This window comes from Actinomycetospora lemnae, from assembly GCF_028737315.1.
GTDB lineage: Bacteria > Actinomycetota > Actinomycetes > Mycobacteriales > Pseudonocardiaceae > Actinomycetospora > Actinomycetospora lemnae.
In genome coordinates, this window is the sequence record NZ_JAQZAO010000006.1 from 288358 (window position 1) to 402482 (window position 114125).

At 76.1% G+C, this 114125-nt stretch carries 107 protein-coding genes and 1 tRNA gene (2 of these 108 only partly in view); 66 read left to right on the forward strand and 42 right to left on the reverse strand.

Going from position 1 to position 114125, the window contains the following annotated elements:
• Both PGB27_RS15900 and PGB27_RS15905 read left to right on the forward strand, forming a co-directional pair.
• A protein-coding gene (locus PGB27_RS15900) for a hypothetical protein (RefSeq protein WP_274201349.1) crosses the window boundary here: on the forward strand, positions 1 to 443 show its 3' portion. Its footprint begins 313 nt before the window's first position; only the last 443 of its 756 coding nucleotides appear in the window; the start codon falls outside the window, past its left edge; its stop codon occupies positions 441 to 443.
• Positions 440 to 2686: a bifunctional polysaccharide deacetylase/glycosyltransferase family 2 protein gene (locus PGB27_RS15905; RefSeq protein ID WP_408630076.1), complete on the forward strand. Its 2247-nt coding sequence runs from the start codon at positions 440 to 442 to the stop codon at positions 2684 to 2686. Before PGB27_RS15900 ends, PGB27_RS15905 begins: the two co-directional genes overlap by 4 nt.
• Here PGB27_RS15905 and PGB27_RS15910 read toward each other — a convergent pair.
• The gene (locus PGB27_RS15910; protein WP_274201350.1) at positions 2673 to 3479 is read right to left on the reverse strand and encodes a chitosanase; all 807 of its coding nucleotides are present in this window, start codon (positions 3477 to 3479) and stop codon (positions 2673 to 2675) included. The genes PGB27_RS15905 and PGB27_RS15910 overlap by 14 nt on opposite strands.
• Positions 3480 to 3671: 192 nt before the next feature.
• Between PGB27_RS15910 and PGB27_RS15915 the strand changes: the two genes are divergently transcribed.
• Positions 3672 to 3935 (forward strand): hypothetical protein, encoded by a 264-nt coding sequence (locus PGB27_RS15915; protein WP_274201351.1) that lies wholly within the window; start codon positions 3672 to 3674, stop codon positions 3933 to 3935.
• Between the two features lie 153 nt (positions 3936 to 4088).
• Here the strand turns inward: PGB27_RS15915 and PGB27_RS15920 are convergent, their stop codons facing one another.
• From PGB27_RS15920 to PGB27_RS15935, 4 genes are all read right to left on the reverse strand, one after another.
• Positions 4089 to 4487, reverse strand: a complete 399-nt coding sequence (locus PGB27_RS15920) for a VOC family protein (protein WP_274201352.1) — start codon at positions 4485 to 4487, stop codon at positions 4089 to 4091.
• Between the two features lie 71 nt (positions 4488 to 4558).
• Positions 4559 to 7324 carry a LuxR family transcriptional regulator gene (locus tag PGB27_RS15925; protein WP_274201353.1) on the reverse strand — a complete coding sequence of 922 codons (2766 nt, stop codon included), beginning with the start codon at positions 7322 to 7324 and terminating at the stop codon, positions 4559 to 4561.
• 51 nt (positions 7325 to 7375) lie between these two features.
• The gene (locus PGB27_RS15930) at positions 7376 to 7987 is read right to left on the reverse strand and encodes a hypothetical protein (protein ID WP_274201354.1); all 612 of its coding nucleotides are present in this window, start codon (positions 7985 to 7987) and stop codon (positions 7376 to 7378) included.
• Positions 7988 to 8047: 60 nt separating this feature from the next.
• Positions 8048 to 8797, reverse strand: coding sequence for a sulfite exporter TauE/SafE family protein (locus PGB27_RS15935; protein ID WP_274201355.1), 750 nt, complete (start codon positions 8795 to 8797; stop codon positions 8048 to 8050).
• Positions 8798 to 8917: 120 nt separating this feature from the next.
• On the opposite strand from PGB27_RS15935, the gene PGB27_RS15940 reads away from it, so the two are divergent.
• From PGB27_RS15940 to PGB27_RS15950, 3 genes are read left to right on the forward strand one after another with little or no spacing between them, the layout of a single operon-like run.
• On the forward strand, positions 8918 to 9946 hold the full coding sequence (locus PGB27_RS15940; protein ID WP_274201356.1) for an alpha/beta fold hydrolase: 1029 nt from the start codon (positions 8918 to 8920) through the stop codon (positions 9944 to 9946).
• Between the two features lie 56 nt (positions 9947 to 10002).
• Entirely contained in the window at positions 10003 to 10512 is a 510-nt protein-coding gene (locus tag PGB27_RS15945; RefSeq protein ID WP_274201357.1) for a cytochrome c-type biogenesis protein, read from the forward strand.
• Between the two features lie 33 nt (positions 10513 to 10545).
• Positions 10546 to 10899: a hypothetical protein gene (locus PGB27_RS15950; RefSeq protein ID WP_274201358.1), complete on the forward strand. Its 354-nt coding sequence runs from the start codon at positions 10546 to 10548 to the stop codon at positions 10897 to 10899.
• Between the two features lie 12 nt (positions 10900 to 10911).
• On the opposite strand, the gene PGB27_RS15955 is transcribed toward PGB27_RS15950, so the two are convergent.
• The gene (locus tag PGB27_RS15955) at positions 10912 to 11691 is read right to left on the reverse strand and encodes a class I SAM-dependent methyltransferase (protein ID WP_274201359.1); all 780 of its coding nucleotides are present in this window, start codon (positions 11689 to 11691) and stop codon (positions 10912 to 10914) included.
• A gap of 154 nt (positions 11692 to 11845) precedes the next feature.
• Here PGB27_RS15955 and PGB27_RS15960 point away from each other — a divergent pair, with 154 nt between their 5' ends.
• From PGB27_RS15960 to PGB27_RS15970, 3 genes are read left to right on the forward strand one after another with little or no spacing between them, the layout of a single operon-like run.
• Positions 11846 to 12706, forward strand: a complete 861-nt coding sequence (locus PGB27_RS15960; RefSeq protein ID WP_274201360.1) for an oxidoreductase — start codon at positions 11846 to 11848, stop codon at positions 12704 to 12706.
• A 44-nt stretch (positions 12707 to 12750) separates the two neighbouring features.
• Positions 12751 to 13179, forward strand: a complete 429-nt coding sequence (locus PGB27_RS15965) for a hypothetical protein (RefSeq protein WP_274201361.1) — start codon at positions 12751 to 12753, stop codon at positions 13177 to 13179.
• Between the two features lie 56 nt (positions 13180 to 13235).
• A complete protein-coding gene (locus PGB27_RS15970) occupies positions 13236 to 13790 on the forward strand; it encodes a bifunctional nuclease family protein (RefSeq protein WP_274201362.1) in 555 nt (184 codons plus the stop codon).
• 39 nt (positions 13791 to 13829) lie between these two features.
• Here the strand turns inward: PGB27_RS15970 and PGB27_RS15975 are convergent, their stop codons facing one another.
• Positions 13830 to 14345 (reverse strand): hypothetical protein, encoded by a 516-nt coding sequence (locus PGB27_RS15975; protein WP_274201363.1) that lies wholly within the window; start codon positions 14343 to 14345, stop codon positions 13830 to 13832.
• A gap of 293 nt (positions 14346 to 14638) precedes the next feature.
• On the opposite strand from PGB27_RS15975, the gene PGB27_RS15980 reads away from it, so the two are divergent.
• The 11 genes from PGB27_RS15980 (at position 14639) to PGB27_RS16030 (ending at position 27246) form a co-directional block, all read left to right on the forward strand.
• A complete protein-coding gene (locus tag PGB27_RS15980) occupies positions 14639 to 15919 on the forward strand; it encodes a hypothetical protein (protein ID WP_274201364.1) in 1281 nt (426 codons plus the stop codon).
• A 171-nt stretch (positions 15920 to 16090) separates the two neighbouring features.
• Positions 16091 to 17371, forward strand: coding sequence for an acyl-CoA dehydrogenase family protein (locus tag PGB27_RS15985; RefSeq protein ID WP_274201365.1), 1281 nt, complete (start codon positions 16091 to 16093; stop codon positions 17369 to 17371).
• Entirely contained in the window at positions 17368 to 18381 is a 1014-nt protein-coding gene (locus tag PGB27_RS15990) for a phosphotransferase family protein (protein ID WP_274201366.1), read from the forward strand. Before PGB27_RS15985 ends, PGB27_RS15990 begins: the two co-directional genes overlap by 4 nt.
• A gap of 86 nt (positions 18382 to 18467) precedes the next feature.
• Positions 18468 to 19499 carry an LLM class flavin-dependent oxidoreductase gene (locus PGB27_RS15995; protein WP_274201367.1) on the forward strand — a complete coding sequence of 344 codons (1032 nt, stop codon included), beginning with the start codon at positions 18468 to 18470 and terminating at the stop codon, positions 19497 to 19499.
• Positions 19496 to 21079 carry a long-chain-fatty-acid--CoA ligase gene (locus PGB27_RS16000; protein ID WP_274201368.1) on the forward strand — a complete coding sequence of 528 codons (1584 nt, stop codon included), beginning with the start codon at positions 19496 to 19498 and terminating at the stop codon, positions 21077 to 21079. Before PGB27_RS15995 ends, PGB27_RS16000 begins: the two co-directional genes overlap by 4 nt.
• A 139-nt stretch (positions 21080 to 21218) precedes the next feature.
• Positions 21219 to 22028, forward strand: a complete 810-nt coding sequence (locus tag PGB27_RS16005) for an alpha/beta fold hydrolase (RefSeq protein ID WP_274201369.1) — start codon at positions 21219 to 21221, stop codon at positions 22026 to 22028.
• A 2-nt stretch (positions 22029 to 22030) separates the two neighbouring features.
• Positions 22031 to 22747: an SDR family NAD(P)-dependent oxidoreductase gene (locus tag PGB27_RS16010; RefSeq protein WP_274201493.1), complete on the forward strand. Its 717-nt coding sequence runs from the start codon at positions 22031 to 22033 to the stop codon at positions 22745 to 22747.
• 73 nt (positions 22748 to 22820) lie between these two features.
• The gene (locus PGB27_RS16015) at positions 22821 to 23246 is read left to right on the forward strand and encodes a nuclear transport factor 2 family protein (protein WP_274201370.1); all 426 of its coding nucleotides are present in this window, start codon (positions 22821 to 22823) and stop codon (positions 23244 to 23246) included.
• Positions 23247 to 23281: 35 nt separating this feature from the next.
• Positions 23282 to 24367, forward strand: coding sequence for an LLM class flavin-dependent oxidoreductase (locus PGB27_RS16020; protein WP_274201371.1), 1086 nt, complete (start codon positions 23282 to 23284; stop codon positions 24365 to 24367).
• A 138-nt stretch (positions 24368 to 24505) separates the two neighbouring features.
• Entirely contained in the window at positions 24506 to 26362 is a 1857-nt protein-coding gene (locus PGB27_RS16025) for a GAF domain-containing protein (protein ID WP_274201372.1), read from the forward strand.
• 98 nt (positions 26363 to 26460) lie between these two features.
• On the forward strand, positions 26461 to 27246 hold the full coding sequence (locus PGB27_RS16030) for an SDR family NAD(P)-dependent oxidoreductase (protein WP_274201373.1): 786 nt from the start codon (positions 26461 to 26463) through the stop codon (positions 27244 to 27246).
• Positions 27247 to 27256: 10 nt separating this feature from the next.
• On the opposite strand, the gene PGB27_RS16035 is transcribed toward PGB27_RS16030, so the two are convergent.
• From PGB27_RS16035 to PGB27_RS16045, 3 genes are all read right to left on the reverse strand, one after another.
• Positions 27257 to 28243 carry an alpha/beta fold hydrolase gene (locus PGB27_RS16035; RefSeq protein WP_274201374.1) on the reverse strand — a complete coding sequence of 329 codons (987 nt, stop codon included), beginning with the start codon at positions 28241 to 28243 and terminating at the stop codon, positions 27257 to 27259.
• Between the two features lie 64 nt (positions 28244 to 28307).
• The gene (locus PGB27_RS16040) at positions 28308 to 29579 is read right to left on the reverse strand and encodes a glycoside hydrolase family 88 protein (protein ID WP_274201375.1); all 1272 of its coding nucleotides are present in this window, start codon (positions 29577 to 29579) and stop codon (positions 28308 to 28310) included.
• Between the two features lie 103 nt (positions 29580 to 29682).
• A complete protein-coding gene (locus PGB27_RS16045) occupies positions 29683 to 29904 on the reverse strand; it encodes a hypothetical protein (RefSeq protein WP_274201376.1) in 222 nt (73 codons plus the stop codon).
• A gap of 194 nt (positions 29905 to 30098) precedes the next feature.
• Here PGB27_RS16045 and PGB27_RS16050 point away from each other — a divergent pair, with 194 nt between their 5' ends.
• Complete coding sequence (locus PGB27_RS16050) at positions 30099 to 31289, forward strand: erythromycin esterase family protein (RefSeq protein ID WP_274201377.1); 1191 nt, start codon at positions 30099 to 30101, stop codon at positions 31287 to 31289.
• 60 nt (positions 31290 to 31349) lie between these two features.
• On the opposite strand, the gene PGB27_RS16055 is transcribed toward PGB27_RS16050, so the two are convergent.
• A complete protein-coding gene (locus PGB27_RS16055; RefSeq protein ID WP_274201378.1) occupies positions 31350 to 31565 on the reverse strand; it encodes a dodecin family protein in 216 nt (71 codons plus the stop codon).
• 133 nt (positions 31566 to 31698) lie between these two features.
• Between PGB27_RS16055 and PGB27_RS16060 the strand changes: the two genes are divergently transcribed.
• Positions 31699 to 33093: an HNH endonuclease signature motif containing protein gene (locus PGB27_RS16060; protein ID WP_274201379.1), complete on the forward strand. Its 1395-nt coding sequence runs from the start codon at positions 31699 to 31701 to the stop codon at positions 33091 to 33093.
• 253 nt (positions 33094 to 33346) lie between these two features.
• Positions 33347 to 34588 (forward strand): hypothetical protein, encoded by a 1242-nt coding sequence (locus PGB27_RS16065; protein WP_274201380.1) that lies wholly within the window; start codon positions 33347 to 33349, stop codon positions 34586 to 34588.
• Positions 34589 to 34591: 3 nt separating this feature from the next.
• Here the strand turns inward: PGB27_RS16065 and PGB27_RS16070 are convergent, their stop codons facing one another.
• Positions 34592 to 36784 carry an FUSC family protein gene (locus tag PGB27_RS16070; protein ID WP_274201381.1) on the reverse strand — a complete coding sequence of 731 codons (2193 nt, stop codon included), beginning with the start codon at positions 36782 to 36784 and terminating at the stop codon, positions 34592 to 34594.
• A gap of 71 nt (positions 36785 to 36855) precedes the next feature.
• Here PGB27_RS16070 and PGB27_RS16075 point away from each other — a divergent pair, with 71 nt between their 5' ends.
• Entirely contained in the window at positions 36856 to 37287 is a 432-nt protein-coding gene (locus PGB27_RS16075; RefSeq protein ID WP_274201382.1) for a tautomerase family protein, read from the forward strand.
• Here the strand turns inward: PGB27_RS16075 and PGB27_RS16080 are convergent.
• Entirely contained in the window at positions 37284 to 38411 is a 1128-nt protein-coding gene (locus tag PGB27_RS16080; protein ID WP_274201383.1) for an acyl-CoA dehydrogenase family protein, read from the reverse strand. The two genes, PGB27_RS16075 and PGB27_RS16080, sit on opposite strands and share 4 nt — an antisense overlap.
• Complete coding sequence (locus PGB27_RS16085) at positions 38408 to 39616, reverse strand: acyl-CoA dehydrogenase family protein (protein WP_408630077.1); 1209 nt, start codon at positions 39614 to 39616, stop codon at positions 38408 to 38410. Before PGB27_RS16085 ends, PGB27_RS16080 begins: the two co-directional genes overlap by 4 nt.
• 89 nt (positions 39617 to 39705) lie before the next feature.
• On the opposite strand from PGB27_RS16085, the gene PGB27_RS16090 reads away from it, so the two are divergent.
• Entirely contained in the window at positions 39706 to 40917 is a 1212-nt protein-coding gene (locus tag PGB27_RS16090) for an erythromycin esterase family protein (protein ID WP_274201384.1), read from the forward strand.
• A gap of 5 nt (positions 40918 to 40922) precedes the next feature.
• Here PGB27_RS16090 and PGB27_RS16095 read toward each other — a convergent pair whose 3' ends face one another.
• The 12 genes from PGB27_RS16095 to PGB27_RS16150 form a co-directional block, all read right to left on the reverse strand.
• Entirely contained in the window at positions 40923 to 41507 is a 585-nt protein-coding gene (locus PGB27_RS16095) for an ASCH domain-containing protein (RefSeq protein WP_274201385.1), read from the reverse strand.
• A gap of 30 nt (positions 41508 to 41537) precedes the next feature.
• Entirely contained in the window at positions 41538 to 42146 is a 609-nt protein-coding gene (locus PGB27_RS16100; RefSeq protein WP_274201386.1) for a DUF4190 domain-containing protein, read from the reverse strand.
• Positions 42147 to 42186: 40 nt separating this feature from the next.
• Positions 42187 to 42609, reverse strand: a complete 423-nt coding sequence (locus tag PGB27_RS16105) for a hypothetical protein (RefSeq protein WP_274201387.1) — start codon at positions 42607 to 42609, stop codon at positions 42187 to 42189.
• Positions 42610 to 42699: 90 nt separating this feature from the next.
• Positions 42700 to 45180, reverse strand: a complete 2481-nt coding sequence (locus tag PGB27_RS16110; RefSeq protein WP_274201388.1) for an ATP-binding cassette domain-containing protein — start codon at positions 45178 to 45180, stop codon at positions 42700 to 42702.
• Positions 45181 to 45227: 47 nt separating this feature from the next.
• On the reverse strand, positions 45228 to 45755 hold the full coding sequence (locus PGB27_RS16115) for a hypothetical protein (protein WP_274201389.1): 528 nt from the start codon (positions 45753 to 45755) through the stop codon (positions 45228 to 45230).
• 87 nt (positions 45756 to 45842) lie between these two features.
• Complete coding sequence (locus PGB27_RS16120; protein WP_274201390.1) at positions 45843 to 46871, reverse strand: serine/threonine-protein kinase; 1029 nt, start codon at positions 46869 to 46871, stop codon at positions 45843 to 45845.
• Between the two features lie 28 nt (positions 46872 to 46899).
• Positions 46900 to 48864, reverse strand: coding sequence for a serine/threonine-protein kinase (locus tag PGB27_RS16125; protein ID WP_274201391.1), 1965 nt, complete (start codon positions 48862 to 48864; stop codon positions 46900 to 46902).
• Positions 48865 to 49012: 148 nt separating this feature from the next.
• Positions 49013 to 49858 (reverse strand): hypothetical protein, encoded by an 846-nt coding sequence (locus PGB27_RS16130; RefSeq protein WP_274201392.1) that lies wholly within the window; start codon positions 49856 to 49858, stop codon positions 49013 to 49015.
• Complete coding sequence (locus tag PGB27_RS16135; protein WP_274201393.1) at positions 49855 to 52515, reverse strand: ATP-binding cassette domain-containing protein; 2661 nt, start codon at positions 52513 to 52515, stop codon at positions 49855 to 49857. Before PGB27_RS16135 ends, PGB27_RS16130 begins: the two co-directional genes overlap by 4 nt.
• Positions 52516 to 52665: 150 nt before the next feature.
• Positions 52666 to 53004, reverse strand: a complete 339-nt coding sequence (locus PGB27_RS16140) for a hypothetical protein (RefSeq protein WP_274201394.1) — start codon at positions 53002 to 53004, stop codon at positions 52666 to 52668.
• A gap of 158 nt (positions 53005 to 53162) precedes the next feature.
• On the reverse strand, positions 53163 to 55073 hold the full coding sequence (gene pknB, locus PGB27_RS16145; RefSeq protein ID WP_274201395.1) for a Stk1 family PASTA domain-containing Ser/Thr kinase: 1911 nt from the start codon (positions 55071 to 55073) through the stop codon (positions 53163 to 53165).
• Positions 55074 to 55232: 159 nt separating this feature from the next.
• Complete coding sequence (locus PGB27_RS16150; RefSeq protein WP_274201396.1) at positions 55233 to 56357, reverse strand: DUF5685 family protein; 1125 nt, start codon at positions 56355 to 56357, stop codon at positions 55233 to 55235.
• Between the two features lie 184 nt (positions 56358 to 56541).
• Here PGB27_RS16150 and PGB27_RS16155 point away from each other — a divergent pair, with 184 nt between their 5' ends.
• Together PGB27_RS16155 and PGB27_RS16160 are read left to right on the forward strand one after the other, a co-directional pair.
• The gene (locus PGB27_RS16155; protein WP_274201397.1) at positions 56542 to 57102 is read left to right on the forward strand and encodes a hypothetical protein; all 561 of its coding nucleotides are present in this window, start codon (positions 56542 to 56544) and stop codon (positions 57100 to 57102) included.
• Between the two features lie 118 nt (positions 57103 to 57220).
• Entirely contained in the window at positions 57221 to 58006 is a 786-nt protein-coding gene (locus PGB27_RS16160; protein ID WP_274201398.1) for a class F sortase, read from the forward strand.
• Here PGB27_RS16160 and PGB27_RS16165 read toward each other — a convergent pair.
• The 3 genes from PGB27_RS16165 to PGB27_RS16175 form a co-directional block, all read right to left on the reverse strand.
• Complete coding sequence (locus PGB27_RS16165; protein WP_274201399.1) at positions 58003 to 59034, reverse strand: DUF4185 domain-containing protein; 1032 nt, start codon at positions 59032 to 59034, stop codon at positions 58003 to 58005. The genes PGB27_RS16160 and PGB27_RS16165 overlap by 4 nt on opposite strands.
• A gap of 174 nt (positions 59035 to 59208) precedes the next feature.
• A complete protein-coding gene (locus tag PGB27_RS16170) occupies positions 59209 to 59415 on the reverse strand; it encodes a hypothetical protein (RefSeq protein ID WP_274201400.1) in 207 nt (68 codons plus the stop codon).
• Between the two features lie 479 nt (positions 59416 to 59894).
• On the reverse strand, positions 59895 to 60275 hold the full coding sequence (locus PGB27_RS16175) for a hypothetical protein (protein ID WP_274201401.1): 381 nt from the start codon (positions 60273 to 60275) through the stop codon (positions 59895 to 59897).
• A gap of 307 nt (positions 60276 to 60582) precedes the next feature.
• Between PGB27_RS16175 and PGB27_RS16180 the strand changes: the two genes are divergently transcribed.
• The 3 genes from PGB27_RS16180 (at position 60583) to PGB27_RS16190 (ending at position 64307) form a co-directional block, all read left to right on the forward strand.
• Positions 60583 to 61458, forward strand: coding sequence for an SAM-dependent methyltransferase (locus tag PGB27_RS16180; RefSeq protein WP_274201402.1), 876 nt, complete (start codon positions 60583 to 60585; stop codon positions 61456 to 61458).
• Between the two features lie 112 nt (positions 61459 to 61570).
• Positions 61571 to 63163 (forward strand): aldehyde dehydrogenase family protein, encoded by a 1593-nt coding sequence (locus tag PGB27_RS16185; protein WP_274201403.1) that lies wholly within the window; start codon positions 61571 to 61573, stop codon positions 63161 to 63163.
• A 79-nt stretch (positions 63164 to 63242) separates the two neighbouring features.
• Positions 63243 to 64307 carry a potassium channel family protein gene (locus tag PGB27_RS16190; RefSeq protein WP_274201404.1) on the forward strand — a complete coding sequence of 355 codons (1065 nt, stop codon included), beginning with the start codon at positions 63243 to 63245 and terminating at the stop codon, positions 64305 to 64307.
• A gap of 74 nt (positions 64308 to 64381) precedes the next feature.
• Here PGB27_RS16190 and PGB27_RS16195 read toward each other — a convergent pair whose 3' ends face one another.
• Together PGB27_RS16195 and PGB27_RS16200 are read right to left on the reverse strand one after the other, a co-directional pair.
• Complete coding sequence (locus PGB27_RS16195) at positions 64382 to 64732, reverse strand: hypothetical protein (protein WP_274201405.1); 351 nt, start codon at positions 64730 to 64732, stop codon at positions 64382 to 64384.
• Positions 64733 to 64940: 208 nt separating this feature from the next.
• Complete coding sequence (locus PGB27_RS16200) at positions 64941 to 65198, reverse strand: hypothetical protein (RefSeq protein ID WP_274201406.1); 258 nt, start codon at positions 65196 to 65198, stop codon at positions 64941 to 64943.
• A 257-nt stretch (positions 65199 to 65455) separates the two neighbouring features.
• Between PGB27_RS16200 and PGB27_RS16205 the strand changes: the two genes are divergently transcribed.
• The 6 genes from PGB27_RS16205 to PGB27_RS16230 all read left to right on the forward strand — a co-directional run bounded on the left by PGB27_RS16205 (position 65456) and on the right by PGB27_RS16230 (position 71122).
• Positions 65456 to 66523 (forward strand): LCP family protein, encoded by a 1068-nt coding sequence (locus tag PGB27_RS16205; protein WP_274201407.1) that lies wholly within the window; start codon positions 65456 to 65458, stop codon positions 66521 to 66523.
• A gap of 19 nt (positions 66524 to 66542) precedes the next feature.
• Positions 66543 to 68027 carry a mycofactocin dehydrogenase MftG gene (gene mftG, locus PGB27_RS16210; RefSeq protein ID WP_274201408.1) on the forward strand — a complete coding sequence of 495 codons (1485 nt, stop codon included), beginning with the start codon at positions 66543 to 66545 and terminating at the stop codon, positions 68025 to 68027.
• A 152-nt stretch (positions 68028 to 68179) separates the two neighbouring features.
• The gene (locus tag PGB27_RS16215) at positions 68180 to 68407 is read left to right on the forward strand and encodes a hypothetical protein (protein ID WP_274201409.1); all 228 of its coding nucleotides are present in this window, start codon (positions 68180 to 68182) and stop codon (positions 68405 to 68407) included.
• A 24-nt stretch (positions 68408 to 68431) separates the two neighbouring features.
• On the forward strand, positions 68432 to 69685 hold the full coding sequence (locus tag PGB27_RS16220) for a hypothetical protein (RefSeq protein ID WP_274201410.1): 1254 nt from the start codon (positions 68432 to 68434) through the stop codon (positions 69683 to 69685).
• Between the two features lie 53 nt (positions 69686 to 69738).
• Complete coding sequence (locus PGB27_RS16225) at positions 69739 to 70137, forward strand: SRPBCC family protein (protein ID WP_274201411.1); 399 nt, start codon at positions 69739 to 69741, stop codon at positions 70135 to 70137.
• A gap of 121 nt (positions 70138 to 70258) precedes the next feature.
• Positions 70259 to 71122, forward strand: a complete 864-nt coding sequence (locus PGB27_RS16230) for a hypothetical protein (protein WP_274201412.1) — start codon at positions 70259 to 70261, stop codon at positions 71120 to 71122.
• Positions 71123 to 71129: 7 nt separating this feature from the next.
• On the opposite strand, the gene PGB27_RS16235 is transcribed toward PGB27_RS16230, so the two are convergent.
• A complete protein-coding gene (locus PGB27_RS16235; RefSeq protein WP_274201413.1) occupies positions 71130 to 71588 on the reverse strand; it encodes a universal stress protein in 459 nt (152 codons plus the stop codon).
• Between the two features lie 152 nt (positions 71589 to 71740).
• Here PGB27_RS16235 and atpF point away from each other — a divergent pair, with 152 nt between their 5' ends.
• The 4 genes from atpF (at position 71741) to PGB27_RS16255 (ending at position 75599) form a co-directional block, all read left to right on the forward strand.
• Complete coding sequence (gene atpF / locus PGB27_RS16240) at positions 71741 to 72280, forward strand: F0F1 ATP synthase subunit B (protein WP_274201414.1); 540 nt, start codon at positions 71741 to 71743, stop codon at positions 72278 to 72280.
• Positions 72281 to 72561: 281 nt separating this feature from the next.
• Complete coding sequence (locus PGB27_RS16245; RefSeq protein ID WP_274201415.1) at positions 72562 to 72876, forward strand: hypothetical protein; 315 nt, start codon at positions 72562 to 72564, stop codon at positions 72874 to 72876.
• Positions 72877 to 73190: 314 nt separating this feature from the next.
• Entirely contained in the window at positions 73191 to 74027 is an 837-nt protein-coding gene (locus PGB27_RS16250) for a hypothetical protein (RefSeq protein WP_274201416.1), read from the forward strand.
• 150 nt (positions 74028 to 74177) lie between these two features.
• On the forward strand, positions 74178 to 75599 hold the full coding sequence (locus PGB27_RS16255; RefSeq protein WP_274201417.1) for an arsenate reductase/protein-tyrosine-phosphatase family protein: 1422 nt from the start codon (positions 74178 to 74180) through the stop codon (positions 75597 to 75599).
• 32 nt (positions 75600 to 75631) lie between these two features.
• On the opposite strand, the gene PGB27_RS16260 is transcribed toward PGB27_RS16255, so the two are convergent.
• On the reverse strand, positions 75632 to 76171 hold the full coding sequence (locus tag PGB27_RS16260) for a hypothetical protein (protein ID WP_274201418.1): 540 nt from the start codon (positions 76169 to 76171) through the stop codon (positions 75632 to 75634).
• A gap of 357 nt (positions 76172 to 76528) precedes the next feature.
• Between PGB27_RS16260 and PGB27_RS16265 the strand changes: the two genes are divergently transcribed.
• Positions 76529 to 77332 (forward strand): RDD family protein, encoded by an 804-nt coding sequence (locus tag PGB27_RS16265; protein ID WP_274201419.1) that lies wholly within the window; start codon positions 76529 to 76531, stop codon positions 77330 to 77332.
• Between the two features lie 292 nt (positions 77333 to 77624).
• On the forward strand, positions 77625 to 78155 hold the full coding sequence (locus PGB27_RS16270; protein WP_274201420.1) for a hypothetical protein: 531 nt from the start codon (positions 77625 to 77627) through the stop codon (positions 78153 to 78155).
• A 7-nt stretch (positions 78156 to 78162) separates the two neighbouring features.
• On the opposite strand, the gene PGB27_RS16275 is transcribed toward PGB27_RS16270, so the two are convergent.
• Positions 78163 to 79248 (reverse strand): endonuclease/exonuclease/phosphatase family protein, encoded by a 1086-nt coding sequence (locus tag PGB27_RS16275; RefSeq protein WP_274201421.1) that lies wholly within the window; start codon positions 79246 to 79248, stop codon positions 78163 to 78165.
• A gap of 239 nt (positions 79249 to 79487) precedes the next feature.
• Positions 79488 to 80747 (reverse strand): PQQ-dependent sugar dehydrogenase, encoded by a 1260-nt coding sequence (locus PGB27_RS16280; RefSeq protein ID WP_274201422.1) that lies wholly within the window; start codon positions 80745 to 80747, stop codon positions 79488 to 79490.
• A 438-nt stretch (positions 80748 to 81185) separates the two neighbouring features.
• Here PGB27_RS16280 and mfd point away from each other — a divergent pair, with 438 nt between their 5' ends.
• From mfd to PGB27_RS16315, 7 genes are all read left to right on the forward strand, one after another.
• On the forward strand, positions 81186 to 84920 hold the full coding sequence (mfd, locus tag PGB27_RS16285) for a transcription-repair coupling factor (protein WP_408630078.1): 3735 nt from the start codon (positions 81186 to 81188) through the stop codon (positions 84918 to 84920).
• A gap of 204 nt (positions 84921 to 85124) precedes the next feature.
• Positions 85125 to 86126, forward strand: coding sequence for a hypothetical protein (locus tag PGB27_RS16290; RefSeq protein ID WP_274201423.1), 1002 nt, complete (start codon positions 85125 to 85127; stop codon positions 86124 to 86126).
• The gene (locus PGB27_RS16295; protein ID WP_274201424.1) at positions 86123 to 87025 is read left to right on the forward strand and encodes a MazG family protein; all 903 of its coding nucleotides are present in this window, start codon (positions 86123 to 86125) and stop codon (positions 87023 to 87025) included. The genes PGB27_RS16290 and PGB27_RS16295 overlap by 4 nt, the downstream gene beginning before the upstream one ends.
• 135 nt (positions 87026 to 87160) lie before the next feature.
• Positions 87161 to 88030, forward strand: coding sequence for an iron uptake transporter permease EfeU (gene efeU, locus PGB27_RS16300; protein ID WP_274201425.1), 870 nt, complete (start codon positions 87161 to 87163; stop codon positions 88028 to 88030).
• Between the two features lie 59 nt (positions 88031 to 88089).
• Complete coding sequence (gene efeO / locus PGB27_RS16305; RefSeq protein WP_274201426.1) at positions 88090 to 89232, forward strand: iron uptake system protein EfeO; 1143 nt, start codon at positions 88090 to 88092, stop codon at positions 89230 to 89232.
• Between the two features lie 10 nt (positions 89233 to 89242).
• Positions 89243 to 90481 (forward strand): iron uptake transporter deferrochelatase/peroxidase subunit, encoded by a 1239-nt coding sequence (efeB, locus tag PGB27_RS16310; protein WP_274201427.1) that lies wholly within the window; start codon positions 89243 to 89245, stop codon positions 90479 to 90481.
• Positions 90482 to 90533: 52 nt separating this feature from the next.
• On the forward strand, positions 90534 to 91445 hold the full coding sequence (locus tag PGB27_RS16315; RefSeq protein WP_274201428.1) for a lytic transglycosylase domain-containing protein: 912 nt from the start codon (positions 90534 to 90536) through the stop codon (positions 91443 to 91445).
• 140 nt (positions 91446 to 91585) lie between these two features.
• Here the strand turns inward: PGB27_RS16315 and PGB27_RS16320 are convergent, their stop codons facing one another.
• The gene (locus PGB27_RS16320; RefSeq protein WP_274201429.1) at positions 91586 to 92011 is read right to left on the reverse strand and encodes a tetratricopeptide repeat protein; all 426 of its coding nucleotides are present in this window, start codon (positions 92009 to 92011) and stop codon (positions 91586 to 91588) included.
• Between the two features lie 164 nt (positions 92012 to 92175).
• On the opposite strand from PGB27_RS16320, the gene eno reads away from it, so the two are divergent.
• From eno to PGB27_RS16365, 9 genes are all read left to right on the forward strand, one after another.
• A complete protein-coding gene (eno, locus tag PGB27_RS16325; protein WP_274201430.1) occupies positions 92176 to 93462 on the forward strand; it encodes a phosphopyruvate hydratase in 1287 nt (428 codons plus the stop codon).
• A 5-nt stretch (positions 93463 to 93467) separates the two neighbouring features.
• On the forward strand, positions 93468 to 94148 hold the full coding sequence (locus tag PGB27_RS16330) for an FtsB family cell division protein (protein WP_274201431.1): 681 nt from the start codon (positions 93468 to 93470) through the stop codon (positions 94146 to 94148).
• Positions 94145 to 94666 carry a DUF501 domain-containing protein gene (locus tag PGB27_RS16335; protein ID WP_274201432.1) on the forward strand — a complete coding sequence of 174 codons (522 nt, stop codon included), beginning with the start codon at positions 94145 to 94147 and terminating at the stop codon, positions 94664 to 94666. Before PGB27_RS16330 ends, PGB27_RS16335 begins: the two co-directional genes overlap by 4 nt.
• 401 nt (positions 94667 to 95067) lie before the next feature.
• Positions 95068 to 96042, forward strand: coding sequence for a Ppx/GppA phosphatase family protein (locus PGB27_RS16340; protein WP_274201433.1), 975 nt, complete (start codon positions 95068 to 95070; stop codon positions 96040 to 96042).
• Positions 96043 to 96079: 37 nt separating this feature from the next.
• The gene (locus tag PGB27_RS16345; protein WP_274201434.1) at positions 96080 to 96727 is read left to right on the forward strand and encodes a hypothetical protein; all 648 of its coding nucleotides are present in this window, start codon (positions 96080 to 96082) and stop codon (positions 96725 to 96727) included.
• A complete protein-coding gene (locus tag PGB27_RS16350) occupies positions 96711 to 97511 on the forward strand; it encodes a uracil-DNA glycosylase (RefSeq protein ID WP_274201435.1) in 801 nt (266 codons plus the stop codon). The genes PGB27_RS16345 and PGB27_RS16350 overlap by 17 nt, the downstream gene beginning before the upstream one ends.
• A 21-nt stretch (positions 97512 to 97532) precedes the next feature.
• Positions 97533 to 97606, forward strand: a tRNA-Leu gene (locus PGB27_RS16355).
• Positions 97607 to 97903: 297 nt separating this feature from the next.
• Entirely contained in the window at positions 97904 to 98764 is an 861-nt protein-coding gene (locus tag PGB27_RS16360; RefSeq protein WP_274201436.1) for a PIG-L deacetylase family protein, read from the forward strand.
• A 136-nt stretch (positions 98765 to 98900) separates the two neighbouring features.
• Positions 98901 to 101156 carry a SpoIIE family protein phosphatase gene (locus PGB27_RS16365; RefSeq protein ID WP_274201437.1) on the forward strand — a complete coding sequence of 752 codons (2256 nt, stop codon included), beginning with the start codon at positions 98901 to 98903 and terminating at the stop codon, positions 101154 to 101156.
• A gap of 64 nt (positions 101157 to 101220) precedes the next feature.
• Here the strand turns inward: PGB27_RS16365 and PGB27_RS16370 are convergent, their stop codons facing one another.
• Complete coding sequence (locus PGB27_RS16370; RefSeq protein ID WP_274201438.1) at positions 101221 to 101490, reverse strand: antitoxin; 270 nt, start codon at positions 101488 to 101490, stop codon at positions 101221 to 101223.
• 300 nt (positions 101491 to 101790) lie between these two features.
• Here PGB27_RS16370 and PGB27_RS16375 point away from each other — a divergent pair, with 300 nt between their 5' ends.
• Positions 101791 to 102606, forward strand: coding sequence for a Bax inhibitor-1/YccA family protein (locus tag PGB27_RS16375; RefSeq protein ID WP_274201439.1), 816 nt, complete (start codon positions 101791 to 101793; stop codon positions 102604 to 102606).
• A gap of 69 nt (positions 102607 to 102675) precedes the next feature.
• Here PGB27_RS16375 and PGB27_RS16380 read toward each other — a convergent pair whose 3' ends face one another.
• Positions 102676 to 103920: an acetyl-CoA C-acetyltransferase gene (locus PGB27_RS16380; protein WP_274201440.1), complete on the reverse strand. Its 1245-nt coding sequence runs from the start codon at positions 103918 to 103920 to the stop codon at positions 102676 to 102678.
• Between the two features lie 118 nt (positions 103921 to 104038).
• Here PGB27_RS16380 and PGB27_RS16385 point away from each other — a divergent pair, with 118 nt between their 5' ends.
• Both PGB27_RS16385 and PGB27_RS16390 read left to right on the forward strand, forming a co-directional pair.
• On the forward strand, positions 104039 to 105442 hold the full coding sequence (locus PGB27_RS16385) for a cystathionine beta-synthase (RefSeq protein WP_274201441.1): 1404 nt from the start codon (positions 104039 to 104041) through the stop codon (positions 105440 to 105442).
• 25 nt (positions 105443 to 105467) lie between these two features.
• The gene (locus tag PGB27_RS16390) at positions 105468 to 106613 is read left to right on the forward strand and encodes a cystathionine gamma-synthase (protein ID WP_274201442.1); all 1146 of its coding nucleotides are present in this window, start codon (positions 105468 to 105470) and stop codon (positions 106611 to 106613) included.
• Here the strand turns inward: PGB27_RS16390 and PGB27_RS16395 are convergent.
• Together PGB27_RS16395 and PGB27_RS16400 are read right to left on the reverse strand one after the other, a co-directional pair.
• Complete coding sequence (locus PGB27_RS16395) at positions 106610 to 107059, reverse strand: PPOX class F420-dependent oxidoreductase (RefSeq protein WP_274201443.1); 450 nt, start codon at positions 107057 to 107059, stop codon at positions 106610 to 106612. The two genes, PGB27_RS16390 and PGB27_RS16395, sit on opposite strands and share 4 nt — an antisense overlap.
• Positions 107060 to 107094: 35 nt before the next feature.
• Positions 107095 to 107340, reverse strand: coding sequence for a hypothetical protein (locus PGB27_RS16400; protein WP_274201444.1), 246 nt, complete (start codon positions 107338 to 107340; stop codon positions 107095 to 107097).
• Positions 107341 to 107579: 239 nt separating this feature from the next.
• On the opposite strand from PGB27_RS16400, the gene PGB27_RS16405 reads away from it, so the two are divergent.
• Positions 107580 to 108818, forward strand: a complete 1239-nt coding sequence (locus PGB27_RS16405; protein WP_274201445.1) for a threonine ammonia-lyase — start codon at positions 107580 to 107582, stop codon at positions 108816 to 108818.
• A 16-nt stretch (positions 108819 to 108834) separates the two neighbouring features.
• Here the strand turns inward: PGB27_RS16405 and greA are convergent, their stop codons facing one another.
• A complete protein-coding gene (gene greA / locus PGB27_RS16410; protein WP_274201446.1) occupies positions 108835 to 109329 on the reverse strand; it encodes a transcription elongation factor GreA in 495 nt (164 codons plus the stop codon).
• A gap of 479 nt (positions 109330 to 109808) precedes the next feature.
• Between greA and mca the strand changes: the two genes are divergently transcribed.
• The 4 genes from mca to PGB27_RS16430 all read left to right on the forward strand — a co-directional run bounded on the left by mca (position 109809) and on the right by PGB27_RS16430 (position 113999).
• Complete coding sequence (gene mca, locus PGB27_RS16415; protein ID WP_274201447.1) at positions 109809 to 110720, forward strand: mycothiol conjugate amidase Mca; 912 nt, start codon at positions 109809 to 109811, stop codon at positions 110718 to 110720.
• A complete protein-coding gene (locus PGB27_RS16420) occupies positions 110717 to 111058 on the forward strand; it encodes a hypothetical protein (protein WP_274201448.1) in 342 nt (113 codons plus the stop codon). Before mca ends, PGB27_RS16420 begins: the two co-directional genes overlap by 4 nt.
• Positions 111059 to 111086: 28 nt before the next feature.
• Positions 111087 to 113123, forward strand: a complete 2037-nt coding sequence (locus tag PGB27_RS16425) for a thioredoxin domain-containing protein (RefSeq protein ID WP_274201449.1) — start codon at positions 111087 to 111089, stop codon at positions 113121 to 113123.
• A gap of 171 nt (positions 113124 to 113294) precedes the next feature.
• A complete protein-coding gene (locus PGB27_RS16430; protein WP_274201496.1) occupies positions 113295 to 113999 on the forward strand; it encodes a hypothetical protein in 705 nt (234 codons plus the stop codon).
• Between the two features lie 104 nt (positions 114000 to 114103).
• Here the strand turns inward: PGB27_RS16430 and trhA are convergent, their stop codons facing one another.
• Positions 114104 to 114125, reverse strand: partial view of a PAQR family membrane homeostasis protein TrhA gene (trhA, locus tag PGB27_RS16435; RefSeq protein WP_408630079.1) — the 3' end only. Its footprint extends 656 nt past the window's final position; the window shows 22 of its 678 coding nt (coding positions 657-678); the start codon falls outside the window, past its right edge — the gene reads right to left on this strand; its stop codon occupies positions 114104 to 114106.

Sequence of the window (114125 nt, forward strand, 5' to 3'; positions counted from 1 at the left end):
CGGCCGACCGCGTCGTCGCCGCGCCGGCTCGGTCCTCGCTGGTGCCGCTGCGGGACGTCACGCCGCGGGCGGCGGCGGGCGCGCCCCGGCCGGCGGCCGCCCCCGCGCCCGCGGTTCAGCCCCGGCCGAGCGCCGCTTCGACGCCGGGCACGACGGGCGGCTCGACCGCCGGCGGCACCGGCACGCCGTCGGGCGGGCCGTCCTCGGGCGGGTCGTCCCCGGGCGGCACGACCACGGGCGGCGGCGCCTCCAGCGGCGGCAGCACGGGCAGCGCGACCGGCGGCAGCACGGGTGGCACGACCGACGGCGCGACCGGTGGCGGGACTCCGTCCACGGGCACCCCGACGCCCGGAACCACGGGCACCGGGAGCACCACCACCCCGACGCCCAGCACCACGGTGACCGACCCGGCCACCGCCGACGTGCTCGCCATCGGGGCGTGAGCGTGTCCCGTCACCGCTCCGCGGCACCTCCCGCCCGCGGCCTCCCGCCGGTGCGCCACCCGCACCGCGCCCCGACGACCGACTCCGGATGGCGCCGGCTCCGTCCCCGCCCCGCCGTGCTGTTCGTCGTGGTCGCGCTGTTGATGTTCGGCTCACTGCTGCTGGTGCACGGGCTCGCCCGGTCGCAGGTCGGGGTCGACGCCACCGGTGCGCACCAGGGCACGCGGGCCCACGACGAGGTCCCGGCGGCGATCACCGACGGCGGGCCGGTCGTCGACGCCCGCGGCGAGACGCCGGTGAGCGCGCGGATGCCGGCGCGCACGATCTCGCTGACCTTCGACGACGGCCCCGACCCGACGTGGACCCCGCAGGTCCTCGAGGTGCTGCGCCGCCACCAGGTGCCCGCGACCTTCTTCGTCGTCGGCTCGATGGCCGCCCAGCACCCCGACCTGCTGCGCGACATCCGCGCGGCCGGCTCCGAGGTCGGCGTGCACACCTTCACCCACCCCGACCTGTCCGCGGCGTCGGACCTGCGCATCGACCGCGAGCTCTCCGAGACCCAGCTCGTGCTGGCCGGCGCGCTGGGGGAGTCGAGCTACCTGCTGCGCCCGCCGTACTCGTCGACCGCCGACGCGGTGGACAACGACGCCCTGCGCTCTTACCGCGCGGCCGGCGCCGACGGCTACGTCACCGTCCTCTCCGACGTCGACAGCCGCGACTGGGAGCGGCCCGGAGTCGACGCCATCGTCCGCAACTCGACCCCGGCGCACGGCGCGGGCGGGATCGTGCTGCTGCACGACGCGGGCGGCGACCGGTCCCAGACCGTGGCCGCCCTCGACCGCCTCATCCCGGAGCTCAAGGCGCAGGGCTACCGGTTCGCCACCCCGGAGGCCGCGGTCGGCCTGCCGCTCGACAACCAGCCCGTCAGCACCGTCGACCACCTCCTGGGCAGCGTCCTCATCGGCCTGGTCGCGATCGCCGGGGTCGTCGTCGACGCCCTGACGTGGCTGCTGGTCGTGGTCGGCGTCCTCGTCGTCGCGCGGCTGGTGCTGATGCTCGTCGTCGCCGTCCGCCACCACCGTCGCCGGCACCGGCCCGGGTTCTCGTGGGGGCCGCCGGTGACCGCGCCGGTGTCGGTGATCGTCCCGGCCTACAACGAGAAGGAGAACATCGCCGCGACCGTGCGCTCGCTGGTCGCCTCGACGCACCGGGTCGAGGTGATCGTCGTCGACGACGGCAGCACCGACGGCACCGCGGAGATCGTCGAGGGGCTGCGGCTACCGGCCGTGCGGGTGATCCGGCAGGTCAACGGCGGCAAGCCGGCGGCGCTGAACACGGGCATCGCGCACGCGCGCCACGAGCTCATCGTCATGATCGACGGCGACACCGTCTTCGCGCCGGAGACCGTCGGGCGGCTCGTGCAGCCGTTCGCGGACCCGGCGGTGGGGGCGGTCGCGGGCAACGCCAAGGTCGCGAACCGCGGCGGGCTGCTCGCGCGCTGGCAGCACATCGAGTACGTCATGGGCTTCAACGTCGACCGCCGCGTCTACGACGTCCTGCGCTGCATGCCGACGGTCCCGGGCGCGATCGGGGCGTTCCGGCGGCGGGTGCTGCTCGAGGTCGGCGGGGTCAGCGACGACACCCTCGCCGAGGACACCGACCTCACGATGGCGATCTGCCGCGGCGGCTGGCGCGTGGTCTACGAGGAGACCGCGAAGGCCTGGACCGAGGCGCCCGCGACCCTCGGCCAGCTGTGGCGACAGCGCTACCGGTGGAGCTACGGGACGATGCAGTCGATGTGGAAGCACCGGCGCGCGGTGCTCGAGTCGGGCGCCTCGGGTCGCTTCGGGCGCGCGGGGCTGGGGCACCTCGCGGTGTTCCAGGTGCTGCTGCCGCTGCTCGCGCCGCTGGTGGACATCTTCCTGGTCTACGGGCTGCTCTTCCTCGACCCCGTGACGACGCTGGTGGCGTGGTCGGCGGTGCTCGGGGTGCAGCTCGCGGCGGCGGTGATCGCCTTCCGTCTCGAGCGCGAGCCGCTGGGGGTGCTGTGGCTGCTGCCGCTGCAGCAGATCGTCTACCGGCAGCTGATGTACGCGGTGGTGATCCGGTCGGTCGTGACGGCGGCGGGCGGCATCCGGCTGGGGTGGCAGAAGCTGCGGCGCGTGGGCGGGCTCGAGGTGCACCTGGCGTCGCCGCCGCCGGAGCGCCCTCCTCAGCAGCTCGTGGTGCTCAGGCGAGGCTGAACCGATCGCCGGCGAAGTCCCACGTCAGGGGCGTGTCCAGGTCGAAGCGCCGCTCGCGCAGCAGCGTCTCGAGGGTGTCGACGCGGGGGATCGACTCCCGCCACACCTCGGTGGTCTCCTCGTTCGCCGGGTCCTGCAGGTGGGCGCGGCGGACCTCGAGGAACCGGCCGAGCCAGGTGGCGGGGTCGGGCTGGGCGCCGGTCTCGGTGATCAGCGCCTGGAGACCGTCCGGGCCGCCCCGCCCGTGCTGCACGGCGGTGTCGAGCACGACGAGCTGGCCCAGGCCGGTGACCTGTCCCGCGCCGCGCGCCAGGTCCAGGGCGGGGCGGAAGTAGAGGTCGTCGTAGATCGCGTCCTGGGCCTGGTCGAGCCGCGGGTCGGTCTGCGACGTCGAGCGCCACACGTCCTCGAAGCCGTCGAGCCCCCGCGTGCTCGAGCCGCCCCCGGCGGCGTCGATGCGCTCGAGCGGTCGCACGAACCGGGTCAGCGGCGTCGCCCCGCCGGCGCTCGCCTCGTAGCGCCGCACCACGAGCAGGAGGTCGTGGGTGCCGCTGGTGAACCCGGCGCGGCCCGCCGTGATGCCCCGGCCGTCGCCGAGGCGCTGGGCCTGCGCGTAGGGGAGGTCGACCGTCGAGTTCTCGAACGTGCTGATGACGGCGTCGGCGACCCGGCGGCGCTGGGGGTCGAGGAGCCCCTCGGGGCGGGCGGCGACCGCGTCCGGGGTGCTGCAGGCACCCAGGGCCACCGCCGCCAGCGCGCTCCCGACCAGGAAGCCGCGGCGGTTCGTCCTCACGCGGGGACCCGCTCGATCACCGGCGACACCGTAGGCCATCGAAGGGAGCAGCGGGAGCCGCGGGGTCGAACGGTGTCACCGCTTCGTGATACCACCGCTGCCCCGATCGAGGCGCAGAGGCCTCATGATGGGCTACATCTCGTCACGGGGGGTGACGGGCGGGGAGGGGTCGCCCGGCGGCCTCGAACGGCCGTGGGGGCGACCGTGGCGATGTCGACGCTGTGGTGGGTACTGGTGGCCGTCGTGGCCTGGTTCGCCGTCGGCCTGGTCATCGCCCTCGTCGTGGCCCGGGTCCTCGCGCACGTCGAGGCCGACGAGCGCGGGACGTCCCGCACGCAGCGCCGGCTGGGCGAGCCGGAGGATCCCGACGTGCCCGCCCCGCGTGACGGGGCCCACGACGAGGCGGAGGAAGCCGCTCACCGCCGGTCGCGCGGGCAGGCGCCGACCGGCGAGTGAGGCATGCCCGGCTCCGGCGGCTCCCCCCGAGCCGCCGGAGCCGGGAACGCGGAGCCGGTGCCGACGCCCCCCCGACGTCGTCCCCGCGACACGCCGCCCTGCGCCCCCCAGCGCCTCTCGGACGTGTGCACCGCGCTCCGCGGCCAGCTGGACTCACACCCCCACGTGCACCAGCACCAAGGGGACGTCGTCCGGATCCCGGAACACGAGGTAGGCGTACGGCTCCGGCTCGGCGACGTCGACGACGCCGCCGTGCGCGACCCCGAGGCCGTCGAGCCACGTCGCCCAGGCGTCGAGCTGCCTCCGGCTCGCCACCGAGAAGGCGGTGTGGCTGCAGCGTCGGCCGAGGGCCGGGGCCTTCAGCTGGATGGCGACCCCGGACTCCGGGTCGGAGAGCACGACCGTGTCCGGCCCCTCGTCCTCCGGGCACGGCGCGGACGTCCGGGTCAACCCGAGCACCCGCTCGTACCACGCCGCGCTGGTGTCGACGTCCGTGATCGCCGGGGAGTAGTGGTGGAAACCGGCGAACTGCGGCCGTTCGGTGCCGATCACCGCTCCCACCTCCCCGTCGAGCACCTTCCGTGTTCGTGGATCACTCTGACGGGTGACGGTTGAATGCGGTACTAGGGAGGTCCCTCACCCGCATCTCGACGGCGCGTGAACTCCGCGGCCAGCTCGGTCCGCGAGCGCACGCCGAGCTTGCGGTAGATGCGCGTCAGGTGGGCCTCGACGGTCTTGCGCGAGACGAAGAGCGCCGACGAGGTCTCGACGTTCGAGAGCCCCTCGGCGACGGCGCGCGCGACCTGGAACTCCTGCGGGGTGAGCGACTCGAGCCTGTTCTCCTCCGCCGCCTCGGGCGCGGCGCCGCGGTGCCCGGTCGCGGCGAGCTCCGTGCGGGCGCGCTCGACCCAGGGTCGGGCGCCGAGCGCGGCCAGCGCGCCCTCCGCCTCGAGCAGCAGCGGGCGGGCCGCGCCGGGACGCCGCCAGCGCCGGCGGACCTCGGCCTGGGCGAGCAGCGTCCGGGCGCGCTCGTACGGGGCGACCAGACGGCCGTGGGCCCGGTGCGCGGCGGCGAACCAGTGCTCGGCCTGCTCGTGGTCGTCGGCGAGCAGGCCGCGCCCGCGCGCCGCCATCGCCTCGGCGTACGCCGACCCGGTGCGCTCCGCGTGTCCGGCGACCCAGGCCACGACGTCCTCGGCGGCCGCCCGGTCGCCACTGCGGGCGGTGGCGTCGACGAGGTCGCCGGCGAACGGGATGGCGACGTCGCAGACGGACCCCTGGCGCTCGACGAGGGTGCGGGCCCGCGTGAGGTGGGCCAGCGCGGTCGGGACGTCGGCGGCGGCGAGGGCCGCGGCACCGAGGGCGGCCGCGGCGTAGCCGTGGAGGCTCGCGACGCCGAGGGAGCCGGCGATGCGCAGCCCCTCCTCGGCGTGCTCGCGGCTCGTCTCGACGTCGCCGCGGGCGGCCTCGAGGCGGGCCAGGAGCGTCAGGCCGAAGGCCTTGCTGTGGCGCTGACCGAGCTCGTCGGCCCACGCCACGGCCTCCGTGACGTCGGCGTACGCGGCGGGCCAGCGTCCGGCCCACCAGTCGATCTCGCCGCGCACCCCGAGGGCGTAGGCCAGGAGCAGCGGAGCGCCGGCCCGCCGCGCGGTGTTCGCGACGGGGCTGACGAGACGGCGCCCGTCCTCGGGTCGCTCGAGGTAGATGGCGGCCTGCGCGCCGCCGGCCAGCGCCGGCGCGTCCCAGAGCGGGTCGGCGTCGTCGGCGCGGCGGAGGAAGTCGTCGAGCAGGGCGTTCGCCTCGTCCCACCGTCCGCGCAGCGTGTAGGTGTGGCAGATCTCGGTGAGCGTCACGATGTCGACGTCGCTGGTCAGGGCCCGCGCGCGGTCGGCCACCGACTCCGCCTCGCGCAGCCGCGCCAGCATGGTCAGCGGCATGATCGCCTCGCCGTGGAGGCGCACCGCCGCCCGCGTGTTGAAGGGCCGCACGGCGTCGGCGGTCCGGAGGGCGAGGTTCACCGCGCGCGTCGGGTCGAGCCAGGTCAGCGTGCGGGAGCGGACGACCTCGACCTCGGCGGCGAACGCGACGTCGTCGCGGATGGCGAGCGCTTCCTCGCACCAGCGGACCGCCTGCTCGGCACCTCCGGACAGCGACGAGTCGGTGGCCGCGGCGAGCAGGCGTTCGGCGCGCACCGCCGGGTCGGTGGTGAAGTCGGCGGCCCGCGCCCAGGTCCGTGCGGCGGCGAGGAGGCCCGCGCGCAGCCGGGCGGTGTGCGCGGCCTCGACGAGGCGGGCCGCGAGGTCGTCGTCCGGGGGCTCGCGCGCTTCGGCGAGGTACCAGACGGCGAGGTCGGGCGGGGCGTGTCGGGCGAGGCCGTCGAGCACGCGGCGGCGCAGGCTGCGCGAGGTCCGGGCCGCGACCAGGGGCCGGAGCAGGCCGTGGCGCAGGCACGCCTCGTCGCCGTCGCGCGTCACGAGCCGCCGGCGTTCGGCGGGGACCAGGTCGTCGTCGGCGATCCCGAGGTCGGCGAAGACGGGGTCGAGCTGCTCGCGGGACGTGGTCCGGCCGAAGGCGAGCACCGCCAGCGCGGCCCGGCTCGCGGGCGGCAGCGCGTCGATCGCGGCCGACCACGTGCGCTCGAGCGCCGAGCCGGGCGGCAGCGCCGGCGTCGCGGCGTCGGCGGCGACGAGGAGCTCGGGGCCGGCGGCCCGCGCGATCTCGACGACGGCGAGCGGGTTGCCCGCGCACCGCTCGACGATCGTCTCCACGACCCGCGGCGACGCCCGCACCGGCAGCGCCGCCACGAGCGCCCGGCTCTCGTCGGGGGTCAGGGGGCCGAGCTCGATGGTCGGCAGCCGCCACACCGCGGGGTCGACGGGCACCTCGGAGCGCACCGACAGCAGCAGCGCGATCCGTTCCGTCCCGAGACGCCGGGCGACGAACAGCAGGATCTGCTGGGAGGGCGCGTCGATCCACGGGAAGTCGTCGACGACGAGCAGCAGCGGCTCGTCGTCGGCCGCGGCGGCGAGCGTCCCCAGCGCGGCGGTGCAGACCGCGAGCGGGCTCTCGACGACGCCGGGGCGCAGCGCGAGCGCGATCTCGAGCGCCTCGCGCTGCACGTCGGGCAGCCCGTCGGCGTGCTTCATGAGGGGGAGGAGCAGGTCGGCGACCGCCGCGAACGGGAGCGCCGCGTCGCCCTCGACCCCGACCGTGCGCAGCACCCGGCGCGTCGACGCCGCCGCGACCTCGTCGAGCAGCGTCGACTTGCCGCTGCCCGGCTCGCCGGCGAGGACCGTCACGGTGCCGTCGCGCCGGCGCGGGTCGACGGCGTCGGCGAGCTCTGCGCGCTCGTCGGCGCGGCCGATCACCTCGGGCTGCTCGGCGTGCACGGCACCTCCTCACGGTGCATCTTCCTGCGTGGCGGGGCGGGAAGGACAGGCTCAGGCGCCGGTGGCGCGGAAGGTCACCGACGTCCGGCGGCCGTCCACGGGCCCGTCGACGGCGTGGAGCGGCCGCCCGTCCTCGACGCCGGCGAGCCCGGGCCCGCGGAGCAGGACGAGGCTGCCGGCGTCGGCGTCCCAGGCGCGGAGGGTGGTGCCCGCGCGGTCGGAGCACTGCCGGAGCACGGCCGAGCCCTCGGCGGTGAGGACGGCGACGAGGTGGCGGTGGCGCCGCCCGTCGAGGTGGGTGGAGATGCCGCCGCTGCCCGGGGCGTAGCGCTGGATCGTCACCTCGTCCGGCCACCAGGCGTCGATGCCGGGCACTCCCGACACCCGGACGGCGTCGACGAGGGCGGTCCGCAGGGCGTCGACGACGGGCCGGCGGCCGACCTCCTCGCCGGCCAGGACGAGGTACTCGCCGTCCTGGCGCACGCCGTGGGGGCCCTCGACCGCCGGCAACGGGGCGTAGCGCTCGGCGTCGACCTCGGCGAGCAGGGCGCGGCGCAGGTCCTCGGGGAGCACGCCGGGCTCGTGCGCGGCGCCGTCGTCGGTGGTGCGGCGCAGCACGGGGCCGAGGTCGCGGGCCAGGCGCGCGGTGCCGGGGGGCGTCATCGTGCCGGGCTACCCAGCCGGACGGCACGGTTGCAGCCCGGTCGACGCGGATGCGAACACCTACTCCGTCACCAACCGCACGATCGCCACGAGCCCCACGATCACGATCACCGCGCGCAGCACCGTCGGGGAGAGGCGCCGGCCGATCCTCGCCCCGAGCAGGCCGCCGATCGTCGAGCTCACGGCGAGGATCGCGACGACCGGCCAGCTGATCGGCGCGACGACGGCGTAGACCGCGCCCGCGACGACGTTGACCACCGCGGCGAGGACGTTCTTGTAGCCGTTGAGCCGCTGCAGGGGCTCGGTGAGCAGGAGGCCCATGACGCCGACCAGCAGGATCCCCTGGGCGGCGGTGAAGTACCCGCCGTAGACGCCGACGAGGAAGATCAGCGGGTAGAGCGGCCAGGTGCGGCGGGACGCGGCCGGGGTCCGCGCGAGCCGGCGGGTCAGCACCGGCTGGACCACCACCAGCACCAGGGCGATCGCGACCAGGAACGGCACGATCGTCTCGAACGCGTCCTCGGGCAGCGACAGCAGCAGCGCCGTGCCACCGACCGCGCCGAGCGCCGAGCACACCGACCACGTCACGAGCTGTCGACGCGCGCCGGTGATCTCGCGGCGGTAGCCCCACGCGCCGGTGATCGAGCCCGGGACCAGGCCGATCGCGTTCGACGTCGTCGCCGTCACCGGCGGGTAGCCCAGGGCGACGAGCACGGGGAACGTGACGAGCGTGCCCGACCCGACCACCGTGTTGATGGTCCCCGCCCACACGCCGGCGACGGCGATGAGCACCGCGTGCCAGAGCGTCACGCCGGGACCCTAGGACCGGCCGTCGTGCGCGGCCGGGTGAGGTGACGCAGGTCTTGACGCGCGCCGACGCCGGACTAGTTTCCGAGGAAACGATCCGCCCCGGCGACGACGGGAGCGTCCATGCCGATCCCCACCGACCACCAGCTCTTCGAGCTCGGCGACGTCGTCCTCCAGGACGGCCTGACGCTGCGCGACGCGAAGCTGGCCTACCAGACCTACGGCACGTTGAACGACGACAAGAGCAACGCCGTCGTCTACCCGACCTGGTACTCGGGCCGGCACACCGACAGCGAGTGGCTCATCGGCACCGACAAGGCGCTCAACCCGGACGAGCTGTTCATCATCGTGCCCAACATGCTCGGCAACGGGCTCTCGTCGTCGCCGAGCAACACCCCGCCGCCCTACGACCGCGCGCGGTTCCCGCACGTCACCTTCTACGACCAGGTCGAGTGCCAGCACAAGCTCGTCACCGAGCACTTCGGGATCGAGTCCCTGCGGCTCGTGACGGGGTGGTCGATGGGTGCGGGGCAGACCTACCAGTGGGCGGTCAGCCACCCCGAGATGGTGCAGCGGGCGGCGCCGTTCTGCGGGTCGAGCGTCACCAGCCAGCACAACCGCGTCTTCCTCGAGTCGATCACCGCGGCGCTGCGCGCCGACGCCGCGTTCGCGGAGGGCTGGTACCGGGAGCTGCCGGAGAAGGGCATCCGCGCCTTCGCCCGCGTCTACGCGGGATGGGGGTTCTCGCAGGCGTTCTACTGGCAGGAGGAGTGGCGACGCCTCGGCTTCTCGTCGCTGGAGGACTTCCTCGTCGGGTTCTGGGAGGGCTTCTGGCTCGACGAGCGCGACCCGAACAACCTGCTCGCCATGGCCTGGACGTGGTGGCACGGCGACGTCGGCAACACGCCCGGCTTCGACGGCGACACCGTCAAGGCGCTGAACTCGATCCGCTGCCCGCTGCTGTCGATGCCCGCGGAGAAGGACCTGTACTTCCCGCCGGAGGACGAGCAGTGGGCCGCCCAGCACATCCCGCGCGGCGAGGTGCGGGTCATCCCGGGCGTGTGGGGTCACTTCGCCGGCGGCGGGCTGTGTCCCGAGGACACGGAGTTCATCGACCGCGGCCTCCGCGACGTGCTGGCGATGGACCCCTGATCACCCGGTCGGTGACCTGACGCCGCCGGTCGGTCGCGCGCGGGGAGGATGCGCCCGTGAGCGACATGCCCGTCGTCCGGTGGGGACCGCTGCGCCTCGACGTCGAGATCGGCGTCGAGGGCACGGTCGTGCTGATGACGGTGCTGGTGGTCGCGCTCGACGACGGCATCGAGGACTTCGTCGTCGCCGGGCAGATCGTCCTCGGGCCGCTGATCGCGGCCTTCGCGGCGCACACCTTCGCCAAGTCGCTCGCGCGGCGGGCGCGCGAGGACCTGCCGCCGCCCACGCGGGCGGAGCTGCGGCACATCCGGTGGCACTCGGCGCAGTTCCTCCTGCTCGGCGTCGTGCCGCTGCTCGTCGTCGTGGTCGGCGGGATCAGCGGGCTCTACGACCCCGTCACCGCGCTCGACGCCGTCGTCTGGCTGGGGCTGGCGTTCCTGGTCGTCATCGGCGGGATCGCGGGGTGGCGGGCCCGGCGGCGGTGGACCGGCGCGCTGCGGGGCGCGGTCGGAGCCGGTGTCCTGGGGCTGGTCGTGCTGCTGCTGCGGTTGGTGCTCGAGCACTGACGGGTGGCGTGGTGAACACCCGGGGAACGATCCGTGGCCCGCGCACGTCTAACGCACATGGTGTTCTCGGTCCGGCGTCTGCTGCTGGCGGGCCTGCTCGTCATCGGTGCGGTGATCTGGGTCCGCATCAACAAGCCCGTCGAGGGTGAGGTCCTGCTGGAGCTGACCCGCCGGCACGGGGTGACGACGGCCGACCTGCTCGCCCTGGTCATGCTCGCCATGGCCGTGGTGATCGCGTGGCCGTCGTGGCGGGGCACCGAGCCGAGGCCCGCCGTCGACCAGCGCTGGCAGTCGACGCCGTTCGAGGGGTCCGGGCAGCCGCCGGCCCCGCCGACCCGGCCGGCCGACACCCGGCGGACCCCACCCTCGCCCACGCCGCGGCGCTGACCTCGGCGCCCGTCACGCCGGGCGGGCGCGGAACCAGCGTCCCGAGCGGGTGCCCTCGAGGCGCTCCAGTCCGGCCTCGTCGAACCACGGGCGGGCTCGCTCGGCCGTGACCACGACCCAGCGGCGCGCCACCGCGCGCGCGAGCGCCACCCACTCCGGGGTCAGGGGCGTGGGCACGGTGTGGTCGCGGGCGAGGGCGAAGCCGTGGTCGGAGGCGCGGGGGTCGGCGAACATCGGGTCGAGCAGCACGACGTCGACCTGCTCGCCCGCGGCCGCCATCGCGCTCAGCACCGGACGCGAGTCGCCGTGGCGCACGCGCACCGGCGCCGAGCCGACGCGCGGGATGGCGCCGGCGAAGCCCTCGGTCGCGAGGATCGCGAGCACGAGGTCGGCCTCGACGCCGAGCACCTCGCCCTCGGGGCCCGCCGCCCAGGCGGCGACGAGGGCGTCGCGGCCGAGGCCGAGGGTGGTGTCGAGCACCCGGTCGCCGGGGCGGAGCTCGCCGGCGCGCAGGAGCGGGTCGGTGCCGCCGTGGCGCAGGGTCCGCAGGCGCTTGGCCGCCGTGCCCTGGTGGAACGCCAGCCGCCCGCGCGCCGACTCGGCCACCAGGCCCTCGCTCGTGCACACCAGCGCGGTCGCGGCGTCGCCCCGGGCCGTCGCCACCGAGCCGCGGTGCCGCTCGACGACGGGCAGGCCCCACGTCGCGGCGAGCCGGTGCGCCTCGTCGCGCAGCGCGTCCGAGGGCGACTTGCTCGTCGTGACGACGACGCCCGCCGCTCCACCTTGGTCCACGGATCGATCCTGCCCGGCCGGCACGCCCACGCCGTGACGCGACCGCGGCGGCCGTGGTCGCAGCACCCGGGGTGAGCGCCGTCTCCGGGGTCGCGCCTGCCACGAGGGGCAGACTCGGGGCGTCGGGGAGACCGAGCAGCGGGAGGAGGCGGCGATGTCCGCGCCGCAGGGAGTGCAGGACGGGCGGGTCTGGCTCATCACGGGGACGAGCAGCGGGTTCGGGCGCGCGATCGCCCGGGCCGCGGTCGCGCGCGGCGACCGGGTCGTCGCCACCGCGCGACGGGCCGACGACGTCGCCGACCTCGCCGCCGAGGCCCCCGACCGCGTGCGCGCCGCGGCCCTCGACGTCACCGACGAGGGCTCGGTGCGCGCTGCCGTCGACGCCGCGGTCGCCGCGTTCGGACGGATCGACGTCCTGGTCAACAACGCCGGCTACGGCAGCCGCGGGGCGTTCGAGGAGTTCACCGACGCCCAGATCCGCGCGCAGTTCGAGGTCAACGTGTTCGGCGCGTTCGCGGTGACGCGGGCGGTGCTGCCGGTGATGCGGGCGCAGGGATCGGGGCACGTGATCCAGATGTCGTCGCTGGCCGGCGTGCGCTCGGCGCTCGGGGGGTCGGCGTACTCGGCGAGCAAATTCGCGCTCGAGGGCATGTCCGAGGGGCTCGCGGCGGAGGTGGCGCCGCTGGGCATCAGGGTCACGATGATCGAGCCCGGCCCGTTCCGCACGGACTTCGCCGGCCGCTCGCCCGCGCGCGCCGAGCCGATGGCGGCGTACTCCGAGGTCCTCGACGAGTCGCGGGCGAAGTTCGCCAAGCTCCACGGCACCCAGCCCGGCGACCCGGAGCGCGCCGCGCAGGTGGTCGTCCAGGTCGCGGACCTCGCCGACCCGCCCCTGCGCCTGCCCCTGGGCCCGAGCGCGTTCGACAGCATCCGCAGCACGCTGCAGGCGCGGCTGGCCGAGCTCGACGAGGTCGAGGCCCTCGGGCGCGACACCGACTTCCCGGCCACGGCGTGACCACCGCGGTGGCGACACCCCCGCACCCCTGACACCGTGGGTCGGTGACGGGACGCCTCGTGGCCGCGCTGGCGCTGTGCCTCGCGCTGGCCGGCTGCACGTCGTCGTCGTTCACCGAGGGCACGTCCGCGTCGCCCGCGCGCCCCGACGGCTCGCTCGAGGCCGCGCGCACCAAGCTGGGCCTCGTGCAGCAGGACCCCTGCTACACCGCGCGCGACATCGGCCGGCGCTGGCCGCTGTGCGGGCGGTGGGAGGAGGAGGTCCTGAACGTCGCCAACGCGGCAGCGGCCGCCCGTCCCGACGACCGCGAGGTCACCGACCCGGCCGCGGCGGTGCGCGCGGGCCACGAGAGCTTCACGCGCGCCGGGTGCGTCGCGGGCACCACGCCCGATCCCGGCGCCTGCGTCGCCGCGGTCGAGGAGACCCGCATCGCCGTCACCCGCCTGGCCGGGGGCATCGCCTCGGCGCGGTGACACACGCGGCGCCGGCCGGGTCGACGTCCGCCCGCGGGCGGGCGGATAGTGGAGGCATGGCTGTGGTCGAGGTCGCCGGTGTGGGGCAGGAGCAGGGGAGCGAGGACCCGGTGCTCCTGCTGCGTGAGCAGGGCGGGGGACGTCGGTACCTCGCGATCTGGATCGGTGCGCCCGAGGCGACGGCGCTCGCGGCGGCCGAGGTCGCCGCGACCCTCCCGCGCCCGCTGACCCACCGCCTGCTGCTCGACGCGGTCGAGGCGTTCGGGGCGCAGCTCGTCGGGGTGCGGCTGACGGCGCTGGTGGAGGGGCAGTTCCACGCGGAGCTCGACCTGCGGACCGCCGACGGCGGCTCGCGGTCGGTGTCGGCGCGGGCGAGCGACGCGGTGACGCTCGCGGTGCACCAGGGCTGCCCGATCGAGGTGTCCGAGGACGTGCTCAGCGAGGCCGCGCTGCCCGCGAACGCGGTGGCGACGGTCGGCGGTCCCGAGGACGAGCCCGACGAGACCGAGGCGGCGCCGGCGACGTCGGCGGACGTCGAGGACGAGGTCGAGGCCCTGCGGCGCGCCCTGTCCGAGGCGACGCCGGACGACTTCCGGACCGACGAGGAGTAGGCCGGTGGCGGGGCCCGCGGGCCCCGCCACCGAGCAGGCTCAGGACCGCTGGGTCGGGACGAAGACCCCGGCGCCCGGCGGCCGGGCCGCGCGCAGGGCGTCGACGGCGAGCGGTCCGCTCGTCGACGACGGGTCCGCGGACCGGGGCGCGGGCACCGGCGGCGTCCCCCACGCCGCGACCTGACGGGTGCGGCGCTGCGCGCGCGAGAGGCGGGCGGCGAGCGCCGCCCGCTCGGCCTGCTCCTGCTTCGCGGCACGACGCTCGCGACGACTCAACCGCGCGGGCGGCCCGGCCGTCGGGATGGGGCCGGCGCCGTCGACGCGTGGTGCCGGGCCCGGCGTCACCGTCGGCCCGGCGGGGCCGAACGGCCGGATCGTCAGCGTCGTGGCGTCGGAGCCCGGGAGCGGGGCCGGCGGCGCGGGGATCGTCTGCCGGACGGCGAGGGCGATCCGTCGTGGTGCCGGACGGTCCTGCGTGCGGTCCTGCGTGCTGTCCTGCCTGCTGCCCGACGCGGCGGGCGTGCTGGTCGTGTCGTGACGGTCGTGGCGACCCATGGAGCACCTCCGTGCGCTCAGCGCTCCTCGGCACTGAGCTGATCGGCGTAGTGCAGAGTTGCCGTTCGCTCGTGACCCACACTCCTCGTCTCGGTCCGGAGCAGTTCTCGCTCGTCGGTGTCGGAACGCCCGCGTCCGCCCGCTGGCGCATCCGGAGAGTGACAACGGGTCGGCAGGCGAGCCCGACACGCCGGGCAAACGGGTGACAACCGCGGCGTTGTCTGTTCCCTCGATCGAGTCGTCGTGACACTCGGGGAGTGGCGAGGGGGCGGGGACAGGCGTGCGCGGAGCCGGTGAAGGCCTGCGCCGCGGGGCCGGAGCTGCTCGGCGTGCGTGACCCCGACGCCGGAGCGCCCTACGTCGCCCGCCCGGTCGACGACGTCCTCGAGGACGCGTGCGGGCGGGACCGGCCGCTGGTCGTCGTCACCGGGGAGCGCCTCGCGGGCACCTCGCGCGCGACCCACCGTGCGCTGCGCCGGATGCTGGGCGACCGCCTGCTGCTGCCCGTCACCGACCCCCACAGCGCCGACCTCGCCGCCGTCCTGCGCGCGGCCCGGGGCATCGCCGCGCGTTCGGGCCCGGTGGTGGTCGTCGCCGACGACGCGCCGCCGGCGCTGCTCGACCAGCTCACCGCCGACGTGCACGCCGCGCTCACCCCGACGGTGCGCCTGGTGCTGACGACCCGGCGGACCTTCCTCGACGCCCACCTGGCCCCCGCGACCCGCGCGCGGCTCGAGGGCGCGCTGGTCACGATGCCCGGCGACCCGCCGATCGGCGAGACCGTCCGGCCGGTGGCGCGGGCGCACGCCGTGCTCGACCCCGTCGGCTGGTCGTCGCTCGTGCCCCTCGCGCTGCTGCGTGTCGCCGTCGACCACGAGCGCCTCGGCGTCCCGCTCCCGCTCACGCCCGCCCTGCTCGTCGAGCTCGCCCCGCCCCACCTCGCCGCCCTCGGCGCGCCCGCCACGTCGCCGGGCACGCTGCGCAGCGTCGTGCGCGAGCTCCTCCGCACCGACCACGGCGGCCTGCGCCTGCTCCACGCGCGCCCGGGCGGGCGCACGCTGGCCGCCGACCGGATGTTCTCGCCCCTCGCCGACCGCGACGCCACGGGCTGGGCGATCCCCGAGGACCTCGCCCGCGAGCTGTGGCACCGCCTCGCCCCCGACGACCGGGCGCGCGTCGCCCGCGTGGCGCTGGCCCGCGGCGACGACCAGGTCGCCCTGTGGCTCGCCACCGGCGTGCCGCCCGACGACCTCGAACCCGAGGCCCTCTACCGGCTCGGCGTCGTGCTCTCCGCGCGCTCCGCGGCGCACGCCCCGGAGCCGGGCCGGTGGGACGGCGGGGCGCTGCGGTGGCTGACCGCAGCGCTCGACGGCGCCGACGCCGACCTCGTCGACCGCATCCGCCGCGCGATGCTCGAGATCGAGGAGCGACGCGAGGGCGACGTGGCCGTCCCGGAGGCCCGCAGGCCCGCCGACGCCGAGGTCGCCCCGGCGGCCGACGCTCGGCCTGAGCCCGAGCGACCCTCCTCCCGCCGCCTCATCTACCTGCGGCCGCGGGAGACGAGCCGCTCCTGACCGTCGTGATGTGGACGAGCGTGTCCCGCGACGAGCGCTCGGTCACCGGCGACCTGCGAGCACGTGGGGTGATCTGACGCGGTTGGACGAAGCTCCAAAGCCGCGCACGTGCTCGGTCGCGACGACCCCTCGGACTTCCTAGCGTCACCACGTCACGACGAGGGGAGAGGGATGGCCTGGGACTTCTCGACCGAGCCGGAGTTCGCGGCCGAGCTCGACTGGGCGCGGGCCTTCGTGGAGGAGGAGATCTACCCCCTCGAGGTGCTCGACCTCGACCATGCGTCCTTCCGCCGGCTCGCCGCGCCGCTGCAGGAGCGGGTCAAGGAGCGCGGGCTGTGGGCGGCGCACCTCGACCCCGAGCTCGGCGGGCAGGGCTTCGGTCAGCTGCGCCTGGGCCTGCTGCACGAGGTGCTCGGGCGCAGCGAGCTCGCGCCGTTCGTCTTCGGCTGTCAGGCCCCCGACTCGGGCAACGCCGAGCTCATCGCCCTCGCCGGGACCGAGGAGCAGAAGCGCCGCTGGCTCGACCCGTTGCTCGACGGGCGCATCCTCTCGGCGTTCGCGATGACCGAGCAGGGCACCGGCTCCGACCCCCGCCAGTTCACGACGCGCGCGGAGCGCGACGGTGACGAGTGGGTGATCACCGGGCGCAAGTGGATGGTCGGCAACGCCTCGCGCGGCGACCTGCACATCGTCCTCGCCGTCACCGAGCCCGACGCCGACCCGCACCACCGCATGTCGATGCTGCTCGTGCCCGGCGACAGCCCCGGCATCCGGGTGCGGGACCTCGGGCTGCTCAACGACCCCGGCGGGGAGAACCCGGTGTGGGCGCACGGCGAGGTCGTCTACGACGGCGTGCGGGTGCCGGCCGACAACCTCCTCGGCGGGCGCGGCGAGGCGTTCACGCTGGCCCAGCGCCGCCTCGGGCCCGGGCGCATCCACCACTGCATGCGCTGGATCGGGGTGTGCCGGCGCGCGTTCGACATGCTCGCCGAGCGCGCGGTGTCGATCTCGGTGCACGGCGGCCCGCTCGCGGACAAGCAGACGGTGCAGAACTGGGTGGCCGACAGCGCCGCGGCGATCGAGGCCGCGCGGCTGCTGACGCTGCACACGGCGTGGCGCATCGACCAGGTCGGTGCGCCCGCCGCCCGCACCGAGATCGCGATGATCAAGTACCACGGGGCGCAGGTCCTGCACGACGTCCTCGACCGGGCCGTGCAGATCCACGGCTCGCTGGGCTTCACCACCGACATGCCCCTCGAGCAGATGTACCGCTGGGCCCGCGCCGCGCGCATCTACGACGGACCCGACGAGGTGCACCGCGTGAGCGTCGCCCGCCGCCTGCTGCGCGACTACACGCCCACCGCGACGCCCACCGAGCACGTCCCCACCCGGCGCGCGGCCGCCCTGGCCCGCTTCGCCGAGGTGCTCGAGCACCCCCTGGAGACGGTGTGACCCTCGCCGTGGCCGACGGCCTGCAGACCTGGCTCGACGACCACCTCGACGGCACCGGGCCCTGGCGCCTCGAGCGCCTGACCGGCGGGAACTCCAACGAGACCTGCCTGCTCACCGACGCCGCCGGCGCCTCCTGGGTGCTGCGGCGCCCGCCGCGGCACGCGCTCTCGGCGTCGGCGCACGACGTCGGGCGCGAGTACCGCGTGCTCAGCGCGCTCGCGGCCGCCGGCGCCCCGGCCCCGCGCCCGGCCGCCTGCTGCGAGGACGCCGACGTCCCCGGCGGCCCGTTCCTGGTCATGGAGCACCTGCCCGACGCCGTCTCGATCACCGACACGCTGCCGGCGCCGTGGCCCGACGACGCCGTGGCGACCCTCGCCGACGAGGTGGTCGACGCGCTCGCGGCCGTGCACCGGGTGGCGTGGCAGGAGGTCGGCCTCGACGGCTTCGGGCGTCCCGACGGGTTCCTCGATCGCCAGGTCCGCCGCTGGTACGGGCAGTGGGAGAAGATCGCGTGCCGCCCGCTGCCGCACATGGACGAGGTCGCGGCGTGGCTCGAGGACCGGCGCCCCGCCACCTTCCGCCCGGGCCTCGTGCACGGCGACTTCCACGTCGACAACTGCCTGTTCGCCCGCGCCGAGCCCCGCCTGCTCGCGGTGATCGACTGGGAGATGGCGACGATCGGCGACCCGCTGCTCGACCTCGGCCTGCTGCTGGGTTTCTGGGGCGCGCGCGCGGTGGACAAGCCGGCGATGCCCGCCCTCCAGGCCGTGTCCCGACGACCCGGCGCGCCGCCCGTCGAGCACCTCGTGGCGCGGTACGAGCAGCAGGTCGGGCACCCGGTCGGCGACGTCGCCTACTACCGCGTGCTGGCGCTGTTCAAGCTCGCCGCGATCGTCGAGGCGGCCTACGCCCAGTACCGCCGCGGCGAGCTCGACACCCCGTACGCCGCGGCGCTCGAGCACGACGTGCCCGCGCTGCTCGAGGAGGCGTGGTGCGCTACGCGCACGTGAGCACGCAGCGCACCTTGGGGAGGTCCACAACAGGCCGACAGCTCGGTGGTGCCGCGGGCGGGTCGGCGCTGGCCAGCATCGGGAGCATGGATCACGAGGTCGCGTTCGGGCTCTGGTACGACTTCCGCAACCCGGTGCCGGATCGGCCGTTCAGCACCTTCTACCGGCAGGTCCTCGACCAGATCGCGTGGGCCGAGGAGCTGGGGCTGGACTCGGTGTGGCTCACCGAGCACCACTTCTGCGACGACGGCTACACGCCCTCGCCGTTCACGCTCGCGGCGGCGATCGGCGAGCGGACCCGGCGGATGCGGGTGGGCACGAACCTCATCGTCTCGCCCCTGCACGACCCGATCCGCCTCGCCGAGGACGCCGCGACCGTCTCGCTGCTGACCGGCGGGCGCTTCGACCTCGGCGTCGGCCAGGGCTACTGGGAGCGCGAGTTCGCGGCGTTCGGGAAGAACATCAAGAACCGCCCGAGCCTGCTCACCGAGGGCGTCGAGATCATCCGCCGCGCCTGGTCCGGGTCGACCGAGCCGTACGAGGGCAAGCGTTACCGGTTCCCGGGCCTGCCCGTGACGCCGCAGCCCGAGCAGCCGCCGAAGCTGCTGGTCGGGGCCATGGCCGACCCGGCGATCGAGCGGGTCGCGCGGATCGGCGACGGCTTCCTGTCCACCCAGAACCACCACCACGCGGTCTACCTCGACGCGCTGGAGCGCCAGGGCACGCCGCGGGAGGAGGGCCGCATCTACGCGGGCCAGTGGGCGCTCATCGCCGAGGATCCCGAGCGGGAGTGGGCCGAGATCGGCCCGCTGGTGCTCGCCCAGCTCAACACCTACATCGCGTGGGGCGCATTCGGGCCGCCGGACGCCACGCCCCGCTTCGAGGACCCGGGCCAGATCGTGGCCGCCGGCGCGTTCACGCTCTGGGACCCGGCGACCGCGGTGGAGGAGCTCACCGCGATGCTCACCGAGCGCCCCCAGATCCGCGACGTGCACTTCTGGGCGCAGCTGCCGGGCGAGTCGGTCGACCACGGTTCGCGGCGCGTCGAGGTGCTGGCGACGCAGGTGGCGCCCCGGGTCCGCGAGCGGCTGGCGAGCCGGCCCGGAGCCATGGCGTGAGCGGTGAGCCGCTGCTCGTCACCGCCTTCCTCGACCACGCCCGCGAGCACGCCCCCGACCGCGCGATCGTCGACTACGTCGACGGCGTGTGCGTGCGCCGCAGCACCTACCGCGAGCAGGACGCGCGCATCCGCCGGGTCGCGGGCGCGCTCGTGGCGCTCGGCGTGCGGCCCGGCGACCGGGTGGCGACGCTCGCCGGCAACCACCACCGCCACCTCGAGCTCTACCTCGCCGTGCCGCTGGCCGGCGCCGTGCTGCACACCGTCAACCTGCGCCTCGACCCGGCGGAGATCGCCTATGTCGTCGAGCACGCCGAGGACACCGTGCTGCTCCTCGACGCGGCCCTGCGCCCCGCCGCGGCGCCCGCCCGGGCCGCGCGGCCGGGGATGCGCGTCGTCGTCCTCGACGGCGAGCCCGAGCCGGGGGAGCTGGCGTACGAGGACCTGGTCGCGTCCGGGGAACCGCTCGAGGGCCCACCTCCGCGCGACGAGGACGACCTCGCCGCCCTCTGCTACACGACCGGGACCACCGGGGCGCCCAAGGGCGTCGGCTACTCCCACAAGGCCCTGTCCCTGCACACCATGGCGGCGGGGCTCGCCGACGGGCACGCGCTGAGCCGCCGCGACCGCGTCGTGCACCTCGTCGCGATGTTCCACGCCAACGCCTGGGGCGTGCCGCTCGCGGCGTTCATGGTGGGCGCCGACCAGGTCCTGCCGGGCCCCCACCCCCGCATCGCCGACGTCGCGACCATCGTCGAGCGCGAGCGCGCGACCTACCTGGGCATGGTCCCGACGCTGGCGGTCGACCTCGTCGAGCACGTCCGACGCACCGGGACCGACCTGTCGAGCCTGCGCGCTCTCGTCCTCGGCGGCTCGACGCCGAGCCGGGAGCTGATCCGCGCGATCACCGAGGACCTCGGCGTGCCCGCGTTCCAGGGCTGGGGGATGACCGAGACCTCGCCGATGGCGACGTTCTCCGCGCCCGAGCCCGACGCGACCCCGGAGGAGCGGATCGAGCAGGTCCGCACGCAGGGTCGCCTGCTGCCCGGGCTGCGCTGGCGGCTCGTCGACGAGGACGGGGCGGTCGTCCCGCACGACGGCGTGTCGCGCGGGGAGCTGTGGCTGCGCGGGCCGTGGGTCGCGAGCTCGTACTACCGGGGCGAGCGGCCGGAGGCGTTCACCGACGGCTGGCTGCGCACCGGGGACGTCGCGGCGATCGACCGCGACGGCCGGCTGCGGGTGGTCGACCGGGTCAAGGACCTCATCAAGAGCGGCGGCGAGTGGATCAGCTCGCTGGCCCTCGAGGCGGCGCTGCTGGAGGCGCCGGGCGTCGCGGACGTCGCCGTCGTCGCGGTGCCGCACGAGCGCTGGCAGGAGCGGCCGGTCGCGGTCGTGGTGCCGGCCGGCGACGCCCTCGACCCTGGCGCGGTGCTCGACGCGCTCGAGGGCCGGGTGCCGCGCTGGTGGCGCCCGGACCGCGTCGAGGTCGTCGACGCCCTGCCCCGCACCAGCGTCGGCAAGGTGGACAAGCGCGCGCTGCGGGGTGCGCTGCGCGCACGTGAGCAGAAAGAAGTGCTCTAGCACGCGAAAGTGCTCACGTGCGCGGAGCGCACCTTGGAGGAAGCCACAACGCCCCGGCCGGTGACGGCTCCCGGGCGCGCGCCGGCCGCTCCTAGCGTCCGCCACGAGACCAGCGGCGGGCAGCGAGCAGGAGGACGACGTGGGACACCTCGAGGTCGAGGACGGCCGGCAGATCTACTTCGAGCACCACGCGGGGGAGCGCCAGCCGGTGGTGCTCGTGCACGGCTGGGGTGTGACGGCGCGGTCGTGGGACACGGTCGCGCCGGCCCTGCGCGCGGACGGGCACGAGGTCGTGCTGCTCGACCAGCGCTGCTGCGGGCGCTCCGACAAGGACTTCGCCGACGTCTCGATCGGCGCGATCGGCGCGGACGTCGCCCGCCTGTGCGAGCACCTCGGGCTGCAGCGCCCGGTGATCAACGGGTGGTCGCTGGGCGGCGCGGTGGCCGTCGACGCCGCCGCCCGGCTCGGGTCGTCGGCGGGCGGGCTCGTCCTCACCGGCGGCGCCACCCCGCGCTACACGTCGGCGTCCGACTGGCCGCACGGCGGCACCGTCGACGACGTCGAGGCGGTGCTCGCCGGCGCCGCCGCCGACCGCGCCACCACGTTCAAGGGCGTCGCGCAGGCGGTGTGCGCGGTGCCGGTGAGCAGCGACGTCGTCGACTGGATGTGGGGCATGTTCCTCGAGATGGGTCCGCGCGGCGACGACTCGCTGCGCGACCTGGCCGCCCTCGACCAGCGCAAGACGATCGGCACGCTCGAGGTGCCGGTGCTGCTCCTGCACGGCCGCAGCGACGGGTTCGTGCCGTTCTCCGGGGCCGAGGCGGCGGTGGATCTCTACCAGGACGCCCGGCTCGTCCCCTTCGACGGCGTCGGCCACGCCCCGCACATCGAGCAGCGCGACGCCTATCTCTCCGAGCTCCGGGCGTTCCTGGAGCAGACGGGCCGGTGACGATGCGCCGAGGCTGGCTGGTCACCGGGGGGACCCGCGGCATCGGGCGGGCGGTGGTCGACCACGTCGCGAAGGCCGGCGGCGCCGTCGCGGTCCTCGCGCGCACGCCCGCCACCGAGCAGTACACCTCCGACGACGTCCTGGAGATCCCCACCGACGTCACCGAGGGCGCGAGCGTGGCCGCCGCGCTCGCCCGGGCGCGCGAGCACCTCGGCGACATCGACGTCGTCGTCAACTGCGCCGGCGTGCACCGCGGCGGGCGCATCGCCGACCTCGACCGCGCCCGCTGGGACGAGGTGGTGGCCACCAACCTCACCGGCGCCTACGAGGTCTGCCACGCCGCGGTCCCGCACCTCGGCGACGGCGCCGCCGTGGTCAACGTCGGCGCGGTCGTCGGCTTCCGGGGCTTCCCGGGCGACAGCGCCTACGCGGCGGCGAAGGCGGGGCTGGCGGGCCTCACCCGCTCGCTGGCGGTCGAGCTCGCGCCGGCGGGGGTGCGGGTGAACCTCGTCGTGCCGGGGTTCGTCGACACCGCCATGACCGCCGGCGTCTCGGCCGCCGCCCGCCGCCGGATCGTCGCCGCGATCCCGGCGGGGCGGACCGGCACCGCCGAGGAGATCGCCGACGTCGTCGTCGCCGTGGCCGGCGCGAGCTACATGACCGGTGCCGTCGTCCCCGTCGACGGCGGTCTCATGGCGACCTTCGGGGGCACCGGATGAGTTGTGCGGACCTCCAACGGTCACCGGGCAGCGACGTTCCGTCGCCGGCCTCCCCGTTCCTAGCGTCGAGCCCATGAGCACCGAGACCGCGACCGAGAGCAAGGAACAGGCCAACAAGGCCGTCGTCACGGAGTTCATGGAGGTGTTCTCCCGCGGCGACGTCGACGCGATCCTGTCGTTCCTCACCGACGACGCCACGTGGTGGGTCGCGGGGACGATCGAGGGGATCTCGGGGGAGAAGGACAGGGCCGCGTTCGGCGAGATGCTCGCCGGGCTGTCCACGCTCTCCACGACCGGCGCGATCGCGCTGACGCCGAAGGCCCTGACCGCCGAGGGCGACCGGGTCGCGGCCGAGACGGAGTCGTACGCCGAGCTCACCAACGGCCGCGTCTACAACAACCTCTACCACTTCGTCTTCGAGCTCTCCGACGGCCGCATCCGCCGCGTCAAGGAGTACCTCGACACCGAGCACACCCGCGCCGTCTTCCTCGGCGCCTGATCCGCTCCTCATCGTCTCGACCGGGAGGTCACCCCATGGACGTCGGCGTCCTGCTCGTCATCCAGAACTGGTTCTCCGACAAGACCGACGAGGAGGTGTTCCGCTCGGACGCCGAGCTCGGGGTCCTCGCCGAGCAGTACGGCTTCGACTCGGTGTGGGCGGCCGAGCACCACTTCGACGACTACTCGATGTGTCCCGACAACCTGCAGCTCATGAGCTACCTGGCCGGGCGCACCGAGCGGATCAAGCTCGGCACCGGCGCGGTGATCCTGCCGTGGAACGACCCGCTGCGCGTCGTCGAGAAGGTCATCATGCTCGACCACCTCTCGGGCGGGCGGACGCTGTTCGGCATGGGCCGCGGCCTGGCCAAGATGGAGTACGAGGCCTTCCGCACCGACATGGGCGAGGCCCGCGGCCGCTTCGACGAGGCCGCGCCGATGATCATCAAGGGGCTCGCCGAGGGCATCGTCGAGCACGACGGCACCCACTACCACCAGCCGCGCGCCGCCGTCCGTCCCGGACCGAGCCGCTCGCTGGAGGGACGCCTGTTCGGCGTGGCGATGTCGCCGGACTCGATCCCGGCGATCGCCACGCTGCCGGTGCAGATGATGACGTTCATGCAGTACGACATCGGGACGCACGCCGAGGCGATCAACCGCTGGCGCGGGCTGCACCGCGAGCACCACGGGACCGAGCCCGGCCCGCCGCTGCTGCAGGACTTCACCTACTGCCACGAGGACCCGGACGAGGCGAAGGCGGTCGCCCACGAGTACATCTCGCGGTACTTCCTGTCGGTGATCAAGCACTACGACTTCGCCGGCTCGCACTGGCGCGAGACGCCGGGCTACGAGGCGTACCAGGTCGGCGCGGACATGATCCGCGAGGCGGGCATGGAGACCGCGGCGAGCGCCTACGTCGACGCCAACGTCTACGGCACGCCGGAGCAGATCATCGGCAAGTACGAGGAGCGCCGCGACGCCGTCGGCGACTTCATGGCCAACCTCGCCTTCTCCTACGCCGGCCTGCCCTACGACAAGGTGCACGCGAGCATGAAGCTCTTCGGCGAGAAGGTCGTGCCGGAGCTGCACAAGATGCGGACGAAGACCCCGGCCGCCGTCTGAGGCCGGGCTGACCGGCTCGATGTCCACCCCCGGCGCGGCAGCTCCGCTGCGCTTCGTGCCGCCATGACCCCTCCCCCTCGACGCGGTCCGCAGGGCAGACTCGGCCTGCGGACGCGTCGACGGGGAGGCGGTACCGGCATGGTGACCCCCCTCGCCGTCGCGCGCCCGGCCGCCCCCGCCGGGACGCCGCGCGAGCGGGAGGTCATCGCCGCGTTCTCCGAGGTCACCACCGAGGCGATCACCGCCACCCGCCTCGAGGACCTCCTCGCGCTCGTCGGGCAGAAGCTCTGCGACCTGCTCGGTGTCAGCCGCTGCTCGGTCTACCTGCGCCAGGACGACGGCCGCTTCCGCGGCGGCGCCGGCTGGTGCGGCGAGGCCGGCAACATCAGCGCCGCGGTCCAGGCGCAGGAGGCCGGCATCCCCGGCGACGCCTTCAGCCGCGAGGTGATCCGCAGCGCCGCCCCGGTGCTCATCAGCGACGTCCCCAACGACCCGCGCCCCCACCGCCGCACCATGGAGCACTGGGGCGTGCGGGCGATGCTCGGCGTGCCGCTGGTGTTCGACGGCGAGGTCATCGGGCTCGTGTTCGTCGACAACGTCGCCCAGGAGCACACCTACACCGACGACGACGTCTCCCTGGCCGAGCTGTTCGGCCGCCTCGCGGCCCTGTTCATCCGCCAGGCCCTGCAGGCGTCGCGCCTCGCGGCGCAGGCCGAGGAGCTCGACCGGCAGAAGCGCACGCTCGAGTACCTCGCCGACGTCCACGCGCGGCTGACCGGCGCGGTGCTCGAGGGCGCCGACATCCGTGCCGTGGTGGGCCTGCTCTCCGACCTCGCGGGGGCGCCGGTCGCGCTGCTCGACGAGGACCTCGCCGTCCTGACCTGGACCGCGCCCACCCCGTTGCGCGCCGGCCCGCCGGTCCTCGGCGACCGCGCCCGCGAGCGCCCCGTGCTGCGCTCGGCCCTCGCCGAGCTCTCCGCCGCGCGGCCGAGCACGGTGCTCGAGCCGTCGTCGGTGCTGGGGCTGGGGCGCCGCCACGTCGTGTGCCGGCTCATCGTGGAGGGCCGGCCCAGCGGCTACCTCACCGTCGTCGAGGCCGGGCGCGCGCTCGGCGACCTCGACACCAAGCTCGCCGAGCGCGGCGCCACCGTCCTCGCGCTCCAGGTGCTCTCGGAGCGCCGGCAGATCGAGGCCGAGGGCCAGGCGCGCGACGACTTCCTCTCCGACCTGCTCCACAGCCACCGCGACGTCGCCCAGCTCGCGCGCCGCGGCGTGCCGTTCGGCATCGACCTCACCGAGCCGCACGTCCTCGTCCGCCTCGCGGTGGACGGCGGGGAGGGGCACCTGCACGCATCGGTGGCGCGCCGGCTCGTCGTCGCCGACCTCGCCGCGCGGCTGGGCACCGACGAGGCGCCGGCCACGACGCTGCCCGGCGCGGTGGTCGTGCTCGTGCGCCTCGGGGACGGGGCGGGCGTGTCGCACCCCGACGAGGTCCGCGCGCACGTCGCCGCGGTCGCCGACGCCGTCGTGCCCCGCGTGCACGTGCGCGGCGGGGTCGTGTCCGCGGTGTGCCGCGAGCCCGAGGACTTCCCGCGCGCCCACCGCGAGCTGCGCGAGGTCGAGGAGCTGGCGCGCTCGTTCGGCTGGTCGCGGCGCGTCGTCACCCTCGACGAGCTGGGCCTGTTCCGCGTGGTCGTGGCGAGCGGGAGGGTGCGGGAGGCCGTGCGGTTCGCCGACGAGCTGGTCCGTCCGGTCCGCGAGCACGACGGCGCCGACGGGGCGCTGCTCGCGACGTGGCGGGCGTTCCTCGCGGCCGAGGCCCGGGTGCAGCGCGCGGCCGCGGACCTCGGCGTCCACGAGAACACCGTGCGCTACCGGCTGGGACGCGTCCGGGAGATCACCGGCAAGGACCCGGCGTCGCTCGACACGCTGCTCGCGGCGCGGACGGCCTTCCAGATCCTCGAGCTCGCCGGGTGGTTCCGCGACGACGGCTGAGTTGTGCTCGCCGACAACGCCCGCCACGAGCGGGCCTGTCGCGGGGGAGCGGAGGGCGGGTCGACTGGACCGGCACCCCACCCCGGAGGCAAACCACCATGACCTCGAGCTCCGTCCCCGACCCGCGCACCGCGTCCCTCGCCGGCTCCGTGGCGCTCGTGACCGGCGCCGCCCAGGGCATCGGGCGCGCCACCGCGCTGCGCCTCGCCGCCGAGGGCGCGCACGTCGCGTGCGCCGACATCCAGGACACCGCCGACACCGTCAAGCAGATCGAGGCCGACGGCGGCTCGGGACGCGCGGTCTGGGTGGACGTGCGCCGCGCCGACGCCTGGTCCGACGCGGTCGACGACGTCGTCGGCGCCTACGGCCGCGTGGACCTGCTGGCGAACGTCGCGGGCGTCGTCAACCTCCTCAGCGAGGACACCGTCACCGGCCTCACCGAGGAGGCGTGGGACGAGGTCATCGCCACCGACCTCAAGGGCCCGTGGCTCGGCATGCGCGCCGTGATCCCCGGGATGATCGAGCGCGGCGGCGGGCGCATCGTCAACATCTCGTCGCTCGCCGCGCTGCGGGGCCTGCCGAACCTCGCGTCCTACTCGGCGGCGAAGGGCGGCGTCGCGGCCCTGACGCGCCAGGCGGCGTTCGAGTACGCCCCGCACCACGTCCTCATCAACGCCATCGCGCCGGGGACGATCGACACCCCGATCCTCGCCGACATCACCCCGGAGATGCGCCAGGCGAACGCCGACGCGCACATGGTGCGCCGGCTCGGGCGCCCGGAGGAGATCGCGTCGATGGTCGCGTACTTCTTCCGCGAGGGCGCGTTCCTCACCGGGCTGACCTACCCGGTCGACGGCGGGTGGTCGGCCAAGGGCAACTTCTGACGGACGGGCCTCAGCGGGACTCGTCGAGGTCCGCGTGGGAGACGATCCGGTCGGCGAAGTCGGCGGGGTCGAGCGCCACCGGCGGGTGGTCGTCGAAGAAGCGCAGCAGCCGCTCGGCGAAGGCGTCCGGCTCGTCGCAGTGCGGGAAGTGCCCGGCGCCCTCGAACAGGGCGAGCTCGCTGCCGGCCACCAGCTCGTGCGCGCGTCGCCCGTGCTCAATGGGGATCATGGTGTCCGCGGTGCCCCACGCGACGAGCAGCGGCAGGTCCGCGGCGAGGTCGAGGCGCTCGATGGCCCGCACGCGCTGGCCGCCGCTGTCGATCACGCTGCGGGCCGTGTGCACGAAGGCGCGGCGGTGCACGGGGTCGGCGAGCGAGGCCCACGCCCGGCCCGACTCCCGCGTCGACGGCGAGACGACACCGGACAGGCGTCGGGCCCCCGAGGCGAGCCACTCCGCGGCCCGCACCACGCCCGTCCCCGCGATGACGGGCAGGACCCACTCGGCGGCGGGCAGCGTCGCGGCCCGCAGCACCGGGCTGACCTCGCGGCCGAGCCCGCCCGAGTCGATGAGCACCAACCGGCTCGTGTGCTGGGGGAACTGGAACGCGAACTGCTGCGCGACACCCCCGCCCAGCGAGTGGCCGACGACCGTGGCGCGGCGGTACCCGAGGGAGACCATCAGGTCGCGCAGGCCGGTCGCGTAGCCACCGAGCGAGTAGTCGGCCCACGGCGCGGACGAGGATCCGTGCCCCAGGAGGTCCGGCGCGACGTAGCGGCGTGTCTCGTGGCGGCGTGCGAGCGCGGCGAGCAGCGGGCTCCACGTGTGCGCCGAGCCGGCGATGCCGTGCACGAGCAGGACGAGCTCGTCGTCGCGGGGCTCCCCGGACCCGTCGGTGGCCGGGCCCGAGTCCCAGAAGGCGACGTGGTCCCCGTGCAGGGTCGCGTGACGCCGCCGGGTGTGGCGCGGTGTCGCGGCGCCCGATGCGTGGTCCGTCATCGGGGACAGGATGCCCGCCGACCGCACGGGACCCACGTCGACGTCGCTCACACCGCGCGGGCGGTCAACCCCCGGTGAGCTGCGTCGACGGCCCGACCTGGCGCTCCCAGCGGGTCAGGGCCTCGACGAAGTAGTAGTCGCCGAACATGATCCCCGTGTCCGCCTGGCCCTCGGGGACGTTCTGGGTGCCGTGCAGCAGGACCGAGCGGAACGGGGTGCCGCGGGCGAGGTAGGCCGGCGAGGACAGCGACGCGAGCATCCCGCGGGCGCCGTCGACGTCGGCGGTCTTCTGCGCCGGGTCGGTGTCCAGCTCGTTCATCGCGAGCAGCGCGCTCGCGGTGACCGCGGCGGCCGAGGTGTCCCGCGGCTCCGGCGGCGCCTGCGGGACGTCGAAGTCCCAGTAGGGCACGCGGTCGGGCGGCAGGTGGCCGAGGAACCAGTCGGCGGTGCGGTGCGCGGTGTCCAGGAAGCGCGGGTCCTGCGTGTACCGGTACGCCATCGCGAACCCGTACGCCGCCCACGCCTGCCCGCGCGCCCACGTCGAGTCGTCACGGGCGCCCTGCTCGGTGTACGTGCGCAGGAGCGCGCCGGTGCGCTGGTCGTAGCCGCCGAACATCGACGTGCTCCCGTCGGGGCGCACGAGGTCGGTGATCGTGCGGTCCGCGTGCCGGTTCGCGATGTCGGCGTACTGCGGGCGGCCGTTCTGCGCGGCCCAGTACAGGAGCTCCAGGTTCATCATCGCGTCGATGTTGACCTGGTACTTCTCCTGGTCGTCCCGCTCGTCCCACACCCGGATCATGCCGACGGTCGGGTCGAACCGGGCGGCGAGCGTGTCCGCGGCCGCGAGCGCGGTCTGCTTCGCCGCCTCGTCACCGGTGAGCTGGTGGTCGACCGCGAAGGTCATGTACATCTTGAAGCCGAGGTCGGTGTCGTCGTGCGCCGTCTCCGGCGTCAGCGGCGCCTGCCAGCGCTCGGCGCGCTCGCGCCACACCGGGTCCTGCGTGCGCTCGAAGACCCGCCAGAGCGCCGCGGGCAGGAAGCCCGCGGTCCAGTCCTTCGCGGGCTTGGTCAGCCACGACCCGTCCGGGTTCGTGCGGACCGGGTAGGCCGGCGGCGCGAGCGTGTCGGCGGTGGCCGCGAGCTGCGCGTCCGCGAAGGCGAGCACCGACCCGTCCGCCGGGGCCGGCCCCGCGTTGCGGGCCTGCGCGTCGCGCGCCTGCCCGGGCGGCGCCCCGGCCGGTGCGGCGGGCGCGGGCGGCGGGGCCGACCCGCACCCGGCGACCACCGCCGCGGCCAGGACGAGGACGAGCACTCGCAGCCGGTGTCGTACAGCCATGGCGGACCCCCCGGTCGCCGACCGGCGGAACGGTGGTGGGGCCGATCGGGCGCCGGACGCTAACAGTCCCGGAGCACCGTGCCGGCGGCCGTGCGCCGGACGCTCAGCTCGCGATCGGCGAGCGGCGGGTGGCCGGCGCGGCGGTGCGCTGGGTGGGGATGGTGGCGACGATCGCGGCGCGGCGACGGGCGCGCTGCACGGACGCGACGCGCTGCGTCTGCTCACGGATCGCGGCGGCGGCCTGCTGCTCGAGCGTGCCCCGGCGGGCCATGCTCACCAGCGGCGTCACCATCCACGCGCCCGCGCCGACACCGATCGCACCCACGGCGGCCAGAACACCCATGTCATCCCCCGACGATCCCCGACGCTCCCCCGATGGAACGTTCTGCCTCGTCGTCGCGGCGCAGGGCCCGCTCGTTATCGGTGGTGCACCACACCACCCGTTCGGTTGAAAGCTGGACGTTCCGGGGGGACGGAACCCGCTCGACGGCACCGCCGTCCGGGTCGGACCATGCGCCCGTGACCCTGCCCGCGACGGTCCGGCACCGACCGGTCGCCGACCCCGCCGCGCTCCACGACGCCGTCGACGCGGTGGTGGGCGACGCGCGGGTCGTCGCGCTCGGCGAGAACAACCACGGCATCCGTGAGTTCGGGGTGCTGCGCGAGCAGCTCGTGCGGTTCCTCGTGCGCGAGCGGGGGTTCGGTGTCGTCGCGCTGGAGTCGGGCTTCGCCGAGGGCGCGCTGGTCGACGCGTGGGTGCAGGGCGGGGACGGGTCGTGGGACGACGTCGCGCGGGACGGCTTCACCTTCCGGGCGGGCGACCACCCGGAGACCGCGGCGCTGGTCGCGGGGCTGCGGGAGCACGTCGCCGCCGGGGGCGCCGTGCGGTTCGCGGGGCTCGACGTCCCGGGGTCGGGCGGGTCGCCGGCGCCGGCGCTGCGGCGGTTGCGGGCGGCGCTGCCTCAGGTCTCGGACGCCGTCGACCGGGCGCTCGAGGCCACGGCCCCGTACGTGTCGGCGAACAACGGCGTCGCGCCGGGTCGCTGGTCCGCGCTGGACGCCGCGACGCAGGACGCCGCCACCGCCGCCCTGGCGCGGCTGCTGCTGCGCGTCGAGGCGCTGGGCGCCGACCACCGCGAGGCCCGGCACCTGGCCCGCGGGGCGCTGCGGCTCGACGAGCAGCTGCGCGAGTTCGCGGTGCTCTTCGCGCCGGACCCGCCGGCGCGCGTCGTGTCGTCGCGCGACGTCCACATGGCCGAGACGGTGCGCCACCTGCTCGCCGAGCACCCCGACCGCCGGATCGTCGTGCTCCTGCACGACGGGCACGCGCAGCGGGTGCCGTTCGCGTTCCTGCCCGGGGTGGCCGCGCCGTCGGCCGGGACGCTGCTCGCTGCCGAGCTCGGCGACGACTACGCGGTCCTCGGGATCACCGCGCTCGCCGGTACGACCACCGGGCTGGCCCTCGACGACACCGCCCGCCACGGCATCGCGCTGTCCACCGACCCGCTGCCCGACCCGGCGCCCGACAGCGTCGAGCGGGCGGTGCTGGACGCGGGGCTCGGCGCGGACCCGGTGCTGCTCGACCTGCGCGCGGCGCGTGGGGGAGAAGGTCCGGGCTCGATCCGGCATGCGACGACCCACATCCCCGTGGACGTCGCGGCCGGCTACGACGCGGTGATCTGCCTGCCGGAGCAGTCCCCGTCGCTCTGACGGCCGGACACACGACGGCCCGCCGACCCGGAGGTCGGCGGGCCGTCGGTGCGCCGGGGGTCAGGCGGTGGAGTCGAACTTGAACGAGAGATCCATCCGCACGCGGTAGGACGAGACCTGCCCGTTCTCGACGACGAGATCGGACTTCTTGATCTCGGCGATGCGCAGGTCGCGCACGGACTCCGCGGCGGTGGCGATCGCGTTCTGCGCCGCCTTCTCCCAGGACTCGGTGCTGGTGCCGATGACCTCGGTGACCCGGTAGACGCTGTCGGCCATGAAGAGACCCTCCTCGGTCCTTCTCGGGGACACGGTCGGGTGCCCACCGAGTGGCGCCGCTCACACGTACCCATCCGCTGAGACCGTCTCGGGCCGAGCCGCACTGTCGGGGGTCGGGTCTACGTTCGAACACATGAGCGACGAGGTGGGGGTGGCGACGCGGCAGGCGTTGGAGCGCGCCCGCGCCGCCGAGCTCGCTCACCGGCGGGGCTACCACGAGCGTCTGGAGCGGGTCGCCGAGCTGGAGCGCATCGACGCCGCGGCCGAGACCGGGGACCGCGGGACGGAGCGCCTGGTGCAGGAGCTGTGGCGCGTGGCCCCGGCGGAGGCGACGCGGTTGGTGCGCGAGGCCCGCGACCTGTGCCCGCGGGCCTCGCTGCTGGGGGAGGAGCTGCCCCCGCGGCTGCCGTGCACGGCGACGGTCGCGGCGTCGGGGGAGATCGGGCCGGCGCACATCGCGATCATCAGGACGACGATGACGCGGCTGGACCGGGTGGACGACCTGCCGCCGTCGCGGTGGGCGGAGGCCGAGCAGACGCTCGCGGCGAGGGCGACCGAGCTCGGGCCGAGGGGGTTGCAGGCCGTCGCCGATCAGCTGCTGGCCCACCTGGACCCGGACGGTGAGGAACCGCCGGAGGAAGGGCTGGGTCGCGACGACGAGCTGCTGGTCGTGCGCCGGAAGGACGGTGCGGTGGTGTTCCGCGGTCGGCTGTCGGACCCGGTGGACGGTGAGGCGTTCGTCGAGGTGATCGACACACTGGCGGAGCCGTGCGGGCCCGACGACGAGCGCGAGCAGTCGCTGCGCCGCGCCGACGCGCTCAAGGACCTCGTGGGCGACGCCCGCCGGCCGCGCGGCATCGCGGCCGACGCCCGCGACGGCGTCGACGGCGGCGAGGACCTTGCGGACACGGCTGAGGACGAGGTCGAGCACGCTGCCGACGACGAGGCGCAGGTTGCCCTGATCCCCGAGCCGCGCCGCCTCCCGATCCCGGGACGCGCGCCGGTGGGGACGGAGCGCGGCGGGGTGGCGCGGCCGGGTCGGGCCCTGCTGACGATCACGATGGACCACCGGTGGCTCTGCGCGGCCCTCGGCGAGGGCGGGGGCGGGGGCACGTTGGACTCCGGCGCGCGGGTCGCGGCGGGCACGCTGCGGCGGTGGGCGTGCGACGCCGAGGTCGTCCCGCTGGTGCTGGGCACCCGGTCGGAGCCCCTCGACGTCGGGCGGGCCGCCCGCACCGCCCCCGACGCCATCCGCCGCGCGCTGCACCTGCGCGACGGCGGGTGCGCCTTCCCGGGCTGCGCGAGACGCCCACGGCGCTGCCACGCCCACCACATCCACCACTGGTTCGACGGTGGCGCCACCGCCCTGGACAACATGGTGCTGCTGTGCCGGTACCACCACCAGCTGCTCCACCGCGGCCGGTGGACCGTCGCGGTCCGGGACGGCATCCCCTGGTTCACCCCGCCGGACGTCATCGACCCCGAGCAACGACCACGACCCGGCGGCCGGCCCCGGGTCCCCCTCTGACGGGCTCGTGGCGGCTTCGGTGTGGCCTCCGGCACGGTCGCGACGCGTCGCCGGCGGGCGTGATTGAACGGCGCCCGCGGTGGGCACGCCGACGGTGAGATCGGAAGCTCTGCTTCCCTCGGCCCGTCGAGATGGTGGCGGGACGTCATCACTCCCGAGAACGCGACGACGGCCGAGGCTTCCCCACCGTGTCCCCAGGACACGGGTGTCCGCGTCCGTGCGCGCGCTCTCCTCTCCGCGCCAGGAGACGCCAGTGACCTCCACGGTGCCTCGCCACGACGAGACCCCCGACACGACCACCCCCGACACGACCACCCCCGACACGACCACCCCCGACAGCCCCGTCCGCACCGTCGGCCTGCTCGCCGACCCCGGCCTGCCGACCAAGCTCGCCGAGCAGGTCGCGGACGACCTCCCCGCCCTGCTCGCCGACCGCCTGCCCGGCCGCACCTGGCGCGTCGAGACCGCCGAGGGCCCGGTCGGCCTCGACGCCGAGGGCCTCCTGCCGATGCTGCGCCTGGGCTGCGAGCAGCAGCGCCGGCACGGCTGGGACATCGTCGTCATCGTCACCGACCTGCCGCGGCGGGCCGGGACCGAGCCGCTCGTCTCCGACTTCGGGTCCGACGACGGGGTCGGCCTGGTGTCGGTGCCCGCGCTCGGCGCGGTCGCGCTGCGCCGGCGGCTGCGCGCCGCGGTGGTGGACCTCCTCGACCACGGCCTCGCCGACCCCGCCACGCCGCCCGCGGCCGGTCCGACCCGTCGGGGCCTCTTCGGGCCGCCGATCTGCCGGATCGCCTCGGAGCACGAGGGCATCGACAGCCACCTCGCGCTGCACGGCACGCGGGGACGGTTGCGCCTGCTCGCGGGCATGGTCCGCAGCAACCGGCCGTGGCGTCTCGTGCCCAGCCTCTCGACGGCACTGGCCGCGGCGGCTGCCGGTGCCGCGTTCGGCATCTTCTACTCGAACATCTGGAGCCTCGCCGGCGACGCCGGCCCGTGGCGCCTCGCGCTGATCGCCGTGCTCGCGGTCGCGGCGATGAGCACCTGGCTGATCGCCGACAACCACCTCTGGGAGCGCGCCCGGTCGCGGCGGCTGCGCGCCGAGGTGCACCTCTACAACGCGGCGACGACGTCGACGATCGTGCTCGGCGTCGTGTGCTGCTACGCGCTGCTGCTGGCGCTCGCGGGGACGGCGGCGGTGGTCGTCATCCCGCCCGACACGCTCGCCGCGACCCTCGGCCACCCCGCCGGACCCGCGGCCTACCTGGCGGTGGCGTCGATGGCGACCTCGATGGGGATCGTCGCCGGCGCCGTCGGCTCGGGGCTCACCGCGCCCGAGGACGTGCGCGCCGCCGCGTACAGCACCCGCGAGCAGCAGCGTCGCGCCCGCCTCGACGCGGAGGACGACCGGGCCGCGGAGGGTGAGCAGGCCGAGCAGACCGAGCAGACCGAGCAGACCGAGCAGACCGGTGAGCAGGCCGGCCGGGCCGCCTGACCCTCACGCCGGGAGCGGCCGGCGGCCCGCGACGGTGACCGGGGCGAGCACGACCCCGAGCGCCGCGAGGTCGTCGGCCGACCAGCCGAGCCGACCCCAGGCGTCGACGAGCAGCAGCGTCTCCCGCGGGTGCTCGCGGCGGCCGGGCGCGTCGGCGATGGCGTGCAGGGCGCGGTCGAGGAAGTCGGCGGGGATCGAGAGGACCACCGACGGGGGCCGGCCCTCGGCCACCGCGCGCCCGACCGCGGCGTAGCCCTCGGCGAGGGCGGTCGCGTCGCGGTCGAGCTGCGCGAGGAGGTCGGGCCACGGGACGGTGCGGTCGTCGGTGTCGTCGTCGAGGGCCGAGCGGACGGTGCGGATGGTGCGGTGCGCGACGCCGAGGACGGTGAACCAGTCGACGTCGTCCTCGTGGCGCCGACGGCGCTCGGCGCGGTACTGCAGGAAGTCGGCCTCGAGGAACAGCAGCTCGCGGTCGTTCTCGTGCAGGCGCTCGAGGAGGTCGGCGCGCCGGCCGGTGCCGGTCGTCCACGCCACCATCGCGGTGATCAGCCCCGACAGGGCGTGCAGCGAGCGGACCGCGTCCCGGCGGACCTCCCCGTGACCGCCCGCGGGCCACACCGCGGCGCCGACGGCGATCCCGACCACCGCGCCGACCGCGACGTCGAGCAGCCGCACCCCCGCCAGCGACGGGCCCGCCGGCGCGAGCTGGGCGAACAGCACGGCGACGAGCACGGTGAAGCACGCCTGCGCCGCGATCATCCCGATCAGCTGGCCCGCGAGCACGGAGGCGACGCACAGGACCGGGAAGAGCGCCGCGTACACCGCCGTCTGCGTCCCGACCACCTCGAGCAGCCCGGCCGCCACCACCGCCCCGGCGGCCGTGCCGACGATCGCGGGCAGCAGCGTGGCGCGCGTCGAGGTCACCGACGTGCGCATGAGCGTGAGCGTCGCGAGCAGCACCCACAGGCCGTGCGAGAGCTCGAGCCCCCCGGCGACGAGGCGGGCGATCGCCAGGCCGATCCCGAGCCGCACGGCGTTCTGCAGGTACACCGAGCGCAGCGACAGGTGCACGCGGATGCGTCGCGTCCAGAGCTCGACGAGGGGCGCGCTCGTCCACCACGCGAGGTCGTCGAGGGCCCGCGTCCGACCCTTCGGGTCGACGGCCACCGCGGCGGCCTGCACGGCGACGTGCGCGGCGGTGAGGACCTGGCCGACCGCCACCGCCGAGCGCGCGTGCGCCACGGCCTCGTCGCCGTCGAGCAGGGTGGCGACGACGGTGAGCCGGCGCTCGGTGTAGTCGGCCCGCGCCGCGTCGATCGCCGCGGCGTCGGGCACCGGGCCCGCCCCGCGCAGGGCGACGGCGGTGTGGCGCAGCGCCGTCGCGGTCGCCGCCAGCGGGCGCGTGGCCTCGTCGGGCACGCCGACGCCCCGCGCGTCGGCGGCCAGCAGCACCTCGGCGCGGCCTTGCGCCGCCCGCAGCGCGGCACCGAGGTGCCCGAGACCCCGGTCCTTCGGCCCCGGACCGGTCGGGCGCACCTCCCACGGGGTGGCGAGGAACTTCAGCCGCCCGACGGCGTGCGCGGACGCGGCGCGGCGGGCGGCGACGTCGGGCGCGCCGGTGGCGAGCGCGTCGAGCAGGTCGGCGAGGGCCCGCGCCGCGGCGGCCGCACGGCACGCGTAGCTCTCGATCGGCCGGGGCGGCCAGAGCACGCGGTCGGCGAGCGCGAGCAGCCCCATGCCCAGCGCGAGGCCGAGCACGCGCTCGGGCAGCGTCTCCGGGGCGAAGGGCGGGAACGACGGCAGGATGTAGAGCAGCTGCAGGCCGTTGGCGACGCCCGCGGGCCGCGCGCCGCCGATCGGCAGGAACGCGACCACGATCCCGACGACGAGCATCCCGACCGACGCCGCGATCGTGCTGCCGGCGAGCAGCGTCCCCACGGCGAGCAGCACGGTGCCGGCGACGAAGCTCGCGACCAGGGTGCGGGTGCGTTCGCGCGGGGTGCCGACGACCTGCGAGAGCACCCCGAACCCGATCGCCCCGAACGCCGCGTAGATCGCGGCCGTCGTGCTGTCGAGGCCGTAGCGGCACACCATGAACGCGACCGTGGCGACGACGGCGACCCGCACCGCGCGTCGCGTCGCCGTGAGCCCCGGGTCGCGGCGCAGGAGCCACCGCAGACCCCGCCGACCCGCCATCGCTGCAGTCTGCCCGGCGCGGGGTGCTCCCGGACAGTCTCGGGCGCCGCCTCTGGACGGTGGCCGTTCGGTTGACCAAGCTTCTCGCGTCGCCGCCGACCCCCGGGAGCCACCACGTGCCGACCTACCTCGTCCGCGCCCGCACCGAGACCCTCGGGCCCGGACGTCGAGCACGTCTCGCCGAGCACCTCACCACCGCGCACGCCGACACCACCGGCACCCCGCCCGGGCTCGTCCAGATCCTCATCGAGGACGTCCAGGGCCGCGACCACTTCATCGGCGGCCGTCTGGCGCCGACGGGCTCGGTGTTCGTGCGGGGGCACGTCCCCGCCGACGCCGACGAGGCGACGATGCGCGCGCTCGCCGGCGCCGCGCGGGACGCCGTGGTGTCCGCGACCGACGTGGCCGCGGAGCTGGTGTGGGTGTACCTCTCCGCGATGGCCCCCGAGGGGGTCGTGGAGGCGGGCACCCCGCACACCCCGAGGGGAGCTGCCCCGATCTAGGCCGGCAGGTCCACGAGCTCGGCCAGCACCGTGCGGTGGTGGTCGGCCGAGCCGAGGACCAGCGCGTCGGCGCGGGCGCGCTTGAGGAACAGGTGCGCCGGGTGCTCCCACGTGAACCCGATGCCGCCGTGCAGCTGCAGCCCGTCCTCGGCCGCGAGCAGCGCGACCTCGGCGCCGTGCGCCGCCGCGACGGCCGTCGCCACCGGCAGGTCCGGTGACCCGTCGGCCGCGCACCGAGCGGCGTAGCGGGCGGTCGCGCGGGCCTGGGTGATCGCCACCCACAGGTCGGCGAGCCGGTGCTTGAGCGCCTGGTAGGACGCCAGCTGCCGGCCGAACTGGTGGCGGGTGCGCAGGTAGGAGACGGTGTCGGCGAGGCAGCGCTCGGCGAGCCCGAGCTGCTCGGAGGCGAGGATCGCCGCGCCGATGCGCAGCGCCCCGTCGACGTCGGCACCGGCCACGTCGCCGCCGGTGACGATGCGCGCGGGCGCCCCGTCGAACGTCACGTCGGTCAGCCGGCGGGTCATGTCCAGCGACTCGACGGTCGTGCGCGTGACGCCGTCGCCGTCGGCCTCGACCACGGCCACCCCGCCCTCGACGGGCACGAGCAGCACGTCGGCGGTCACCGCGTCGATCACGGCGGTGACGGTGCCCTGCAGCAGGTCACCCGCGCCCTGCCGCTCGACGGTGACCGGCACCGGCCGGCCCGCGCCGCGGGTGGCGCCGACCGCGAGCGCCGCGGTGCGCTCGCCGGCCGCGACGGCCGCGAGCAGCTCGTCCTCGCCCGTGCCCAGCAGCAGCGCCGTGGCCACGACGCTGCCGAGGAACGGGACGGGCGCGACCGCGCGGCCGAGCTCCTCGGCGACGACGGCGACCTCGCGCCACGACGCGCCCGCGCCGCCGCGCTCCTCGGGCACCGCGAGGCCGGCGACGCCGATCTCCTGGGTGAGCCGCTTCCAGAGCTCGGTGTCGACCGGGTCCTCGGTGTCGGTGCGCCGCAGCACCGCGTCCCACGGCGCCTGCTTCTCGACGAGCGCGCGGACGCTCGCGCGCAGGTCCTCCTCGACGTCGGAGTAGAGGAGGTCGCCGGTCTCGGGGGTCGTCGGGGTCGTGGCGGCAGCGCTCATCGGGGCAGGTCCTTCCACGGCACGTCCTTGTCGGCGCGGGCCTCGGCGGGCAGGCCGAGCACGCGCTCGGCGACGACGTTGCGGAGGATCTCGGACGTGCCGCCCTCGATCGAGTTGGCGCGGAAGCGCAGGTAGCGCCAGCCGGCGTCGCGGCTGCCGTAGTCCTCGACCTCGGGGCGCCGCTCGGTGTAGTCGGGGTAGCGCAGGCCGTCCTCGCCCTGCAGCTCCAGCTCGAGGCTCGAGCACTCCTGGTTGAGCCGCGCGTAGGTGATCTTCACGCCGGAGCCCTCGGGGCCGGGCTGGCCGGCGGCCTGCTGCTGGCCGAGGCGCTCGGCGGTCAGGCGCGCCGCCTCGGTCTGCACCCACAGGCGCAGCATCCGGTCGTGCAGGCCGGGCGTGCGGGCCTCGGGGTGCTCACGCCAACGGGCCGCGAGGGGGCCGACGGCGCCGCTCTCGCGCGGCAGCGTCCCGCCGCCGATGGCGACGCGCTCGTTCATCAGCGTGTACTGCGCGACAGCCCAGCCCTGGCCCACCTCGCCGAGGCGCTGGTCGTCGGGGACGCGGACGTCGGTCAGGAAGACCTCGTTGAACTCGGCCTCGCCGGTGATCTGGCGCAGCCCGCGGACCTCGACCCCGGGCGCGGTCATGTCGACGACGAAGTAGCTCAGGCCGCGGTGCTTGACGGCCTCGGGGTCGGTGCGGGCGAGGAGGATGCCCCAGCGGGCGTGGTGGGCCATCGAGGTCCACACCTTCTGCCCGTTGAGCACCCACGCGTCGCCGTCCCACACGGCGCTGGTGCCGACGCCCGCGAGGTCGGACCCCGCGCCGGGCTCGCTGAACAGCTGGCACCAGATGTCCTCGCCGGTCCACAGCGAGGGCAGCCAGCGCTGCTTCTGCTCGTCGTCGCCGAAGCGCAGGATCGTCGGCGCGGCCATGCCGAGGCCGATGACGTTGAGGCGGGGCCTGTTCTCCGGCGCGCCCGCGCGGGCGAAGGCGGCGTCGACGGCGGCCTGCAGGCCGTTCTCGGCGCCGAGGCCGCCGAGCCCCGCCGGGTAGTGCACCCAGGCGAGGCCGGCGGCGAACCGCTCGCGGAGGAACTGGGCGGGGTCGGTGCTCGTGGGGTCGTGCTCGGCGAGGAACTCCTCGACGCGCCGCGCCAGGGCTGAGGCGTCCGGCGCGTCGGGCGGGCTGTCCGTGGTCGTCACCCCTGCACCCTCCGTCGCCGGCCCGCGGCTGTCGAGCCCCGACGGGCCCCGACGCCCCGGCGTGATCGCCACCTGCCAGGGTGCTCGGCGTGAGCGCTCCGTCGACCGAGCTGTCCCGCGCCCTCGCGGCCCATGCCCGGCCGCTCGGGGTGCCCGACGACCTGCCCGACGGTGAGCCCGCCGAGGAGGGCCTCGCCGCGTGGGTGCGGGCCGCCCGCACGGCGCGGGTGGTCGCGCTCGGCCCGGCCCTCGGCGGGACGCGCGAGCTCGCGGCGCTGGCCGGTCGGTGCGTCGAGGAGCTGGTCGGCGACCCGGAGGACGGCATCGGCACGCTCGCACTGCAGGCCGCCGAGTCCGGGACGACGGTGCTCGACGACCACGTCCGCCACGGCACCGGCCACGCCGGCGGCCTCAACGAGGCGCTGCAGGGCCTGGGCTCGTGGAGCTGGCACACCCGCGAGGTGCTCGACGTCGTCCGCGCGCTCGCCGCCCGCGGCGGGGTGCGCGTCGTCGGCATCGACCCGCGCCGCCCCGCGCCCGCCGTCCGGGTCGTCGGCGCCTTCCTGCGCACCGCGGCGCCGGACGCGCTGCCGCCGGTGGCCGACGCGCTCGCCGACCTCGCGGTGGGGTACGGCGACGGCGCCGCCACACGCGCGGCGGTCGAGCAGGTGCGCGAGCAGCTCGAGCGCGACGTGCCCGCGCTGGTCGCGGCCACGTCGCCCGCCCGGCACGCGGAGGCGGTGCGCCACGCCCGGTTCCTCGCGCGCGCCGCGGAGCTCGCTGCCGCCCCGCCCGGACGCGCCGACGCCGTCGCCGCGAGGCTGATGGCCGACGCGGTGCTCGAGGCGATGGAGGAGGACGGTCGCCTCGTCCTCTGGGCCCACGCCGACCACGTCGTCGTCCGCGAGCAGACCCTCGGCGCGCACCTGCGCGAGCGCCTGGGCGACGACTACCGCGCGCTGGTGCTCTCGGCGGGCACGGGGACCGTGCGCGCGATCCGGCGCCGGCGGCTCTTCGGCCCCACGCGCACCCCGGCGACCCACCGCCTCGGCGAGGTGCCCGCGTCCTCGCTCGAGGGCGTGCTGCTCGACGCCGTGCCGCGGGACGCGGTGCTCGACCTCCGCGACCCGGCCACCCCGCCCACCGTCACCGCGTGGGCCGGCGAGGCGACGGTGCGGCGCTCGGTGGGCGACGAGGTGTCCGCGGCCGCGCCGGCGCGGGCGACCGTGCCGTGCGTGCCGGGCACCGAGCTCGACGGGGTCGCCGTGGTGCGGGCGGTGCACCCGGCCCGGGCCCTGTAGCGCGGTCAGCGTCGGGCGGCGAGCACCGCCCGGCCCCGCGGGGAGAGCTCGTAGCCGACCGGCAGCGAGTGCGTCAGCCCCAGCGCCTTGAGCCGGCGCACGTCGGCCTTGAACGGCGCGGTCTCGCGGCCGAAGGAGGCAGCGAGGTCGGGGGCGCGCACGCCGGGACGGTCGGCGATCGCCGCGAGCGTGGCCCACGCCCAGGGCCCGTGGCCGCTGCGCGCGTCCATCGCGTCGAGGCGCCCCGCGACGGCCGCGAGGTCGTCGGCGTCGGGCACCGTGGCGGCGAGCTCGCTGCGCGGGTCGGGCTCGTCCAGCGGGTGGAAGCGCACGCGGTAGAGCTCGGCGTCCGGCACCGCCTGCTTCGCGGCCGCGGCGAGCAGGGCGTCGACGGAGTCGAAGCCGGCGCGCCGCGCGTCGTCCGGGCCGAGGTCCTCCGGGCGCACGACGTCCACCTCGTCGACCTGCAACCGGCCGATCGGCGTCCGGTAGGGCCGCCCGGGACGGACCTGGGCGCGCCGCCATCGCCGGAACGTCAGGTCGACCTCGCCGCGCGCGACCGGCTCGGCGAACCGCAGCGCGAAGAGCACGGTCGACGATGGTGCCAGGCGGCTCGTCCGTCAGATCGTGCCGAGCCCGACCACGAGGAAGAAGAGCCAGAACGCGATCCACCCGATGATCGGGAGGTAGCCGAGCACCAGGCCGGCGATCGTCATGCCGTGGCCCGCGTACCGGCCGCTGCCGGTGTCTCGCCAGGCGAGGTGCCCGCAGATGACCGCGGCGATGGAGGCGAGGCCCGCGGTGAAGAAGCCGAGGATGCCGCACACCAGCGCCGCCACCGCGAGCCCCGACGTCGGCGGCCCGCTCGCGGAGGGCGGGCCGTAGCCGCCGTGGGGCGCGGACGGGTACGGCGCCGGCGTCGCGTGCGGCGTCGACGCGTACGGGTTCTGTCCGTACGGAGCCGATCCGTACTGCTGTCCGTAGGGCGTCTGCCCGTACTGCCGGCCGTAGGGCTGGGGCACCTGCCCGTACGGGTCGTGGCCGGCAGCGCGGTCGGCGGCGTACGGGTCCGAGTAGGGCTCGAGCGCGTACGGGCTGGGCTCGAAGGCGCCGGAGGAGTACGGCTCGGGGCGTGACCCGTGCGGCGCGTCCCGCGGGTCGGGGGCCGACGGCGCGGGGGTCTCGACCCCGTCACGACCGTCGCGCGGCGGTTCCCACGGCGAGCTCACGCTCGGGATCGTAGTGGCGCGCGGCGGGCGCCGGGCGCGGTCAGGAGGCCGGGATGACGATGTCGGCGTAGGTGTCGCCGTCGGTGTCGGCGACCGCGACCGGGCCGTCCTCGCCGTAGGCCGCGCCGTCGGTGACGGCCGCGTCGCCGTAGCCGTCGGCGTCGATGTCGAGGACGACCTCGTCGACGGCGCCGTCGCGGTCGTGGTCGGAGACCGCGTACTCGTCGTACCCGTCGCCGTCCTCATCGGCCGACGCGGTCTCGGCGTAGCCGTCGCCGTCGGCGTCGGTGGCCGTCGACTCGTAGTAGCCGTCGCGGTCGCCGTCCCACGAGGTCATGCTCGGCGTGCCCGCGGGGAAGGACAGGAGGCCGCCGTCGGCGCCGTAGGTCGTGCCGTCGCCGGAGGTGTAGGTGTCGGGGCCGGTGGTGTCGGTGGTGCCGGTGGCGGTGCCGGGGTCGCTCATCGGGGTCTCCTCGCCGAGGTGATCGGTGCGTCGACCCTCTGACGGTGCGGGCACCCGCCGATGTTCCCGTGGGAATGCTGGCAGGACCGCTCAGCGTCGCCGACGTCCCCGGATGGGCTCGATGCGGCGCAGCAGCACGGCCGTGACCAGCGCGAACAGCACGGTGAGGCCCACGAGCGCGCCGAGGTCGAGCACCCAGGTGGCGGCGTCGTGGTCCCACAGCGGGTCGCGCTCGCGGTACGGCGTCGGGAGGCCCGGGCCGCTGGGGACGGCGACGGTCGACGCGCCGAGCGCGAACCCCCAGCGTGCCGGCACCAGCCAGGACAGCTGCGCGAGCACCGGGCTGTCCTGGATCTGCAGCAGCGCGCTGGACAGGATGAACTGCAGCATCGCGAGCAGCACCAGCAGCGGCATGCCGCGGTCGGCGTTCGTGATCGCCGCGGACACGGCCAGCCCGAGCGCCATGCTCGCCACGGCGACGCCGACGAGCGCGACGACGATCTCGAGCACCCCGGACCCGAGCACCGCCGGCGCGTCCGGACCCGGCCGGCCGAGCAGGCCCAGCAGCCCGAGCAGGACGGCCTGCACGCCGGTGACGACGACGAGCACGCTGAGCTTCGAGGCGAGGTAGGCGCCACGCGAGAGCCCGATGGCGCGCTCGCGGCGGTAGATCTCGCGTTCCTTGACGATCTCGCGGATGGCCGCCGCCGAGCCCATGAGCGCGGCGCCGACCACGAAGACGAGCAGCAGGCTGTTCGGGTTGCCGGGGGTGCCGCGGAACTGCGCTTCCTGCGACAGGCCGGTGTCGCCGGGCAGCGCGTGGGTGAGCACGGCGAGCAGCAGCGGCAGGACGGCCATGAAGATCGTGTACTGGCGGTCGGCGAGCACGACCGCGAGGTAGCGGCGGGCGAGCACCGCGAACTGGGTGGTCACGGGCTGCTGGCGCGGCGCGGCGGCCGGTGCGGTCGGCCCGAGGTGCTGGTGGCGGCGTGACGCGGGCGCCCCGACGTAGCGGGCCCACTGCGGGGAGCGGCGGTAGCGGTCGGCCCAGTCGACGGTCTTGTCGCGGTCGAGGAGCAGGAACAGGTCGGCGAAGTCGGTGACGCCGAAGTAGGCCAGGGCTTCCTGGGGTGGTCCGAAGTAGGCGACGGTGCCGCCGGGGGCCAGGAGCAGGAGGCGGTCGCAGACGTCGAGGTTGGCGACGTTGTGGGTGACCACGACGACGGTGCGTCCGTCGTCGGCGAGGCCGCGCAGGGTGTGCATGACCGATTTGTCGAGGCCGGGGTCGAGGCCGCTGGTGGGTTCGTCGAGGAAGAGCAGGGAGGGGCGGGTGAGCAGTTCGAGGGCGACCGAGGTGCGTTTGCGCTGGCCGCCGGAGAGGGAGTCGATGCGCTGGTCGGCCTGGCCGGTCAGCCCGAGCTCGCCGATGACCTCCTCGATCCGGCGATCGCGGTCGGCGGCGGACACGTCGGTGGGGAAGCGCAGCCGCGCGGCGTAGGCGAGCGCGCGCCGCACGGTGAGCTGGGGGTGCAGGATGTCGTCCTGGGGGACGAGGCCGATGCGCTGGCGCAGTTCGTCGTAGTCGGCGTAGAGGTCGCGGTCGGCGTAGGTGACCACGCCCTCGTCGGCGGGCCGGAACCCGGTCAGCGCCCGCAGCAGCGTCGACTTCCCGGCCCCCGACGGCCCCACCACCGCCAGCAGGCTCCGCTGCCCGAGCGAGAACCCGACACCCTGCAGCAGCACCTTCCCGCCCTCGCGGACGACGAGACCGTCGGCGCGGAACCCGATGTCGCCGGTGTCGACGTGCTCGACGAGGCTGACGGATCCGTCCTGGCCCACGTCGAGGTGGAACAGCGCGTGCCCGATGCCGACGACGGACGCCGGGCCCACCGGCGCGCGGCGCACCCGGGCGCCGTCGACGAACGTGCCGTTGGGGCTGCCGAGGTCGGCGATGTCCCAGCCGCCGTCGGGTCGTCGGAGGAGCTCGGCGTGGTGGCGGGAGACGAGCAGGTCTCCGACGACGACGTCGTTGTCGTCGGCACGCCCGATCCGCACGCGCGGGGCGGCCGCGGCGGGCCCGCTCGGGGGCAGGTCGGTGGTCGCGAGGCGGTGCACCGCGGACAGACGGCCCTGCGCCGACGACCGCTGCGCGGCGGGCACCGTCGCCGTCGCCGACCGGTCGGCTCCCGGCACGGGACCGGGCACCGGCGCGGGACGCGGCGGGACCGTCGCGGCGTGCAGCTCGGGGCCCTCGGCGGCGTCGCCGAGCCGGATCGTCACCGGCCCGGTCACCGTGATCTCCCGGAACGGGCGGCCCGCGGCGAACGACCCGTTGCGGCTGCGGTCGACGAGCTGCCAGCCCGCGGGCGTCGAGCGGATCAGCAGGTGCTCGCGCGAGACCCGCGGCCCGAGGACCTGCAGGTCGGAGGACTCGTCGCGCCCGACGACCAGGCCCTCGCCGGGGCGCAGGGTGCGGTGCTGGCCGCCGGCGCGGATCTCGAGCGACGGCGACGGCGACGGCGGCGGCGTCGGACCGGGCGGGGCGCCCGCCCGCACGGGGTCGAACGCCATGCGCGCACCGTAGGTGGTCCCGCCGTCGCCGGCGACGTCCCGGCCGGTCAGGGCAGCCGCAGGAAGGACATGCGGCCCTGGGTGTCGACGCCGACGACGGCGCCCCCGGCCGCGTACCGGTAGACGTCCGCCCGCCGCTGCGGCGGCTCGCGCAGGGCGGCGAGCAGCTCCTCGCGGTTGTCGGGCTGCGCGACCAGGGGCGCCACCCGCGACCACGGCGCCGCGTCGTAGGCCGCCGCCGGCCGGTAGCGGGACTCGACGCCGGCGACGTCGCCCGTGCCGAGGGCGGTGTAGAGGCCCTGGACGCCCGTCGCGACGGCCGCGGGCAGGGCGCGCCCGGCGGTGTCGGTGACGGCCGGGGCGCCCGCCGGGGCGGGCGGGGTCTCCGGCGCGGCGGCGCTCGGTGCCGGCGCGGGGACGGCGGAGGCGACCTCGGTCGAGCTCCCGGACGAGCTCGGTGCCGTGACGAGGGTCAGCACGGCCAGCGCCGCGGCGACGACGATCGCGACGGCGAGGGCCGCGCTCGCGATCCAGGGACCGCGGCCGGCACCCGCCGACGCGGCCGGAGCGCTCATCGCCATGACGCCGGTCGGTGCGCGGTGATCGGCCCGGTGGTGGTCATGTGGCCTCCTCGATCGGTCCCGGCCGCAGTATCGAGACGATCACGCCGGAGCGTTACCGCTGGTCGGGGCAGTCTGCGTCACGCGGACGGGTTCGTACAGGTGGACCGTGGAGGCGTCCGGGTCCGGCGCGGGGTCCGGCGAGGTGGCCGGCGAGGTGGCCGGCGAGGTGGCCGGCGAGGTGGCCGGCGCGGTGGTCGGCGCGGCGACCGGCTCGGTGGGGTCGGTCGAGCCCCGTGGCGCGGGTGCGGGCGGCACGGGGACGGGTGTGGGGATGACGTCGGTGGGCCGCGAGGACAGATCGGGATCGGTGTCCTCGGGGTCGTGGTCGGACGGTGGCTCCGCGAGCCCGGCGAGGCTCCTGAGGTCCCGGAGCAGCGCCGCGCCGAGGCCGCCCGGCGGGCCGGGGTGCTCCTGCGCCACGCGCGCCAGCAGCGCGCCCAGGGCCTCGCCGAGCGGCGCGTCGGCCGCGGCGGCGTCCGGTACCAGGGGCACGGCGGCGAGGGTCGCGGCGAGCGCGCGGGCGTCGTCGTCCTCGGCGCGCGGGCGGTCGTCGGGACGGCGTCCGGACGGCGCGCCGAGCAACCACACCGCGGGCGGCTCCCCACCCACCAGCACGACGTCCGGGCCGATCCCGCCGTGCACCAGGCGCGCCGTGTGGGCCGCGGCGAGCGCCCCGGCCAGCACCACCGCGAGGGCCAGCACCCGCGAGGCGGGCAGCTCGCCGACGTCGGCGAGGCCCCGGGCACCCGCGGGGACGTCGTGGACGAGCCACAGGTCGCGATCACGCCCGGCCGCGACGTCGCGGACCGGCGCCAGCCCGGGATGCGGGTGCTCGGCGCCGCGCCGGACGTCGCGCACGACCCGGGTCAGCGTCCGCAGCGCCGGCGGACCGTCGCCCCGGTCGGGGGCGAGCGCGACCGCGACGACCGGACGGTCCTCCCAGTCGTCGTGCGTGACCCGGACCGCGGCGGTCACCGCGTCGCCGAGCCGGTAGTGCCCGCCCGAGAGCAGCTCACCCGGGGCGCCCGGCGCGCGGTCCACGCCCGGCGGGTCCTCCGTCACCGTCACCGTCCCGGTCGCCCGGTGGCTCGGTCGCTCAGCCGCCGAAGGTCGACCGGGCCCGGAACTGGATCCGCTGGAACACGGCGTTGGACTGCTCGAGGTCGGCGGTGCGGATCTCCCAGCTGTAGTTCAGGCCGCTGTAGATGCCGGTGGAGTAGACGGTGCCGTCGCGCTCCGCGGTGTAGAGCGGGCCCTGCTCGACCCCGCCCGCGCGCCACACGTCGAACTGCTCGATGCGCGGGCCGAGGCTCGCCGTGTCGTCGTAGAACGACCGCGCGCCGGCGGCGTCGGGCCAGCGGGCGAAGATCACCCGGGCGCCCGGGGCCGCGGTGGCGAAGTCGCAGATGTAGGCCTCGGTGGGGTCGACGCCGGTGCTGGTGGTCAGGCGGTCCTGCGAGGTCGAGGGCCGGCAGTTGCCCGTGGTCGTGTCCGGGAAGACCTGGGCCATCGTCGCCTGGCCGGCCGGGGCCGAGCCGCCGCCCGAGCCGCCGCTGCCACCGGAGCCGGTCGTGCTCGGGGGCTGCGCCCCGGTCGTGACGGGCGGCGCGGGCGGGGCGGCCGCCGTCGACCCCTGGTTGAGCAGCACGACGGCGCCGACCGCGACGACGAGCAGCAGGACGAGGACGCCGGCGACGATCGCGGCGATCTTGCCCTTGCCGCCCTTCGGGGGCTGCGGCGGCTGGCCGTACCAACCCTGCGGTCCGCTCGTGCCGGGCGGCGGCGGGTACTGGCCGGTGCCGTAGCCGGGCGGGTAGCCCTGGGTGGACGGGTAGCCGGGCTGGCCGTAGTTCTGGGTGCCGCCCGGCTGCGTCGGGCCCCACGCGGCGGGCGCGGGCTGCGGGCCGGAGCCCTGCGGCGCGCCGAACGGCGACGGGCCCTGCGGTGACCACGGCTGGGAGGGCGGCTGGGCCTGCGGACCCGAGTGCCGGCGCGGGCCGGGGACCTGGGTCGGGGTGGCGCCCTGCGGCCCCGAGGTACCGCCCGCCCCGGCGGCGGCGCCCGCCGCACCGGCGGCGCCGGCGGCACCGGCCGCACCGGCCGCACCCATGGCTCCGGCACCCGGCCCACCGGCGCGGACGCCGCGCACGGTCGCGTCCTCGGCGCCCGGGGCCGACCCGCCGCCCGCCTCCCCGCCGACCGCGCGCACGGCGGCGTCGGCGAAGTCGCCCGCGGTGGCGTAGCGCTGCGCGGGGTCCTTGGCCATGGCGGTCCCGAGCACGGCGTCGAGCGCGGGCGGCGAGCCCGGCGCGACCTCGGAGAGGCGCGGGGGCGTCTCGTTGAGGTGGTCGTACATGAGGCCCGGGCCCTCGGACACGAACGGCGGGCGCCCGGCGATCGCCTCGAAGAGCAGGCAGCCCAGCGCGTAGACGTCGACCCGGCGGTCCATCTCCCGGCCCACGAACAGCTCGGGCGCCATGTAGGCGAGGGTGCCGATGGCCGAGCCGGTGCCGGTCAGCGAGCTCTTGGTGTCGCCGCCCATCGCGCGGACGATGCCGAAGTCGACGAGGTAGACGAAGTCGCGCCCGCGGTGCTGGGTGATGAGGATGTTCGACGGCTTGACGTCCCGGTGGATGAGGCCGTCGTCGTGCGCGGCGTCGAGGGCGTCGGCGGTCTGGCGGACGATCTCGGCGGCGCGGCGGGGCTCGAGGCGGCCGCGGCGCTCGATCTCCTCGGCGAGGTCGACGCCCGAGACCAGGCGCATGTCGATGTAGAGGCGGCCGTCGATGGTGCCGAAGTCGTGGATCGGGATGACGTGCGGCGACGACAGCCGGGCCGCGGTGCGGGACTCGCGGCGGAAGCGCTCCTGGTAGTCGCCGTCGTCCGCGAGGCCGCCGTGGAGGCGCTTGACCGCGACGGTGCGCTGGCGGCTGGTGTCGTAGGCGCGGAAGACCTCGCCCATGCCACCGCGTCCGATGCGCTCCTCGAGGCGGTACGGCCCGAACATCTCCACCGGCTCGCCCGACGACGGCGGCGTGTGGCCCGGGGCCTCGGTGCTCATGCGGCGCTCTCCTGGATCGTGGCTCACCGGGGCGACGGACAGCCCGGGTGAAAGTCACCGAGAGTATGTGCGATGGCCCCGAGGCAGGCCATAGCCCTCACACATTTCGCAGAGTTCCCTTACTCGGCGTCACATCTCGCGGTCTCCGTCAGCCCGGGACCTCCGTCGCGGGGCGCAGGTGGAGGACGGAGCGCATGCGCTGGGAGTCCTGCGCCGACCGGGTGACGACGTCGAAGGTGTACGGCCGTTCGGAGTACGCAGCGGTGGCGTAGACCGTGCCGTCGGCGGCCGCCCGGGTGTGCCACGGACCCTGGAGCTGCCCGCCCCCGTCCCGCCACTGCACGGCGCCGTCGACGCTGGGACCCCACTGCACCTGGTCGGCCTGCCACCGCAGCGCGTCGGCGACCGTCGGCCACTCCGCGTAGTAGACGAAGCCGCCCGGCACCGCGGCGCCGTGGTCGCAGCGGACCACCGCGACGGGGCGGGCGCCGGTCGAGGTCACGTACTCGTCAGCACCCGGAGGGTACGCCGCGCAGGCCGTGCCGAGGGCGGTGAGGTCGGGGAACGCGGCGGCGAGCCGGCCGGGCAGCACGGGCGCGGGCGCGGCCCCGGGCGCGGCGCGGTCGGGGCCCGGCGGCCAGCCGACGACGGCGACCATCCCGGCCACGCCGAGCAGCCCCACCACCAGGCCGATCACGAACCCGAGCAGCACCGCCGACAGGCGCCGGCCCGGCCGTCGGCCTCGGTCGGGCGGCGGCGGCGGTGGGGTCGGGGTCGGCGGGGCGGGCGGAACGGGCGGGCTGACCTCGACGCGGGGCGACGGCGCCGGACGCGGCGTCGGGACGGCCGCGAGCCCCGGGGCGGGCGTGCCGGTGGGGACGGGGACGTAGCGGCCCGCCGCCGGTGCGGCTGACGCGGCGGGCTGCACCGGCGCGGCGCGCGACACGATCCGGACCGCGATCCGGTCCGCCCGCGCGGTGGTCCCGGTGCTCATCGCGGCCGCCGGGCCCGTGGGTCGAGGCGGCGCAGCAGCAGCGCGGTGACGACGACGAACAGCACCGTGACGCCGGTGATCGCCCCGAGGTCGAACAGCCAGGTGGCGGCGTCGTGGGCCCACAACGGCTCGGCGTCGGTGTAGGGGGGCGGGACGCCGGGACCGCTGCGCACGCCGATCGTCGAGGCCCCCAGCGCGAAGCCCCAGCGCGCCGGCACGAGCCACGACAGCTGGGCGAGGACCGGGCTGTCCTGGATCTGCAGGAGCGCGCTGGACAGGATGAACTGCAGCATCGCGAGCAGCACCAGCAACGGCATCCCGCGGTCGGCGTTGTCGATCCACGCCGAGACCGCGAGCCCGACGGCCATGCTGGCGATGGTGGTCGCGGCGATCGCGACGAGGATCTCCAGGCGCGGGTCGGCGAGGACGACGGCCTCGTCCGGACCCGGGCGCCCGATCGTCCCGAGCACGCCCAGCACCACCGCCTGCAGGCCCGTGACGACGGCGAGCACCACGACCTTGGACAGCAGGTACGCCGCGCGCGAGAGCCCGATCGCCCGCTCGCGGCGGTAGATCTCGCGCTCCTTCACCAGCTCGCGGATCGACGCCGCCGACCCCATCAGCGCCGCGCCGACGATGAACACCATGAGCAGGCTCTGCGGCGCGCCCGGCACCCCGCGCAGCTGCTCGGCGAGCGAGAGCCCGGTGTCCACCGGCAGTGCGTGCGACAGCGCCGCCAGCAGCAACGGCAGGGCCGCCATGAAGATCGTGTACTGGCGGTCGGCGGCGATCACCGCGAGGTAGCGCCGGGCGAGCACCCCGAACTGCGCGATCGCGGACTGCTGGCGCGGCGGCGGGGCCGCGGGCACCACCGGGGCCGGCCCGCGGACCGCGGGTGCGCGCGAGGGCGGCGCGGTGCCGATGTAGCGCTCGCCCAGCGGGGAGCGGCGGTAGCGGTCGGCCCAGTCGACGGTCTTGTCGCGGTCGAGGAGCAGGAACAGGTCGGCGAAGTCGGTGACGCCGAAGTAGGCCAGGGCTTCCTGGGGTGGTCCGAAGTAGCCGACGGTGCCGCCGGGGGCCAGGAGCAGGAGGCGGTCGCAGACGTCGAGGTTGGCGACGTTGTGGGTGACCACGACGACGGTGCGTCCGTCGTCGGCGAGGCCGCGCAGGGTGTGCATGACGCTCTTGTCGAGGCCGGGGTCGAGGCCGCTGGTGGGTTCGTCGAGGAAGAGCAGGGAGGGGCGGGTGAGCAGTTCGAGGGCGACCGAGGTGCGTTTGCGCTGGCCGCCGGAGAGGGAGTCGATGCGCTGGTCGGCCTGCCCGGTCAGCCCGAGCTCGCCGATGACCTCCTCGATCCGGCGGTCCCGCTCGTCCTCCGTGGTGTCCGACGGGAAGCGCAGCCGCGCGGCGTAGGCGAGCGCGCGCCGCACCGTGAGCTGGGGGTGCAGGATGTCGTCCTGCGGCACGAGGCCGATGCGCTGGCGCAGTTCGTCGTAGTCGGCGTAGAGGTCGCGGTCGGCGTAGGTGACCACGCCCTCGTCGGCGGGCCGGAAGCCGGTCAGGGCGCGCAGCAGCGTCGACTTCCCGGCCCCCGAAGGCCCCACCACCGCGAGCAGGCTGTTCTCCTCCAGCGCGAACCCGACCCCGTCGAGCAGGGTGCGGCCCCTGGGGGTGCGCACGACGAGGTCCTGGGCGCGGAACGCGATCGCGCCGGCGTCCTCGCGCTCGACCAGCCGGACCGATCCGTCCTGGCCGACGTCGAGGTGGAACAGCGCGTGCCCGATGCCGACGAGCATCCCCGGCCGCAGCGGGACGCGACGGATGCGGCGCCCGTCGACGTAGGTGCCGTTGGGGCTGCCGAGGTCGACCAGCTCCCAGCCGCCCCTGCCGTCGGGGAGGAGCTCGGCGTGGTGGCGGGAGACGAGCAGGTCTCCGACGACGACGTCGTTGTCGTCGGCACGGCCGATGCGGATGCGACCACCGGACGCGGGCGGGGCGGCGGGCCCCGGGGTGCCCGCGGGCGGCGTGTCCTCCCGGAGCGGCGGCGCGGACGGGAGGCGGTGCACCGCCGAGAAGCGGCCCTGGGTGCTGGGCCCGGACGGAGCCGGGGTGTCGGCGGCGGGGGTGTCGGCGGCGGGGGTGCCACGGCTCGGGGTGCCGAGGCGCCGGGTGGCACCGGACGGGGTCCCGACGGGCGGCATCCCCACCGCGGGCGTCGCCGCGGGTGCGACGGCGGGCCGGGCGGCCGGGGCGAGCATCGGGACCGGCGGGGCCCCGGGGTCGGCGCCCACCGCCCGCAGCACGAGGCGGACCTCGGGGCCGCCGACCCCGAGCGTGAGCGTCAGCCGCGGCGTCGCACCGGGGGACAGGCGCAGCTGCGCGAGCCGCTCCCCGCCGACGTAGACGCCGTTCTGGCTGCGGTCGACCAGCTCCCACCCCGTCGGCAGCGGGCGGAGCTCGGCGTGCACCCGCGAGACGAGGGGGTGCACCACCTGGAACCCGGCGGCCTCGTCCCGCCCGATCGTCAGGGCCCGCCCCGTCGGCACCACCAGGCGCTGGTCACCGTGGGTGAGCTCGAGCTGCGGCACCGTGAGGGCGCGCCCGCGCGCGGGGCGGCGACCGGCGGCCGGCCGGGGCACGGGCTCCACGGGGTGCACGCGTCCTCCTCCTCGCGGGCCGGGCAGGGCCCGGCGACGTCACCGCGCGCGCAGCCGCGCGAGCGGTGACAGTGTGTGTTCGCGAGGAGACCTCAGCCAGGGGGTTCGCGATAATCGTGGCGAACCATCACCGAGGGTGAGCAGCTCCGCTCAGGCGGGGTGCGGCAGCGGGGCGGTGTGCGAGCGGCGCGCGGCCGGGACCCCGTCGACCGCCGCGAACGGGCGGGTCAGCGGGTCGCGGCGGGCGTCCTCGTTGCCGATGACGTGGGCACGCCCCGTCACCCGGACCGAGCCGACCTCCGCGAGTCGGCGGTGCACCCGGTCGAGGCGCGCCTGCAGGGCGGCGTCGTCGATGGCCTTCCGCTGCTTCGCGCGGCGGGTGTGGCGGGGTCCCGCGTCCTCGGGGCCGAGGGTGCCGACCGTGTCGCCGTGACCCAGCACGGCGGTGGAACGACGGGCGCGGGTGGTGGTGGTCGAGCGGCGGAACATCGTGGATCACGTCCCTCGGTGCGACGGGCCGACGTGCTGTCACCCTCTGCATCGAGCGCCGCGCGGCGGTTCTTGATGGGCCGTCCGGTGGACTCCAGCCGCAGGGCCGATCAGCCGAAGGGCCCGCGGCCGGGACGGTCCGTGCGCACCCGTCCCGATCAGCCGAACAGGTCGTCGAAGAACCCGTCGTCCTGACCCGTGCCGGTGTCGTCCGTGGTGTCCCCGGTCTCGCCCGCACCGGGATCGCCGGTCGCGCCGCCCTCGGCGTCGCCCGTCCCGGTGCCGCCGTCGCCGCCCTCGCCGGACCCGTCGCCGGTCCCCGACGACGACCCGGCCCGCACGACGTCGACGGTCACCGTGCTGCCCCGGGGCACGGCGGTGCCCACCCCGGGCTGCAGGGCCACGACGGTGCCGGCCGCGCCGCCCCCGTCGACCTCACGCACCGACACCTCCAGGCCCACGCCCTCGAGCGTCGCCTCGGCGGAGGCCTGCGAGCGGCCCACGACGTCGGGCACCTGCAGCGTCGCGCGCCGCTGGCCGATGGTCAGCTCGATCGCGCCGCCGGCGGGGCGCAGCGAGCCGGGGACGGGGTCCTGGCCGACGACCTGGCCCACCTCGGTCGGGTCGTCGGTCTCGCGCAGGCGGGGCACCGGCGTGAGCACGAGCCCCGCGCCCTCGGCCGCCACGCGCGCGGCCTCCGGGCTGCGGCCCACCAGCAGCGGGACCTGCACCAGCCCCGGGCCGCGCCCGACCCGCAGCGTCACCGACGAGGCCTCGTCGACGCGGGCCCCGACGTCCGGGGTCACCGCGACGACCCGGTCGACCTGCTCGGGCGGCGAGGCCGTGGGGACGACGATCGCGGCGAGGCCGGCGTCGGCGAGCGTCCGCTCGGCCTCGCCGCGGGTGAGCCCGACCAGGCGCGGGACCTCGCTGTCCGTGGGGCCGAGCGCCCACCACCCGGCGCCGCCGAGCAGCACCGCGAGCACGGCCGCGACCGCCACCAGGCGTCCGCGCCGTCGGGACGACCCGGCGGCGGCGTGGGCCCCGGTGCGGGTCCCGCGGTGGCCGCCCCGCGCGAGCTCGGGGGTCAGGACGGTCTCGGCGGTGTCGTCGAGGGCGCCGGACCGACCGCCGCGCGCCCGACGCCGGCCCGGGTCGGTCGGGTCGGCGCCCTCGCGGCTGACCCGCTCGTGCTCGGCGAGCACCGCCGGGGCGTCCGGCCGCTCGCCCGCGAGGACCCGCAGGAGGTCCGCGCGCATGTCGGCGGCGGTCTCGTAGCGGTTGTCGGGGTTCTTCGCCATCGCCCGGCGCACGACGGCCTCGAGCTCCGTCGGCACGACGACGCCGGGCGGGGTGAGCGTCGCGAGCAGCGGCGGGTCCTCCCGCACGTGCTGGTAGACGATCGCGACGGGGCTGTCGGCGGTGAACGGCGGCTCGCCGGTGAGCAGCTCGAACAGCACGCACCCGGCGGCGTAGACGTCGGCGCGCGCGTCGACCTCCTGGCCGAGCCCCTGCTCGGGCGAGAGGTACTGCGCGGTCCCGATGACCATGTCGCCGGTCAGCGCCGGGCCGGTCTCGGTGAGGGCGCGGGCGATGCCGAAGTCCATCACCTTCACGACGTCGCCCGGCGTGATCATGATGTTGGCCGGCTTGACGTCGCGGTGCACGACGCCGTGGTCGTGGCTGAAGCCCAGGGCCGCGCAGACGTCGGCCATCACCGCGCACGCGCGCTCGGGCGGCATCGGCCCGTGGGTGCGCAGGAGGTCGCGCAGCGTGGAGCCGCTGACGTACTCCATGACGATGTACGGGAGGCCGATGCCCTCCGCGGCCACCTCGCCGGTGTCGTAGACCGCGACGATGCCCGGGTGGTTGAGCGACGCCACGTTCTGCGCCTCGCGCTCGAAGCGCAGGCGGAACGAGGGGTCGCGGGCGAGGTCGGCGCGCAGCACCTTGATCGCGACCTCGCGCCCCAGCCGCACGTCGTGGCCCGCGTGCACGTCCGCCATGCCGCCACGGCCCAGGCTCGGGCCGAGCTGGTACCGCCCGGCCACCAGCGTCGCCTGCGACATGCGCTCCTCGTGCCTCCGCTCGTGGTCGGTGCCCGCCGGGGTGCGCGGGGGGACGCGGGTCAGCATCACCCGGACGGGTCCAACGGCGCGGGAGCGGGTCGGCAACGGCGGGTCGCCCCTTCGGCGCGCGAGTTCGCCCGTTCGTCGGGTCCGGTGCCGTCAGTTGCCACACGAACAGCAGTCGCAACAGCTGCCGCACTCCGAGCAGCCGTCGCAGCAGTCGCAGCCGCACTCCGTGCCGTCGCAGCAGCTCGCGCAGGGATTGGACCGCGGCTGCCCGCTCCACGGCCCGGTGATCGGGTCGGCGCAGCAGAGCTGTCCCGTGCAGCAGAGGCCCGCCGCCGCGACACAGCCGCCGACGAGCCCGCGCGGCCCTCGAACCGGGGGACGGTCGCCGGGCTGCGGCGGGTGGTCGGTGGACGGCTGCTCCGTCCGGACGCACGTGCGGTCGAGGGCGCGCGCGGTCTCGTGGACGAGGAGGCGGTGGGCGAGGCGCGCGTCGAGGCCGTGGGGGTCGGGGAGCTCGACGGCGGGCAGCGTCGCGGCGAGGGTCGCGGCCTGGGCGCGCGCCGCCGCCGTGGTGGCCCGGACGCCGGCCCCGGTGGCGTCGACCGGGTTCCAGCGGCCGGTGCGCCGGTCGTCGTCGAGGTCGTCGAGGGCGTCCAGGAGGTGCGCCAGCCGGCCGAAGGCGGCGCCGGCGCGGGCCAGCGGGGCGGCGTTGTCCGGGCGGCCGGCGAGGACGGCGGTGTGCGCGAAGGCCGCGGCCACCGCGTCGGCGGTCGGTGCGGTGACCTCGTCGAGGGTGACGGGCCCCGACGCGTGCTCGACCGCGTGCTGGCGGGCCGGCACCGCGAGCAGGGCCGAGGGGTCGAACCCCGCGGGCGCGGTGGCGCGGGCCCGGGCGCTCCACCGGTCGGCGACCCGCCGGGTCAGCGCCGCCGCCGACCGGTGGCGCAGGACGCCCTGGCGGTCGTCGACGTGGTCGGCGAGGTGCCCGGCCGCGAGCAGCAGCGCGGCGTGGGCGGCGAGGCGGGCGCCGTCACCGGAGACGACGGTGGCGGTGCGCATCCCGCGGGCGGGGCAGGGGCCGGCGTGCCGGTCGGGCGTCGTCGTCTGGGCCGCGGTGAGCACCGAGACCAGCAGGGCGTCGACGTTCGTCGCGGTGCGGGCGAGCTGGCCGTGACCGTCGCGCAGCGCGAGGCAGGTCCCGCAGAGGTGCGCCGCCCACCGGCGGTGCAGCGCGGGCGGGAGATGGTGGCGGCAGGGCCGCACGATGCCGAGCACCGCGAGCACGCTAGTGATCCACGGAGTCGATCACGACGCTCCGTTCGACAGGTGGTGCACGGCCGTTCGTCGCAACGCCTTGCACCGGGAGGGTGTGCGGCTCGGGGCCGCCGGGAAGGGTCTGCGCGACCGCGTCACGCCCCGTCGGGGCTGGCGTGCCGCGACTCATCGGGAGGGGAAACCCGTGATCTCCAGGAACACGACACGCCTGCTCTGGGCACCGGCGCTCGCCGGCGCGCTGTCCCTCGGCGTGCTCGCCGGCTGCTCGCAGGAGCAGCCGGCGGCGGCCCCGGCGCCCGCGGGGCCGCCGAACGCCGCAGCGGGCCAGGGGCAGCCGGGCGCCGGTCAGCCGGGTGCGCCGGGGCAGCCCGGTGCCGCGGGGCAGCCGGGTGCGGCGGGGCAGCCGGGTGCGGCGGGGCAGCCGGGTGCGGGCACCGCGCCCGGTGGCGGCGGCGCCGGGGGCACCGGCGCACCGGGCGGGACGAACGCCGACGGCTCGGGGTCGCAGGACGGCAGCGGCTCGGGTTCGGGCAGCGGCTCGGGTTCAGGCAGCGGCTCGAGCGACGGGTCGGGCTCGGGCACGGGCGGCGGCACGAGCCAGACCCCGTCGGGCGGCGTCGCCACCGGCGGCGGCTCGACCTCGGGCGTCGAGCACGCGGGCCTCATCGGTGCCGGCGCGCTCGCGCTGGCCGGGGCCGGCGCGCTGGGCGGCGTGGCCGCGCGCCGTCGCCGATCCGCGGGCTGAGCACCTCGACGACCGTGACACCGACGACCCCGCCCACCGGCCGGTGTGCGGGGTCGTCGTGCGTCGGCCGGCGTGTACGGGGTGCGCCGGCTCGCCGCGCGGGCCGGAGGGGAGCACCGTGAGCGGCGTGCCCGACCCCGCCGAGCGAGATCAGGAGCACCGCACGGACCCCGAGCGGGCCGGCGAGGTGCATGAGGTGCCCGTGATCACCGGGACGGGGGCGGGGCCCGGGCCGGGACCCGCGCCCACCCCCGACCGCGCGCGCCGGGCCCTGGTCGCGGGGGCGGTGGTGCTCGCGGTGCTCGGGGTGGCGCTGCTGGGCTGGGCCGCCGGACACCAGACGTCGGCACCCCCGCCGCCCGGGCCCGTCGCCGCCGGCCCGCCGCCCCCGTCCTCGCCGGCCACACCCACACCCACACCCACGCCCACGCCCGCGCCCGGAGAGAGCACCTCCCCGCCCGCGACCCTGCGCATCCCGGCGATCGGGGTGGACTCGCCGGTCGACCAGGTCGGGCTCAACCCCGACCGCACCATGGAGGTCCCCGCCGAGGGCTCGCCGGGCTACGGCCACGCCGCGTGGTTCCGGTACTCGGTCACCCCGGGGCGCCAGGGCCCGTCGGTGCTCATCGGGCACGTGGACTCCGCGACGTCGGGGCCGTCGGTGTTCTACGAGCTCGGCCGGCTGCGCCCCGGCGACCGCGCGGACGTCGTGCGCGCCGACGGCGTCACGGTCACCTTCGAGGTCACCGAGGTGGTCGTCGTCCCCAAGGACGCCTTCCCCACCGACCGCGTCTACGGGCCCACGCGCGGCCCCGAGCTGCGGCTGATCACCTGCGGCGGGAGCTTCGACGCGGGCGCGGGCTCCTACCGCGACAACACCGTGGTGTTCGCCCGCGCGGTCTAGGGGCCGATCCGCGCGCGGAAGTGCATGGCCCGGTACGGCCAGTTGTCGTGGGTGTGCCACTGGCTGACGACGAGGTGCATCTCCTGCGGCGTGGAGCCGGGGAGGATGTAGCCGCCGTAGCACTGGGCGACGCGCCCGCAGCCGTGGTCCTCGTCGCCCCAGCCGCACCCGGCGATCACGGTGAGGCGCTCGGCGGTGGTGAGGTCGGTGGTCGGGCCCTGGGGCATCGGGACGAGGTCGATGCGGTAGTTGCCGGCGTCGAACAGCGCGAGCCACCACTGGTCGCCGACGCAGCGCAGCGAGAGCTCGCCGAACGCGCCGGGCAGCACGGGCGTCGGCGGGTTGCCCCACGCCCAGGCCCCGCCGGCGAAGCCCCAGCCCTCCCACGCGGCGGCGTCGAGCAGCTGGTCGGCGGGCACGCGGTGCAGCAGCAGGGGCTTGTCGCGCTGGAAGCCCGTGGTCAGCGCGTAGACGTAGCCGTCGGGGCCGAGCTCCCAGGTCAGCATCTGGAAGAGCCCGCCGAGGTGCCCGCCCGGCCAGGACAGGCCCGTCGACTCCCAGGTGACGCCGTTGTCGCGCGAGCGGTGGATCTCGGTCCAGTGCACGTTGCCGAGCCCCTCGCAGGCCATGACGTGCAGGTACATCTCGTCGCCGATGGTGATGAGGTCGGTGGGCAGCTGCGTGGTGATCCGCGTGCCGCCCACGAGACCGCCGAACCGCCCGCCGATGCGGGCGTTGTGGCGGTAGGAGATGACCTGCTCGGCGTAGGGGTGGTCGCCCCCCGCGGAGCCGGTCCACCGCACGCCTCCGTCGCTGCGCACCGTCGCGGGGTCGCCGAAGAGGATCACCGGCGAGCGCCAGCCCGGTCCGCCCGCGTGCTTGCTCTCGAAGGTGTCGCCGAAGACGGCGACCAGCCGCCCGTCGGGCGCGAGCACCGCCGCGCCGAGGTCCGTCCCGCCGATCCCGTAGTCGTCCGTGTGGCCCGGCCCGGTCAGGTCCCGCAGCTTGGTGACCTCGAGGGTGCGCATGGCGCCGGTATACCGGCCGCTCGCGACCAGCGGGATCGATCCCTCCGGCGGGCGTGTCGCGGCCCGGTGACGGCCCGGTCGGGGCCGACGACTCCGAGGTCACCCGGGCGCGGCCTCGCCGGCGGCTCGCCCGTCGAGCCCCTGCCGCGGCTGCGTCCCGTGGCCCGACCGGCCTCAGGCCGGGATGCGCTCCACGCCCGGTACGCGGCGCTGCGCGGGCACGACGGCCACCGGTGCGACGTCCCTCGGCACGGCCCGCCACGCGGCGCGGGTGCGCTGGTCGATGGTGCCCCGCGTGCTCATGGACACCGTCGGGGCCGCGACCCAGGACGTGACGGCGAGGCCGCCCAGGCCTCCCAGGACGAGCGTGATCGTCTTCATGCGGTGTTCCCCCCTGGCCCGATCAGCGTCGGGCGCTGCTGCACACCGACCACCAGTCGGCACGGAGAACGGTAGAGCGGCGTCCGTGGCCTGCCGTGAGCCGTACGGGTGACGGGTGCTCAGGTTGCTCTCACGTCGCAGTGACGTGGGTCACTGAGCGGCCCCCCGCGGCGGCGGTGCAGGCTGCGAACCGTCAGGCCTGACCGTTCGTGTCGAAGAACGCCGTCGCACCGCCGGGAGGATGCCCGTGACCGACCCGTCCGACCGCCCCGTCCGCATCGCCAACTGCGCCGGCTGGTTGTGGTGATCGCCGATGCCGACCTGGACCTCACCGTCGCGCACGTCGAGGGCGACGACCTGTCCGCGCGCCTGGACACCCTCGGCGCGCTCTCCCACCTCGACACCGGGCGCAGGTGAGCAGCAAGAAGTGCCACAGCCCGTCTTTCTGCTCACCTGCGCGCAGCGCACCCGTGGGCGGCTCAGGCGGCCGTGTCGCCCCCGCGCTGCTGGTGCCAGCGCACGACGCGGACGACGACGTCGTGGAGACCCTCCCGGTCGAGGGTCTGCCGCAGACCGTCGGCGGTCTGCAGCGCGTCGAGCCCGGGATACGGGCCGTGGGCGTCGACCTCGCCGGTCTGCGGGTCGACGGCGAGCACGACGTAGCCGTCGCACCGGTCGAGCTCGGTCTGCACCGCGATCCAGTCGATGTTCCCCACCTGCTCGGCCGTGACCGGGTCGTCGATCCCGGCCGTCGCCTCGCACGGGGTCGCCGGGTCGGTCGGGTCGACGGGACCCGCGTCGGTGCCGGGCTCGCCCGCCGTGGGGTCGGTGCGGGCGCAGCACCGGGGATCGTGGTCCATCGGCTCCTCCTCCGCGCTCGGCGCTGGGGTACCGCGCGCCGTCCCGGTGACCCGTGGCCCGTGACACCGTCGAGTGACGATGAAGGGGCCCACGTGGGGTCGCTGTCACGAGTGGTGACGCGAGGATGCCCAGCCTCTGACTCAAGATTTCAACCATTCACTCGCGCGGGGGTACCGCTCGCCGACGCATGTCACGCGCTGAACCTGATCGCCACCCGCTGTGTCAGCGCGCTCACTCCTCGTTGATCTCCAGCACGGACTCAAGGAAGATTGTTAGGCGAACTAACTATGAGCGGGAGGCGATCGCGTGAACCGGTACGAGCAGTGGGACATCGTGTCGAGCGTCGGGCTGACGGCGCTCGTGGTGGCGGCCGGACGGTCGGTCGACACGCACCGCGCCGACGGGCTGATCTCCGACCCCTACGCCGAGCGCTTCGTGGCGGCCGCAGCGCCCCCGCACCCGCTGCCGACGCGTCCGACCCCGCCGCGCGACGACTCCGACGACGAGCTCTGGCAGATGATGTCGGGGTACATGGGCGTGCGGACCCGCTTCTTCGACGAGTTCTTCGCGGCCGCGGGGCGCGACGGCGTCCGGCAGGCCGTCATCCTCGCCGCCGGGCTGGACGCGCGGGCGCAGCGGCTCGCCTGGGCCGAGGGCACGACGCTCTGGGAGATCGACCAGCCCGCGGTGCTGGCGTTCAAGGACGACGTCCTCGCCGAGGACGGGGCCGCCGCCCGCTGCGACCGCCGCACGGTCGCGGTCGACCTGCGCGACGACTGGCCCGCCGCCCTCGACCGCGCCGGCCTCGACCCGACCGCCCCGACGGCCTGGCTCGCCGAGGGCCTGCTGCCCTACCTGCCCGCCGAGGCGCAGGAGGCGCTGCTCGCGGCGGTGCACGAGCGCTCGGCGGCGGGCTCGCGGATCGCCGTCGAGGACTTCACCGACATCGGCCGCCAGCTCGAGGACCCCGCGTTCCGCCGGGTGGCGGCGGGGATCGGCGTCGACATGCCCGCGCTGCTCCACACCGACGACCGCCCCGACCCCGGCGACCGGCTCGCCGCCCTCGGCTGGACGGTCCGCCGCGACGTCGCGGTCGACGTCGCCGCCGGGTGGGGCCGCGAGCTCGACCCGCTGACGCGGCGGCTCAACGGCCGCTCGGCGTTCGTCACCGCCACCCGATAGGTCCGGATCCGGCCGGGACCGGTCGGTATCCCCTCCGCTCCGGCGGTTCCGGAGGGCGCATCGGGTGCCTAGTGTCGGTCGACGCCCACGACCGCCACACGGGAGGACGGCCATGAGCGACGACACCGGGACACTGCACGTCCCCGAGAACCTGACCTGGTCCGCGGTGACCGGACGGGTCCGCGACCTCGTCGGCGAGGCCTTCGCCGACGACGGGCCCGCGAACCTCATCGACGGGGAGTGGCGGGCGGTCGGCACGCCCGCCGAGCAGACCAGCCCCAACGACGGCTCGTCGCTGGGCACCATGCTCAAGGTCGACTCCGCCACGGCCACCGACGCCGTGCAGCGCGCCGCGCAGAGCCACCGCGGGTGGGCGGGCACCGAGCTCGACGAGCGCCGGCGCCGCGTGTCGTCGGCCCTCGACGCGATCGAGTCCGCCCGCGACGACCTCGCCCTGCTGCTGGCCTGGGAGATCGGCAAGCCGTGGAAGGCGGCGTGCTCCGACGTCGACCGCGCCATCTCCGGCGTGCGCTGGTACGTCGACGAGATCGAGGGGATGCTCTCGCGCGACGTCGAGGGCGCGCCGGCCAAGCGGGTGCCGCTCGAGGGGCCGGTCTCGAACATCGCGAGCTGGAACTATCCGATGAGCGTGCAGGTGCACGCCGAGCTCGTGCAGCTGCTCGCCGGGAACGGCGTCGTCGCCAAGACCCCCACCCAGGGCGGGTGGATGACGCTCACCGTCGCCCACGCGCTCATGGTGCGCGAGGGGCTGCCGGTCACGCTGCTCTCCGGCGACGGCTCCGAGCTCTCCGACGCGCTGATCCGCTCGCCCGAGATCGGCGCGCTCGCGTTCGTCGGCGGGCGCTCCAACGGGGGCAAGGTCGCCGCGCAGCTCGCCGACACCGGCAAGCGGCACATGCTCGAGCAGGAGGGTCTCAACACCTGGGGCGTCTGGGAGTTCTCCGACTGGGAGTCGTTCTCGGAGATCCTCAAGAAGGGCTTCGAGTACGCCAAGCAGCGCTGCACCGCCTACCCGCGCTTCGTCGTGCAGCGCAAGCTCGTCGACCAGTTCCTCGCGACGTACCTGCCGGTGCTCGACGGGGTGCGCTTCGGGCACCCGCTGGCGGTGGAGCAGGGGTCCGCGGGGTCGACCGACGACCTGCCCGCCCTCGACTTCGGCCCGCTGATCTCGGCGGGCAAGGCCCGGGAGCTCGACGACAGCGTCGCCGAGGCCCTGCGCCACGGCGCGATCCCGCTCTACCGCGGGAGCCTCGACCACGGCCGCTTCGTCGCCGGCCAGGACACCTCGGCCTACCACGCGCCGGTGTCGATGCTCGCCCCGCCGGGGGCCTCGCGGCTCATGCACGAGGAGCCGTTCGGCCCGGTCGACTCGATCGTCGTCGTCGACACCGAGGCCGAGCTGCTGGCCCAGATGAACGCCTCCAACGGCGCGCTCGTCGCGAGCATCGCCACGGACGACACCCGGCACGGCGAGCGCCTCGCCGAGCAGGTCCAGGCGTTCAAGGTCGGGATCAACAAGCTGCGCTCCCGCGGCGACAAGGACGAGGCGTTCGGCGGGCGCGGCGAGTCGTGGAAGGGCGCGTTCGTCGGCGGCGAGTACCTGGTGCAGGCCGTCACCGAGGGCCCGCCCGGGGAGAACCTCTACGGCAACTTCCCCGGCTACCACCGGTACCCCGCGACCTGACGGTCCGCGCGAGTAACCTCCACCCGGCGCGGCGTCGGGCCCGCCATCGGTCGGGGGTCTGAGCGCGGGAGGGGCCGGGATGGTCCTGCGGAACCGGGTGTCGCGGGACGTGGCGCCCGCCGGCGCGTCGGTCGGGGCCATGGTCCTCATGCCCGAGGGCCGGGTCGGCCCGGTCATGGCGCTCGTCCGGCGCCTCGTCATGGCGGTCGGGGCGCTGCTCGCGGCGACGCTGATCGTCTGGTTCCAGGCCGACGGCTACATCGACAACAACAACGACGACGGCATCGGCTTCGTCGACGCGTTGTACTACGCCACGGTCTCGCTCTCGACCACCGGCTACGGCGACATCGTGCCCGTCACCGAGTCGGCGCGGCTGTGGACGATCCTGGCGATCACGCCCCTGCGCCTGCTGTTCCTCATCGTGCTGGTCGGCACCACGGTCGAGCTGCTCACCGAACGGTCCCGGCAGGCGTTCCGCATCCGACGGTGGAGGTCGCGCGTGCGCAACCACGTGGTGGTCGTGGGCTACGGGACGAAGGGTCAGGCCGCGGTGACGACGCTGCGCGGCGACGGCCACGACGTCGACCACATCGTCGTCGTCGACACCGACCGGGGTCGCCTGGACGCGGCGTCGGCGCTGGGGCTGGTCACCGTGCGCGGCGACGCGACCCAGTCGTCGGTGCTGCGGACCGCGGGCCTCCCGCACGCGACGGCGCTGGTCGTCGCCACCAACCGCGACGACACCGCGGTCATGGTGACGCTGACCGCGCGCGAGATGGCCCCGAAGATCACGATCACGGCCGCCGTGCGCGAGGCCGAGAACGTGCACCTGCTGCGGCAGTCGGGCGCCGACTCGGTCGTCGTGTCCGCCGAGACGGCGGGCCGCCTGCTCGGCATGGCGACGACGACGCCGGCGGTCGTGTCGGTGGTCGAGGACCTCATCTCGCCCGAGGCCGGCATGAGCATCGGCGAGCGGACGGTCACCGAGGCCGAGGTCGGCGGGTCCCCGCGGCACCTGCGCGACATCGTGCTCGGCGTCGTGCGCGACGGGCACGTGCACGCCATCGACGCCCCGGAGGTCGACGCCCTCGAGCGCGGCGACCGCCTGCTCTGCGTCCGCCGCGCGGGCCCCGACGACGAGTGACGTGTCAGCGAAGTGCCGTCACGGACACTGAACGTCCGCATCGGTACTTCGATCACTCCGCTGGGCGGGGTCGGTCAACGGTGCACCGAGAGCAGGCAGCCGGGGCAGTCGGCCTGCTCGGCGCGCAGGCCGGGCACGACCTGCTCGACCGCGGCGCCGCAGCGCGCCCGCAGCCCGGTGGGGTCGCCGAGCTCGCCGGAGGTGACGTCGACGACGTGGCGCCGGCGGTCGTCGCGGCCGGCGGCGACGAGGACGAGCGTGCCGTCCGGGGCCGGGTCGCCGGGCGTCGGGCGGCGCGGCGGCTCGGGCTCGGGCGGCCGGTCGCCCAGCGGGGGCGGCGGCGTCGACGACGGCATGGGGTCGAGCCCGCTCGACGGGCGTCGGGTGGGCCGGGCGTCGGGGTGTCCGGGGTCGGGGACGGTCACGGCTTCCTCCTCCCGCTCCTGCGCTCGCAGGAGCGCGGCGGTCGTGGCGACCACCGTAGGCACGCCGGCCCCGCGCCGTCGTCCCGTTCACCCGCGGCGAACGGGTCGGCGTCGCCTGGGTCCCGGCGCGTCCCGGCGATCAGGAGCGCGTGACGCACCTGCGGCCGGCGTGTCGCTCCGGCGTGTCGCGCTCCTGATCTTCCGCTGCTCAGGAGCGGCGGCGCGGCAGCGGCATGGCGGGCCCGGCGTCGGCGTCGTCGCGGCCGTCGCGGGGCGGGCGCCGGGCGGCCGGGAGCTCGCGCAGGCCGTCGAGCACCCGGGCGAGGACCTCGGGCCGCGGCCTTGGCACCGGCCCCACGGCGACCTCGGCGGCGAGGCCGGAGAGTCCGGCGGGCTCGGCGGGCTCGGCGAGGGGGGTCCCGGGCGGGTCCAGCACGGACTCGCCGGCGTCACGATCGGGGGTCACCCGACCGAGCGTAGGACGGCCGTCACAGCAGCGGCGTGCGCCCCCGCGTCCGGGCGGGCGGCGGCGGGCCACCCGCGACGAACCGCAGCTCGGCGCGCCGTACCGCGCGTCACGGCGCGGGGAGCGGCTGCCACGCTGGGCCGATCGGAACGGGCGCCGACGCCGCGCAACGCGTAACGCCTGCCGCCCGTCCTCCGAGAGGTACGGGAGTGACCGAGCAACGGTGGCCGGTCCGCGGGAGCAGGGATGGTCGGGGCATGAGCATCGGCGGGATGATCGACGGCGGGGGGCCGGCGCCGGAGCAGGAGGAGCGCGGACGGCGGCGGCGAGGGCTCCGCGCGCTGGTGTACGGGCTGATCGCCCTGCTGGTGCTGGTCCTGCTCGCCGCGGCGGGCGTCGTCATCGTCACCCAGCAGCTCGGGTCGCAGGTCGGCCGCTACCCGTCGGTGTTCGCCCCGATCGACCCGTCGACGCGGCCCTCGGACGCCGCCGGCCAGACGTTCCTGCTGATGGGCACCGACACGCGGTCCCCGGAGGCCACCACGGGCACCGACGCCGCGCCCGACGCCGTGTTCGGCTCGCAGCGCAGCGACGTGATCATGGTGGCATCGATCGCCGAGGACGGGCAGAGCGCGAGCATCGTCTCGATCCCGCGCGACTCGTGGGTCGACGTCCCCGGCCACGGCCGCAACAAGATCAACGCGGCGTACGCGTTCGGCGGGCCGCCGCTGCTCATCCAGACCGTCGAGCAGGTCTCGCGCGTGCACATCGACCACTTCGCGGTCATCGACTTCGCGGGCTTCGCGCAGATGACCGACGCCGTCGGCGGCATCGACGTCAACGTCGGCCAGGCGTCCGAGCGCGACGGCGTCGTCGTCCCGGCCGGCGAGCAGCACCTCAACGGCGAGCAGGCGCTGGTCTACGTCCGCGATCGCGAGAACCTGCCCGGCGGCGACCTCGACCGCGTCCGGCGCCAGCAGGCGGCCCTGCGGGCGTTCCTGCAGCAGGCCCTGTCGTCGGGGACGCTGTCCGACCCGGCCCGGGCCTACACCCTCGTCGACACCGTGACGCGCCACGTCGGCGTCGACGACTCGCTGTCCAACACCGGCCTCGCCCAGCTCGCCTTCGGGATGCGCGACCTGCGGAACTCCAACGTCTCGTTCCTGACGGTGCCGGTGAGCGGGACGGGGATGGAGGGCGACCAGTCGGTCGTCTACCTCGACGAGGGCGCGGGACGCGACCTGTGGTTCGCGGTGAACACGGACACGGTGCCGGAGTGGGTCGCGGCGCGCCCGCAGGAGCAGCTCTCCGACACGCCGCGCTAGATCCGGGTATGCCGGGGCCATGAGCTGGGACGTCGTGGTCGTCGGCGGGGGCTCGGCCGGCTGCGCGCTGGCCGGGCGCCTCACCGAGGACCCGCGTCGTCGGGTGCTGCTGCTCGAGGCCGGGACGGCGGTGTCCGACGCGGCGGCGTTCTCCCCCGACGTCCGTGACGTCGCCTCGCTGGCCGCCGCCGACCCCGACGGCCCGCACACGTGGGACGTCGGGGTCGAGCTGCTGCCCGGCAAGCACACGCGGGTCGGGCGCGGGCGCCTGCTCGGCGGGTCGAGCGCGGTCAACGGCGCCAACCACCTCCGGGCGACGCGCGCGGACCTCGACGCGTGGCCGGGCTGGTCGTACGAGGCGACGCTGCCGTACTACATCCGCGGCGAGCGGGACCTCGACGTGCGCGGCCCCCTGCACGGCGACCGCGGCCCGGTGCCGGTCGTGCGCCCCGCGGGCGAGCTGCGCGCGCCGGTCACCGAGCGCTTCCTCGCCGCCGCGGCGCGGGTCGGCGTGCCCGCCGAGCCGGACAAGAACGGCGACCAGCCGCCCGGCGCGGGGCTCGTCCCGGGCAACGTGCGCCGCGGGGTGCGCGTGAACGCCGCGATGGCCTACGTGCTGCCCCACCTCGCGCGGGAGAACCTCGCCGTGCGGGGGGACGTCACCGTCGCCCGGGTGCTGCTCGTCGGCGACCGCGCCGTGGGCGTGGAGTGCGCCGACGGCGAGCGGATCGAGGCCGGGGAGGTGGTGCTCGCGGCCGGGTCGGTGTGCACCCCGCAGCTGCTCGCGCTCTCGGGCGTCGGGCCACCGGACGCCCTGCACACCGCCGGGCTGCCGGTGCGCCACGAGCTGCGCGGCGTCGGACGGGGCTACGGCGACCACCCGAGCGTCTACCTCGCCTTCCCCGACCCCGGTGACGGCCTGCACCCCGAGGCGCCCGGCGCGCAGGCGGTCGTGCACCTCGACGCCGGCGACGACCCCGCGGGCGACCTCGAGATCCTCCTGTTCGCCCGGCCGTTCGCGCCGGACGGGCCGTGCCACCTCATGTGCGCGCTCCAGGCCCCGGAGAGCCGCGGGGTGATGGGCTTCGCGTCCGGGCCGGGCGAGCCCCCGCGCCTCGAGCACCGCTACCTCGTGTCGGGCCACGACCGGGCCCGCATGCGCCAGGTGGTCCGCCGGGCGGGGGAGATGCTCGCCGTCGGCGGGCTCGCGCTCGACCCCACCCGCGGGAGCGACGACCGCGCCCTCGACGCCTGGATCACCGCCCACCTCACGACCTCGGCGCACCTCTGCAGCACCGCGAAGCTCGGCCCGGCGTCGGACCCCGACGCCGTCGTCGACCCCGAGCTGCGCGTGCACGGGCTGCGCGGGCTGCGGGTCGTCGACACCTCGGTGCTGCCGACCGTGCCCCGCCGCGGGCCCGCCGCGACCGCCCTGATGCTGGGGGAGCGGGCGGCCGACCTGATCGCCGGGACGGTCGCGGAGGCCCCGGCGCACCCCGCGTGACGCCCGGTTCGTCCCCTCCCGTGACCCGGCGTCCGGTCCCGTTCCCGGACACGGTCACAGCTGCGACACGATGGTGTGATCGCAGGTCACGTCCTCGATGATCGCGACGACACTCCTCGCGAGAACCCGCTCGAGGTGATCGAGGAGAGCCGATGTCGTTCCTGCGCCGCCGTGCCGACGCCCCGTCCGAGCACGCCGGGGACGACACGCCTCCGCGCCTCACGCGCGCCGAGCGCAAGGCCCTCCGGGCCGAGCAGGCCGCCGCGGCCGAGCTCGCCGCCCGCGTCGCGCGCGCCCAGCGCCGCCTCGCCCAGGCCACCGGTCCGCTGCCCGTCGTGTCCCCCCGTCGATCGTCCGACGAGGCCGTCCCGACCGAGTGAGCGTGTCGTGGAATCCTGCGCGGCGTGCGTGACCGGCTGGCCGCGACGGTGGTCGCCCCCCTCCTGACGGCCCTGCTGCTCGCCGGCTGCGGGGGCGCGCCCACCACCGCGGCCCCGCCGCCGGCCTTCGACCCGCCCACCGGATTCGGCGCCCCCACCGGCACGCTGTTCGGGGGCTCGGGGACGTCGGTGTTCGGGCGGGACCCCGACGCGCTGCCCGCGGCCCTGGTCGGCACCGCGATCTGGATCACCGACGGCGGGCGCGTCGCGCGCGTCGACTCCACCGGCACCCCGGTCCCCGGCACCGACGCGCCAACGGACCGGTTCGCCGCCGGGCGTCCCGTCGCGAGCCCGGACGGCGGGGTCCTGGTCGGCGCGGGCAGCGTCATCCCGGGGTCGGGCACGACGCCGCCCGGTCTCGCCGTCGACCTGCTCGCCTTCGACGCGGCGAGCGGTGCGCTGCGCTGGAACGCGCCGACCGTGCTGCCGTGGACCGAGCGCCCGCCGGCGGTCGCCCTGGAGGTGGCCGGGGTGGTGGCCGGGGTCGCCGTGCTCACCGCCAGCACCGACACCCAGCGCACGGCGCTCGGCGTCGACCTCACCAGCCGGCGGGTGCTGTGGAGCGCCGACGGCGTGGCCGTGGACGCCCTGCTCGCCGACGGTCCGGCCGGGGGCACCGCGGTCGGGGTCGCCACCGCGCCGGGGGGGAGCGGCGCCTACGCCGACTCGACGGTCGTCGGGCTCGACGTCGTCACCGGGCTGCGGCGGTTCACGCTGCCCGAGGTGCTCCGGGACCCGCGGATCACCGTCGCCGGGCCGGGGCTCGCCGTGGTGAGCGGGCGCACGACGGCGACGACGCTGTCGGCGCCCGCGGCGTCGCTGCGCTTCGTCGACGCGCGCGGTGCCACGGTGCGCACCGTCGACGTCGGGCGCACGTACACGCCGCCGCGCTGCGTCTGGGACGAGGCGGCCACCACCGTCTGCGGCGGCGACACCCGCGTCTTCGCCGTCGACGCCGGCACGGCCGCCCCGCTGTGGGAGCTGCCGGACCCCGCCGCCAACCGCGTGGCCCCGCAGATGACGACGGCCTGGCACGGCGCGGTGTACGGGACGACGGTCAACGGCCCCGTCGTGCTCGACGCGCGCACCGGCGCCGACCGCGACACCCGGCCCGGCGCCGCGCCGGTGCTGGTCAACGCCTACCTCGGCATCGGGGTCGAGACCACCGGCGTCGCGGGCTTCGGCGGCGGCGCGGCGATCACGCCGGCGACGCGCTGAGCCCGCGCCGGCGCACCCGGCGTCGCCGGGCGGCGGCACGGGTAGCCGCACGCATGGGCGACTTCCAGCACAGCATCGACGTCCGCCGTCCGCCCGAGGAGGTCTTCGCGTACCTCTCCGACGCCGAGCACCTGCCGGAGTGGGTCAGCGGCCTGCAGCAGGCGAAGCGCGCCGGCGGCGAGGAGGTCGACGTCGTCGCCGTCGGCGGCGGCGAGCAGCACGAGGACCGGGCCTGGATGCACGCCGACGCCGACGCGCGCAGCGTGCGGTGGGGCGCCGACCGCGTCGCGGACTACCACGGCGAGCTGTTCGTGACCGGCATCGGCGACGAGGACTCCCGCGTCACCGTCACCCTCCACACGCCCGGCACCGACGACCCGGCCGTCCAGCAGGACCTCGAGCAGACGCTCGCCGACCTCGAACGGAGGCTCGACGGGTCGACGGCCGGGTGAGGCCCGCACCAGGACGGGTGATCGTTCGCGGGCGTCCGGGTCTCCTGAATCGTTCGACGTGGCGGCGATCACGTCGGCATGGCATCGTGGGCGGTTCCGGAGCCGAGTGAGCGGAGAGCTCGTGCGCATCCCGTTCGTCCGTCGCCGTACCACCACGATCACCACCCGCGGGGCCGGCGCGACGGCCCGGGCCTCCACCACGGCCCGCGTCGTGCCCGGTCCCGAGGTCATGGTCGGGATGGAGTACCTCGACACCCCGGCGCGCGAGGCGGCCCGCCCGCCCGCGCCGGAGGTGGCGGTGTGCGGCATCGACCCCCAGGTCCCCGGCACGCCCGCGGTCCCGCGGCTGCACGTCGTCGTCCCGGGCGACGCACCCCGCCCCGACACCGTCGAGGAGCTGCTCGAGCGGGCCGACGAGGGCGTGCGCGTGCGGCGGCTGACCGTCGACGTCCGCGGCCTGCGCGACGTGCTCGAGAGCCGCGGCGGCTGGAACCTGCTCGCCTCCCTCGTGCGCGAGCCCGCCGACCGCGTCACCAACGCCGTCTTCCGCGCGACCATGGCGCGCCCCACGCCCGAGGGCGCCGGGCCTGCCGGGTCGCTGCTCGAGGACGGCGACGTCGACGTGGAGGTGTGCATCGTCGGCGAGGGCGACACGGTGGCCGGCCGCTGCCGCCGCGAGCTGGGGCGGGGGCGGCTGTCGCTGACGACGTTCCTCGCCGACTCCGAGCGCCTCACCCGCCGGCTCGCCGAGGCCCTGGCGCGTCCGCGCGACCGCGGCAGCCGGCGCTCCTTCGAGCACGCGCTGGCCGACGTGCTCGCCGACGCGCCGCTGTCCGACCTGCTCGGACGCCACCGCGCGGCGCCGTACTGCTCGGTGCCGGGCACGTGGGCGACGCCGCCGACGCCGGCCACCCCGGCGCCGCGGCGCGGCGACCTCGTCGAGCAGGTCGACTCGACGGTGCCGCTGGAGGAAGCGGCGCGCTGAGGTCCGTCTACGTGGTGTGGACGATCAGCACGTCGGTCGGGGAGCGGCGGGAGACCTCCGCGGGCACCGAGCCGAGCAGACGCCCGGCGAAGCTCGCGAGCCCCTTGTTGCCGACGACGACGAGGTCGGCGTGGTGCAGCTCGACCTTGTCGCAGATGGCCTGCACCGGCTCGCCCTCGACGGCGACGGTGTTGACCTCCTCGGCGCCCTCGCGCCGCGCGACGTCGCGGGCGTCGCGGAGCTTCTCCTCGGCGGGGTTCGCACCGATGATCTTGTACGCCTCGTCGCCGAGCGCGCGCTCCGCCTCCGCCTGGTCGCGCCCGCCCTGGCGGCTCGAGCGCTCGTAGGCGCAGATGATGAGGAGCTTGGCGCCCGCGTCCGCGGCGATCCGGGCGGCACGCCCGACGGCGAGCGTGGCCGAGGAGGACCCGTCCGTGCCCACGGCCACCAGCTTGTAGTCACCCACGGCGGCACCCTAGGGGGCGCCCGCGCGGGCGTTCCCGCAGGGTGGCGGCGCCCCGTCGGCCCACCCCGGGTCGCTTCGCCGGGAGAGATCGGACAGACTGTGCGCGAGCGCCCGGCCGACGACGTCGTGTCGGAGACGTTCCACAGCGCGAGATGACGACCGAACAGGCGGTGCAGCCGGCGATGACCCCTCTGGCGAGTGGCGGCTACTTCGTGCTCAGCCCGATCTGGCACGAGATCGTGATCGGGATGATCGCGTTCGGCGCGCTCTACCTCGTCCTGAGCCGGGTCCTGCTGCCGCGGCTGGAGAAGGTCTACGCCGAGCGCCACGACCGCATCGAGGGCGGCTTCGAGCGTGCCGAGCAGGCACGCGCCGAGGCGCGCCGCGTGCACGCCGAGTACCGCACCCGCATCGGCGAGGCCCGCGACGAGGCCGCCCGCATCCGCGACACCGCCCGCGAGGAGGGCCAGCGCCGCAGCGACGAGGTCCTCGCCGCCGCGCGCGAGGAGGCGTCGTCGTTCGTCGCCCAGGGCCGCGAGGAGCTCGCCTCCCAGCGCTCGTCGGTCTCCTCGGACCTGGAGCCCGACGTGGCCCGCCTCGCCCGCCGCCTCGCCGGCCGGCTGCTGGGCCGCGAGATCAGCGACGACGAGTACCGCCAGGTCGTCGACGACTACCAGGCCGAGCGGGTCTGAGCCCCGCGCCGCAGCGCCGTGCGCTGCGGAGACCGGACGGATCGGACACGTCGATCACGGTCCGGTCACGATCACGGTGTGTCGTGCCGTTCCGGCGTCGTGTCGGTAACGAGCCCACCGGAACGCCCCGATGAGTGCCCGAGGACACACCGGGCGGACGGGGCGGGCACATGGGCGAGCGTGGGTGCGGAGGCGGGGCCGACGGCTCCGGTGGTGCGGTCCCCGGCAGGGCGCGTCGGCTGACGACCGTCGTCGCGCGCGGCGCCGCTGTCGGTCTGCTCGTGGCCGGTGGGCTGCTGCTCGGGGCAGAGCTGCCCGACCCCGGGCCCGCGCTGGCCGCCGACCCCGTGCCCGCGCCGGCGCCGGTCCCGTACGGCGGGGCGCTCGACGCCCCGGACCCCGGCGGGTCGTTCGCCGACGAGCAGGTGCTCGAGGTCGCGATGCTCGGCCTCGGCGCGGTGAACGGTCTGGCGTTCGCCGGCGTCGTCATCGTCAGCCGCCTCCGTGGCAGCTCGGCGTCGGCGACCCGACGCGCCCTCATGGCGCGGACCGGTCGCGGCGTCCCGTCCGGCCCGCGGCCCCGGGACCTGCACTGACACCCCCGCCGACGTGCCCGCCGGACCCTTCCCCGGCGAGTTCGACACCGTCCGTGCCGTACGACGTACGCCCACACAGCCCAACCGGCAGCGCCCAACGGCCGCGCCTCGTGCTGGTGAGCGGTCCAACGGGTGAAGGAGATCCCCCGAACGGGCTGTTCCGTGAGCCGTCCGCAACGCGTCAGGCTGGCAGGGACGATCCACCGGGTGACCCTGTGTCGCCGCTTCGTCGCCCTGGGGGCACCCGGCGGCGACACGACCTCGCCCATGAAGGAGCGCCGTTGTCGACCGACGCCGCGACCCCGGAGACACTCGTGACTGCCGAACCCGACGGTGGGGTGCACGACGGGACGCAGGACGGGGTGGAGGACGCCGGGCCCGCTCCCGACGCGAGCGCCGCCGCCGCCGCCACCGACGCCGACACCGACGCCGACACCGCCGCCGGCACCGCCGCCGGCGACGCCCCCGCGGGCGAGGCCCGGGACGGCGCCGAGACCCGCCCGGACGCACCCGAACCCGTCGTGCCCGCCCCGCGCGCGGCCACCGGGGCGGTCCCGGCCGCGGACCGGACCGCGGCGCAGGCCCCGGACGACGTTCCCGACCACGCCGCTGATCGGACCGGCACGGCTCCTGGGGAGGCTGCCGACCCGACCCCGGACCGGGCCGCCGACGAGCCCGCCGGTGGACGTCTCACCGCCCGGCTGCGCGAGGCACGTGCGCGCCTGGAGCCGGAGCAGGCGGTGATCCCCGCGCCGCGCAGCCCCGAGGGCGTGGTCCCGCCCCCGACCTTCGGCAGGGCCGGCGCCGCGCCGGCCGACCTGGTCGCCGCGGTCGACCAGCTCGTCGCGGAGCTCGCGCAGCTGGAGGGCGGGACCGAGGACGACCCCGACCGGCGGGCGCTCCTGCGGGCGCTCGACCTGTCGGCGTCCGGCGTGCCCGAGGCGGGGTGGTCGACCGGCCTCGCCGCCGAGGACCTCGCCGGCGCCGCGGACATGGCGGGCACGCTCCACGACGCGGCCGAGGCGCTGCTCGGTCGCCTCGACGCCGAGGAGCGCGCCGCGTCGGCGGTGGAGGTCGACGCGGTCGTCACCGCCCTGCGCGTCGCGCGCGTGGTGCTGGACCTGGAGGCGTTCGCCCGCCACGGGCGCTGATCGACCCGCTGATCGACCCACTGATCGACCTGCTGATCGACCCTCCGCACGGCCGTGCCGGCGCTCCTCCGGGGGGTCCGCGGCACGAACGGGCAGGTCACCTGAGGCGACGGCTCGCGGGAACCGCGCTGGACTGCGACGATCGGCGGTATGGACGGTCGGGGAGACGGGGCGCCGCGGCGTTTCCGGCTCCTGTTCGTCTGTACCGGCAACATCTGCCGATCGCCGTTCGCCCGGTTCCACGCCCGTGCGCTGCTCGAGATGCGGCTCGGTCCGCGCTGGGCGTCGTGGTTCGACGTCGCGAGCGGCGGGACGGGCGCGGTCGTCGGCGCGGAGATGCACCCGCTGTCGCGCGCCCAGCTCGGCCCGCTCGCGACGCACCCCGACGTCGCCGCCTTCCGGGCCCGCCAGCTGCCCGCGCGTGACGTCGAGCTCGCCGACCTCGTGCTCACCGTCAGTCGCTCGCACCGCTCGGCGGTGCTCGAGCTCGAGCCGCGCGCGCTGCGCAGCACGTTCACGATGCGGGAGTTCGCGCGCCTGCTCGGGAGCCTCGACCCCGCCGACCACGCCGCCCTGCCCGCCGACCCGCGCGAGCGCGCGCACGCCCTCGTCGCCGCGGCGCTCGCGCAGCGGGGCCAGGGCGCACCGGTCGACGCCGAGGACGACGCCATCCCGGACCCGGTGCAGGGCGAGGCCCCCGAGCACGCCGAGGCCGCGCGGCTCATGCACGCGGCGATCCGGCCGCTGGTCGACGCCATCGGCGCGGGCGTGCCCTGGCCGATGCGCCCGCCGCGCCGCCCGGCGCCGACCGGTCGCTACACGATGCCGCACGCGATGCCGCCGGGGATGCCGGGCGGGCCGCCACCGGGTCCGGTGGGGCCGCCGCCCGGGATGCCGGTGGGGATGCCGGTGGGGATGCCGCCGCGGGGTGGGCCGCCCGGTCCGCCACCCGGTGCGCGTCCCGCAGTGCCCAATCAGCCGGGTCGACCCGGGGTGCCGTTGCCGGGAGGTCCGCCGCCGGGAGGTCCGCCGCCGGGGGGTCCCCACCAGCCGGGTCCGCCCGGTGCGCCGGTGCCCGCCGGCCCGCCGCCCGCTCAGCACCCCCGCGCGACCCAGGGCTGGCCCCTCGGCCCGCCCGCGACGGGCGGAGGAGCGCCGCCCGGTACCCCGGTCCCGCCCCCCGGCGCGATGACCGGGGACGCGGCGGTGCCCGGGCAGTACACGCCGTCCCGACCGCCGCCCACCGACGACGCGGTGTCGCCGACCCCGGACGGGCACGCCCACGCCCGCCACGGAGACGGCCACGGAGACGGCCACGGAGACGGCCACGGAGACGGCCACGGCGACACCCCGGCCCGCCCCGGCCCCGAGGACGGCGAGCGGCGACCGGCCACGTCGCGCTCCCGTCACGCCTGGCGGGACGACGAGGACGACGGGGACGCTGCGGACGTGTCGGCCGACGCGTCCGCCGACACGTCGGCCGACACGTCGGCCGATGCCGCCGCCGACAGGGCTCCCGACGGACGGCCGTCCGGTGACCGGTGGGCGTCGCTACCTCGGGCGGGCCGCTGACCGGCCGGTCGGGGAAGCGGCCCCGGAACGACTCAGGTCGGCCAGGCGCCCTGGGCGCGCAGGGGGTGGCGCGCGAACGCGAAGCGCCGCGGGCGCACCCGCGGAGCGGCCGGCGGCTCGGGCGCGAGCAGGGGGGTCCAGACCGCCCACGCGTCGCTCTCGCCGGCGGTGTCCGGGACGCCGTCGACGGCCCGGTCGACGAGCTCGCGGCACGGCGCGACGCCGCCGGCCGGCCGGACGACGCACACGCGCAGCCGCTCGCCCGCGGCGGTGACGTGCAGACCCGTGCGGGCCGAGCGGCCGACCTCGAGGTCCAGCTCGTCCGGTGTCCCGTGGAAGCGCACGCCCCGCGTGGACTCGAAGCTCAGCCGCCCGTCGCGCAGGCGCAGGACGCCGGGGACGTGGGTGACCTCGCGGACGATCCAGGCGATGCCGGCGACGTCCGCGAATCCGGCGGGGTCCGAGGGGCCGGGTGCCGGGACCGGGGACGAGGTGCGCGCGGACCGGGGGGTGGGCACGGCGACGATCGCGGCCGAGGGGCCCGTCGTCGTGGGCCGGGGCGGGACGGTCATCGTGACCTCCTCCCGGGATGTTGCGGTGTCGTGACCTGACCTACACCCAACGCGCGAGGCCCCCGGGGTGTCATGCTCCGGTCGGGCGAGGCGCGCCGGGCAAAGGGGTGGTCCACGCCGGGAGCGGAGCGTGAGGGACGGATTGGGGCCGCGAGGGTGAGCCGGTGCCCCGGACGGCCCGTCCGCTGCTGCCCTGTGTGATCGGTCGGTGGCATGCTGCCGCGCCGTGGGCGTAGCGCGCTGCCCCCGGACCGGTGGCACGGGCTCGGTGGCGGCCGCTGTGGCGGGGCGGGCACTACGGTCAGCAGCCACTCGGGGAGCGGATCGCCCTCGTCGACGACTTCGGGAGAACAGAGCGTGAGCAACCCCGGCGAACACCAGCAGCAGTCGGGTTTCGGGGCCTCCCCCGGAGGGCAGTACGGCCCGTCCGGCGGTGACCCCGCGGCCGGCGGCCCCGGCCCGTGGGGCGGACAGCAGCCGGCCCCGTACGGGCAGCCGCCGGGCCAGCAGGGGTACGGCCAGCCGGGGTACGGCGCCCCCGGGCAGTCGTTCGCCCAGCCCGACGCCGGCTACGGACAGCAGCCCGGCTACGGACAGCAGCCCGGCTACGGCCAGCAGCCCGGCTACGGCCAGCAGCCCGGCTACGGCCAGCCGGGGTACGGCCAGCCGGGGTACGGCCAGCAGCCCGGCTACGGCCCGCCCGTCTACGGGGCGCCCGGCGGCGACCCCACGGAGGTCGTCGGGTCCCGGGTCGGGCAGTACATCCTCGACGGGCTGCTGACCGCGGTCCCGACCTTCGTCGTGCTGTTCGTCGTCATCGGCATCGCCGGCGCCTCGAGCGACCCGTCGACGGCGTTCACGCTCATCGGGATCGGCTACGTCCTCGCCCTGCTGCTCGGGCTCGGGGCGGGGTTCGCCGTCTTCGCCTACTGGCCCTCCACGCACCAGGGGCAGACGCCGGCGATGAGCTGGCTGAACATCCGGATCGTCCGCGAGGAGGACGGCGGCGTCCCGACCCTCGGACAGTGCGCGGTGCGCTGGCTGCTCCTCGTCGTCGACGGGCTGTTCGCCGGCATCGTCGGGCTGATCGTCATGTCGACCTCCGCGCGCCACCAGCGCGTGGGCGACATGGCCGCGAAGACGCTGGTCGTCCGCGCCTGACGGAGCGCGAGGCCCGCGCTCGACCCGGCTTCGTTCCGCGGACAGCAGGCGCGGTCGGTGGCTCGCCGCTGCGTGCCGGCTCACACCGTGGTGGGGCGCGACTGCTCTGCCCGGGCGAACCTGCACGGATCTGGCCTCCGGGCGAAACACCACCCGACCGTCGAGCGACTTCCGGGCCGTATCCGGGCGCAACGGCGCGCCCACCGGGACGAGCACACCGCCGGCGATCGCGGCGCGTGGTGAAGGGTACGAACGTGAGTACGACAGCACTCCTGTCGACGGGGCGACGACGATGAGCGCCCCGCCCCGCGGCGGCTACGCCGCCTGGGTCAGCTGGCTGGAGGCCTTCCGGCGGGGCGAGGACCCGTCGACCGAGGGACTCGGTCCCGTCCGCGGCGGCTTCGGTTCCTACGTGGAGGCGCGGCTGCTCGAGCGGCTGTCCGCCGCGTTCGCCGAGCGCGTGCGCCAGTGGCAGACGGCGCTGGGCGACCGGATCGTCGCGCAGCCGCCGGACGGCCCCGTCGCCGCGGCGGCGATCCTGCAGGACGCGGTCGGGCGCCTGGAGCCCCTGACGCGGCTGGCCGACTCGCCGCTCGTGCCGCGCCCGCTCGGGGTGTCCATGCACGACATGCTGCACTCCGTGCGTGACGGCGCCCGGGCCGCGCTCGACGAGGCGTGGCGCCGCGGTCTCGAGGACGGCCACGCCCCCGGCATGCCGGCCCAGCGCGGCGTCGACCCCGCCCGGCTCGCCGCCGCCCGAACGCTCCCCGGGACCGCGACCCGCGCCGTGCCGGCCCCTCGGCCGGGTCTGCGCCGCAACTGAGGCGCGCTCAGCCCAGGCCGACGCGGGCGAGGATCCCCCGGTGGTCGCTGCCCGGGACGTCGACGATGTCGACCTCCCGGGCGGTCGGGCCGCCCGAGACCAGCACGTGGTCGATCTGCACCCCGAGCAGCCGTGGCGCCGCTGCCGGCCAGGTGCCCATGAGGCCCGCGCCCACGTCGCTCGCGGCGTCGGTGCACCCCGCGATGGCCTCGCGCAGCTCGGCGTGGTCGAGGGTCGCGTTGAGGTCGCCCGCGACGACGGTCGGGCGCTCGCCGGTGCACCAGCGCGACAGCGCCGCGACGTCGCGCCGCCAGGCGTTCGTGTCGCCGGGCTTGGGCGACTGCGGGTGCGTCGCGACGACGCGCACCGCCCGGCCGTCGACGTCGGCGAGGTCGACGATCAGCGACGGGAACTCCGTGTCCCGGTTCGGCGTGACCGTCGGACGGCCCAGCTCGCGGCGCACGAACACCGTCATCGGGCTGTCGTCGCTCTCGGCGTCGGCGGCGTAGACGCGGTAGCCGCTCGTCCCCTCCTCGCCGCCGGACTCGTCGACCAGCGCCTCCTGGAGGCTCTCCCGCAGATCGCCGCGCGCCTCCGGGAGCACGACGACGTCGGGGGTGCGGGAGGTGATGAGGCGGGCGAGCGCGTCGGGATCCGCGCGGCTGAGGTAGGCGCTCGCGGTGAGCACGGTCAGCTCGGGCCCGCCCGTGGCGCCCGTCTGCCCGGACCCGACGGCGCGCGGCAGCACCATCGCGAGCCCGAGCACGCCGACCAGCCCCAGCGCCAGCGCCGTCGGCCACGACCGCCGCGCGACGACCGCCACGAGCACGGCGAACACCACCGTGCCCGCCGCGAGCTGGGGCCGGAACGCGATGGTCTGCACGAACGGCGTGCGGTGGTCGATACCGAGCAGGTCGGAGAACATCACGACGGCCGCGGGGAGCCCGAGGACCACCGCGGCCCCGATGGCCCCCGGCCCCGGTGCCTCGAAGCGCCGGCGCGCGGCACCCAGGACCGAGCCCACCCCCGAGCCCTGTCCGCGCGGTGCCCGGGCACCGCCGCGCTCGCCGGTCGCGGCGCCGGTCCGGGGCATCGCCGTCGTCGGCCGCTCGGGTCGCTCGGGCCGCCCGGACCGCCCGGGGCCTTCCGCGCCGGGCGGCGGCAGGTGGCGCGTCGGCGGGCCGGACGCCGGCGGCGGTCCGGGGGACCGGCCGCCCTGGGGTCCCGGGGGCCCGGAGCGGTACGGCGGCCCCGGGCGCGGACCGCCGGGCCCTCCCGCCGGAGGACCGGGGCGGTGCCCGCCGGGCCCGGGCCGGTCGGGAGGGGGTCCGGTCACCCGCGCGTCACGCGGAGGATGACGTCGTCCGACCCGTTGTCGGTGGTGAGGTAGAGCGCCCCGTCGGGGCCGAGCCGCGCCCCGCGCAGCCGTCCGAACTCGCCGTCGAGCTCGGCCGGCGCGGTGACCTCGACGATCCGGTTCTCGTCCGCGCCCTGACCGGGCCGCATGAAGAAGAGCTTCTCGCCCCGCTGCGCCGACACCGCGAGCATCCCGGCCATGTCGCCCCACGCCGGGCCGTCGAGGAACGTCGCGCCGCTGATGGCCTCGGTGGGGTCGCCGGAGCTCCAGGCCGCGGGGACCGCGTCCGGGTAGCGGTCGAGGTCGGTCATCGGCACGTCCTCGTCGTAGCCACCGGGCGACTCGCCGCCCCGCGCCGGGTCCCAGCCGTAGTTCGAGCCCGGGATGACGACGTTGACCTCGTCGTCGATGTCCGGGCCGTGCTCGGCGCTCCAGGCGCGGCCGGTGCCGGGCTGGATCGCGACGGCCTGGACGTTGCGGTGGCCGTACCCGGAGATCAGCCGCTCCGAGGCGCTGCCGGACGTGGCGAAGGGGTTGCCCGGCGCGGGTCCGCCGGTGGCGGGGTCGACGCGCAGCACCTTGCCGCCGAGGGAGTTGCGGTCCTGGGGGATGGTGGCGCGTGCGGTGTCGCCCGTGCCGATGAGCAGCATGCCGTCGGGGGCGTAGGTCGGGCGGCAGCCGGAGTGCCGGCCCGACGGGTTGATCGGCAGGCCGCCGACGAGGGGGTCGCGCACCTTCTCGGCGCGGGTGCCGTCGGGGGACAGGCGCCAGGACACGACGCGGACGTCGACCGGGCGGCCGCCCTCCTGGTGGGTCTGGCAGGTGACGAACGTGCCGGAGGTCTCGACGTCCGGCGCCGCCGCGATGCCCATGAGGCCGCCCTCGCCGCGGGCGTACACGTCCTGCAGGTCGGCGGTGACGGGCGTGACCCGCGCGCCCGGCCCCAGGCCCGTGACCAGCGACAACGACCCGTCCCGCTGCGTGACGAGCATCCGGTCGCCGCCGACGAACGCGACGTCCCAGGGGTTCGCGAAGTCGCCCGCGACGGTCTCCACGCGCAGGGCGGTGCCGGTGGGCGCCGTGGTGGTCGGGGCCGGGGCGGCCCCCGCACCCCCGCCCTGCCGCGGCGCGGCGGAGGTCTGTTCGGTGGCCTCGCCACACGCGGTGAGGGCCAGGGCCAGCAGCGCCGAGAGGGTCAGCAGGGCGCGTGCCGGTCGTGATCGACTCGGGGTCACGATCGTCAATGATGCCGCCCGCCGCGTCCGGTCGGCGTGGGGCCCTGCCCCCGAACGGCCTCCGTGCGCGCCGCCGACCCGGCGGGGAATCCGGCGCCCGACCTGCTGTTGTCGCCGAACGGACCGCACGGTACTTTTTCGGCGGCGCCGAGGGGCCCGTGCGGTTGACCGGGGGGCACGCACGGTCGTCACGGGGTCGGGGGGCGCCGGTGGCGACAGCGCCGGCGCCCCCGCCCCCCGCCCGCCCCCACCGCCGGCTCCGCCGCGAACGTTGGCTGCCGGCTGCCGAGCGTCGAGGGCGTGACGGTGACCGGCCGCACCGGAGCCGGAGCGGAGCCACGGGGCCGGTGTCGGGGCGCGCACGTACCCTGGAGGCATCACCCCGGCGCGCCCGAGAGCCCGGTCGCGCCCGACGGTCCGTCGAAGGGTCCCCCCGCGTTGTCGCCCGCTGCGTCGCTCGCCGTGCTGCCCGACGTCTCCACGTCGCCCGAGTCCGCACCGCTCGCCCCCCTCCTGCCCGCCGTGCTGGCCGATCCCGGCCTGCGCGAGGTCGTCGCCGCGGCCGGGCGCGACGTCGCGGTCGAGGGCCCGACGGGGCTGCGGCCCTTCCTCGCCGGGGCGCTGGCGGCGAGCGAGTCCACGGGCGGGGCCGGCGTGCCGCTGCTCGTCGTCACCGCGACCGAGCGGGAGGCCGAGGAGCTCGCCGGCGCCGTCGGCGAGCTGCTGGGCCCCGACGCCGTCGCCTACCTGCCGAGCTGGGAGACCCTGCCGCACGAGCGGCTCTCCCCGCGGGCGGACACGGTCGGCCGGCGCGTCACCGTCTTCCGCCGCCTGGCCCACCCCGAGGCCGAGGACACCCCGGACGCCCCGCTGCGCGTGGTGGTCGCCGCGACCCGCAGCCTCATCCAGCCCGTCGTGCCCGGCCTCGGCGACCTGGCGCCCGTGCGCCTGGTCGAGGGCACCGAGTACGAGCTCGAGGACCTCACCGCCCGCCTGGTCGACCTCGCCTACGCGCGCGTCGAGATGGTGGAGAAGCGCGGCGAGTTCGCGGTGCGCGGCGGCATCGTCGACCTGTTCCCGCCGACGGCCGCCGCCCCGGTGCGCGTCGAGTTCTGGGGCGACGAGGTCTCGGAGCTGCGCTGCTTCTCCGTCGCCGACCAGCGCTCGCTGCCCGGCGAGGGTCCCGACGCCCGGCCCGCCGAGGTCGTCGCCCCGCCGTGCCGCGAGCTGCTGCTCACCGACACCGTGCGGGCCCGCGCCGCGGAGCTCGCCGCCGAGCACGGCAAGGACAAGGCGCTCGCCGAGCTGCTCAGCCGCGTCGCGGAGGGCATCCCGTCGGAGGGCATGGAGTCGCTGATCCCGGCGCTGCTGGGCGCCCCGGGTGAGGACGCTGCCGAGGCGCCCGAGCTCGCGCTGCTGCCCGAGCTGCTGCCGGCCGGCGGCCACGTGCTGGTCTGCCACCCCGAGCGCGTCCTCACCCGCGCCGCCGACCTGGTGCGCACCGGCCAGGAGTTCCTCGAGGCGTCCTGGCTGGCCGCGGCCGACGGCGCCGACGGGCGGGCGCCCATCGACCTGGGAGCCTCGGCGTACCGCGACCTCGGCGACGTGCGCGCCGTCGCGGCCAAGGCCGGGCGCCCGTGGTGGACGCTCTCCTCGCTGGCCACCGACCCCGACGTCGAGGACGACTCCCACACCCGTGACGGCGCCCGCGTGCTGCGCCCCGGGTTCACCGGCGTCGAGGCCTACCGCGGCGACGTCCCGCGCGCCGCCGCCGACCTGCGCGCGCTGGCCGCGTCCGGGGGCACCGGGGTGCTCGTCGTGCCCGCGGCGGGCACCGCCCAGCGCGCGGCCGAGCAGCTGCGCGAGCACGAGGTGCCCGTGCACCTCGCGGCCGAGGGCCTGGCCGGGACGCCGGAGGCGGGCGTCGTCACCATCACCCGCGGCGCGCTGGGCGACGGGATCACCGCCGGCGGCACCTCGCTGGTGATCATCACCGAGGCGGACCTCACCGGCACCCGCCCGGGCACCGAGGGCGCGGTCAAGCGGGCCCCGGTCAAGCGGCGCAACGCCGTCGACCCGCTGACCCTGCAGCCCGGCGACCACGTCGTCCACGCCCAGCACGGCATCGGCAAGTTCGTCGAGATGACGCAGCGCACCACCGGCACCGGCCCGGCGCGCACCACCCGCGAGTACCTGGTGCTCGAGTACGCGTCGTCGAAGCGCGGGCACGCCTCGGACCGGCTCTTCGTGCCCACCGACCAGCTCGACCAGATCAGCCGCTACGTCGGCGGCGAGCTGCCGACGCTGAACAAGCTCGGCGGCTCGGACTGGTCGAAGACCAAGTCGAAGGCGCGCAAGGCGGTCCGCGACATCGCGGCCTCGCTGGTGCAGCTCTACGCCGCGCGCCAGTCCGCGCCGGGGCACGCGTTCGCGCCGGACACCCCGTGGCAGCGGGAGATGGAGGACGCGTTCCCCTACACGGAGACGCCCGACCAGGCGTCGGCGATCGACGAGGTCAAGGCCGACATGGAGAAGGCGGTCCCGATGGACCGCGTCATCTCCGGCGACGTCGGCTACGGCAAGACCGAGATCGCGGTGCGGGCGGCGTTCAAGGCGGTGCAGGACGGCAAGCAGGTCGCGGTGCTGGTGCCGACCACGCTGCTCGCCCAGCAGCACCTGCAGACGTTCACCGAGCGCATGCGCAACTTCCCGATCACCGTGAAGGGGCTCTCGCGCTTCACGCCCGCCAAGGAGGTCGACGGGATCCTCCGCGGCCTGGCCGACGGCAGCGTCGACGTCGTCGTCGGCACCCACCGGCTGCTCCAGACCGGGGTGACGTGGAAGGACCTCGGGCTGGTGGTCATCGACGAGGAGCAGCGCTTCGGTGTCGAGCACAAGGAGCACATCACCGGGCTGCGCGCCCACGTCGACATGCTGTCGATGTCGGCGACGCCGATCCCGCGCACGCTGGAGATGAGCCTCGCGGGGATCCGCGAGATGTCGACGATCCTCACCCCGCCCGAGGAGCGGCACCCGACGCTGACCTACGTCGGCGCCTACGAGGAGAAGCAGGTCGCCGCCGCGATCCGGCGCGAGCTGCTGCGCGACGGGCAGGTCTTCTACATCCACAACCGCGTCAGCTCGATCGACGACGCCGCCGCGCGCCTGCGCCGCCTCGTGCCCGAGGCGCGCATCGCCACCGCGCACGGGCAGATGGCCGAGGAGCGCCTCGAGCGCACGGTCAACGAGTTCTGGGAGCGCGAGCACGACGTCCTCGTCTGCACGACGATCGTCGAGAACGGCCTGGACATCGCCAACGCCAACACGCTGGTCGTCGAGCGCGCCGACACCCTGGGGCTCTCGCAGCTCCACCAGCTGCGCGGGCGCGTCGGCCGCGGCCGCGAGCGGGGCTACGCCTACTTCCTCTACCCGGCCGACCAGCCGCTCACCGAGACCGCGCACGACCGCCTCGCCACCGTCGCCCAGCACTCCGAGCTCGGGGCGGGCACCGCGGTGGCCATGAAGGACCTCGAGATCCGGGGCGCGGGCAACATCCTCGGCGCCGAGCAGTCCGGGCACATCGCGGGCGTGGGCTTCGACCTCTACGTGCGCCTCGTCGGCGAGGCCGTCGAGGCGTTCAAGGCCCACGCGGGGGCCGACGGCGGCGAGGAGCCGCTGGCGGAGGTGCGCGTCGACCTCCCGATCGACGCCCACGTGCCGCACGACTACGTCGACACCGAGCGCCTGCGCCTCGACGTCTACCGGAAGATCGCCGAGGCCGCGGACGCCGCCGCCCTCGACGCGGTGCGCGAGGAGCTCGTCGACCGCTACGGCGAGCCGCCGACGCCGGTCGGCAACCTGCTCGCCGTCGCCGCGTTCCGGCAGGCGTGCCGGCGCCACGGGATCACCGAGGTCGCGGGGCAGGGCAACATGATCCGGTTCGCGCCGGTCGAGCTGCCCGAGTCGATGCAGATGCGGCTGCGGCGCCTGCACCCGCGGGCGCAGTACAAGGCCGCGTCGCGCACGCTCTCGCTGCCCCGGCCGGTCGAGGGCTCGGACGGCAAGGGGCCGGTGCGCATGGGTGCGGCCCCGCTGCGCGACCTCGCCCTGCTGGCGTGGTGCGAGCAGCTGTTCGGCCAGCTCTTCCCGGAGCCGGCGGCCGCGACGACCTGATCACCGCGCGGGTGGGGTGATCAGGGGCCGTCACGCTCGGGTGGGCGCGGTGTCGGCCCCGCCGACGCGAACGGGGACTTCGCGCGCCTAGAAGCAGCGAACAGCGCGTTCGCTGCAACCCAACCCAACCCCACCCAACCCCACCCGACCCGCACCCCCGCCCGGCGTGCGGGACGCCGCCGCCCGGGTGAGAAGGTGGCGCCCGTGCCTCGCCTGTCTTCCCTGGTCGCCTCGGTGGTCGTGGCTCTGGTCGTCCTCGCCGGGTGCGGGACGGGCCCGGACCGCACGGGGGCGGCGGCGATCGTCGGCGACACCGTGATCCCGATCAGCGAGATCCAGAGCGGCCTGCGCACGGCGGCGCCCGACCTGCGCGTCGCGGTCGACCAGCAGGGCGCGGCGCAGGGCATCCCGCCGGGCGCGCCGATCCCGCCACAGCTGCTGGCGCAGGAGTCGCGCCGGCTCGTGACGGTCCGGGTGCTCCACGAGCTCATCGCCGAGCAGTCGCGCCGCGACGGCATCGTCGTCACCCCGCAGCGGGTGGACGCGGCGCTGGCGCGCGCGGGCGGCGCGGAGGCGGCGGCCCAGGGCAGCGGGTTCGACCCGGCGACGATCCGCGGGCTCGTCGCCGACCAGATCGCCGCGAGCGACATCGGCCGCGCCGTGTTCGACCGGCTCCAGGTCACCATCGACTACGCCACCGCCCCGGACCGCGCGAGCGCCGAGGCCCTGGCCCGCGCGGTCGCCGCCGACCCGGCGCGCGCCCCGCAGCTCTTCGGGTCGGTGGGCGGCACGCCGCCGACCGGGCTGACCGTGCGCCCGGGCCAGGACCAGGGCGCGGGGCTGCAGTCGTCGGCGTCGTCGCTGCTCTTCGGCCTGCCCGCCGGCACGGTGACGATCACGCCGGGCCGCTCGTCGTCGCAGGCGAGCGGTCAGGACCCGGCGCAGGGCCCGTGGTCGGTGGTCCACGTGCGCGAGCGGACGCTCGCCGCGCCGGGCACCCCGCCGCCCCCGGGTGTCACCCCGGCCGCCGCGGTCGACGACGACACGATGTTCGGCTTCGGCCTGCGCCAGCTCCAGCCGCTCGCGCTCGAGCTCGGCGTGACGGTGAGCCCGCGCTACGGCGCCTGGGACCCGACGCAGCTCGACGTCGTCCAGGACCCGGACGCGGTGGGCGTCGTGACCCCGGTCCGCAGCCCGGCACCGTGAGGCCGCAGACCGTCACCGTCGACCCCCGGCTCGGCGCCGTCCTGCCCGCCGCGGCGGTGCGCGCGGTGGCCGCGGCCGACCAGGTCCGCCTGCACCCCGACCTGCCCGCCGACGTCGCCGACGCCTTCGCGCGCGACCTGGGGGCGGTGGGTCCCGACGCCCCGCTGGTCGACGGCACCGTCGTCGAGCTCGTGCCCGGACCCGCCGGCGCCCCGCCCGGCGCCGAACTGCTCGAGGCCGTGCGCGTCATGGACCGCCTGCGCTCGCCCGGCGGCTGCCCCTGGGACGCCGCGCAGACCCCCGCGTCGCTGCTGCGCTACCTCGTCGAGGAGACCTACGAGCTCTACGACGCGGTCGCCGACGACGACCGGGTCGCGGTGCGCGAGGAGCTCGGCGACGTCCTGCTCCAGGTGCTCTTCCACGCGCGGATCGCGCAGGAGGACCGCGCCGACCCGTTCGGGATCGACGAGGTGGCCGCCGAGCTCGTCGGCAAGCTCGTGGGCCGCCACCCGCACGTCTTCGGCGAGGGCGAGAAGATCACCGGCGCTGTGATGACCCCCGGGGAGCAGCAGGTGCGCTGGGAGGAGCTCAAGGCCGTCGAGAAGCGGCGCGCGTCGGCCCTGGAGGGCGTCGCGCGGGCCCAGCCGGCGGCGGCGCTCGTCGCCAAGTACCTCTCGCGGGCCCGCCGGGCCGGGATCCCCGACGACCTCCTCGCCGGCGCCTCGGGGGATGCGCTGTACGCGGCCGTCGCGGACCACGCCGACCCCGAGGGCGACCTGCGCGCCGCCGCGAGCGAGCTCGCGCGCCGGGTCCACGGGGCCGAGGGCGCGGCGCGCGCGGCGGGCGAGGACCCGACCGCCCTCGACGAGCAGGGGTGGCGCCGGTTCTGGCCGGCGTGAGGTCCACGTCAGGAAACGGACAAATCGGTCACCTTCTGTGATCAGGTCGAGGCCGTCTTCCCTCGTCCGGCTGAGCCAGGCTAGCCTCACCTCACCGCAGGTGAGCATCACCTGACCTCGAGGTGAGAGGACGCCATGCTGGGCAACGCGCTGATCGGGCTGCGCGAGGGCCTCGAGGCCTCCCTCGTCGTGAGCATCCTGGTGGCGTTCCTGGTGCGGACGGACCGCCGGCGGGAGCTGCCGAAGGTCTGGCTCGGCGTCGGCGCGGCGATCGCGGTGAGCGTCGGGGTCACGCTCGCGCTGACGCTGTCCCAGCAGGCGCTGACGTTCGAGGCCCAGGAGGCGCTCGGCGGCTCGCTGTCGATCATCGCGGTCGGCTTCGTCACCTGGATGATCTTCTGGATGCGCCGCGTCGGGCGGACGATCGCCGCCGAGCTCGAGGGCGGCCTGGAGAAGGCGATCGCGATGGGCTCGATCGCGGTGGTCGTCATGGCCGCGCTGGCCGTGGGGCGCGAGGGCCTCGAGACGGCGGTGTTCTTCTTCGCGGCCGTGCAGGCGGCGGGGGACACCACGGGCCCGCTCGTCGGGTTCCTCGTCGGGATCGCGATCGCGATCGTGCTCGCGTACCTCGTCTACCGCGGTGCGGTGCGGCTGAACCTGGGCAGGTTCTTCACCGTCACCGGCATCCTGCTGATCTTCGTCGCCGCCGGCATCCTCGCCTACGGCGTCCACGACCTGCAGGAGGCCGGCATCCTGCCCGGCCTGAACACCCTCGCCTTCGACGTCAGCGCCGTGATCCCGGCCGACTCCTGGTACGGCGTGCTGCTCAAGGGCGTCTTCAACTTCTCCCCGCAGACCACCGTGCTCGAGGCGGTCGTGTGGGTGCTCTACGTGGCGACCGTGCTCACGCTCTTCGTCCGCCGGCCGCGCCGCACCGCCCCGGCCGCCGCGCCCGACCCGGCGCCCACCCCGGCGCCCGACCAGCCGGCCGACCGGGCCGTCTGAACCCCCCGAGAACCCCGATCCGCTCGACCAGCGCACCGACGCGCGCCCGGAGGAGAACGATGTCCCGCAGGTCCCTCGCCGCCAGCACCGCGGCGCTGGCCGTTGTCGCCCTGAGCGCGCTGTCGGCGTGCACGAGCACGGCCCCGCCGCCGGGCGGTGCCGCCGGGGGCGGGCCGGTGCAGGTCCGCGCGTCCGACACGGCCTGCGAGGTCTCGGTCACCGAGGCGCCCGCCGGCAACGTGTCGTTCTCCGTGCAGAACACCGGCACCAAGGTCACCGAGTTCTACCTGCTCGGCACCGGCGACCGGATCCTCGGCGAGGTCGAGAACATCGGCCCGGGCCTGACCCGCCAGCTCATCGTCGAGGTGCCCCAGGGCGGCCAGTACACGACGGCGTGCAAGCCGGGCATGGTCGGCGACGGCATCCGCGGCCCGTTCACCGTGACCGGCGACGTCCCGGGTTCCGCCGAGGGCGACGCCCTGCTCGCGGGCGCGGTGTCGGGCTACAAGCGGTACACGACGTCGCAGGTCGAGGCCCTGGTGACGCGCACGCAGGAGTTCGTCGACGCGGTCGAGCGCGGCGACGTCGAGGGCGCGAAGCAGCTCTACCCGGTCGCGCGGACCTACTGGGAGCGCATCGAGCCGGTGGCCGAGTCGTTCGGCGACCTCGACCCGCGCATCGACGGGCGCGACGACGGCGAGCCCGGCGTGGAGTTCACCGGCTACCACCGACTCGAGCGCGACCTGTGGGTCACCGGGCTGCAGCCCGACTCGACCGCGATGGCCGACCGCCTCATGGCCGACATCCGCGAGCTCCAGGCCCGCACCGCCGGCATCGAGCTGACGCCGCTGCAGCTCGCCAACGGGGCGAAGGAGCTGCTCGACGAGGTCGCCACCGGCAAGATCACCGGTGAGGAGGACCGCTACTCGCACACCGACCTCTGGGACTTCCGCGCCAACGTGGACGGCTCGCAGGCCGCGGTCGCGGCGCTGCGCCCGGTGATCGACCAGCGCGACCCGGCCCTGGGCCCCGTCCTCGACCAGCGCTTCCGCGACATCGACGTGCTCCTCGAGGGCTACCGCCAGGGCGACGGGTTCGTCCTCTACACGGCCCTGACCGAGCAGGACAAGCAGCGCATGACCCAGGCCGTCGACGCCCTCGGCGAGCCCGTCAGCCAGGTCGCGGCGGTGATCTCGGCGTGACGGTGGTGGCATGACGCGCGCAGGCATGCGGGGCATCTCCCGGCGCCGGCTCCTCGGGTGGACCGGCGCCGGGGCCGCCCTGGCCGGGGCCGGCGCGGTCGCCGGGTTCGCGGCGGGGGAGTCGGCGGAGGCACCGGTCGACCCGAGCGGGGGCGTCGTCCCGTTCCGCGGCGTGCACCAGGCCGGGATCGTCACGCCGGCGCAGGACCGGCTGCACTTCGTCGCCCTCGACCTGACGACGACCGACCGCGCCGCGGTGATCAGCCTGCTCAAGCGCTGGACGACGGCCGCGGAGCGGATGACGGCCGGCGCCGAGGCCGCGCCGGGCGGGGCGGTGCAGCGCAACCCGGAGGCCCCGCCCAGCGACACCGGCGAGGCCCTCGGGCTCCCGGCCGCCGCGCTGACGATCACGTTCGGGATCGGCGGGAGCCTGCTCGACAAGCTCGGCATCCCGCGCCCGCCCGAGCTCGCGGACCTGCCGCCGTTCCAGGGCGACCAGCTCGACCCCGCGCTCTCGGGTGGTGACCTGTGCCTGCAGGCCTGCGCCAACGACCCGCAGGTCGCGGTGCACGCCGTGCGCAACCTCATCCGGACCGGGTTCGGGACGACGACGGTGCGGTGGTCGCAGCTCGGGTTCGGGCGGACGTCGTCGACGTCGACCACGCAGCAGACCCACCGCAACCTCTTCGGCTTCAAGGACGGCACGAACAACCTCAAGGCCGAGGACACCGCGCTGCTCGACGAGCACGTGTGGGTGCCGCCGGCCCAGGGGCCGGCGTGGCTCGCGGGCGGCACGTACCTCGTCGCGCGCCGGATCCGGATGCACGTCGAGACGTGGGACCGGACCTCGCTCGCCGAGCAGGAGTCGCTCACCGGTCGCACGAAGGGCGAGGGCGCGCCGATCGGGCAGGCGCGGGAGTTCGACCTGCCGGACCTCGGCCCGGGGTCGCCGATCGGTGCCGACGCGCACATCCGCCTCGCCTCGGCGCAGAACAACGGCGGCGCGCGGATCCTGCGGCGCGGCTACAACTTCGTCGACGGCTCCGACGGGTTCGGGCACCTCGACGCGGGCCTGTTCTTCGTGGCGTTCATGCGTGACCCGCACCGGCAGTTCGTGCCGATGCAGAGCCAGCTGGCGCGCCAGGACAAGATGATGGAGTACATCGAGCACACGGGGTCGGCGGTCTTCGCGGTCCCGCCGGGGCTCGGCGACGGCGCGTACTGGGGCCGAACGGTCCTGGAGGGTTGAGCCGCCCGGGCGAACCGGAGGCCTTGTCTACCGCCGCGTAATCTCCCCCGCGATGAGTGCGCCGACCGATCCCACCCCGGGTTCCCGCGACCGTCAGCCGGCGCCGCGCCGCTCGACGGTGCGCAGCGGTGTCGCGGCGGAGGAGGCGGCGCCGCGGCGTCGGCTCGCGGTCCTCGGGCGGCTCGGCCTCGTCGTGGTGCTGCTCGCGGCCGTCGTCGGGACCGTCGTGCTGGTCAGCCAGCGCAACCAGTTCGGCCGGCCGGACGCGGGCGCCGAGGAGATCCCGGCGCTCGAGGTCGAGCCCGCGCCGGTGCAGCTCGGCACGGTCGCGCAGCCCGACGCGCTCGCCCCGCCGTCGCTCGGGCTGCCCGGGCGCGCCCCGGCCGGCGGCGGTGCCCCGACCTCGCTCGCGAGCTGGGCCGAGGGCATCGCGAGCCGCGTCGACGTGCCCGCCCGTGCGCTGCAGGCGTACGGCGTCGCCGACCTCGCGGTGAAGGCCGAGGAGCCGGGCTGCAACCTGTCGTGGGTCACGATCGCGGGCCTCGCGCGCATCGAGTCGAACCACGGCCGCTACCGGGGCGCCTCGATCGCCGGGAACGGCGACGTCACCCCGCGGATCATCGGCGTCCCGCTCGACGGCACCGGCGGAAACCGGACCATCGGCGACACCGACCGCGGCGTCCTCGACGGCGACACCGCGCTCGACCGCGCCGTCGGCCCGCTGCAGTTCATCCCGTCGACCTGGGCGAGGTGGCGCTCCGACGGCAACGGCGACGGCGTCGCGGACCCGAACAACATCGACGACGCCGCCCTCGCCGCCGGTCGCTACCTCTGCGCGGGCGGGCGCGACCTCGCCACCGGCCCGGGCTGGCGCAACGCCGTGCTCTCGTACAACTACTCCGACGAGTACGGCCGCCGCGTCTACGCCGCCGCCGACTCCTACGCCTCCGCCAGCCAGGGCTAGCGAGGTCTGTCAGCGAAGTGGCGTCGCGGACACTCAACGTCCGTATTCATCCTTCGATCATGAACACGGCCCCGGCCCATGATCGAAGTACCGATACGGACGCTCAACGTCCGTGACGGGACTTCGCTGACACGAGAGGGTCAGGCGCCGCCGGCGCGGTCGGCGCGCAGGGCGATGGACGCGCTGACCTCGCCCAGCGCCTCCTGGTACTCGGGGCGCGGGTCCATCGCCGCCGCCATGCGCAGCTGCGTGCGGGCCTCGGTGAGCCGGCTCTGCCGCTGCAGCGTGCGGCCCAGGGCGAAGCGGGCGTAGTGGTCGGACGGGTCGAGCTCGAGCACGCGCAGGAAGCCCGTCTCGGCGCGGCGGAACTGCGCGGAGGCGAGGTAGGCGCGGGCGGCGAGCAGGTGCACGGACGCCGCCTCGGGCTCGGTCTCGAGCAGCGGGACGACGATCTTGAGCGCGTCGAGGGGCCGGCGGCGCTCGAGGAGGTCCTCGGCGCGGCGGAACGCGTCCACCGCCGACACCGTGCCGTCCGGTCCGTCGGGGTCGGGCTGCGCGGCGGACATCCGTGCCACCGTATGCCGCGGCCCCGCCGCGCGCGAGCCTCCCCACCGGCGAGCGTGCCCCCGCTGCGTGGCGCGCCGACCCTCACCCGGGCGACGTCTACGATGCGGGCGACGTGCCGTGCCCGGGGTGCGGCGAGACGATCCATCGTTCGGAGGCATGGTCCGTGGCGGTCATCGAGCAGGTCGGCGCACGGGAGATCCTCGATTCGCGGGGCACGCCCACGGTCGAGGTCGAGGTGGCGCTCGACGACGGCACGCTGACCCGCGCCGCGGTGCCCTCCGGGGCGTCGACCGGCGAGCACGAGGCGGTCGAGCTGCGCGACGGTGACGACTCGCGCTACCTGGGCAAGGGCGTCGAGCGGGCGGTCGCCGGCGTCCTCGACGAGATCGGCCCCGGCCTGGTCGGCATCGACGCCGCCGAGCAGCGCGTCGTCGACCAGAAGCTCATCGACCTCGACGGGACGCCGGACAAGTCCCGCCTCGGCGCCAACGCGCTGCTGGGCGTCTCGCTGGCCGTGGCCCGCGCCGCCGCGGAGTCGGCCGAGCTCGACCTGTTCCGCTACGTCGGCGGCCCGAACGCCCACGTGCTGCCGGTGCCGATGATGAACATCCTCAACGGCGGCGCGCACGCGGACTCCGGGGTCGACATCCAGGAGTTCATGATCGCGCCGATCGGCGCCGAGTCGTTCCGCGAGGCCCTGCGCTGGGGCGCCGAGGTCTACCAGGCGCTGAAGAAGGTGCTCAAGAAGCAGGGGCTGTCGACGGGCCTGGGCGACGAGGGCGGCTTCGCGCCGTCGCTGCCGAACAACCGCGAGGCGCTCGACCTGATCCTGACCGCGATCGGCGACGCCGGGTACACGCCCGGCCGCGACGTGGTGCTCGCCCTCGACGTGGCCGCGAGCGAGTTCTTCTCCGACGGCGTCTACACCTTCGAGGGCGAGACCCGCAGCGCCGCCCAGATGAGCTCCTACTACGGCGAGCTGCTCGACGCCTACCCGCTGGTCAGCATCGAGGACCCGCTCTCGGAGAACGACTGGGAGGGCTGGACCAAGCTCACCGGCGACATCGGCGACCGCATCCAGATCGTCGGCGACGACCTGTTCGTCACCAACATCGAGCGTCTCGAGGAGGGCATCGAGCGCCGCGCCGCGAACGCGCTGCTGGTGAAGGTCAACCAGATCGGCACGCTCTCGGAGACCCTCGACGCGGTCAGCCTCGCCCAGCAGTACGGCTACCGCTGCATGATGAGCCACCGCTCGGGCGAGACCGAGGACACGACGATCGCCGACCTCGCCGTCGCCACCAACTGCGGGCAGATCAAGACCGGCGCCACCGCCCGGTCCGAGCGTGTCGCCAAGTACAACCAGCTGCTGCGCATCGAGGAGGCCCTCGGCGACGCCGCGCGCTACGCCGGCGACCTCGCCTTCCCGCGCTTCGACCCGGACGCCTGAGCCGCGTGGCCGGCCCCGAGCGCACCCCCGACGACGGTTCCGCCGACCGCGGATCCGCCGGCCGGTCCGGCGCACGGGGCCGGGGACGGCGCGGGGGCCGGACCGGGGCGAGCTCGGGCACCCGCGGGTCCGCCGGTCGGTCCGGTGGGGCGCGCGGGCGCACGCGCGCCCGGCAGGGGCCCCGGCGCGACCCGCAGCGCGTCGTGCGCCGGCGCCATCCGCTGCGCGTGCCGTCGGGCCCGGCCGCGGCCGCCGCCCGCGCCCGGCGGGCCGCGCAGGCCACCGGGGGCGCGCTGGGCCTGTCCACGGCGCGGCGCGCCGCGGTGCTCGCCGTCGTCGTCTGTGCCCTCGCGCTGACCGTCGCCGTGCCGCTGCGCAACTACGTCACCCAGCGCCACGAGATCGCCGCCGTGACCGCCGAGCAGGAGCGCCTCGCCGGCGACGTCCGGCGGCTCACCGACGAGCGCGCCGCCCTGCGCGACCCGGCGCACATCGAGGCCCTGGCCCGCGAGCGGCTCGGCTACGCCCGCCCGGGCGAGGTGCCCTACCGCGTCCAGCTCCCCGGTGACGCCACCGCGCCGCGCGACCCCCGCGACACCGACCCCCGCGCCGGGCTGCCGCCCGCCGAGGCCGAGCTGCCCTGGTACGCGCGCGTCGCCCGGTCGACGCTCGGCACCGCGCCGTGAGCGGCGGGACCCCCGAGCCGCCCACCGACGCCGACCGCGCCGCCGTCGAGGCCCAGCTCGGCCGGCGCCCCCGCGGGCTGCGCCGGGTCGCGCACCGCTGCCCGTGCGGGCTGCCCGACGTCGTCGAGACCGCCCCGCGGCTCGAGGACGGCACGCCGTTCCCGACGCTGTACTACGCGACCTGCCCGCGCCTGACCTCGCGCATCGGGACGTTGGAGGCCGACGGGCTCATGCGCGAGCAGACCGAGCGCCTCGGCACCGACCCCGACTTCGCCGCCCGCTACGCGCAGGCCCACGCCGACTACCTCGCCGACCGCGACGCGATCGAGCCGCTCGGCACCGACGTCAGCGCCGGCGGGATGCCCGGACGGGTCAAGTGCCTCCACGTGCACGTCGCGCACACCCTGGCCCGCGGCCCGGGCGTGAATCCCGCGGGTGACGAGACCCTCGAGCGGCTCGACGACTGGTGGCACGCGGGGCCGTGCGTGGGCCCCGACCACGGGGACCCGACGGACTGACACCCGGTCACCCGCCGGGCGACGGGTCGGGCGCGACCGACCGGCACGCTCGGTGGCCGCCCGTCCCCGGACCGGTGCCGATGCGCCCCGGCCCGGTACCGACCCCCGCGCTGAGTTGATCGACGTCCGCGGCGCGCCCAGGATGGACAGAGCCGGTTCCCCCGACCGGCCCAGCGCGGCGGTGCGGACGGCCCGTCGCGCGACCGGGCGGCGATCCACCGCACGGCGCCCCTCCCGGCTGCCGACGGATCGTGCCCGCGGACCGGTCGCCGGGCGACCCCACCCGCCTGGGGTCGCCCGGTGTCCGGCACCCCGCGGCGGGCGTGTCCGGGGCGTCCTCGCTAGCGTCGTCGGGTAGCCGGGTCCGCCGGGGACGCCGAGCGCAGCAGGGGGAGCACCAGATGCCACGGGTCGCGGCCGTCGACTGCGGGACCAACTCGATCCGCCTGCTGGTGGCCGACGTGACCGTGCGCGAGGACGGCTCGGCCTGGCTGCGCGACGTCCACCGCGAGATGCGGATCAACCGCCTCGGGCAGGGCGTGGACGCCACGGGCCGGCTCGCGCCGGAGTCGCTCGCGCGCACCCGCGAGGCCCTGGGCGCCTACGCCGAGATGCTGCGCCGCCACGGCGTCGCCGTCTCCCCGGAGACCGTGCGCGTCTGCGCCACGTCCGCCACGCGTGACGCCGCGAACCGCGAGGAGTTCTTCGGCGCGGTGCGCGAGGTCATCGGGGTCGACGCCGACGTCATCACCGGCGACGAGGAGGCGCGCCTGTCGTTCGCGGGCGCGGTCGCCGACCTCGACCCCGACGAGGGCCCGTTCGTCGTCGCCGACGTCGGCGGGGGCTCCACCGAGCTCGTCACCGGCACCTGGGACGCGGTCCACGCGGAGGTCACCGCCGCGCGCTCCACCGACGTCGGCTGCGTGCGCCTGACCGAGAAGTTCCTCCACGACGACCCGCCGACCGGCGAGCAGATCGCCGAGGCCGAGGAGTTCACCCGCGCGACGCTGGCGCCGGCGTTCGCCGAGGTGGCGGTCGACGAGGTCCAGACCTGGGTGGCGGTCGCGGGCACGGCGACCACGCTGGCGGCGGTGGCGATGGACCTGCGCACCTACGACCCCGAGCGCATCCACCTCTCGCGGCTCGGTCTCGACGACGTGCGCGCCACCGCCCGCCGGCTCGAGGCGATGCCGCGCGAGCAGCGGGCCGCGCTCGGGCCCATGCACCCGGGCCGCGTCGACGTCATCGGCGGCGGGTCGCTCGTCATGCGGGTGCTCGCCGAGGAGCTCGCCGAGCGCACCGACGTCACCGAGCTCGTCGTCTCCGAGCACGACATCCTCGACGGGATCGCGCGGGAGCTGGCCGCGCGGTGGTGAGGGCGGTCCTGAGCACGGTGGTGGGGGTGGTGACGTGGTGAGCGCCCGTCCGGCCGACCCGCCCGGCGCCGTCCCGGGCGTGCTGCCGCTGGCGGCGCTCGTGCTCGCGCGGCGGGTGCGGGCGCTGGTGGCCGTGACGGTCGTGCACACCGTCGTCCTCGCCGTCGCCGCGTGGTTCGCCGGCAACGGGCCCACGCTGCCGGGCGTCGCGTCGCTCGTCGCACACCTCGCCGTCTCACTGGGCGCGGCGCTGCCCGTGCGCTGGCAGTTCGCCGGCGACCCGGCGCGCCGCGAGGCCCGGGCGGTGCGCGCGATGACGGTGTCGTTCGTGGTGCTCGCGGTCTACAGCGCCGTCGACGCCGTCGCCGACGCCCTCACCCCGGGCCGCCCGGGGGAGGCCCTGGTCGGCGGCCTGCTCGGGCTCGCGGGGGCGGTCGCGCTGCCGGTGCTCGTCGCGCTCGACGCGCGCGCCGGGCGGGAGGAGGGCGCGTTCCGCGACCCACGGGTCCGCCGCGCCGCGCCCGCGCCGCTCGTCGCCGCGCTCGTCGTGGTGCTGCTCGCCGCGAGCGCCGTCGACCTGCTCGCCAGCACCGGCCCCGTCACCGCGTCGCTGGCCGCGCCGGCGGTGTCGGCGGTCGTCGCCGTCCTCGCCGCGCGGGAGGCCTGGGGTGCCTGGCACGGCTGACCCCGCGTCGCTCGGTCCCGCCGACGCGCCCGACCTGCCGACCCTCGACGCCGCGGTCGCCGAGTGCCGCGCCTGCCCGCGGCTCGTGGCGTGGCGGGAGGAGGTCGCCGCGACCAAGCGCGCCGCCTTCCGCGACCAGACCTACTGGGGTCGCCCGGTGCCCGGGTTCGGCGCCACCGACGCGCGGCTGCTCATCGTCGGCCTCGCCCCGGCCGCGCACGGCGCCAACCGCACGGGGCGCATGTTCACCGGCGACCGCAGCGGCGACGTCCTCTACGCCGCCCTGCACGCCGTCGGGCTCGCGTCGCAGCCCACGGCGGTCGCGGTCGGCGACGGCCTCGAGCTGTACGGCACCCGCATCACCGCCCCGGTGCGCTGCGCCCCGCCGGAGAACAAGCCGACGCCCGCCGAGCGCGACCGCTGCCGCCCGTGGCTCGCCCGCGAGCTCGCGCTGCTGCGGGGCACCGTGCGCGCCGTGGTGGTGCTGGGCGGCTTCGGGTGGCAGGCCCTGCTGCCCGTGCTCGCCACCCCCGACCCGGCCGGCGGGCACCCCGGCTGGGTCGTCCCGCGGCCCCGGCCGGCGTTCGGGCACGCCGTCCACGTGACGCTGGCGCCGGCGGACGAGCAGGCGGCCGCCCCGCTCGAGCTCTTCGGCTGCTACCACGTCAGCCAGCAGAACACCTTCACCGGACGCCTCACCCCGGCGATGCTCGAGGACGTCCTGGCCGGCGCCGCCCGGGCCGCGGGGCTGGAACCGGCGGTGCCCGCGCGCGCCGACGACTAGGGTCGAGCGGACGGGAGTTCCGCCCCTGTAGCCCAATCGGCAGAGGCAGGCGACTTAAAATCGCCGCAGTGTGGGTTCGAACCCCACCGGGGGCACGCACGGCGGGACCACGGCAGGGCTCCGCATCCCCGGTGCCACCGGGCGCATCGACGTCACCCACCGCACGCCGCCACCCCGCCGGTCGCCGGGACGTCACCCGATCCACCCCGTCACGTCAGCTCGCCGTCACCCGCCCGTCGCAGCGGTCACGCGGAGAGCGGTCGGTCCCACGACCGGGTGCGTGACGCCCGACCGCTCGGGCGCCCCGGACGGACCGCTCGACGCCGACCCGCCGAAGCTGCTCCGAACGGGCGAGAAGATCGGCCACACTCGTCGGTGGGAGGTGAGGCGTCGTGGCTGATCCGGGGGACCTGGCGGGTCGGATCCCCGCGCCGGGTGGTGCACGTCCGCCGTGGCGCGAGCTCGAGGGGCTGCGCCCGCTGACGCTGCGGGAGTGCCGGCGGCTCGTGGTCGTCGCGCCCCACCCGCGCGACGAGATCCGGGCGGCCGGCGGGCTGCTGCGCCGGCTCGCCGCACGCCACGCCGAGGTCGACGTCCTCGCGCTCACCGACGGCCCCGGCCGCACCTGCACGCCGCCCGAGGGCCTCGCCGTGCCCCGCGAGCGCGAGCGCCCGCTCGGCGACCTCGTCGTGCGCCCCGACGACCTCGCCGACCCCGACACCCTCGCCTCCGTGCTCGCGCGCCTCGAGGGCGCCGAGGAGCCGGAGGAGGAGGCACCCGGCGCCGTCGACCACGAGGAGGCCGAGCTCGCCGCGGCCTACGAGGCGCTGGGTGTCGTGGAGGTCCGCCGGCACCGCCTCGGGCTCCCCGACGCCGGGCTCTCCGGGTGCGAGGCCGACGTCGTCGCCGCGCTGAGCGAGATCGTCGGGTTCGCCGACGACCCCCACGGGCTGTGCGTGCTCGCGCCCTGGTCCGGGGACGGCGACGACGACCACGAGGCCGCGGGCCGCGCCGCCGAGACGGTGTGCGCCGCCTACCGCGTGCGTCTCGTCCGCTGGCTCGACCAGGCGTGGAGCTGGGCCGGTCCGGAGTCCGCGGAGGTGCCGTGGCGACGCGCGCGCCAGCTCGCGCTGTCGGAGACCGTGCAGGCCCGTAAGCTCGCGGCCAGCGCGGCGTTCGGTGGCCGTCCCGGACGCGACCGCGAACTGCCCGACGGTTCCGCCCCCGGTCCTCGCGAGGTCTTCCTGGTGTGAGCAGGTCTCCCGTCACCCGGACGGGCGTGTCGGCACGCTCCGTTCCGTCGCAGCCGCAGACGCTCCTCGTCACGACCGCGCCCCATGGGGGTCACACCCGGCTCGGCGATCGGTTGGGGCCGATAGGCTTCGGCAGGTGACGGGCAGGACGAACGGCGACCACGGCGAGGTGGCGACCGACCCTTCCGGCCCAGCCCCCGAGCTGGGTCAGGACTACGCCACCGAGGCGCAGCGCGTGCGCGACGCCGTCGTCGACCCGAGCGGCGTGCGCGAGCCCGACCTGCCGCAGGTGCTGCACACCGCGCCGGCCGCCGTCGCGCTCATCGACCTCGGTGAGGGCCTCGTCACCTACGCCAACGACTCCGCCGCCGCGCTCACCGGTGGCCGCGCCTCGCTGCCCGTCGACATCGACGCCTGGAGCGAGGCGGCGGGCCTCACCGACCTGTCCGGCCGCCCCATGCGCGACACGGCCTCGCCGCTCTCGCGCGTCGCCCAGGGCATCCCGGTCTCGGGCGAGCCGGTCGCGGTCGCCGACGCCGCCCGCCGCGGCTCGGAGGCGACCGAGGAGGAGCGCGAGGAGGCCGAGGGCCGGCTGCTGTGGGTCACCGGCTTCCCGCTGTCGGAGGTGGTGAACGACGACCAGCGCCGGCTCGCCCTGGTCGTGTTCCTGCAGCTCTCCGGCGCCGGCGCCCAGCGCCACCTCGAGATGGTGCGCGACCGCGCCGTCGTGGCCACCGAGCTGTCGTTCACGATCTCCGACCCGGCCCGCGAGCAGAACCCGCTGGTCTGGGTCAACCCGGCGTTCACGCGGCTGACCGGCTACGAGCTCGACGAGGTGCTCGGCCGCAACTGCCGCTTCCTGCAGGGCCCGAACACCGACCCGGCCTCGATCTCGCGCATCCGCACCGCGCTGGACGAGGAGCGCCCGATCACCGAGGTGCTCCTCAACTACCGCCGCGACGGCACCGCGTTCTGGAACCAGGTCTCGATCACCCCGGTGCTCGACGGCCAGGGCCGCGTGGTCAACTTCGTCGGCGTCCAGTCCGACGTCACCGAGCGCGTCATGGTCGAGAACGAGCGGCGCGCCGCGCTGGCCGCCGCGGAGGAGACCCGCGAGCAGCTGCGCCTGCTCACCGAGTCGACCTCGGCGATGTCGGCGAGCCTCGACACCGTCGGCGTCGCCGAGGCCCTCGCCCGCATCGTGGTGCCGGCCATGGCCGACTTCTGCTGCGTCGACCTGCTCGAGGACGTCGAGGGCAACTCCTCGGTGCGCCGCGCGGCGGTCAACCACCGCGACGAGACGAAGGTCGAGGAGGTCCGCGGGCTCGGGCGCTGGGTGAGCCCCACCGAGGACGGCCGCGACCCCATCGGCCAGGCGCTCGGCTCGGGCACGCCGTCCCTGCTGCCCGAGCTGCCCGTCCGGCCCGCCGGCATCTCCGACCAGCCCGACCTGCTGCGCCGCTACGAGGCGCTGCGGCCGCGCTCGGCGATCGTCGTGCCGCTGCGGGCCCGCGGGCAGATGCTCGGGGCGCTGACGCTCGGCACCGAGCTGCCCTACGGCCGCCGCTACTCCCAGCGCGACCTCTACCTGGCCGCGGACCTCGCCGCCCGCGCCGGCCTCGCGGTGGACAACGCCCGCCTCTACGCCCGCGAGCACGGGGCGGCGGAGACGCTGCAGCGCAGCCTGCTGCCCGCCGTCCCGCGGATGGCGGGCATGACGATCGCGTCGCGCTACCTGGCCGCGACCGACGGCGCCCAGGTCGGCGGCGACTGGTACGACATGCTCTCGCTGCCCGACGGCGCGGTCGGCCTCGCCGTCGGCGACGTCGTCGGCCACGACCTGCGGGCGGCCGCGGCGATGGGCGAGCTGCGCGGGGTGCTGCGCTCGTACGCGTGGGAGGGCCTCGGGCCCGCCGACGTCGTCGACCGCTGCGACGACGTCGTGCAGGGTCTGGGCATGGCCGCGATGGCCACCGCTGTCTACGCGCGCCTCGAGCGCGGTGAGCAGGGCGACTGGGTGCTGCGGTACTCGAACGCCGGCCACCCGCCGCCGCTGCTGCGGCGGGCCGACGGCACCGTCGAGCTGCTCACCGGCAACCTCTCCCCGCTGATCGGGGCCACCCGCGCCGTCACCCGCGAGGAGACGACGGTGCACTGCCGCCACGGCGACCTGCTGGTCCTGCACACCGACGGCCTCATCGAGGCGCCGGGTGCCGACCCGGACGACCGCACGCAGCTCATCGCCGACACCCTGGCCGCGCAGTCGGCCGACATGCCCGTCGAGGAGCTCTGCGACCGGCTGCTCGGCATGCTCGGCGTCGACGGGCTGCGCGACGACGCGGTGCTGCTCGCGATCCGCCTCGACGGCGAGGGCGAGCCCGCGCCGGCGTAGCCGTCCCGGACGTGCGACGGCCCGGCCCCGCGAGCTGCGGGACCGGGCCGGTGTACGTCGTGCCTCAGGGCCGCGGGGGCTCCTGGCCCGGCGGGGGCGGCGGGGGCGCCTGCCCCTCGGGCGGCGGCGGGGCCTGGCCCTCGTGCGGCCGGCCCGGTGCCTGGTCGCCGTGCAGGAACTGCTTGGCCCGGTCGCCGGCCTGGTCGACCTGCTCCTCGTGGCCGTAGCGCTGCCCGACGTAGTCGCTGCCCTTGTCCACGTAGGAGTCGGCCTTGTCCGGGTTCTTGCCGGCCCAGTCCTTGGCCTTGTCCACCATCTTGCCGAAGTCGACCATCGCCACCCTCCTCGTCGCTGCGTGCGAGGTCTCGGGCGCAGCATGCCCCGTCCCGCCCCGGGGCCACACCTGCGACCGGGACGGGTGCCGCCGATCGGGGGGATAGACTTCCTGGGGGACCCCATCCCGGGGCGAAGCGGACACGCTCCGTCCACCGCGGGTCCGGTAAAGTTCTTTTTACCGAGACGGGAACCGATCCACCCACCCCGTCGTTGCACCGGGTGGACGAACAGTCCGCGGTCGACCCGGCCGATGACATCCCGCCATCGGTGCCGGCTCCGCGTAGGAGGAGGACGAGAGGTGCGCACCAGCAGCAACCCGGCGTTCCGCAACCTGCCCACCTCGCCGGGTGGGTACGCGCGGTTCGGCGACGCCCCGGCCGGTATGGCCGGTGGCATGTTCGGCGGGGGCGGCAGCCCCATGCCGACGGCGGCGGCCGACGACCGTCCGCTCACCGTCGACGACGTGGTCCAGAAGACCGCCATCAACGTGGTCCTGGCCCTCGCGGTCGGCGTGGTGACGGCGTGGAGCGGCCTCTACGTGCTGGGCCTGCTCGGCTTCGTGGTCGGGCTGGTCCTGGCGCTGATCATCATCTTCAAGCAGAGCACCAACAAGTTCCTGGTGCTCGGCTACTCGGCCGCCGAGGGCATGGCGCTCGGCGCGATCACCGGGGTGTTCCAGAACATCGCCACCTCGCCGGGCGGCACGAGCTACGCCGGCATCGGCGTGCAGGCCGTCCTCGGCACCCTCGGCGTGTTCATCGGCATGCTCGTCGTCTACAAGACCGGCGCCATCCGCGTCACGCCGCGCCTGACCAAGATGGTCATCGGCGCCGCGATCGGCGTGGTCGTGCTGATGCTGGCCAACCTCGTCGCGGGCTTCTTCGTCCCCGGCGGCATGGGCCTGCGTGACGGCGGCACCCTGGCGATCATCTTCAGCCTGGTCTGCATCGCGATCGGTGCGTTCATGCTGATGCTCGACTTCGACCAGGCCGACCAGGCGGTCAAGGCCGGCGTCCCCGCGCGCTTCGCGTGGTACCTCGCCTTCGGCTTCATGACCACGCTGGTCTGGCTCTACATCGAGATCCTGCGCCTGCTGAGCTACTTCCGCGAGTGAGCTGACCACTCGCAGCCGAGACGACGGCCCCTCCCGCCCCGTGCGGGAGGGGCCGTCGTGCGTCGGGGGTCAGCTCAGGCGCTCGAGCACCATCGCCATGCCCTGCCCGCCGCCGACGCACATGGTCTCGAGGCCCAGGGTGGCGTCGCGCTCGCGCAGGCCGTTGATCAGCGTGGTGGCGATCCGCGCGCCGGTCATGCCGAACGGGTGGCCGACGGCGATGGAGCCGCCGTGCACGTTGAGCTTGGCCTCCATGTCCTCGTCGCTCATCCCCAGCCCGCGGGCCGAGGGGATGACCTGCGCGGCGAAGGCCTCGTTGATCTCGACGAGGTCGACGTCGCCGATCCTGAGCCCGGCGCGGGCCAGGGCGCGGGCCGACGCCTCGATCGGCCCGAGGCCCATGATCTCGGGGGACAGCGCGCTGACGGCGGTGGACACGATCCGCGCGAGCGGGGTGATCCCGAGCGCCTCGGCCCGCTCCGCCGACATGACCACGAGCGCCGCGGCGCCGTCGTTGAGCGGGCAGGCGTTGCCGGCGGTGATGCGCCCGTCGGGGCGGAAGACGGGCTTGAGGTCGGCGAGCGCCTCGTACGTCGTGCTCGGCCGCGGGCTGTCGTCGTGCTCCATCACCGAGCCGTCGGGCAGGCGCACCGGCGTGATCTCGCGGGCCCAGAAGCCCGACTGCTGCGCCCGCGCGGCGTTCTGCTGGCTGCGCAGCGCGAAGCGGTCCATCTCCTCGCGGCTCACGCCCTCGGCGAGCGCGACGTTCTCGGCCGTCTGCCCCATGGCGATGTAGGGGTCGGGGAGCAGGCCGTCGGCGCGCGGGTCGTGCCACTGCGACGCGCCGGCCGCGGCGACCTCGGCGGTGCGGCGCTCGGCGTCGGCGAACAGCGGGTTGTGGGTGTCGGGCAGCGAGTCGGAGTTGCCCTTCTCGAACCGCGACACGGTCTCGACGCCGGCGGCGAGGAAGACGTCGCCCTCGCCGGCGCGGATGGCGTGCGCGGCCATGCGCGCGGTCTGCAGCGACGACGAGCAGTAGCGCGTGATGGTGGCGCCGGGCAGCCGGTCCATCCCGAGCTCGACGGCGACGATGCGCGCGAGGTTGTGTCCCTGCTCGCCGCCGGGCAGCCCGCAGCCGAGCAGCAGGTCCTCGACCTCGGCGGGGTCGAGGGCGGGGACGGCGTCGAGCGCGGCCGTCACGACCTGCGCGGTGAGGTCGTCGGGGCGCATCGCGGCCAGCGAGCCCTTGCGGGCGCGGCCGATGGGCGAGCGGACGGCGGACACGATGACGGCCTCGCGGCCAGGGTCGACCATGCGCGCGAGACTACGACGACGCGGCGCCCCCGACAGCGGTCGTGGACACCACCGTGATCCCGCGCACGACCGTGGGGCCGGGCGGCGTGGCGGGGCCGCGACGTCGGAGGATGGGGGCATGCGCTACGTCGAGCACGTCGCCGAGCTCATCGGGAACACGCCGCTGGTCCGTCTCAACCACGTCGTGCCGACGGGCCCGGACGCGCCGTTGGTGCTCGCGAAGGTCGAGTACCTCAACCCCGGCGGCAGCGTGAAGGACCGCATCGCCGAGAGGATGATCGACGCCGCGGAGGCGTCCGGCGAGCTCAAGCCGGGCGGCACCATCGTCGAGCCGACCTCGGGCAACACCGGGATCGGCCTGGCGATCATCGCCCAGCAGCGCGGCTACCACTGCATCTTCGTGTGCCCCGACAAGGTCAGCGTCGCCAAGCAGGACGCGCTGCGCGCCTACGGCGCCGAGGTCGTCGTGTGTCCCGCGGCCGTCGAGCCGGAGAGCCCGGAGTCGTACTACTCGGTGTCCGACCGGCTCTCCCGCGAGATCGAGGGCGCCTGGAAGCCCAACCAGTACGCCAACCCCGCGAACCCCGCCTCGCACGTCGCGTCCACCGGCCCCGAGATCTGGGAGCAGACCGAGGGCCGCATCACCCACTTCGTCGCCGGCGTCGGCACCGGCGGCACCATCACGGGCACCGGCCACTACCTCAAGGACGTCTCCGACGGGAAGGTGCGCGTCGTCGGCGCCGACCCGGTCGGCTCGGTGTACTCCGGCGGCGACGGGCGTCCGTACCTCGTCGAGGGCGTCGGCGAGGACTTCTGGCCCAGCACCTACGACCACGACATCGCCGACGAGATCGTCGCGGTGCCCGACCGCGACTCCTTCCTCATGACCCGCCGCCTGGCCCGGGAGGAGGCGCTGCTCGTCGGCGGCTCGTGCGGCATGGCGGTGTGCGCGGCGGCGAAGGTCGCGGAGAGCGCGGGTCCGGACGACGTCATCGTCGTGCTCCTGCCCGACGGGGGTCGCGGCTACCTGTCGACGGTGTTCAACGACCAGTGGATGGCCTCGTACGGCTTCCTCGCGCCCGACACCGGCGAGTGGACGGTCGGCGACGTGCTGCGCCGCAAGGACGGGTCGATCCCCGACCTCGTGCACGGGCACCCCAGCGAGACCGTCGCCGACGCCGTGTCGATCATGCGCGAGTTCGGGGTCTCGCAGATGCCGATCGTCCGCGCCGAACCGCCGGTCATGGCGGCCGAGGTCCGCGGCGCGGTGACGGTCCGCGACCTGCTCGACAAGGTGTTCAACGAGCAGGCCTCGCTCACCGACCCCGTCGAGCGCCACCTGTCGAAGCCCCTGCCGAGTCTGGGCAGCAACGAGCCCATCTCCAAGGCGGTGGAGGCGCTGCGCGGCGGCGACGGGGCACTGGTGGTGGTCGACGGGCGGCCCGCGGGCATCGTCACCCGCGCCGACGTCCTCGCGTTCCTCGCCACCGGCAGCCGCTACGACGTCGGTGGACCGGCGTAGGAACGCGCGGCCTACCCTGGACGGGGTGAACGGTTTCTCCACCCGCGCCCTGCACGACGGCCAGGAGCCCGACCCGACGACGGGCGCGGTCGTGGTGCCGATCCACGCCACGTCGACGTTCGCCCAGGACGGCGTCGGCGGCCTGCGGTCGGGCTACGAGTACGCGCGCACCGGCAACCCCTCCCGGACCTCGCTGGAGACGACGCTCGCCTCCCTCGAGGGCGCCCGGCACGCCCGCGCCTTCGCGTCCGGCATGGCCGCCGAGGACGCCCTGCTGCGCGGCGTCCTGCGCCCCGGCGACCACGTGCTCATCCCGCTCGACGCCTACGGCGGCACCTACCGGCTGATCTCGACGGTCTACGCCGACTGGGGCGTCGAGTACACAGCGGTCGACACGGCCGACCTCGACGCCGTGCGCGCCGCGATCCGGCCGAACACGAAAATCCTCTGGTGCGAGACGCCGACCAACCCGCTGCTCGGCATCGCCGACATCGCCGGGCTCGGCACCCTGGCCCGCGAGCACGACCTCCTGCTCGTCGTCGACAACACCTTCGCCTCGCCCTACCTGCAGACGCCGATCGGGCTCGGCGCGCACGTCGTCGTGCACTCGACGACGAAGTACCTCGGCGGGCACTCCGACGTGGTCGGCGGCGCGCTCGTCACCGACGACGACGAGCTGCACGCGACGCTCGGGCGCATGCAGAACGGCATGGGCGCGGTGCCCTCGCCGTTCGACTGCTTCCTCACCCAGCGCGGGATCAAGACGCTCGCGGTGCGCATGGAGCGCCACAGCGACAACGCCGAGCGGGTCGCCGACGTGCTCGCCGCCCACCCGGCGATCACCGCGGTGCTCTATCCGGGCCGCGCCGACCACCCGGGCCACGAGGTGGCCGCGAAGCAGATGCACCGCTTCGGCGGCATGGTCTCGGTGCGCGTCGCCGGGGGCGAGCAGGCCGCGCGCGACCTGTGCGCCGCGACCCGCGTGTTCACGCTCGCGGAGTCGCTGGGCGGGGTCGAGTCGCTCATCGAGCACCCCGGCGCCATGACGCACGCGTCGGCCGCCGGCTCGCTGCTCGAGGTGCCCGCCGACCTCGTGCGCCTCTCGGTGGGGCTGGAGGACGCCGACGACCTCGTCGACGACCTGCGCCAGGCCCTCGACGGCCTCTCCTAGCCCCGGACGCTGTCGCCGTAGATCCGCTCGACGGTCATGACCATCAGCACGCGGCGGTCGGCGACCATCGTCGCGCGGTACTCGTCCCAGTCGGGGTGCTCGCCGGCCGCGGTGCGGTAGTACGCGACGAGCGCCTCGACCTCGGCCGAGTGCGGGTCGTCACCGGGTCCGGTCAGCGTCACCGGGCCCTCGGCGGTGGCCCACGCCCACCCGTCGGGCGCGGTGACCTCGACGGCGGCCCGGGGGTCGCGCCGCAGGTTGGCGGTCTTGGCCCGCCCCTCGGTCATCGACACCGACAGCGTGCCCGCGGCGGGGTCGTAGAAGGGCATGACGGGGGAGAGCTGGGGCAGCCCGCTGCGCTTGATGGTGGCGAGGACACCGAGGCGGCTCGCGGCGAGCAGGGCCGCCGGGTCGAACGTGGGGGGATCGAACGAGGACGTGGTCACGTCCTCGATGATGGCCCTCGTCGGGCCCGCGGGCGTCAGCCGCGGCGGGCGGCCGGGTCGCCGTCGCTCGGGTGTCCGACCAGCGGGTCGATCTTCCCGGGGGAGAGGCAGCCGCCCTCGAGGGAGATGCCGTCGGGGGTGGTGACGTAGCGCGCGGGGTCGTCGCAGCCCGCCGACCCGACGGTGCCGACGGCGCCGAGCGCGAGCAGCGCGGCGAGCAGCAGCGGCAGCGCCCGGGCGAGGCGCGTGATGCGCGCGCCGGATGTCGGGACCGTGCCCACGGTGCCCCACCCCCCAGCGCTCGAGGCCGGCGCCTCACGCCGACACCACGAGGCTACCGACGCCCGGGGGGCGCTGACCCGTCGCGCACCATCGGGCGACCGGTGACGGGACGGGCGCGACGACCGGTCACACACCCGGTGTGCTATGGGCGCCGTCGGCGCCGCCCACCGCTCACGGACCGCTCGTCGGAGAGCAGGGCCTGGGGGAACGGGTCGCCGGGAGCTGCCAGGATCGCGGGGTGGAGCTCGTCCGTCCCGCCGACGTCGAGGCCGCGCGCGCGGCGCTGGCCGGCGTGGTGCGCGAGACGCCGGTGACGCCGTCGCGGGCGCTGGAGGGGCTGGTCTCCCACCACGGGTCGAGCTCCGCTGCGCTCCGTCTCCCAGCCGGCCCGGTGCTCCTCAAGTGCGAGAACCTGCAGCGCACCGGCAGCTTCAAGATCCGGGGTGCCTACCGGCGCATCCAGCGCCTCGACGCCGCCGAGCGGGCCGCCGGCGTCGTCGCCGCGAGCGCCGGCAACCACGCGCAGGGCGTCGCGCTCGCCGCGCAGCTGCTCGGCACGCGCGCGACCGTGTTCATGCCGGCCGGCGCGCCGCTGCCCAAGGTCGAGGCCACCCAGGAGTACGGCGCCGACGTCGAGCTCGTCGACTCGCTCGACGACACGTTCGCCGCGGCCGAGGCGTTCGCGGCGCGGACCGGGGCGGTGCTCATCCACCCCTTCGACCACCCCGACATCGTCGCCGGCCAGGGCACCGTCGGGCTGGAGATCCTCGAGCAGGTCCCGGACGTCGCGACGATCGTCGTCTGCACCGGCGGGGGCGGCCTGCTCTCCGGCATCGCCGCGGCGTGCGTCCCGGCCGGCGTGCGGGTCGTCGGCGCGCAGGCGGCGGCGCTCGCGGCGTGGCCGCCGTCGCTCGCCGCCGGGGCGCCGACGGGGGTCGTGGGCGCGACGATCGCCGACGGCATCGCGGTCTCCCGACCTGGCGAGGTGACGTTCGCGCACGTCCGGGCCCTGGTCGACGAGGTCGTCACCGTGTCCGAGGAGGCGCTGGCGCGCGGCGTCCTGCGCTGCCTCGAGCGCGACAAGCTGCTCGTGGAGCCCGCCGGCGCCGCGGCGGTCGCGGCCGTCGCCGAGCACCCGGGACGCTGGCCCGCGCCCGTCGTCGCCGTCGTCTCGGGCGGCAACGTCGACCCGATGCTGCTCGAGGACATCGTGCGCCGCGGCCTCGTGGCCGCCGGACGCTACGCGGCCCTGCGGGTCCGGCTGAGCGACCGCCCGGGCTACCTCGCCGACGTGCTGCGTCGCGTCGGGCAGGCGGGCGGCAACGTCGTGGACGTCGTGCACCGCCGCCTGTCCGGGGCGGGCACGACGCCGGGCACCGTGGACGTGGCCCTCACGCTCGAGGCGCGGGGCCACGACCACCGGGCGGCGATCCTGGCCGACCTCGCGGCGGCGGGCTACGAGGTGGCGGCGGAGTAGGTGTCGCGGCCGCGGATCAGGGCGAGTAGGGCTCGGCCGAGACCAGCGTGACCTCCATCGACCCGCCGTCGGGCAGGTCGTAGCTCACGGTGTCGCCGGCCTTGGCGCCCATGAGGGCGGAGCCGAGCGGGGAGTTCGGCGAGTAGACCTCGATGGTCCCCGACGAGCCCTCCTCGCGGGAGCCGAGCAGGAAGGTCTCGGTGTCGTCGTCGCCCTCGAAGCGGACGGTGAGCACGGTGCCCGGGACGGCGACGCCGCTCTCGGTGGGCGTCTCGCCGACCTTCGCGGTGTGCAGCAGCTCCTGGAGGTGGCGGATGCGCGCCTCCATGACGCCCTGCTCCTCGCGGGCGGCGTGGTAGCCGCCGTTCTCCTTGAGGTCGCCCTCCTCGCGCGCGGCGTTGATCTTCTGCGCGATCACGGGACGCTGGGCGACGAGGTCGTCGAGCTCGGCCTTCAGCCGGTCGTGCGCGTCCTGGGTCAGCCAGGTCACCTGCGTCTGCGTCTCGGTCACGTCGATCAACTCCTCGGAGGTCCGGTCCCGCGCTGCGCGGGTCGGCGGCCTGCTCTCCTCGCGGGCCCCTTGGCATCGCCCCGGGTGGTGCGGTGCCGGCGGCCCGGGGGCCACAGACGGAAAAACACGGCCCGCGGCATGCGGGCCGTGTCGATCCACGGTAACACGAGACGGGCCGTGTGGAACCCGTTCGACGGTGCCGCCGCAGGGGTCGGCTGGGCGTGAAGGGCCTTGACCACCTGCGCTTTTCCGTGTCAGGGGCCTCTCGGCCAAGGTCCACGGCGGGTCCACGGCGGGTCCACCGCGGGTCCACCGCGGGCCCACCGCGGGCGCACGGCGGGGCCCGCGCGGCCCGCGACCGGGGCTGTCGGGGGTGCCCGGGATGATGGAGGGGAGCGGGGGCGTTGTACCCCCCGGTGAATCGATCGGTGAACCCGTTGGTCAGCAGGACGACGCACGAGGACGGCTCCGGACAGACGATGAGCGCACTTCCCTCCGACCAGCCGCTGCGGCTGATGACGGTGCACGCCCACCCCGACGACGAGTCCAGCAAGGGCGCCGCCACGTGCGCGCGCTACGTCGCGGACGGCATCGAGGTCATGGTCGTGACGTGCACCGGCGGCGAGGCCGGCAGCATCCTCAACCCCGCGATGGACACCCCCGAGGTCCGCGCCGACATGCCCGGCACCCGGTACGCCGAGATGGCCAAGGCCGCCGCGATCCTCGGCGTGGCGCACCGCTGGCTCGGCTTCGTCGACTCGGGCCTGCCCGAGGGCGACCCGAAGCCCCCGCTGCCGCCGGGCTGCTTCGCGCTCGAGCCCCTCGAGGTGCCCACCGAGGCGCTCGTGCGGGTCATGCGCGAGTTCCGCCCGCACGTCGTCGTCACCTACGACGAGACGGGCGGCTACCCCCACCCCGACCACATCCGCTGCCACGAGGTGTCGATCGCGGCGTGGGAGGCGTGCGGCGACCCGGACCGCTTCCCCGAGGCGGGCGAGCCGTGGCAGCCGCTGAAGCTCTACTACTCGCACGGCTTCTCGAAGGCGCGCATCCTGGCCTACCACGAGGCGCTGCTGGAGGCGGGCATGGAGTCGCCGTGGGCGGAGTGGCTGGAGCGGTGGGACGACTCGCGTCCCGACCCGGGCGCGCGGGTCACCACGCGGGTGCGCTGCGCCGAGTACTTCCCCGTGCGTGACGACGCCCTGCGCGCCCACGCCACCCAGATCGACCCCAACGGCCGCTGGTTCGCCATGCCGATGGAGATGCAGCAGCGGGTCTGGCCCACCGAGGAGTACGAGCTCGCGCGCTCGCTCGTCGGTGAGGTGATGGAGACCGAGTCGGCCGAGGACGGCGACCTGTTCGCGGGCATCCGGGAGCGGGTCGACGCATGACCCGCCTCGCCGTCTGGTGGACGCTGCTCCCGATGGCGGCGCCCCCGCCCGGGGCGCCGCCCGGCAGCGAGCGCGGCGAGGAGTTCGGCAAGACCTCGCCGATCGCGCTCGTCGTCATCCTGCTGCTCGGGCTGGCCACCGCGCTGCTCATCCGATCGATGACCAAGCGGCTGCGCAACGTCCCCGCGTCGTTCGACCCGCCGGAGGAGACGGCCCCGTCCGACCGTCCGGAGCAGGACGGAGGGCCGGACGAGGAGGGTCGTCCGCCCGCCGCGCAGGGCAACGGACAGGGCGGGACGGACCGGACGGACAGGCCGCCACCCGCCGGCTCGCCCTGACCCCACCCGGCTGCGACCATTCCCGGTCATGGCCAACCGGCTCGCCGGCTCCACCAGCCCCTACCTGCGGCAGCACGCCGACAACCCGATCGACTGGCAGCCCTGGTCGGGCGAGGCGTTCGCGGAGGCGCGGCGGCGCGAGGTGCCGGTCCTGCTCTCGGTCGGCTACGCGGCCTGCCACTGGTGCCACGTCATGGCGCACGAGTCGTTCGCCGACGAGGAGGTCGCGGCGTTCGTCAACGAGCACTTCGTGCCGATCAAGGTCGACCGCGAGGAGCGCCCGGACGTCGACGCGGTCTACATGGAGGCCACCCAGGCCATGACCGGCCAGGGCGGCTGGCCGATGACCTGCTTCCTCACCCCCGACGGCGACCCGTTCCACTGCGGCACCTACTACCCGGCGCGCCCGCACGGCGGGATGCCGTCGTTCACCCAGCTGCTCGGGGCCGTGGTGCGGGCGTGGACCCAGGAGGGGGAGCGGGTGCGCGACGCCGCCCGCGCCATCACCGGGCGGCTCGCGTCGGTGTCGCGGTCGCTGCCGGCCGCGGGCGTCGACGCCGACACGCTCGCCGGGGCCGTCGCGGCGCTCACCGAGGACTTCGACGAGGCGCGCGGCGGGTTCGGCGGCGCGCCGAAGTTCCCGCCGTCGGCGGTGCTCGAGTTCCTGCTGCGCCACCACGAGCGCACCGGCAGCTCCGACGCGCTGGCGATGACCGAGATCACCGCCGAGGCCATGGCCCGCGGCGGGGTGTTCGACCAGCTCGCGGGCGGCTTCGCGCGGTACTCCGTCGACCCGGACTGGGTCGTGCCGCACTTCGAGAAGATGCTCTACGACAACGCGCAGCTCCTCGGCGTCTACGCCCACCTCGCCCGGCTGACCGGGTCGGAGGCCGCCGCGCGGGTCACCGACATGACCGCCGCGTTCCTCCTGCGCGACCTGCGCACCCCCGAGGGCGGCTTCGCCTCGGCCCTCGACGCCGACGCCGCCGGCGAGGAGGGCACGACCTACGTGTGGAGCCCGGCCGAGCTCGCCGAGGTGCTGGGTCCCGACGACGGGGCGTGGGCCGCGGGGCTGCTGGGGGTCACCGAGGAGGGCACGTTCGAGCACGGCCGCTCGACCCTGCAGCTGCGCGCCGACCCCGACGACCCCGGCCGCTGGCAGGCCGTGCGCAAGGCCCTGCTCGCCGCCCGCGGCCGGCGCCCGCAGCCCGAGCGCGACGACAAGGTCGTGGCCGCGTGGAACGGGCTCGCGGTCACCGCGCTCGTCGAGGCGTCGGCGGCGCTGGGGCGCAGCGAGTGGCTCGCCGCCGCCCGCCGGGCCGCGGCGCTGCTGCTGCGCGTGCACCTCGTCGACGGCCGGCTGCGGCGCACCTCGCGCGACGGCGTGGTCGGCGACGCCCCCGCCGTGCTCGAGGACCACGCCGCGCTGGCCGGGGCCCTGCTCGCGCTGCACCAGGCCACCGGCGAGGCGCGCTGGCTCACCGAGGCCCGCGCGCTGCTCGAGACCACGCTCGACCACTTCGCCGAGACCGGCGACGACGGCGCGTTCACCGGCCGGTTCTGGGACACCGCCGACGACGCGGAGTCACTGGTCACCCGGCCCCGCGAGGTCACCGACGGCGCCTCGCCCTGCGGGTCCTCGCTGGTGGCGGGCGCGCTGCTCACGGCGTCGCTGCTCGTGGAGCCCGCGGCGTCCGGGCGCTACCGGGAGCTCGCTGACGCCGCGATCACCGAGGTCGGGGGCCTGCTCGCCCGGCACGCGCGGTTCGCGGGCCACTGGCTCGCCGTCGCCGAGGCCGCGGCGCACGGGCCGCTGCAGGTCGCCGTGGTGGCGGCCGACGACCCCGACGGCCGCGCCGGGCGGGACCGCCTCGCCGACACGGCCCGGCGCCACGCCCCCGGGGGCTCGGTGGTCGTCGCGGGCGAGCCCGACGCCGACGGCGTGCCGCTGCTCGCCGACCGGCCCCTGGTCGACGGCGCGCCCGCGGCCTACGTGTGCCGGGGCTTCGTGTGCGACCGCCCCCGCACCGCCGTCGACGACCTCGCGGCGGCCCTCGCTCGCTGAGCGCGCGGGCCTTGCGCAGCGAACGTGGTGTTCGCTGCTTCTAGGCGTCCGAACTCCCCGTCGATCACCCCCGTCGGCGCCGGCCGACGCCTTCGCCGCGGGCGAACACCGCGTTCACCGTTGCTGTGTAATCCTGTAAGCGTTGCAGGAGCGCGGAGGGAGAGCGCGATGATGGTGGGACGCGGACACCGGGGTCGGCCGGGTCGTGGTGGTCCGGGGCGCCGGGGCAGCGGTCGGGTGCCGACGGACCTGCCCGGCACCGACGACCTCACCGGCTGGCTCACCGGGCGGCTGCCGGACGGGTGGTTCGTCGGCGCGCCGTCGGTGACGGTCGACCGGGAGGAGATCCTCGTGGTCGGCGAGCTGCCGGCCCCGAGCCTCGACGAGGGCGCCGACGAGGCGGCCCACAGCGCCGCGGCGCGCGGGCGCATCGAGCGGTTCCGCGAGGAGACCCGGACCGAGCGCATGGAGGTCGCCCGGCAGGCCGAGCACCGCTACGGGCGCAAGGTCGCCTGGGGCGCACGGATCGGTGAGGTCGAGGAGCTGTTCACGACGCTGTCGGTGCCGGTGATGACGCGGCTGCGCCAGCAGGAGCGCCTGGTGCTCGACACGCTGGTCGACGCCGGCGTGGCCCGCTCGCGCTCGGACGCGCTGGCGTGGGCCGTCGCCCTCGTCGGCGAGCACGCCGGCACCTGGCTCGAGGACCTGCGCGGTGCGATGAGCGCGGTCGACGAGCTGCGCGCCAAGGGCCCGGTGCTCGACGACGACGGGACCGCCGGCCAGGAGGGCAGCCAGGAGGGCAGCCAGGAGGGCACTGCCGGTGCCCCCGACCCCGGCGACGAGGGCGGTGGCGACCCGATCCCCCCGCAGGGCTGACGGGACGAGGGACGCCCCTGCTGCGCACGACGCAGCGGGGGCGTCCCTCGCTGCGTCGGGGCGGGGCCGGTCGGGACACTCGGTCGGGACACTCGGCGGGACCCTCAGCCGGCGTAGAGCACCAGC

Excerpts from the sequence above, each read along its gene's own strand:
- PGB27_RS15930 (WP_274201354.1), bottom strand. The coding sequence starts at position 7,987 with ATGACGCCCCCCGGCACCGCGCGCCTGGCCCGCGACCTCGGCCCCGTG.
- PGB27_RS15940 (WP_274201356.1), top strand. The coding sequence starts at position 8,918 with ATGCCGATCCCCACCGACCACCAGCTCTTCGAGCTCGGCGACGTCGTC.
- PGB27_RS15960 (WP_274201360.1), top strand. The coding sequence starts at position 11,846 with ATGTCCGCGCCGCAGGGAGTGCAGGACGGGCGGGTCTGGCTCATCACG.
- PGB27_RS15970 (WP_274201362.1), top strand. The coding sequence starts at position 13,236 with ATGGCTGTGGTCGAGGTCGCCGGTGTGGGGCAGGAGCAGGGGAGCGAG.
- PGB27_RS15975 (WP_274201363.1), bottom strand. The coding sequence starts at position 14,345 with ATGGGTCGCCACGACCGTCACGACACGACCAGCACGCCCGCCGCGTCG.
- PGB27_RS15985 (WP_274201365.1), top strand. The coding sequence starts at position 16,091 with ATGGCCTGGGACTTCTCGACCGAGCCGGAGTTCGCGGCCGAGCTCGAC.
- PGB27_RS15995 (WP_274201367.1), top strand. The coding sequence starts at position 18,468 with ATGGATCACGAGGTCGCGTTCGGGCTCTGGTACGACTTCCGCAACCCG.
- PGB27_RS16010 (WP_274201493.1), top strand. The coding sequence starts at position 22,031 with ATGCGCCGAGGCTGGCTGGTCACCGGGGGGACCCGCGGCATCGGGCGG.
- PGB27_RS16015 (WP_274201370.1), top strand. The coding sequence starts at position 22,821 with ATGAGCACCGAGACCGCGACCGAGAGCAAGGAACAGGCCAACAAGGCC.
- PGB27_RS16020 (WP_274201371.1), top strand. The coding sequence starts at position 23,282 with ATGGACGTCGGCGTCCTGCTCGTCATCCAGAACTGGTTCTCCGACAAG.
- PGB27_RS16025 (WP_274201372.1), top strand. The coding sequence starts at position 24,506 with ATGGTGACCCCCCTCGCCGTCGCGCGCCCGGCCGCCCCCGCCGGGACG.
- PGB27_RS16030 (WP_274201373.1), top strand. The coding sequence starts at position 26,461 with ATGACCTCGAGCTCCGTCCCCGACCCGCGCACCGCGTCCCTCGCCGGC.
- PGB27_RS16035 (WP_274201374.1), bottom strand. The coding sequence starts at position 28,243 with ATGACGGACCACGCATCGGGCGCCGCGACACCGCGCCACACCCGGCGG.
- PGB27_RS16040 (WP_274201375.1), bottom strand. The coding sequence starts at position 29,579 with ATGGCTGTACGACACCGGCTGCGAGTGCTCGTCCTCGTCCTGGCCGCG.
- PGB27_RS16055 (WP_274201378.1), bottom strand. The coding sequence starts at position 31,565 with ATGGCCGACAGCGTCTACCGGGTCACCGAGGTCATCGGCACCAGCACC.
- PGB27_RS16060 (WP_274201379.1), top strand. The coding sequence starts at position 31,699 with ATGAGCGACGAGGTGGGGGTGGCGACGCGGCAGGCGTTGGAGCGCGCC.
- PGB27_RS16070 (WP_274201381.1), bottom strand. The coding sequence starts at position 36,784 with ATGGCGGGTCGGCGGGGTCTGCGGTGGCTCCTGCGCCGCGACCCGGGG.
- PGB27_RS16080 (WP_274201383.1), bottom strand. The coding sequence starts at position 38,411 with ATGAGCGCTGCCGCCACGACCCCGACGACCCCCGAGACCGGCGACCTC.
- PGB27_RS16105 (WP_274201387.1), bottom strand. The coding sequence starts at position 42,609 with ATGAGCGACCCCGGCACCGCCACCGGCACCACCGACACCACCGGCCCC.
- PGB27_RS16110 (WP_274201388.1), bottom strand. The coding sequence starts at position 45,180 with ATGGCGTTCGACCCCGTGCGGGCGGGCGCCCCGCCCGGTCCGACGCCG.
- PGB27_RS16115 (WP_274201389.1), bottom strand. The coding sequence starts at position 45,755 with ATGAGCGCTCCGGCCGCGTCGGCGGGTGCCGGCCGCGGTCCCTGGATC.
- PGB27_RS16125 (WP_274201391.1), bottom strand. The coding sequence starts at position 48,864 with ATGAGCACCGAGGCCCCGGGCCACACGCCGCCGTCGTCGGGCGAGCCG.
- PGB27_RS16130 (WP_274201392.1), bottom strand. The coding sequence starts at position 49,858 with ATGAGCACCGGGACCACCGCGCGGGCGGACCGGATCGCGGTCCGGATC.
- PGB27_RS16140 (WP_274201394.1), bottom strand. The coding sequence starts at position 53,004 with ATGTTCCGCCGCTCGACCACCACCACCCGCGCCCGTCGTTCCACCGCC.
- pknB (WP_274201395.1), bottom strand. The coding sequence starts at position 55,073 with ATGTCGCAGGCGACGCTGGTGGCCGGGCGGTACCAGCTCGGCCCGAGC.
- PGB27_RS16165 (WP_274201399.1), bottom strand. The coding sequence starts at position 59,034 with ATGCGCACCCTCGAGGTCACCAAGCTGCGGGACCTGACCGGGCCGGGC.
- PGB27_RS16170 (WP_274201400.1), bottom strand. The coding sequence starts at position 59,415 with ATGAAGACGATCACGCTCGTCCTGGGAGGCCTGGGCGGCCTCGCCGTC.
- PGB27_RS16175 (WP_274201401.1), bottom strand. The coding sequence starts at position 60,275 with ATGGACCACGATCCCCGGTGCTGCGCCCGCACCGACCCCACGGCGGGC.
- PGB27_RS16185 (WP_274201403.1), top strand. The coding sequence starts at position 61,571 with ATGAGCGACGACACCGGGACACTGCACGTCCCCGAGAACCTGACCTGG.
- PGB27_RS16190 (WP_274201404.1), top strand. The coding sequence starts at position 63,243 with ATGGTCCTGCGGAACCGGGTGTCGCGGGACGTGGCGCCCGCCGGCGCG.
- PGB27_RS16205 (WP_274201407.1), top strand. The coding sequence starts at position 65,456 with ATGAGCATCGGCGGGATGATCGACGGCGGGGGGCCGGCGCCGGAGCAG.
- mftG (WP_274201408.1), top strand. The coding sequence starts at position 66,543 with ATGAGCTGGGACGTCGTGGTCGTCGGCGGGGGCTCGGCCGGCTGCGCG.
- PGB27_RS16215 (WP_274201409.1), top strand. The coding sequence starts at position 68,180 with ATGTCGTTCCTGCGCCGCCGTGCCGACGCCCCGTCCGAGCACGCCGGG.
- PGB27_RS16225 (WP_274201411.1), top strand. The coding sequence starts at position 69,739 with ATGGGCGACTTCCAGCACAGCATCGACGTCCGCCGTCCGCCCGAGGAG.
- atpF (WP_274201414.1), top strand. The coding sequence starts at position 71,741 with ATGACGACCGAACAGGCGGTGCAGCCGGCGATGACCCCTCTGGCGAGT.
- PGB27_RS16255 (WP_274201417.1), top strand. The coding sequence starts at position 74,178 with ATGGACGGTCGGGGAGACGGGGCGCCGCGGCGTTTCCGGCTCCTGTTC.
- PGB27_RS16260 (WP_274201418.1), bottom strand. The coding sequence starts at position 76,171 with ATGACCGTCCCGCCCCGGCCCACGACGACGGGCCCCTCGGCCGCGATC.
- PGB27_RS16270 (WP_274201420.1), top strand. The coding sequence starts at position 77,625 with ATGAGCGCCCCGCCCCGCGGCGGCTACGCCGCCTGGGTCAGCTGGCTG.
- PGB27_RS16275 (WP_274201421.1), bottom strand. The coding sequence starts at position 79,248 with ATGCCCCGGACCGGCGCCGCGACCGGCGAGCGCGGCGGTGCCCGGGCA.
- efeU (WP_274201425.1), top strand. The coding sequence starts at position 87,161 with ATGCTGGGCAACGCGCTGATCGGGCTGCGCGAGGGCCTCGAGGCCTCC.
- efeO (WP_274201426.1), top strand. The coding sequence starts at position 88,090 with ATGTCCCGCAGGTCCCTCGCCGCCAGCACCGCGGCGCTGGCCGTTGTC.
- efeB (WP_274201427.1), top strand. The coding sequence starts at position 89,243 with ATGACGCGCGCAGGCATGCGGGGCATCTCCCGGCGCCGGCTCCTCGGG.
- PGB27_RS16315 (WP_274201428.1), top strand. The coding sequence starts at position 90,534 with ATGAGTGCGCCGACCGATCCCACCCCGGGTTCCCGCGACCGTCAGCCG.
- PGB27_RS16320 (WP_274201429.1), bottom strand. The coding sequence starts at position 92,011 with ATGTCCGCCGCGCAGCCCGACCCCGACGGACCGGACGGCACGGTGTCG.
- PGB27_RS16340 (WP_274201433.1), top strand. The coding sequence starts at position 95,068 with ATGCCACGGGTCGCGGCCGTCGACTGCGGGACCAACTCGATCCGCCTG.
- PGB27_RS16370 (WP_274201438.1), bottom strand. The coding sequence starts at position 101,490 with ATGGTCGACTTCGGCAAGATGGTGGACAAGGCCAAGGACTGGGCCGGC.
- PGB27_RS16380 (WP_274201440.1), bottom strand. The coding sequence starts at position 103,920 with ATGGTCGACCCTGGCCGCGAGGCCGTCATCGTGTCCGCCGTCCGCTCG.
- PGB27_RS16385 (WP_274201441.1), top strand. The coding sequence starts at position 104,039 with ATGCGCTACGTCGAGCACGTCGCCGAGCTCATCGGGAACACGCCGCTG.
- mca (WP_274201447.1), top strand. The coding sequence starts at position 109,809 with ATGAGCGCACTTCCCTCCGACCAGCCGCTGCGGCTGATGACGGTGCAC.
- PGB27_RS16420 (WP_274201448.1), top strand. The coding sequence starts at position 110,717 with ATGACCCGCCTCGCCGTCTGGTGGACGCTGCTCCCGATGGCGGCGCCC.
- PGB27_RS16425 (WP_274201449.1), top strand. The coding sequence starts at position 111,087 with ATGGCCAACCGGCTCGCCGGCTCCACCAGCCCCTACCTGCGGCAGCAC.
- PGB27_RS16430 (WP_274201496.1), top strand. The coding sequence starts at position 113,295 with ATGGTGGGACGCGGACACCGGGGTCGGCCGGGTCGTGGTGGTCCGGGG.